Source organism: Enterobacter cloacae complex sp. HYC042_NIDB (assembly GCF_056673315.1).
The window spans coordinates 459,646-572,751 of the sequence record NZ_CP109650.1 but is presented as its reverse complement, the minus strand read 5'-3'; the positions used below and the strand labels follow the sequence as shown (position 1 = coordinate 572,751).

At 57.1% G+C, this 113,106-nt stretch carries 115 protein-coding genes (2 of these 115 cut by a window edge); 51 read left to right on the top strand and 64 right to left on the bottom strand.

Going from position 1 to position 113,106, the window contains the following annotated elements; all coding sequences use genetic code 11:
- The 14 genes in view from phnC to phnP are tightly spaced (at most 51 nt apart) and all read left to right on the top strand, a layout consistent with a single transcriptional unit that may run on beyond the window.
- Positions 1–669 carry the 3' portion of a phosphonate ABC transporter ATP-binding protein gene (gene phnC, locus OKF39_RS02735; RefSeq protein WP_479983446.1) on the top strand. 120 nt of this gene lie to the left of the window's left edge, so the window shows 669 of its 789 coding nt (coding positions 121–789); the start codon falls outside the window, past its left edge; the stop codon is at positions 667–669.
- A gap of 23 nt (positions 670–692) precedes the next feature.
- The gene (phnD, locus tag OKF39_RS02730; RefSeq protein ID WP_248199819.1) at positions 693–1,709 is read left to right on the top strand and encodes a phosphonate ABC transporter substrate-binding protein; all 1,017 of its coding nucleotides are present in this window, start codon (positions 693–695) and stop codon (positions 1,707–1,709) included.
- A gap of 51 nt (positions 1,710–1,760) precedes the next feature.
- Positions 1,761–2,540 (top strand): phosphonate ABC transporter, permease protein PhnE, encoded by a 780-nt coding sequence (phnE, locus tag OKF39_RS02725; RefSeq protein ID WP_028015213.1) that lies wholly within the window; start codon positions 1,761–1,763, stop codon positions 2,538–2,540.
- A 20-nt stretch (positions 2,541–2,560) separates the two neighbouring features.
- Positions 2,561–3,286 carry a phosphonate metabolism transcriptional regulator PhnF gene (gene phnF / locus OKF39_RS02720; protein ID WP_047366878.1) on the top strand — a complete coding sequence of 242 codons (726 nt, stop codon included), beginning with the start codon at positions 2,561–2,563 and terminating at the stop codon, positions 3,284–3,286.
- Complete coding sequence (gene phnG / locus OKF39_RS02715; protein ID WP_028015211.1) at positions 3,287–3,739, top strand: phosphonate C-P lyase system protein PhnG; 453 nt, start codon at positions 3,287–3,289, stop codon at positions 3,737–3,739.
- A complete protein-coding gene (phnH, locus tag OKF39_RS02710; RefSeq protein WP_045630769.1) occupies positions 3,736–4,320 on the top strand; it encodes a phosphonate C-P lyase system protein PhnH in 585 nt (194 codons plus the stop codon). Before phnG ends, phnH begins: the two co-directional genes overlap by 4 nt.
- On the top strand, positions 4,320–5,384 hold the full coding sequence (locus OKF39_RS02705) for a carbon-phosphorus lyase complex subunit (RefSeq protein ID WP_047366877.1): 1,065 nt from the start codon (positions 4,320–4,322) through the stop codon (positions 5,382–5,384). The genes phnH and OKF39_RS02705 overlap by 1 nt, the downstream gene beginning before the upstream one ends.
- The gene (gene phnJ / locus OKF39_RS02700) at positions 5,377–6,222 is read left to right on the top strand and encodes an alpha-D-ribose 1-methylphosphonate 5-phosphate C-P-lyase PhnJ (RefSeq protein WP_041911512.1); all 846 of its coding nucleotides are present in this window, start codon (positions 5,377–5,379) and stop codon (positions 6,220–6,222) included. The genes OKF39_RS02705 and phnJ overlap by 8 nt, the downstream gene beginning before the upstream one ends.
- Positions 6,219–6,974 carry a phosphonate C-P lyase system protein PhnK gene (gene phnK, locus OKF39_RS02695; RefSeq protein WP_045261067.1) on the top strand — a complete coding sequence of 252 codons (756 nt, stop codon included), beginning with the start codon at positions 6,219–6,221 and terminating at the stop codon, positions 6,972–6,974. Before phnJ ends, phnK begins: the two co-directional genes overlap by 4 nt.
- 9 nt (positions 6,975–6,983) lie before the next feature.
- A complete protein-coding gene (gene phnL / locus OKF39_RS02690) occupies positions 6,984–7,664 on the top strand; it encodes a phosphonate C-P lyase system protein PhnL (protein ID WP_047366876.1) in 681 nt (226 codons plus the stop codon).
- Positions 7,661–8,797: an alpha-D-ribose 1-methylphosphonate 5-triphosphate diphosphatase gene (gene phnM / locus OKF39_RS02685; protein ID WP_479983445.1), complete on the top strand. Its 1,137-nt coding sequence runs from the start codon at positions 7,661–7,663 to the stop codon at positions 8,795–8,797. Before phnL ends, phnM begins: the two co-directional genes overlap by 4 nt.
- A complete protein-coding gene (phnN, locus tag OKF39_RS02680; RefSeq protein WP_479983790.1) occupies positions 8,794–9,345 on the top strand; it encodes a ribose 1,5-bisphosphokinase in 552 nt (183 codons plus the stop codon). Before phnM ends, phnN begins: the two co-directional genes overlap by 4 nt.
- Positions 9,338–9,772 (top strand): aminoalkylphosphonate N-acetyltransferase, encoded by a 435-nt coding sequence (gene phnO, locus OKF39_RS02675; protein ID WP_100171240.1) that lies wholly within the window; start codon positions 9,338–9,340, stop codon positions 9,770–9,772. The genes phnN and phnO overlap by 8 nt, the downstream gene beginning before the upstream one ends.
- Before the next feature lie 9 nt (positions 9,773–9,781).
- The gene (gene phnP / locus OKF39_RS02670) at positions 9,782–10,540 is read left to right on the top strand and encodes a phosphonate metabolism protein PhnP (RefSeq protein ID WP_063437691.1); all 759 of its coding nucleotides are present in this window, start codon (positions 9,782–9,784) and stop codon (positions 10,538–10,540) included.
- A gap of 52 nt (positions 10,541–10,592) precedes the next feature.
- On the opposite strand, the gene yjdP is transcribed toward phnP, so the two are convergent.
- Together yjdP and OKF39_RS02660 are read right to left on the bottom strand one after the other, a co-directional pair.
- On the bottom strand, positions 10,593–10,916 hold the full coding sequence (gene yjdP, locus OKF39_RS02665; RefSeq protein ID WP_028015201.1) for a DDRRRQL repeat protein YjdP: 324 nt from the start codon (positions 10,914–10,916) through the stop codon (positions 10,593–10,595).
- Positions 10,917–10,985: 69 nt separating this feature from the next.
- Positions 10,986–13,265, bottom strand: coding sequence for an ATP-binding protein (locus OKF39_RS02660; RefSeq protein WP_479983444.1), 2,280 nt, complete (start codon positions 13,263–13,265; stop codon positions 10,986–10,988).
- Between the two features lie 125 nt (positions 13,266–13,390).
- On the opposite strand from OKF39_RS02660, the gene OKF39_RS02655 reads away from it, so the two are divergent.
- The 6 genes from OKF39_RS02655 to OKF39_RS02630 are packed head-to-tail and all read left to right on the top strand — an operon-like array spanning position 13,391 to position 19,486.
- On the top strand, positions 13,391–14,911 hold the full coding sequence (locus tag OKF39_RS02655; RefSeq protein ID WP_028015199.1) for a sugar ABC transporter ATP-binding protein: 1,521 nt from the start codon (positions 13,391–13,393) through the stop codon (positions 14,909–14,911).
- On the top strand, positions 14,908–15,903 hold the full coding sequence (locus tag OKF39_RS02650) for an ABC transporter permease subunit (RefSeq protein WP_028015198.1): 996 nt from the start codon (positions 14,908–14,910) through the stop codon (positions 15,901–15,903). Before OKF39_RS02655 ends, OKF39_RS02650 begins: the two co-directional genes overlap by 4 nt.
- Before the next feature lie 30 nt (positions 15,904–15,933).
- Complete coding sequence (locus tag OKF39_RS02645) at positions 15,934–16,875, top strand: ABC transporter substrate-binding protein (RefSeq protein ID WP_028015197.1); 942 nt, start codon at positions 15,934–15,936, stop codon at positions 16,873–16,875.
- Positions 16,876–16,924: 49 nt separating this feature from the next.
- A complete protein-coding gene (locus OKF39_RS02640; RefSeq protein WP_479983443.1) occupies positions 16,925–17,611 on the top strand; it encodes a D-lyxose/D-mannose isomerase in 687 nt (228 codons plus the stop codon).
- A 10-nt stretch (positions 17,612–17,621) separates the two neighbouring features.
- A complete protein-coding gene (locus tag OKF39_RS02635; protein ID WP_028015195.1) occupies positions 17,622–18,482 on the top strand; it encodes a ketose 1,6-bisphosphate aldolase in 861 nt (286 codons plus the stop codon).
- Positions 18,479–19,486, top strand: a complete 1,008-nt coding sequence (locus OKF39_RS02630) for a carbohydrate kinase family protein (protein WP_182034418.1) — start codon at positions 18,479–18,481, stop codon at positions 19,484–19,486. The genes OKF39_RS02635 and OKF39_RS02630 overlap by 4 nt, the downstream gene beginning before the upstream one ends.
- On the opposite strand, the gene OKF39_RS02625 is transcribed toward OKF39_RS02630, so the two are convergent.
- On the bottom strand, positions 19,483–20,214 hold the full coding sequence (locus OKF39_RS02625) for a response regulator (RefSeq protein ID WP_248187092.1): 732 nt from the start codon (positions 20,212–20,214) through the stop codon (positions 19,483–19,485). The genes OKF39_RS02630 and OKF39_RS02625 overlap by 4 nt on opposite strands.
- A 257-nt stretch (positions 20,215–20,471) precedes the next feature.
- On the opposite strand from OKF39_RS02625, the gene fdhF reads away from it, so the two are divergent.
- From fdhF to OKF39_RS02610, 3 genes are all read left to right on the top strand, one after another.
- A complete protein-coding gene (gene fdhF, locus OKF39_RS02620) occupies positions 20,472–22,619 on the top strand; it encodes a formate dehydrogenase subunit alpha (protein WP_080350978.1) in 2,148 nt (715 codons plus the stop codon).
- Positions 22,620–22,940: 321 nt separating this feature from the next.
- Positions 22,941–23,093: a Hok/Gef family protein gene (locus tag OKF39_RS02615; protein ID WP_248204123.1), complete on the top strand. Its 153-nt coding sequence runs from the start codon at positions 22,941–22,943 to the stop codon at positions 23,091–23,093.
- 121 nt (positions 23,094–23,214) lie between these two features.
- Positions 23,215–23,889: a tetratricopeptide repeat protein gene (locus OKF39_RS02610; RefSeq protein WP_045261055.1), complete on the top strand. Its 675-nt coding sequence runs from the start codon at positions 23,215–23,217 to the stop codon at positions 23,887–23,889.
- A gap of 80 nt (positions 23,890–23,969) precedes the next feature.
- On the opposite strand, the gene gltP is transcribed toward OKF39_RS02610, so the two are convergent.
- On the bottom strand, positions 23,970–25,283 hold the full coding sequence (gene gltP / locus OKF39_RS02605; RefSeq protein ID WP_028015187.1) for a glutamate/aspartate:proton symporter GltP: 1,314 nt from the start codon (positions 25,281–25,283) through the stop codon (positions 23,970–23,972).
- Positions 25,284–25,706: 423 nt separating this feature from the next.
- Here gltP and acs point away from each other — a divergent pair, with 423 nt between their 5' ends.
- The 3 genes from acs (at position 25,707) to actP (ending at position 29,760) form a co-directional block, all read left to right on the top strand.
- Entirely contained in the window at positions 25,707–27,665 is a 1,959-nt protein-coding gene (gene acs, locus OKF39_RS02600) for an acetate--CoA ligase (protein ID WP_041911526.1), read from the top strand.
- A 134-nt stretch (positions 27,666–27,799) separates the two neighbouring features.
- A complete protein-coding gene (locus OKF39_RS02595) occupies positions 27,800–28,114 on the top strand; it encodes a DUF485 domain-containing protein (protein WP_479983789.1) in 315 nt (104 codons plus the stop codon).
- Positions 28,111–29,760, top strand: a complete 1,650-nt coding sequence (actP, locus tag OKF39_RS02590; protein ID WP_479983442.1) for a cation/acetate symporter ActP — start codon at positions 28,111–28,113, stop codon at positions 29,758–29,760. The genes OKF39_RS02595 and actP overlap by 4 nt, the downstream gene beginning before the upstream one ends.
- 32 nt (positions 29,761–29,792) lie before the next feature.
- On the opposite strand, the gene OKF39_RS02585 is transcribed toward actP, so the two are convergent.
- Positions 29,793–30,482: an LrgB family protein gene (locus OKF39_RS02585; RefSeq protein ID WP_479983441.1), complete on the bottom strand. Its 690-nt coding sequence runs from the start codon at positions 30,480–30,482 to the stop codon at positions 29,793–29,795.
- Positions 30,475–30,885 carry a CidA/LrgA family protein gene (locus OKF39_RS02580; RefSeq protein ID WP_028015182.1) on the bottom strand — a complete coding sequence of 137 codons (411 nt, stop codon included), beginning with the start codon at positions 30,883–30,885 and terminating at the stop codon, positions 30,475–30,477. Before OKF39_RS02580 ends, OKF39_RS02585 begins: the two co-directional genes overlap by 8 nt.
- Positions 30,886–30,987: 102 nt before the next feature.
- Here OKF39_RS02580 and OKF39_RS02575 point away from each other — a divergent pair, with 102 nt between their 5' ends.
- Positions 30,988–31,875: a LysR family transcriptional regulator gene (locus tag OKF39_RS02575; protein ID WP_041911529.1), complete on the top strand. Its 888-nt coding sequence runs from the start codon at positions 30,988–30,990 to the stop codon at positions 31,873–31,875.
- A gap of 81 nt (positions 31,876–31,956) precedes the next feature.
- Here the strand turns inward: OKF39_RS02575 and OKF39_RS02570 are convergent, their stop codons facing one another.
- The 4 genes from OKF39_RS02570 to soxR form a co-directional block, all read right to left on the bottom strand.
- Complete coding sequence (locus OKF39_RS02570) at positions 31,957–33,603, bottom strand: Na+/H+ antiporter (protein WP_041911530.1); 1,647 nt, start codon at positions 33,601–33,603, stop codon at positions 31,957–31,959.
- 153 nt (positions 33,604–33,756) lie between these two features.
- Complete coding sequence (gene ghxP / locus OKF39_RS02565) at positions 33,757–35,106, bottom strand: guanine/hypoxanthine transporter GhxP (RefSeq protein WP_028015179.1); 1,350 nt, start codon at positions 35,104–35,106, stop codon at positions 33,757–33,759.
- A 297-nt stretch (positions 35,107–35,403) separates the two neighbouring features.
- Entirely contained in the window at positions 35,404–36,075 is a 672-nt protein-coding gene (locus OKF39_RS02560) for a glutathione S-transferase family protein (RefSeq protein WP_028015178.1), read from the bottom strand.
- Between the two features lie 287 nt (positions 36,076–36,362).
- A complete protein-coding gene (gene soxR / locus OKF39_RS02555) occupies positions 36,363–36,821 on the bottom strand; it encodes a redox-sensitive transcriptional activator SoxR (RefSeq protein ID WP_023331806.1) in 459 nt (152 codons plus the stop codon).
- Positions 36,822–36,919: 98 nt separating this feature from the next.
- On the opposite strand from soxR, the gene soxS reads away from it, so the two are divergent.
- Entirely contained in the window at positions 36,920–37,246 is a 327-nt protein-coding gene (soxS, locus tag OKF39_RS02550; RefSeq protein WP_008503387.1) for a superoxide response transcriptional regulator SoxS, read from the top strand.
- A 6-nt stretch (positions 37,247–37,252) separates the two neighbouring features.
- Here the strand turns inward: soxS and OKF39_RS02545 are convergent, their stop codons facing one another.
- Positions 37,253–38,818: an EAL domain-containing protein gene (locus OKF39_RS02545; RefSeq protein ID WP_028015177.1), complete on the bottom strand. Its 1,566-nt coding sequence runs from the start codon at positions 38,816–38,818 to the stop codon at positions 37,253–37,255.
- 655 nt (positions 38,819–39,473) lie between these two features.
- Between OKF39_RS02545 and OKF39_RS02540 the strand changes: the two genes are divergently transcribed.
- Positions 39,474–39,755, top strand: a complete 282-nt coding sequence (locus OKF39_RS02540; protein ID WP_028015176.1) for a YjcB family protein — start codon at positions 39,474–39,476, stop codon at positions 39,753–39,755.
- A gap of 60 nt (positions 39,756–39,815) precedes the next feature.
- Here the strand turns inward: OKF39_RS02540 and ssb1 are convergent, their stop codons facing one another.
- Positions 39,816–40,346 (bottom strand): single-stranded DNA-binding protein SSB1, encoded by a 531-nt coding sequence (gene ssb1 / locus OKF39_RS02535; protein ID WP_006810470.1) that lies wholly within the window; start codon positions 40,344–40,346, stop codon positions 39,816–39,818.
- 251 nt (positions 40,347–40,597) lie between these two features.
- Here ssb1 and uvrA point away from each other — a divergent pair, with 251 nt between their 5' ends.
- Positions 40,598–43,420 (top strand): excinuclease ABC subunit UvrA, encoded by a 2,823-nt coding sequence (gene uvrA, locus OKF39_RS02530; RefSeq protein WP_041911534.1) that lies wholly within the window; start codon positions 40,598–40,600, stop codon positions 43,418–43,420.
- Between the two features lie 3 nt (positions 43,421–43,423).
- Here uvrA and OKF39_RS02525 read toward each other — a convergent pair whose 3' ends face one another.
- The 4 genes from OKF39_RS02525 to tyrB all read right to left on the bottom strand — a co-directional run bounded on the left by OKF39_RS02525 (position 43,424) and on the right by tyrB (position 46,434).
- Positions 43,424–43,777 carry an MmcQ/YjbR family DNA-binding protein gene (locus OKF39_RS02525; protein WP_028015174.1) on the bottom strand — a complete coding sequence of 118 codons (354 nt, stop codon included), beginning with the start codon at positions 43,775–43,777 and terminating at the stop codon, positions 43,424–43,426.
- A gap of 2 nt (positions 43,778–43,779) precedes the next feature.
- A complete protein-coding gene (locus tag OKF39_RS02520; protein ID WP_041911536.1) occupies positions 43,780–44,196 on the bottom strand; it encodes a secondary thiamine-phosphate synthase enzyme YjbQ in 417 nt (138 codons plus the stop codon).
- Positions 44,197–44,308: 112 nt separating this feature from the next.
- Positions 44,309–45,022 (bottom strand): acid phosphatase AphA, encoded by a 714-nt coding sequence (gene aphA / locus OKF39_RS02515; protein ID WP_047366859.1) that lies wholly within the window; start codon positions 45,020–45,022, stop codon positions 44,309–44,311.
- A gap of 218 nt (positions 45,023–45,240) precedes the next feature.
- Positions 45,241–46,434, bottom strand: coding sequence for an aromatic amino acid transaminase (gene tyrB, locus OKF39_RS02510; RefSeq protein WP_479983440.1), 1,194 nt, complete (start codon positions 46,432–46,434; stop codon positions 45,241–45,243).
- 206 nt (positions 46,435–46,640) lie between these two features.
- Between tyrB and OKF39_RS02505 the strand changes: the two genes are divergently transcribed.
- The 7 genes from OKF39_RS02505 (at position 46,641) to OKF39_RS02475 (ending at position 50,145) form a co-directional block, all read left to right on the top strand.
- Complete coding sequence (locus OKF39_RS02505; protein WP_045335167.1) at positions 46,641–47,198, top strand: DUF2589 domain-containing protein; 558 nt, start codon at positions 46,641–46,643, stop codon at positions 47,196–47,198.
- A 78-nt stretch (positions 47,199–47,276) separates the two neighbouring features.
- Positions 47,277–47,876 carry a DUF2589 domain-containing protein gene (locus tag OKF39_RS02500; protein WP_075202824.1) on the top strand — a complete coding sequence of 200 codons (600 nt, stop codon included), beginning with the start codon at positions 47,277–47,279 and terminating at the stop codon, positions 47,874–47,876.
- Positions 47,876–48,325: a lysozyme gene (locus tag OKF39_RS02495; protein WP_479983439.1), complete on the top strand. Its 450-nt coding sequence runs from the start codon at positions 47,876–47,878 to the stop codon at positions 48,323–48,325. The genes OKF39_RS02500 and OKF39_RS02495 overlap by 1 nt, the downstream gene beginning before the upstream one ends.
- 14 nt (positions 48,326–48,339) lie before the next feature.
- On the top strand, positions 48,340–48,822 hold the full coding sequence (locus tag OKF39_RS02490; RefSeq protein ID WP_049137633.1) for a ribonuclease domain-containing protein: 483 nt from the start codon (positions 48,340–48,342) through the stop codon (positions 48,820–48,822).
- Between the two features lie 24 nt (positions 48,823–48,846).
- A complete protein-coding gene (locus OKF39_RS02485; protein ID WP_127353581.1) occupies positions 48,847–49,383 on the top strand; it encodes a hypothetical protein in 537 nt (178 codons plus the stop codon).
- 71 nt (positions 49,384–49,454) lie between these two features.
- Positions 49,455–49,859 carry a hypothetical protein gene (locus OKF39_RS02480; RefSeq protein WP_049137637.1) on the top strand — a complete coding sequence of 135 codons (405 nt, stop codon included), beginning with the start codon at positions 49,455–49,457 and terminating at the stop codon, positions 49,857–49,859.
- Between the two features lies 1 nt (position 49,860).
- Positions 49,861–50,145, top strand: a complete 285-nt coding sequence (locus OKF39_RS02475) for a hypothetical protein (RefSeq protein WP_063943975.1) — start codon at positions 49,861–49,863, stop codon at positions 50,143–50,145.
- A 92-nt stretch (positions 50,146–50,237) separates the two neighbouring features.
- On the opposite strand, the gene OKF39_RS02470 is transcribed toward OKF39_RS02475, so the two are convergent.
- Positions 50,238–50,831 carry a response regulator transcription factor gene (locus OKF39_RS02470; RefSeq protein ID WP_239663189.1) on the bottom strand — a complete coding sequence of 198 codons (594 nt, stop codon included), beginning with the start codon at positions 50,829–50,831 and terminating at the stop codon, positions 50,238–50,240.
- A 296-nt stretch (positions 50,832–51,127) separates the two neighbouring features.
- Here OKF39_RS02470 and OKF39_RS02465 point away from each other — a divergent pair, with 296 nt between their 5' ends.
- Positions 51,128–51,682 (top strand): hypothetical protein, encoded by a 555-nt coding sequence (locus OKF39_RS02465; protein ID WP_063943973.1) that lies wholly within the window; start codon positions 51,128–51,130, stop codon positions 51,680–51,682.
- Positions 51,683–51,724: 42 nt separating this feature from the next.
- Here OKF39_RS02465 and alr read toward each other — a convergent pair whose 3' ends face one another.
- Both alr and dnaB read right to left on the bottom strand, forming a co-directional pair.
- The gene (gene alr, locus OKF39_RS02460) at positions 51,725–52,804 is read right to left on the bottom strand and encodes an alanine racemase (protein ID WP_049137645.1); all 1,080 of its coding nucleotides are present in this window, start codon (positions 52,802–52,804) and stop codon (positions 51,725–51,727) included.
- A gap of 16 nt (positions 52,805–52,820) precedes the next feature.
- The gene (gene dnaB, locus OKF39_RS02455) at positions 52,821–54,233 is read right to left on the bottom strand and encodes a replicative DNA helicase (RefSeq protein ID WP_008503375.1); all 1,413 of its coding nucleotides are present in this window, start codon (positions 54,231–54,233) and stop codon (positions 52,821–52,823) included.
- A 66-nt stretch (positions 54,234–54,299) separates the two neighbouring features.
- On the opposite strand from dnaB, the gene OKF39_RS02450 reads away from it, so the two are divergent.
- A complete protein-coding gene (locus OKF39_RS02450) occupies positions 54,300–55,283 on the top strand; it encodes an NADPH:quinone reductase (RefSeq protein ID WP_479983438.1) in 984 nt (327 codons plus the stop codon).
- 184 nt (positions 55,284–55,467) lie between these two features.
- Here OKF39_RS02450 and pspG read toward each other — a convergent pair whose 3' ends face one another.
- The 4 genes from pspG to OKF39_RS02430 all read right to left on the bottom strand — a co-directional run bounded on the left by pspG (position 55,468) and on the right by OKF39_RS02430 (position 58,897).
- Entirely contained in the window at positions 55,468–55,710 is a 243-nt protein-coding gene (gene pspG, locus OKF39_RS02445) for an envelope stress response protein PspG (RefSeq protein WP_028015168.1), read from the bottom strand.
- A gap of 135 nt (positions 55,711–55,845) precedes the next feature.
- Entirely contained in the window at positions 55,846–56,841 is a 996-nt protein-coding gene (gene dusA / locus OKF39_RS02440) for a tRNA dihydrouridine(20/20a) synthase DusA (protein ID WP_045631373.1), read from the bottom strand.
- A gap of 82 nt (positions 56,842–56,923) precedes the next feature.
- Positions 56,924–58,183 (bottom strand): conjugal transfer protein TraF, encoded by a 1,260-nt coding sequence (locus OKF39_RS02435; protein ID WP_479983788.1) that lies wholly within the window; start codon positions 58,181–58,183, stop codon positions 56,924–56,926.
- Positions 58,184–58,408: 225 nt separating this feature from the next.
- Positions 58,409–58,897 carry a cupin domain-containing protein gene (locus OKF39_RS02430; protein ID WP_045260944.1) on the bottom strand — a complete coding sequence of 163 codons (489 nt, stop codon included), beginning with the start codon at positions 58,895–58,897 and terminating at the stop codon, positions 58,409–58,411.
- 115 nt (positions 58,898–59,012) lie between these two features.
- On the opposite strand from OKF39_RS02430, the gene zur reads away from it, so the two are divergent.
- Positions 59,013–59,525, top strand: a complete 513-nt coding sequence (gene zur, locus OKF39_RS02425; RefSeq protein WP_028015164.1) for a zinc uptake transcriptional repressor Zur — start codon at positions 59,013–59,015, stop codon at positions 59,523–59,525.
- A gap of 48 nt (positions 59,526–59,573) precedes the next feature.
- Here zur and OKF39_RS02420 read toward each other — a convergent pair whose 3' ends face one another.
- The 4 genes from OKF39_RS02420 to OKF39_RS02405 form a co-directional block, all read right to left on the bottom strand.
- Positions 59,574–59,783, bottom strand: coding sequence for a CsbD family protein (locus tag OKF39_RS02420; RefSeq protein WP_003860314.1), 210 nt, complete (start codon positions 59,781–59,783; stop codon positions 59,574–59,576).
- Positions 59,784–59,903: 120 nt separating this feature from the next.
- Complete coding sequence (gene dinF, locus OKF39_RS02415; protein WP_479983437.1) at positions 59,904–61,241, bottom strand: MATE family efflux transporter DinF; 1,338 nt, start codon at positions 61,239–61,241, stop codon at positions 59,904–59,906.
- A gap of 63 nt (positions 61,242–61,304) precedes the next feature.
- Complete coding sequence (gene lexA, locus OKF39_RS02410) at positions 61,305–61,913, bottom strand: transcriptional repressor LexA (protein WP_028015162.1); 609 nt, start codon at positions 61,911–61,913, stop codon at positions 61,305–61,307.
- Between the two features lie 108 nt (positions 61,914–62,021).
- Complete coding sequence (locus tag OKF39_RS02405) at positions 62,022–62,390, bottom strand: diacylglycerol kinase (RefSeq protein ID WP_479983436.1); 369 nt, start codon at positions 62,388–62,390, stop codon at positions 62,022–62,024.
- A 154-nt stretch (positions 62,391–62,544) separates the two neighbouring features.
- Here OKF39_RS02405 and plsB point away from each other — a divergent pair, with 154 nt between their 5' ends.
- Complete coding sequence (gene plsB / locus OKF39_RS02400) at positions 62,545–64,965, top strand: glycerol-3-phosphate 1-O-acyltransferase PlsB (protein WP_028015161.1); 2,421 nt, start codon at positions 62,545–62,547, stop codon at positions 64,963–64,965.
- A gap of 102 nt (positions 64,966–65,067) precedes the next feature.
- Here the strand turns inward: plsB and gntU are convergent, their stop codons facing one another.
- The 5 genes from gntU to OKF39_RS02375 all read right to left on the bottom strand — a co-directional run bounded on the left by gntU (position 65,068) and on the right by OKF39_RS02375 (position 70,009).
- The gene (gene gntU / locus OKF39_RS02395) at positions 65,068–66,408 is read right to left on the bottom strand and encodes a gluconate transporter (protein WP_047366855.1); all 1,341 of its coding nucleotides are present in this window, start codon (positions 66,406–66,408) and stop codon (positions 65,068–65,070) included.
- 3 nt (positions 66,409–66,411) lie between these two features.
- Positions 66,412–66,939: a gluconokinase gene (gene gntK / locus OKF39_RS02390; protein ID WP_045260947.1), complete on the bottom strand. Its 528-nt coding sequence runs from the start codon at positions 66,937–66,939 to the stop codon at positions 66,412–66,414.
- 126 nt (positions 66,940–67,065) lie between these two features.
- The gene (gene gntR, locus OKF39_RS02385; protein ID WP_041911546.1) at positions 67,066–68,061 is read right to left on the bottom strand and encodes a gluconate operon transcriptional repressor GntR; all 996 of its coding nucleotides are present in this window, start codon (positions 68,059–68,061) and stop codon (positions 67,066–67,068) included.
- A gap of 91 nt (positions 68,062–68,152) precedes the next feature.
- Complete coding sequence (locus OKF39_RS02380; protein ID WP_003861565.1) at positions 68,153–68,848, bottom strand: pirin family protein; 696 nt, start codon at positions 68,846–68,848, stop codon at positions 68,153–68,155.
- A gap of 123 nt (positions 68,849–68,971) precedes the next feature.
- Entirely contained in the window at positions 68,972–70,009 is a 1,038-nt protein-coding gene (locus tag OKF39_RS02375; RefSeq protein ID WP_028015159.1) for an oxidoreductase, read from the bottom strand.
- A gap of 256 nt (positions 70,010–70,265) precedes the next feature.
- Between OKF39_RS02375 and yhhY the strand changes: the two genes are divergently transcribed.
- On the top strand, positions 70,266–70,754 hold the full coding sequence (gene yhhY / locus OKF39_RS02370) for an N-acetyltransferase (RefSeq protein ID WP_028015158.1): 489 nt from the start codon (positions 70,266–70,268) through the stop codon (positions 70,752–70,754).
- A gap of 48 nt (positions 70,755–70,802) precedes the next feature.
- Here yhhY and ggt read toward each other — a convergent pair whose 3' ends face one another.
- Entirely contained in the window at positions 70,803–72,548 is a 1,746-nt protein-coding gene (gene ggt, locus OKF39_RS02365; RefSeq protein ID WP_074171895.1) for a gamma-glutamyltransferase, read from the bottom strand.
- A 123-nt stretch (positions 72,549–72,671) separates the two neighbouring features.
- Between ggt and OKF39_RS02360 the strand changes: the two genes are divergently transcribed.
- Positions 72,672–73,043, top strand: a complete 372-nt coding sequence (locus OKF39_RS02360) for a DUF2756 family protein (RefSeq protein WP_045260950.1) — start codon at positions 72,672–72,674, stop codon at positions 73,041–73,043.
- Here OKF39_RS02360 and ugpQ read toward each other — a convergent pair.
- From ugpQ to livK, 10 genes are all read right to left on the bottom strand, one after another.
- Positions 73,033–73,773 carry a glycerophosphodiester phosphodiesterase gene (ugpQ, locus tag OKF39_RS02355; RefSeq protein ID WP_069733686.1) on the bottom strand — a complete coding sequence of 247 codons (741 nt, stop codon included), beginning with the start codon at positions 73,771–73,773 and terminating at the stop codon, positions 73,033–73,035. The two genes, OKF39_RS02360 and ugpQ, sit on opposite strands and share 11 nt — an antisense overlap.
- Positions 73,770–74,840 carry a sn-glycerol-3-phosphate import ATP-binding protein UgpC gene (locus OKF39_RS02350; protein WP_063437705.1) on the bottom strand — a complete coding sequence of 357 codons (1,071 nt, stop codon included), beginning with the start codon at positions 74,838–74,840 and terminating at the stop codon, positions 73,770–73,772. The genes ugpQ and OKF39_RS02350 overlap by 4 nt, the downstream gene beginning before the upstream one ends.
- Position 74,841: 1 nt before the next feature.
- Positions 74,842–75,687, bottom strand: coding sequence for a sn-glycerol-3-phosphate ABC transporter permease UgpE (gene ugpE, locus OKF39_RS02345; RefSeq protein ID WP_028015153.1), 846 nt, complete (start codon positions 75,685–75,687; stop codon positions 74,842–74,844).
- Positions 75,684–76,571: a sn-glycerol-3-phosphate ABC transporter permease UgpA gene (gene ugpA / locus OKF39_RS02340; protein ID WP_023618241.1), complete on the bottom strand. Its 888-nt coding sequence runs from the start codon at positions 76,569–76,571 to the stop codon at positions 75,684–75,686. Before ugpA ends, ugpE begins: the two co-directional genes overlap by 4 nt.
- A 106-nt stretch (positions 76,572–76,677) precedes the next feature.
- Positions 76,678–77,994: a sn-glycerol-3-phosphate ABC transporter substrate-binding protein UgpB gene (ugpB, locus tag OKF39_RS02335; RefSeq protein WP_023310025.1), complete on the bottom strand. Its 1,317-nt coding sequence runs from the start codon at positions 77,992–77,994 to the stop codon at positions 76,678–76,680.
- A 245-nt stretch (positions 77,995–78,239) separates the two neighbouring features.
- On the bottom strand, positions 78,240–78,953 hold the full coding sequence (gene livF, locus OKF39_RS02330) for a high-affinity branched-chain amino acid ABC transporter ATP-binding protein LivF (RefSeq protein WP_008500102.1): 714 nt from the start codon (positions 78,951–78,953) through the stop codon (positions 78,240–78,242).
- A gap of 1 nt (position 78,954) precedes the next feature.
- Complete coding sequence (livG, locus tag OKF39_RS02325; RefSeq protein WP_028015149.1) at positions 78,955–79,722, bottom strand: high-affinity branched-chain amino acid ABC transporter ATP-binding protein LivG; 768 nt, start codon at positions 79,720–79,722, stop codon at positions 78,955–78,957.
- Complete coding sequence (locus tag OKF39_RS02320) at positions 79,719–80,996, bottom strand: high-affinity branched-chain amino acid ABC transporter permease LivM (protein WP_045631383.1); 1,278 nt, start codon at positions 80,994–80,996, stop codon at positions 79,719–79,721. The genes livG and OKF39_RS02320 overlap by 4 nt, the downstream gene beginning before the upstream one ends.
- Complete coding sequence (gene livH, locus OKF39_RS02315; RefSeq protein WP_028015147.1) at positions 80,993–81,919, bottom strand: high-affinity branched-chain amino acid ABC transporter permease LivH; 927 nt, start codon at positions 81,917–81,919, stop codon at positions 80,993–80,995. Before livH ends, OKF39_RS02320 begins: the two co-directional genes overlap by 4 nt.
- A 46-nt stretch (positions 81,920–81,965) precedes the next feature.
- The gene (gene livK, locus OKF39_RS02310) at positions 81,966–83,075 is read right to left on the bottom strand and encodes a high-affinity branched-chain amino acid ABC transporter substrate-binding protein LivK (protein ID WP_028015146.1); all 1,110 of its coding nucleotides are present in this window, start codon (positions 83,073–83,075) and stop codon (positions 81,966–81,968) included.
- 424 nt (positions 83,076–83,499) lie between these two features.
- On the opposite strand from livK, the gene panM reads away from it, so the two are divergent.
- Positions 83,500–83,883, top strand: coding sequence for an aspartate 1-decarboxylase autocleavage activator PanM (panM, locus tag OKF39_RS02305; RefSeq protein ID WP_045631384.1), 384 nt, complete (start codon positions 83,500–83,502; stop codon positions 83,881–83,883).
- A 64-nt stretch (positions 83,884–83,947) separates the two neighbouring features.
- Here panM and livJ read toward each other — a convergent pair whose 3' ends face one another.
- The 6 genes from livJ to ftsY all read right to left on the bottom strand — a co-directional run bounded on the left by livJ (position 83,948) and on the right by ftsY (position 90,933).
- Entirely contained in the window at positions 83,948–85,048 is a 1,101-nt protein-coding gene (gene livJ, locus OKF39_RS02300; RefSeq protein ID WP_072201786.1) for a branched chain amino acid ABC transporter substrate-binding protein LivJ, read from the bottom strand.
- A 197-nt stretch (positions 85,049–85,245) separates the two neighbouring features.
- Complete coding sequence (locus tag OKF39_RS02295; RefSeq protein WP_059357298.1) at positions 85,246–86,511, bottom strand: 4-aminobutyrate--2-oxoglutarate transaminase; 1,266 nt, start codon at positions 86,509–86,511, stop codon at positions 85,246–85,248.
- Between the two features lie 136 nt (positions 86,512–86,647).
- A complete protein-coding gene (gene rpoH / locus OKF39_RS02290; RefSeq protein ID WP_028015143.1) occupies positions 86,648–87,505 on the bottom strand; it encodes an RNA polymerase sigma factor RpoH in 858 nt (285 codons plus the stop codon).
- 251 nt (positions 87,506–87,756) lie between these two features.
- The gene (gene ftsX, locus OKF39_RS02285; RefSeq protein ID WP_028015142.1) at positions 87,757–88,812 is read right to left on the bottom strand and encodes a permease-like cell division protein FtsX; all 1,056 of its coding nucleotides are present in this window, start codon (positions 88,810–88,812) and stop codon (positions 87,757–87,759) included.
- Positions 88,799–89,470 (bottom strand): cell division ATP-binding protein FtsE, encoded by a 672-nt coding sequence (ftsE, locus tag OKF39_RS02280; RefSeq protein WP_003861525.1) that lies wholly within the window; start codon positions 89,468–89,470, stop codon positions 88,799–88,801. The genes ftsX and ftsE overlap by 14 nt, the downstream gene beginning before the upstream one ends.
- 2 nt (positions 89,471–89,472) lie before the next feature.
- Positions 89,473–90,933 carry a signal recognition particle-docking protein FtsY gene (gene ftsY, locus OKF39_RS02275; protein WP_045631387.1) on the bottom strand — a complete coding sequence of 487 codons (1,461 nt, stop codon included), beginning with the start codon at positions 90,931–90,933 and terminating at the stop codon, positions 89,473–89,475.
- A 127-nt stretch (positions 90,934–91,060) separates the two neighbouring features.
- Here ftsY and rsmD point away from each other — a divergent pair, with 127 nt between their 5' ends.
- Together rsmD and OKF39_RS02265 are read left to right on the top strand one after the other, a co-directional pair.
- Entirely contained in the window at positions 91,061–91,663 is a 603-nt protein-coding gene (gene rsmD / locus OKF39_RS02270; RefSeq protein WP_232949032.1) for a 16S rRNA (guanine(966)-N(2))-methyltransferase, read from the top strand.
- Complete coding sequence (locus OKF39_RS02265; protein ID WP_014882110.1) at positions 91,647–91,928, top strand: DUF1145 family protein; 282 nt, start codon at positions 91,647–91,649, stop codon at positions 91,926–91,928. Before rsmD ends, OKF39_RS02265 begins: the two co-directional genes overlap by 17 nt.
- 60 nt (positions 91,929–91,988) lie before the next feature.
- Here the strand turns inward: OKF39_RS02265 and OKF39_RS02260 are convergent, their stop codons facing one another.
- The gene (locus tag OKF39_RS02260) at positions 91,989–92,345 is read right to left on the bottom strand and encodes a DUF2500 domain-containing protein (protein WP_028015139.1); all 357 of its coding nucleotides are present in this window, start codon (positions 92,343–92,345) and stop codon (positions 91,989–91,991) included.
- Positions 92,346–92,474: 129 nt separating this feature from the next.
- Between OKF39_RS02260 and OKF39_RS02255 the strand changes: the two genes are divergently transcribed.
- Both OKF39_RS02255 and zntA read left to right on the top strand, forming a co-directional pair.
- Complete coding sequence (locus OKF39_RS02255) at positions 92,475–93,101, top strand: lysoplasmalogenase (protein WP_028015138.1); 627 nt, start codon at positions 92,475–92,477, stop codon at positions 93,099–93,101.
- A 76-nt stretch (positions 93,102–93,177) separates the two neighbouring features.
- Positions 93,178–95,349, top strand: coding sequence for a Zn(II)/Cd(II)/Pb(II) translocating P-type ATPase ZntA (gene zntA, locus OKF39_RS02250; RefSeq protein ID WP_479983435.1), 2,172 nt, complete (start codon positions 93,178–93,180; stop codon positions 95,347–95,349).
- A gap of 93 nt (positions 95,350–95,442) precedes the next feature.
- Here zntA and OKF39_RS02245 read toward each other — a convergent pair whose 3' ends face one another.
- The 8 genes from OKF39_RS02245 to malK form a co-directional block, all read right to left on the bottom strand.
- Complete coding sequence (locus OKF39_RS02245; protein WP_045260960.1) at positions 95,443–96,729, bottom strand: TRAP transporter large permease; 1,287 nt, start codon at positions 96,727–96,729, stop codon at positions 95,443–95,445.
- A gap of 10 nt (positions 96,730–96,739) precedes the next feature.
- On the bottom strand, positions 96,740–97,249 hold the full coding sequence (locus OKF39_RS02240) for a TRAP transporter small permease (protein WP_045260961.1): 510 nt from the start codon (positions 97,247–97,249) through the stop codon (positions 96,740–96,742).
- Positions 97,250–97,261: 12 nt separating this feature from the next.
- Positions 97,262–98,233 (bottom strand): TRAP transporter substrate-binding protein, encoded by a 972-nt coding sequence (locus tag OKF39_RS02235; RefSeq protein WP_041911564.1) that lies wholly within the window; start codon positions 98,231–98,233, stop codon positions 97,262–97,264.
- A 200-nt stretch (positions 98,234–98,433) separates the two neighbouring features.
- The gene (gene ubiA, locus OKF39_RS02230; RefSeq protein WP_028015133.1) at positions 98,434–99,303 is read right to left on the bottom strand and encodes a 4-hydroxybenzoate octaprenyltransferase; all 870 of its coding nucleotides are present in this window, start codon (positions 99,301–99,303) and stop codon (positions 98,434–98,436) included.
- Between the two features lie 12 nt (positions 99,304–99,315).
- Complete coding sequence (gene ubiC, locus OKF39_RS02225; RefSeq protein ID WP_014882105.1) at positions 99,316–99,813, bottom strand: chorismate lyase; 498 nt, start codon at positions 99,811–99,813, stop codon at positions 99,316–99,318.
- Between the two features lie 180 nt (positions 99,814–99,993).
- Complete coding sequence (gene malM, locus OKF39_RS02220; RefSeq protein WP_150145261.1) at positions 99,994–100,935, bottom strand: maltose operon protein MalM; 942 nt, start codon at positions 100,933–100,935, stop codon at positions 99,994–99,996.
- A 113-nt stretch (positions 100,936–101,048) separates the two neighbouring features.
- Entirely contained in the window at positions 101,049–102,404 is a 1,356-nt protein-coding gene (locus OKF39_RS02215; RefSeq protein WP_047366843.1) for a maltoporin, read from the bottom strand.
- 71 nt (positions 102,405–102,475) lie between these two features.
- Positions 102,476–103,585 (bottom strand): maltose/maltodextrin ABC transporter ATP-binding protein MalK, encoded by a 1,110-nt coding sequence (gene malK, locus OKF39_RS02210; RefSeq protein WP_028015130.1) that lies wholly within the window; start codon positions 103,583–103,585, stop codon positions 102,476–102,478.
- A 370-nt stretch (positions 103,586–103,955) separates the two neighbouring features.
- Here malK and malE point away from each other — a divergent pair, with 370 nt between their 5' ends.
- The 3 genes from malE (at position 103,956) to malG (ending at position 107,716) form a co-directional block, all read left to right on the top strand.
- Positions 103,956–105,146: a maltose/maltodextrin ABC transporter substrate-binding protein MalE gene (malE, locus tag OKF39_RS02205; RefSeq protein ID WP_032644952.1), complete on the top strand. Its 1,191-nt coding sequence runs from the start codon at positions 103,956–103,958 to the stop codon at positions 105,144–105,146.
- 120 nt (positions 105,147–105,266) lie between these two features.
- Positions 105,267–106,811 carry a maltose ABC transporter permease MalF gene (malF, locus tag OKF39_RS02200; protein WP_047362613.1) on the top strand — a complete coding sequence of 515 codons (1,545 nt, stop codon included), beginning with the start codon at positions 105,267–105,269 and terminating at the stop codon, positions 106,809–106,811.
- 14 nt (positions 106,812–106,825) lie between these two features.
- On the top strand, positions 106,826–107,716 hold the full coding sequence (gene malG / locus OKF39_RS02195; protein WP_006810496.1) for a maltose ABC transporter permease MalG: 891 nt from the start codon (positions 106,826–106,828) through the stop codon (positions 107,714–107,716).
- 96 nt (positions 107,717–107,812) lie between these two features.
- Here malG and psiE read toward each other — a convergent pair whose 3' ends face one another.
- The 6 genes from psiE to pgi form a co-directional block, all read right to left on the bottom strand.
- On the bottom strand, positions 107,813–108,223 hold the full coding sequence (gene psiE / locus OKF39_RS02190; protein WP_000202963.1) for a phosphate-starvation-inducible protein PsiE: 411 nt from the start codon (positions 108,221–108,223) through the stop codon (positions 107,813–107,815).
- A gap of 162 nt (positions 108,224–108,385) precedes the next feature.
- Positions 108,386–110,482 carry a YjbH domain-containing protein gene (locus tag OKF39_RS02185; RefSeq protein ID WP_479983434.1) on the bottom strand — a complete coding sequence of 699 codons (2,097 nt, stop codon included), beginning with the start codon at positions 110,480–110,482 and terminating at the stop codon, positions 108,386–108,388.
- On the bottom strand, positions 110,479–111,219 hold the full coding sequence (locus OKF39_RS02180; protein ID WP_328728501.1) for a capsule biosynthesis GfcC family protein: 741 nt from the start codon (positions 111,217–111,219) through the stop codon (positions 110,479–110,481). Before OKF39_RS02180 ends, OKF39_RS02185 begins: the two co-directional genes overlap by 4 nt.
- Positions 111,216–111,854: a YjbF family lipoprotein gene (locus OKF39_RS02175; RefSeq protein WP_048959331.1), complete on the bottom strand. Its 639-nt coding sequence runs from the start codon at positions 111,852–111,854 to the stop codon at positions 111,216–111,218. Before OKF39_RS02175 ends, OKF39_RS02180 begins: the two co-directional genes overlap by 4 nt.
- Positions 111,855–111,917: 63 nt before the next feature.
- Complete coding sequence (gene yjbE / locus OKF39_RS02170) at positions 111,918–112,160, bottom strand: exopolysaccharide production protein YjbE (RefSeq protein WP_013095034.1); 243 nt, start codon at positions 112,158–112,160, stop codon at positions 111,918–111,920.
- 366 nt (positions 112,161–112,526) lie between these two features.
- Positions 112,527–113,106 carry the final stretch of a glucose-6-phosphate isomerase gene (gene pgi, locus OKF39_RS02165; protein ID WP_323307608.1) on the bottom strand. The gene runs 1,070 nt beyond the window's last position, so the window shows 580 of its 1,650 coding nt (coding positions 1,071–1,650); its start codon lies beyond the right edge, outside the window — the gene reads right to left on this strand; the stop codon is at positions 112,527–112,529.

Below are 113,106 nucleotides of genomic sequence, written 5' to 3'. Positions count from 1 at the left end.
TCAGGAAAATCCACCCTTCTGCGTCACTTAAGTGGCCTTATTACCTGCGATAAAGCGCCGGAAAGCCGCGTCGAGCTGCTGGGTAACACCGTGCAGCATGCGGGCCGTCTGGCGAGCGATATTCGCAAAAGCCGCGCCCGGACGGGCTACATCTTTCAGCAGTTCAACCTGGTGAACCGCCTGACGGTGCTGGAGAACGTGCTGATTGGCGCGCTCGGCAGCACCCCGTTCTGGCGCACCTGCCTGCGCTGGTTCTCCCCATCACAGAAGCAGGAAGCCTTACAGGCGCTGACCCGCGTCGGCATGGCGCACTTCGCCCACCAGCGCGTGTCCACGCTGTCTGGCGGGCAGCAGCAGCGCGTCGCTATCGCCCGCGCCCTGATGCAGAAAGCCAAAATCATTCTCGCCGATGAGCCCATCGCCTCGTTGGATCCGGAGTCAGCCCGCATCGTGATGGAAACCCTGCGCGACATCAACCAGAACGACGGCATCACCGTGGTGGTGACGCTGCATCCGGTGGATTACGCCCTGCGCTACTGCGAGCGCATCGTCGCCCTGCGTCAGGGCCACGTGTTCTTCGATGGCGCCAGCCATCTGTTTGATAACGAACGTTTTGACCATCTCTACCGCAGCGTAAACCGCGTCGAAGAACGCGCGCAGGCTGCTTAACGCCCCGATAACGAGGAATGGAAATGAACTACAAAGCCGTTGCCGCGCTGGCCTTCACCAGCATGTTCAGCATCAGCACCCTGTTAAGCCCGGCGTACGCCGAAGAGCAGGAAAAAGCGTTGAACTTTGGCATCATTTCAACGGAATCACAGCAAAACCTGAAGCCGCAGTGGGAACCGTTCCTGAAAGATATGGAAACCAAACTGGGGATCAAAGTGAACGCCTTCTTCGCCCCGGACTACGCGGGCATCATCCAGGGGATGCGCTTTAACAAAGTGGACATCGCCTGGTACGGCAACCTTTCCGCCATGGAAGCGGTGGACCGCGCCAACGGTCAGGTCTTTGCCCAGACCGTTGCGGCAGATGGTTCTCCAGGATACTGGAGCGTGCTGATCGTGAACAAAGACAGCCCGATCAACAACCTCAACGACATGATCGCCAAACGCAAAGATCTGACCTTTGGCAACGGCGATCCGAACTCCACCTCCGGCTTCCTCGTCCCTGGCTACTACGTCTTCGCGAAAAACAACATCTCCGCCAGCGACTTTAAGCGCACCGTAAACGCCAGCCACGAAACCAACGCGCTGGCCGTGGCGAACAAGCAGGTGGACGTTGCCACCAACAACACCGAAAACCTCGACAAGCTGAAAACTTCCGCGCCTGACAAGCTGAAAGAGCTGAAGGTCATCTGGAAATCCCCGCTGATCCCCGGCGACCCGATCGTCTGGCGCAAAAATATCTCCGAAAGCACCAAGGACAAGGTCTACGACTTCTTTATGAACTACGGCAAAACGCCGGAAGAGAAAGCGGTTCTGGAACGTCTGGGCTGGGCACCGTTCCGCGCGTCCAGCGATCTGCAGCTGGTCCCGATTCGCCAGTTGGCGCTGTTTAAGCAGATGCAGGCCGTGAAGGACAACAAAGGGCTGAAGGAAGAGGAGAAGACCAGCAAAGTCTCTGAAATCCAGGCCCAGCTGGAAGACCTCGACCGCCTGACCGCCGCGCTGGGTGCGATGACGAGCGTGAATAAAGCGGTGCAGTAACACAAGTCCCCTCTCCCTTGGGGGAGAGGGAGAACAGATTAAGGAGCCAACATGCAAACCATCACCCTCCCGCCGCCGAAGCGCAGCTGGTTCTCGCTCATAAGCTGGGCCATCCTGCTGGCGGTACTCGTTATCTCCTGGAAGGGCGCGGAGATGGATCCGCTGCTGCTCTTCAAAGATTCCGGCAACATGGCGACCTTCGCCGCCGACTTCTTCCCGCCGGATTTCAGCCAGTGGCAGGACTACCTCAGCGAAATGGCGATCACCCTGCAAATCGCCGTCTGGGGCACCGCCCTCGCCGTCGTTCTCTCCATTCCGTTCGGCCTGATGAGCGCCGAGAACATCGTACCGTGGTGGGTTTACCAGCCGATGCGTCGCCTGATGGACGCCTGTCGCGCCATCAACGAAATGGTCTTTGCGATGCTGTTCGTGGTCGCCGTTGGCCTGGGTCCGTTCGCCGGCGTGATGGCACTGTTCATCCACACCACCGGCGTGCTCTCCAAGCTGCTCTCGGAAGCGGTCGAAGCCATCGAGCCCGGCCCGGTGGAAGGTATTCGCGCAACCGGCGCCAACAAAATCGAAGAGATCCTCTACGGCGTCCTGCCGCAGGTGATGCCGCTGCTGATCTCCTACTCGCTGTACCGCTTCGAGTCCAACGTTCGCTCCGCCACCGTAGTCGGTATGGTGGGCGCAGGCGGGATTGGCGTCACCCTGTGGGAAGCGATTCGCGGTTTCCAGTTCCAGCAAACCTGCGCCCTGATGGTGCTCATCATCGTCACCGTCAGCCTGCTGGATTTCCTCTCTCAACGCTTGCGTAAGCACTTCATCTGATTAGCGAGGCTTTGATTGGTATGCACTTATCCAGACATCCGACCAGTTACCCTACCCGCTGGCAAGAGATTGCGGCCAGGCTCGAAGTGGAGCTGCGCACGCATTACCGCTGCGGTGACTACCTGCCCGCCGAGCAGCAGCTTGCCGACCGCTACGAAGTGAACCGCCATACCCTGCGCCGCGCCATTGACCAGCTGGTGGAGCGCGGCTGGGTCCAGCGCCGTCAGGGCGTCGGCGTGCTGGTGCTGATGCGCCCGTTTGACTACCCACTCAACGCCCAGGCGCGTTTTAGCCAGAACCTGCTGGATCAGGGTAGCCATCCGACCAGCGAAAAGCTGCTCTCGGTACTGCGCCCGGCCTCCCGCCACGTGGCGGACGCGCTCGGGATTCAGGAGGGTGACAACGTCGTACACCTGCGTACGTTGCGCCGGGTCAACGGCGTGGCGGTCTGCCAGATTGACCACTACTTCGCGGACCTGGCCCTCTGGCCCGTGCTGCAACATTTCGCCAGCGGTTCCCTGCATGATTTCCTTCAGGACGCGACGGGTATCGCGCTCAAACGCACCCAGACGCGCATCAGCGCCCGCCGCGCGCAGGCGAAAGAGAGCAAGGTGCTGGAGATCCCCAATATGGCCCCGCTGCTCTGCGTGCGCACCCTCAACCACCGTGACGGCGAGATTAACGCGACGGAATACTCCGTCAGCCTGACCCGCGCCGACATGATTGAATTCACCATGGAGCACTGAATGCACTTCGACACCTCCACCCGACAGCGCTGGATGCGCGTGCTGGCCCATAGCCAGCCTGCTGCGCTGGCCGCCCGCATGAACGCACTCGGCCTGACGCCGGACTACGACACGATCCGCGCGCCGGAGATCGGCCTGGTGCAGATCCAGGCACGCATGGGCGGCACCGGCGAGCGCTTCTTCGCCGGCGATGCCACCCTCACCCGCGCGGCTATCCGCCTTAACAGCGGCACGCTGGGTTATAGCTACGTACTTGGGCGAGACAAAACGCACGCCGAGCGCTGCGCGGTGATCGACGCGCTTTTACAGGAACACCCGCATTTCCAGACGTTAATGGAAACCCTTATTGCCCCGCTGGAAGCCGACCGCGCCGCACGCCTTGCCGCGCGTCAGGCCGAAGTGAACACCAGCCGGGTCGACTTCTTTACGCTCGTTCGCGGAGACAACGCATGACGCTTCAACCTGCTTTTACCCTGGCCGTCCAGGATGCCCAACAGAGTTTCCGTCGCCTGCTGAAGGCCATGAGCGAGCCGGGGGTGATTGTCTCCTTGCACCAGCTCTCGCAGGGCTGGCTGCCGCTGAACCTCGCCTCCACCAGCGTGCTGCTGACGCTGGCGGACAACGACACCCCGGTATGGCTGTCAGGCGCATTGCTGAACGATATCGCCAGCCAGAACCTGCGCTTTCACACCAGCGCGCCGCTGGTCGATCAGCCCCAGCAGGCGGTCTTTGCCGTCGCCGACGAACAGATCAGCCATGAACAGCTTAACGCCCTGAGCGAAGGCAGCGCCGTCGCACCGGAAACCAGCGCCACGCTGATTTTGCAGGTCTCCAGCCTGAGCGGTGGCCGCATGCTTCGCCTGACGGGCGCAGGCATCGCCGACGAGCGGATGGTCGCGCCTCAGCTACCGGAGTGCATCATCCATGAGCTGACCGAGCGCCCGCACCCGTTCCCGCTCGGCATTGACCTGATCCTGACCTGCGGCGAGCGCCTGCTGGCAATCCCGCGGACTACCCACGTGGAGGTGTGCTGATGTACGTAGCCGTCAAAGGAGGCGAAAAGGCGATCGCAGCCGCCCATGCGCTGCAGGCGCGCAGACGACGGGGCAATGAAAAGCTTCCCGAGCTGAGCGTCGCCCAGATTGAGCAACAGCTTAACCTCGCGGTTGACCGCGTGATGACCGAGGGCGGCGTTGCTGACCGCGAGCTTGCAGCGCTGGCGCTGAAGCAGGCCAGCGGCGATAACGTGGAAGCCATCTTCCTGCTGCGTGCCTGGCGCACCACCGTTCCCCGTCTGGCAGTCAGCGAGCCGGTGAACACGGCGGAAATGCGCCTGGAGCGCCGAATCTCTGCCGTTTATAAAGACATTCCCGGCGGCCAGCTGCTTGGCCCGACTTACGACTACACCCATCGTCTGCTGGACTTCACGCTGCTGGCGAACGGCGAAGCCCCAACGCTCAGCACTTCAGACGTCGAACAGGAACCGTCTCCGCACGTCTTCAGCCTGCTGGCAAACCAGGGGCTGGCGAAAGCGGAAGAAGACACTGGCGCCACGCCGGACGACGTCACCCGCACGCCGCCGGTCTACCCGTGCTCACGCTCGTCCCGCCTGCAACAGCTGATGCGCGGCGACGAAGGGTATCTGCTGGCGCTGGCCTACTCCACACAGCGCGGCTACGGGCGCAACCACCCGTTCGCGGCAGAGATCCGCAGCGGCTATCTCGACGTCGAAATCGTGCCGGAAGAGCTGGGTTTTGCGGTGAACGTCGGCGAACTGCTGATGACCGAGTGCGAAATGGTCAACGGTTTCGTCGCGCCAGAGAATGAAGACCCGCATTTTACCCGCGGCTACGGGCTGGTGTTTGGCCTCGGCGAGCGCAAGGCGATGGCGATGGCGCTGGTTGACCGCGCCCTGCAGGCGCCGGACTACGGCGAGCACATTGCCGGCCCGGCGCAGGACGAAGAGTTCGTGCTGGCCCACGCGGACAACGTCGAGGCCGCAGGCTTTGTCTCGCACCTCAAGCTGCCGCACTACGTCGATTTCCAGGCCGAACTGGAACTGCTGAAACGCCTGCAACGGGAGCGCGCCAATGGCTAACTTAAGCGGCTACAACTTTGCCTATCTGGATGAGCAAACTAAACGCATGATCCGCCGCGCCATTTTAAAAGCGGTGGCTATTCCGGGCTATCAGGTGCCGTTTGGTGGCCGTGAAATGCCGATGCCGTACGGCTGGGGCACGGGCGGCATTCAGATCACCGCCAGCGTGATTGGCGAAGCGGACGTGCTGAAGGTTATCGACCAGGGCGCGGACGATACCACCAACGCCGTGTCGATCCGCAACTTCTTTAAGCGCGTGACGGGCGTCAACACCACCGAAAAAACCGAAGACGCGACGCTGATCCAGACCCGCCACCGCATTCCGGAGACTCCGCTGACGGAAGATCAGATTCTGATTTTCCAGGTGCCGATCCCGGAGCCGCTGCGCTTTATCGAGCCGCGCGAAACCGAGACCCGCACCATGCACGCGCTGGAAGAGTACGGGATCATGCAGGTCAAACTGTATGAAGACATCGCCCGCTTCGGCCATATCGCCACCACCTACGCCTACCCGGTGAAGGTCAACGGGCGCTACGTCATGGACCCGTCGCCGATCCCAAAATTCGATAACCCGAAGATGGACATGATGCCTGCCCTGCAACTCTTTGGTGCCGGACGTGAAAAACGCATCTACGCGGTACCGCCGTATACGCGTGTCGAAAGCCTGGATTTCGACGATCACCCGTTTACGGTGCAGGAGTGGGACGAGCCGTGCGCCATCTGCGGATCCAAACACAGCTATCTCGATGAAGTGGTGCTGGACGATACGGGCAAACGGATGTTTGTCTGCTCCGACACCGATTACTGCCGCCAACAGAGCGAGGCGAACGGCCAATGAAACCGCTGCTTTCGGTTAATAACCTGACCCACCTTTATGCGCCGGGAAAAGGCTTCAGCGACGTGTCGTTCGAGCTGTGGCCGGGCGAAGTGCTGGGCATTGTCGGCGAGTCCGGCTCCGGCAAAACCACCCTGCTGAAGTCCATCTCCGCGCGCCTGACGCCGCAACACGGCGAGATCCTGTATCAGGGACGCTCCCTCTACGACATAAGCGAGGCCGAGCGCCGTCGCCTGCTGCGCACCGAGTGGGGCGTGGTGCATCAGCACCCGATGGACGGCCTGCGCCGTCAGGTGTCGGCGGGAGGCAATATCGGCGAACGGCTGATGGCCACCGGCGCGCGCCACTACGGCAACATCCGCGCCACCGCACAGCACTGGCTGGAGGAGGTGGAGATCCCCGCCTCGCGCATTGACGACCTGCCAACCACCTTTTCCGGCGGTATGCAGCAGCGTTTGCAAATTGCCCGCAATCTGGTCACCCATCCAAAGCTGGTGTTTATGGATGAACCCACCGGCGGGCTGGACGTCTCCGTGCAGGCCCGCCTGCTCGACCTGCTGCGCGGCCTGGTGGTGGAGCTGAACCTGGCGGTGGTGATTGTCACCCACGATCTGGGCGTTGCGCGCCTGCTGGCGGACCGCCTGCTGGTGATGAAGCAGGGTCAGGTGGTGGAAAGTGGGCTGACCGACCGCGTGCTCGACGACCCGCATCATCCATACACCCAGCTGCTGGTGTCCTCGGTATTACAGAATTGAGAGGCCAACATGATCCACGTTGAAAATGTCAGTAAGACCTTTGTGCTCCACCAGCAAAATGGCGTACGCCTGCCGGTGCTGCAAAACGCCTCGTTAGAGGTGAGTCAGGGTGAATGCGTGGTGCTGCACGGCCACTCCGGCAGCGGTAAATCGACCCTGCTGCGCTCCCTGTACGCCAACTATTTACCGGACGAAGGCCACATCCACATCCGCCATAACGAAGAGTGGGTCGATCTGGTTCAGGCCCCGGCGCGCAAGGTGCTGGAAGTGCGCCGCTCAACGATCGGCTGGGTCAGCCAGTTCCTGCGGGTGATCCCGCGGATCTCCGCCCTGGACGTGGTGATGCAGCCCCTGCTGGATCTCGGCGTGCCGCGCGAAACCTGCGCCGCCAGGGCCGCCAGCCTGCTGACGCGCCTCAACGTGCCGGAGCGCCTGTGGCACCTCGCCCCGTCGACCTTTTCCGGCGGCGAGCAGCAGCGCGTGAATATCGCGCGCGGGTTTATCGTCGACTATCCGATTTTACTGCTGGATGAACCCACCGCCTCGCTCGACGCTAAAAACAGCGCAGCGGTGATAGCGCTGATCGAACAGGCCAAAGCGCGCGGGGCGGCGATCGTCGGGATCTTCCACGACGACGCCGTCCGCAATCGCGTGGCGGACAGGCTGCACCCGATGGGGACAAACGCATGATTATCAATAATGTCAGGCTGGTGCTGGAAAATGAGGTCGTGAAGGGTTCGGTTGAAATCCAGGACGGCGTCATCCGCGCCTTTGCCGAAACCCAAAGCCGTTCTCCTGAAGCGATGGACGGCGACGGCGGCTGGCTGCTGCCGGGGCTGATTGAGCTGCATACCGATAATCTGGATAAATTCTTCACCCCGCGCCCGAAGGTGGACTGGCCCGCCCATTCGGCGATGAGCAGCCACGACGCGCTGATGGTCGCCAGCGGCATCACCACGGTGCTGGACGCGGTGGCGATCGGCGACGTGCGCGACGGCGGCGATCGTCTGGAAAATCTGGAGAAGATGATCAACGCCGTGGAGGAGACGCAAAAGCGCGGCCTCAACCGCGCCGAGCACCGCCTGCACCTGCGCTGCGAGCTGCCGCACCACACCACCCTGCCGCTGTTTGAAAAGCTGGTCGGCCGCGAGCCGGTCTCGCTGGTTTCGCTGATGGATCACTCCCCGGGACAGCGCCAGTTCGCCAACATTGAAAAATATCGCGAATACTATCAGGGCAAATACTCGCTCAACGACGCGGAGATGGCGCGCTACGAAGAAGAGCAGCTGGCGCTTGCGGCACAATGGTCGCAGCCGAACCGTCTCTCCATTGCCGCGATGTGTCGGGACCGCAACATTGTGCTGGCCAGCCATGACGACGCCACGCACGATCACGTACGGGAATCCCACCAGCTTGGTAGCGTGATCGCCGAATTTCCCACCACGTTCGAAGCGGCTGAAGCCTCCCGCAAACACGGCATGAACGTGCTGATGGGCGCGCCGAACATCGTGCGCGGCGGATCGCACTCCGGCAACGTGGCGGCAAGCAAACTCGCTTCCCTCGGCCTGCTGGATATCCTCTCGTCTGACTACTACCCCGCCAGCCTGCTGGACGCGGCCTTCCGCGTTGCAGACGACGAGGACAACCGCTTTACGCTGCCGCAGGCGATTCGACTGGTGACGAAAAACCCGGCCAGCGCGCTCAACCTTCACGACCGCGGTGAGATTGCCGAAGGCAAACAGGCAGACCTGGTGCTGGCGCACCGCAAGGGCGAGCACGTTCATATCGACCACGTCTGGCGTCAGGGAAAAAGGGTGTTCTGATGGGAAGACTCATCTGGTTAATGGGCCCGTCCGGCTCCGGGAAGGACAGCCTGCTGTCGGCGTTACGGCAGCTTGAACATTCACAGCTGCTGGTGGCGCACCGCTACATTACCCGCGCGGCGAACGCTGGCAGTGAAAACCATATCGCCCTGAGCGAGCAGGAGTTTTTTACCCGCGCCGGGCAAAATCTGCTGGCGCTGAGCTGGCACGCGAACGGCTTTTATTACGGCGTCGGCATCGAGATCGACCTCTGGCTGCACGCGGGCTTCGACGTGCTGGTTAACGGCTCGCGCGCACATCTGCCGCAGGCAAAAGCCCGGTACGAAGCGGCGCTGCTGCCGGTCTGTTTGCAGGTTTCTCCGGATATTCTGCGCAGCCGCCTGCAAAGCCGGGGGCGCGAAAATGCGCGTGAGATCGACCAGCGGCTGGAACGTGCGGCGCGCTACACCCCGTCGGGCTGTCACGTCCTCAATAACGACGGAAGTTTGCTACAGTCAGTCGAGACCTTTTTATCGCTTATTCGCCAGAAGGAGAGACAGCATGCCTGACTGCCAGCTTCGCCCCGCCACCGCCGACGATGCGCAAATTGTTTACGCCCTGATCTGTGAACTGAAGCAGGCAGAGTTCGATCACCAGGCGTTTCACGCCGGATTTCTGGCCAACCTTCAGGATCACAACATGCGCTACCAGCTTGCCGAGCTGGACGGACAGGTCGTCGGCATGATCGGCCTGCACATGCAGTTTCACCTGCATCATGCCCGCTGGATCGGCGAGATCCAGGAACTGGTGGTGATGCCGCAGGCGCGCGGGTTAAAGATTGGCAGCCAGCTGCTGGCCTGGGCGGAAGACGTAGCACGAGAGGCGGGCGCGGAGTTGACCGAACTCTCCACCAGCGTGAAGCGCACGAACGCCCACCGCTTTTACGTTCGTGAGGGATATACGCAGAGCCATTTTCGATTCACCAAACCGCTGTAGAGGTGCGTTATGAGTCTGACCATCACGTTAACGGGAACCGGAAGCGCCCAGCTGGTCCCGGTCTTTGGCTGCGACTGCGCGGCGTGTCGCAGGGCGCGTTTGCAGGACAACTATCGCCGTCGCCCCTGTAGCGCGGTGGTCAAATTCAACGATGCAGTCACCCTGCTGGATGCGGGCATTCCGCACCTGATGGACGACTGGCCGGCGGGCAGCTTCCAGCAGTTTTTACTCACGCACTATCATATGGATCACGTCCAGGGGTTATTCCCCCTGCGCTGGGGCGTGGGCGCAACCATCCCGGTCTACGGCCCGCCGGATGAAGCGGGCTGTGACGACCTGTTTAAACACCCCGGCATTCTGGATTTCAGCCACACGGTCGAGCCGTTCGTGATGTTTGAGCTGCAGGGGCTGCGGGTCACGCCGCTGCCGCTAAACCATTCAAAACTGACCTTCGGGTATCTGCTGGAATCGGCCCATAGCCGCGTGGCGTGGCTTTCTGATACCGCCGGGCTGCCGGATAAAACGGTGACGTTTCTGCTCAACAATCAGCCACAGGCGATAATCATCGACTGCAGCCATGAACCGCGTCCGGAGACGCCGCGCAACCACTGTGATTTAAATACGGTGATGGCCCTGAACGAGGTGATTGGCTGTCCGCAGGTGATCCTGACGCACATTAGCCATCGGTTTGACGCATGGATGATGGATAACCCGCTGCCGGACGGCATTGAAGCGGGATATGACGGGATGGTACTGGTGCTGGATTAGGTTTTCTCCCTCTCCCGTGGGAGAGGGTTGGGGTGAGGGCAACAGGCCGCACTTAGCCGCGATCGTAATCGTCTTCCAACCTGCGCTCATCTTCTTCTAACCGACGCCTGTCGTCGTCCAGCTGGCGCTGACGCTCGTCTAAGCGGCGGCGTCTGTCTTCGAGCTGCCGACGACGATCGTCGTACTGTCGGCTGTCGATTTGACGGCTGCGGTCGTAACGATCGTCGTCATCGTCATTACGGCTGCTGCTGGGGTTGTAGGCATCGTTGATCGCCTGCTGAATGTTGCCAATGGCGTCATCAATCACATCGGCATGCGCCAGTTGGCTGGTTAAAGTCAGCAGACCAAATAACAGGACGGTAGAGTAACGTTTCATAAGGCCAGACTCGCAGGGGAACTGGCCTTACGGTAATGAATGGCTGGGAACCGGGGTAGCGGAGGAATCTCAAATTACCATCACCTTCCGCAGCGCCTGCGCCAGCTGCTGGCGGGTAAACGGCTTACGCAGTAACGGAACGTCCGGCAGCTGCAGGTTATGCACCGGGCGCAAATCCTGCCCGCTGATCAGCAGCACCGGAAGCTGCGGGTAATGGCTGCGCACATGGTTAATCACCTCGGCCCCGCTCAGGCTTCCGGGCAACATCAGGTCGCTGATGAACATACCAATATCCGGCGACGCCGCCAGCATGCTCAGGGCCTGCTCGCCGCTGTCCGCTTCGAGCGTCAGGTAGCCAAGCTGATGCAGCTGTTCGCACAGGGTCTGACGAACGTCCGCTTCATCTTCCAGCACCAGTACAAGCCGCTCGTTATCCACGGACGTTGTGGCAGCCAGCGCTTCATCCTCCGAAACGGCGGGCAGCGTCGAGCGCGGGAGGTGGAGCCGCACGGTCGTTCCTTGTCCCGGCGCGCTTTCGATCTCTACCCGCCCCCCGGACTGACGCACAAAACCGTACACCATCGACAGGCCCAGCCCGCTTCCGCTTCCGGTCTGCTTGGTGGTGAAGAACGGTTCAAAAACCCGGGATTTCACCTCCTGCGACATCCCGCTGCCGCGATCGATGACCTCCAGCGCTACCATATCCTGCCTGCGTCCGTCGCTGCGGGTCACGCGCTGGTTCCAGGTGCGAATTTTGATCGCCCCGCTCTGGCCTTCCATCGCATCCCGGGCGTTCATCACCAGGTTGATAATGGCGTTTTCCAGCTGGCTGACGTCAATCCACGCGGGCCATGCCGGGGTTTGCGCTTCAATCTCCAGGGTAAGCGTGGCGGGCAGCGAGTGGCGCATCAGTTCCCGAAGGTTTTCCAGCAGGGGCAGCATCTCTACTGCATGCGGCGTCAGGGACTGTTTGCGGGAAAACGCCAGCAACCGCTGGGTCAGCAGCGCGCCGCGTTCGGCTGCCTTCAGCGCACGGGTAATGCGCGGCGCGTCGTTTGATTCGGGGTCTGTCAGCTCAAGGCTGCCGATAATTACCGCCAGCAGGTTGTTAAAATCATGCGCCAGCCCGCCTGTCAGCTGTCCGACGGCCTTCATCTTCTGGCTGTGCAGCAGCGCCTCTTCCAGCCCCTGACGCTCGATGCGGTCGATCTCCATCTGCGTGGTTTTCTCTTTCAGCAGACGCGTGGTGTGCTCAAGCGAGGCGGTGTTGCGGGCAAAAACGTTAAACGCGCGCGCCAGCTCGCCCAGCTCGTCGCGCCGCTGCAGCGCAGGAACAGAAACATCCTGTTCACCGTGGGCAAGTCGCGACATCGCCCGGGAGATGGCCGTCAGGTTGGAGCCCAGATTGCGGTAGATATACCAGCAGGCGCAGCCGGTGATGATCAGCGCCAGCACGGCGAAGATGCTGATAAACACGCTGATGGATTGCAACTCGTGATGGCTCTGGGCCGTGCGAAGCCGGGAAGCCTGCGCCACCTGCTCAACGTACTGATTAATATCGCTATTAAGGATCGCCACCAGCGCCTTAATGTGGAACATATACCAGCTGATGGACAGATCGCTCTCCTCCAGCTGCTTCGACAGCGGGGCAAGCTTGCGCAGCTCGGCGTTAAAATCGGGCAGAACGCCCTCCACGACCGGCTGTATGGCGCTTCGGGGCAGCGTGGCGGTCACGGCGTCCAGTTGCTGAACGGTAGCACGCGGCGAAGGTGTATCAATCGCGGCCGCGATCAGCCGATCCATCTCCATCAGTTGCCGCGCGTCCGGCACGTTGCTGCCGAAGCGGCGGTTGATGTCCTGAAGATGGCGTAAATAGCTCTGGCTTTGATAGAGCGAGCTCAGCAGCGCGTTACGCTCAAGATGCCGCTTTTGCCCACGCTCCAGCATCCCCGTTACGCTTTGCTGTAATTCATTGCTTCTGCGAATAATCCGCGCCACCAGCGCCGGCTCCTGCTGCGCCAGCGGGGCATCCGCCAGCTGTTCCAGCGAGCGGCGCAGCGCCGTTTGCATCTGCTTCAGCCGCTCGGCCTCGCCTTTGTACTCCAGCGCCCCCACTACCTGCGAAAGCCGCACCGCCGCCGTTGCCACGTTGGCCGTGTCGCGCGCGAGGTTCATGCTCCCGGTCATGTCGTCCAGCGTTTGCTGTTGGACCTGCTCCTGGATCTGGCTGGCATGACGAAAGCCGAGCACCGCCACGCCGCTCACCATCAGCGTGACGGCGACCACCAGCAGGTTAAATATCAGCAGGCGACCGCGGGCGCTGGAGAAGAACGGGGGGCGTGAAGACATGTTGACTCCGTAACTGTGATCCACATTCGCTATTCATAACTATGACAAATATGAACAGCTTCTGACATTTTGCATTTACGCACCTGTGATGAAGTGCAGATATCGACATTCACAGGAGATCCGCCATGAGCAGAACCCCGGTTTTAGAGATGCGCCACATTGCCAAAACCTTTGGCAATTTCCACGCGCTCAAGGGCGTGGATTTGACGGTCTTCCCCGGTGAGATCCACGCGCTGATGGGGGAAAACGGCGCGGGAAAAAGCACGCTGATGAAGATCCTCGCGGGGGCCTATACCGCCACCGGCGGCGAGATCCTGATCGACGGCCAGCCGTTTCACATCAAAGGGCCGAAGGACGCGCTGGCCGCAGGCATTACCCTGATTTACCAGGAGATGCAGCTCGCCCCCAATCTGACCGTCGCGGAAAATATCTTCCTCGGCAGCGAGCTGTCGCGCGGCGGGCTGGTGCAGCGCAAGGAGATGGCCGCCCAGGCGCAGGCGGTGATTGACCGTCTCGGCGCGCAGTTCAGCGCCACCGATCTGGTGATGAAGCTGACCATCGCCGAGCAGCAGCAGGTGGAAATCGCCCGCGCGCTGCACCGCAACAGCCGCATCCTGGTGATGGACGAACCCACCGCCGCCCTCTCCTCCCGCGAAACCCATCGCCTGTTCGAACTGATTTTGCGCCTGCGCGATGAAGGCATGGCGATTATCTATATCAGCCACCGCATGGCGGAAGTATATGAACTCTCTGACCGCGTGAGCGTTCTGCGCGACGGGCAGTACGTCGGCAGCCTGACGCGCGACAAGCTGAACGCGTCTGAACTGGTGAAGATGATGGTGGGCCGCCCGCTCAGCGATCTGTTCAACAAAGAGCGCGATATCCCTCTCGGCAGCCCGCGTCTCAACGTGCACCACCTCACCGACGGTAAAAAAGTGCAGCCATGCAGCCTGCAGGTGCGCTCCGGTGAAATCGTCGGGCTGGCGGGGCTGGTCGGGGCCGGACGCTCCGAGCTGGCGCAGTTGATTTTCGGCGTGCGCAAGGCCACCGGCGGGATGATTGAGGTGGACGGAGAGCCGGTGGTGATCCACTCCCCGCGCGCGGCAATTGAAAACGGGATTGGTTTTCTCACCGAGAACCGCAAGGAGCAGGGGCTGTTTCTGGAGCTGGCGGCGCAGGAGAACATCACCATGGCGACACTGGAGCGCGACGCCACCTTCGGCATGCTTAACCGCAAAAAAGCCCAGTCCATTTCCGATGACGCTATTGCCCTGCTTAACATCCGCGTGCCCCATTCTCAGGTGCGCGCGGGCGGGCTCTCCGGCGGCAACCAGCAAAAGCTGCTGATCTCCCGCTGGGTGGCGATTGGCCCGCGCATTCTGATTCTCGACGAACCCACGCGCGGGGTGGACGTCGGTGCCAAAAGCGAGATCTACCGCATCATGAACCAGATGGCGCGCAAGGGGGTGGCGATTCTGATGATCTCCAGCGAGCTACCGGAAGTGGTAGGCATGAGCGACCGGGTGTACGTAATGCGGGAAGGCAGCATTGCGGGTGAACTGCACGGGCGCGACATCTCTCAGGAAAATATTATGACGCTGGCAACCGGCGTGAACGACACACATCATCAGGCGGTGCAATCATGACAACTCCAACCCATCCGCAGCAGGTGGCGAAATCCGCCTCCGCCAAAAAAATGCTGATGAGCGATCTGATGCAAACGGTCGGCATTTTGCCGATTTTAATCCTGATTGTGGCGGTGTTTGGCTTTATCGCCCCAAACTTCTTTACCGAAAGTAACCTGCTCAACATTACCCGTCAGGCGTCGATCAACATCGTGCTGGCGGCGGGGATGACCTTCATCATTCTGACCGGCGGGATTGACCTCTCCGTGGGCTCGATTCTCGGCACCACGGCGGTGGCGGCGATGGTGGTCTCGCTTATTCCTGAATTCGCGATGCTCTCCATACCGGCGGCGCTGATGCTCGGCATGGTGCTGGGGCTGTTCAACGGCGCGCTGGTGGCCTTCGCCGGGCTGCCGCCGTTTATCGTCACGCTTGGCACCTATACGGCGCTGCGAGGCGCGGCGTATCTGCTGGCGGACGGTACCACGGTGATTAACTCCAGCATCAGCTTCGAGTGGATCGGCAATAACTATCTCGGCCCGATTCCGTGGCTCGTCGTCATTGCCCTGGCGGTCATCGCTATCTGCTGGTTCATCCTGCGCCGCACCACGCTCGGCGTTCATATCTACGCGGTCGGCGGCAACATGCAGGCGGCGCGCTTAACCGGCATCAAAGTCTGGCTGGTGCTGCTGTTTGTCTACGGCATGAGCGGCCTGCTCTCCGGCCTCGGCGGGGTGATGAGCGCCTCGCGCCTCTACAGCGCCAACGGTAACCTCGGCACGGGTTACGAGTTGGATGCGATTGCGGCGGTGATCCTCGGCGGCACCAGCTTCGTCGGCGGGATCGGCACGATCACCGGCACGCTGGTGGGGGCATTGATCATAGCCACCCTCAACAACGGCATGACGCTGATGGGCGTCTCCTACTTCTGGCAGCTGGTGATCAAAGGGGCGGTGATCATCATAGCGGTGCTAATCGACAAATACCGTACCCGACATCATCAAAGTGCATAACAACAATACCCTACAAGCGAGGAAGACAAGATGCGTTTGAAACCCTTAGTGACCGCGCTCTGTGCTGGCGCGCTGCTGGCCGCAACGCCGTTTGCGCAGGCAAAAGATCTGAAGTCCATCGGCGTGACGGTGGGCGACCTGGCTAACCCGTTCTTCGTGCAGATCACCAAAGGTGCCGAGCTGGAAGCGCGCAAGCTGGCTGGCGATAACGTCAAGGTGACGCTGGTTTCCAGCGGTTACGATCTGGGCCAGCAGGTGTCGCAGATCGATAACTTCATCGCCGCGAAGGTGGACATGATCATCCTCAACGCTGCGGATTCCAAAGGGATCGGCCCGGCGGTGAAGCGGGCCAAAGAAGCGGGGATCGTGGTCGTGGCGGTGGACGTGGCGGCGGAAGGGGCCGATGCGACCATCACCTCCGATAATACTCAGGCGGGGGAAATGGCCTGTAAGTACATTACCGACCGCCTGAAAGGCAAAGGCAACGTGGTGATCATCAACGGACCGCCGGTCTCCGCGGTGCAGAACCGCGTGGAAGGCTGCCAGACGGAATTCAAAAAACATCCGGACATCAAGGTGCTCTCGGACAACCAGAATGCCAAAGGCAGTCGTGAAGGCGGGCTGGAAGTGATGACCTCCCTGCTGGCGGCCAATCCGAAGATCGACGGCGTATTCGCGATTAACGATCCGACCGCGATCGGCGCCGATCTGGCGGCGAAACAGGCCCAGCGCAACGAGTTCTTTATCGTCGGCGTGGACGGTTCCCCGGACGGTGAAGAGGCGCTGAAGCGCGAAAACTCCCTGTTTGTGGCGACCCCGGCGCAGGATCCGCAGGTGATGGCGGCGAAGGCGGTGGAGATCGGCTATGACATTCTGCAGGGCAAACCCGCGCCGAAAGAGCCTGTGCTGATCCCAGTGACGATGATCGATAAAAAGAACGTCGGCACGTATAAGGGGTGGACGGTTAAATGATCCTTTTCCCTCTCCCACAGGGAGAGGGAACTGTTTTCAAGGAGTCCCCATGAAACGCTCCGACATCAATGAAATCCTCGGCCACACGCGGCAGTTCTTTTCCATGCACGACGTGCATCTCCCGCCGTTTGCCAGCTTTCCGCCAACCAAATGGCAGCAGCTTGATCGGGCCGCATGGCAGGAAGTGTTTGACCTCAAGCTCGGCTGGGACGTGACCGCTTTCGGCGGCAACAGCTTTGCCGCGCAGGGTCTGACCCTGTTTACCCTGCGCAACGGCTCCCCCAACGGCGTGCCGTATGAGAAATGCTACGCCGAAAAAATCATGCACGTGCTCGACGGCCAGGTGACGCCGATGCATTTTCACTGGCGCAAGCGGGAAGACATCATTAACCGGGGCGGCGGGAACCTGATTATTGAGTTATGGAATGCCGGGATGCATGAGGAGACCGAAAACACCGACGTGACCGTCACGATTGACGGCTGTCGGCAAACCCATGCTCCCGGCAGCCAGCTGCGCCTCACACCAGGGGAAAGCATCTGTCTCACGCCCGGTCTGTATCACAGCTTCTGGGGCGAACGCGGCTTTGGCGACGTGCTGGTGGGCGAAGTGTCGTCGGTGAATGACGACGAGCACGACAACCACTTTTTGCAGCCCGTTGCCCGCTATAACAACATCGAAGAAGACGAACCGGCGGTGCTGGTGCTGTGCAACGAGTACAACCTGTTTCGGAGATAAGGAGTGAATGATGCCACTGATTTCTCTTGCCGACGGTCTTGAGCACGCCAGGAAACATCGCTACGCGCTGGGCGCGTTCAACGTGCTCGACTCCCATTTCCTGCGCGCGCTGTTTGCCGCCGCAAAGCAGGAACGTTCGCCGTTTATCATCAACATCGCCGAAGTGCACTTTAAGTATGTTTCCCTGGATTCGCTGGTCGAAGCGGTTAAGTTCGAAGCCGCCCGTCACGATATTCCCGTGGTGCTGAATCTCGACCACGGTCTGCATTTCGAGGCCGTCGTGCGCGCCCTGCGCCTGGGGTTTAGCTCGGTGATGTTCGACGGCTCGACGCTGAGCTACGAGGAGAACATTCGCCAGACCCGGGAAGTGGTGAAGATGTGCCACGCGGTGGGCGTCTCGGTGGAGGCGGAGCTGGGCGCGGTCGGCGGGGATGAAGGCGGCGCGCTGTACGGACATGCGGATGAAGCGTTCTTTACCGACCCGCAGCTGGCGCGGGAGTTTGTCGATAAGACCGGCATCGACGCGCTGGCGGTCGCCATCGGCAACGCGCACGGCAAATACAAAGGCGAGCCGAAGCTCGATTTCCCGCGCCTGGACGCCATTCGTCAGCAGACGGGGCTGCCGCTGGTGCTGCACGGCGGCTCCGGGATTAGCGATGCCGACTTCCGCCGCGCCATCGAGCTGGGCATTCATAAAATCAACTTCTACACTGGCATGTCGCAGGCCGCGCTCGCCGCCGTTGAGCAGCGTATGGCGAACCGCCAGCCGCTGTACGATGAGTTTGCCGAACTACTGCTGGGGATAGAAGAGGCGATAACCGATACGGTCGCCGAGCAGATGCGCATCTTCGGCAGCGCGGGGCAGGCATAATGGAACGCAAAGGCATCATCGCCGCAGGCAATATGCTGGTGGATCACGTTCACCAGATCGTGCAGTGGCCGGAGCGCGGCTGGCTGGCGGAAATCACCCACAGCGAACGCTCCACCGGCGGCGCGCCGCTCAACGTGCTGCTGACGCTGGCGAAAATGCACGCCGGCCTGCCGCTGCAGGCGGTGGGGCTGATCGGGGAAGACGGCGACGGGGATTACATTCTGGCGATGCTCGACCAGTACCACGTCAACCGCCAGCGCGTGCAGCGCACCACCTTCGCCCCAACCTCCATGTCGCAGGTGATGACCGATCCCAGCGGGCAGCGCACCTTTTTCCACTCGCCGGGTGCCAACCGTCTGCTGGATCTTCCCGCCTTCGATCGTCTCGATGGATCGATGAAGATCTTCCATCTCGGCTACCTGCTGCTGCTCGACAGCCTGGATATGCCGGATGACGAGTTTGGCACCCGCAGCGCGCGGCTGCTGGCGCAGATGCGCGAGCAGGGGTATGAAACCTCCCTTGACCTGGTGTCCCGCAAGGGCGACCCGCGATACCAGCCGCTGGTGCTCCCTGCCCTGCGCCATCTGGATTATCTGGTGATTAACGAGCTCGAGGCCGGTGAGTTTAGCGGGCTGGAGATGCGCGACGCCGACGATGCCCTGAACATCGCCCATATCGCCGATGCCGCGGCGCAGCTGCTGGCGGCAGGCGTTCGTCAGCGGGTGGTGATCCACTGCCCGGAAGGGGCATGGGGTGAAACACCGGGAGAAGCAGGCCGATGGGTTCCGTCGTGGAAGCTGGAGCAGAACGAGATTATCGGCAGCGTCGGCGCGGGCGATGCGTTTTGCGCGGGCTTTTTATACGGCTGCCATGAATCGCTGCCGCTGACAGAAAGTATTTATCTGGCGCACGCCTGCGCGCGGGCAAGCCTGCTGGCGGCCAATGCGATTGACGGCGCGAAAACGCTGGCCGAGCTGCAGCTGTTTATTAAAGAGAATACTTAGGCCGCTTTCTCGCTATGAGACACATCGGCGGCAAAAACGTAGCCCAGACCGCGCATGGTTTTGATGAGCTTAGGCTGATGCGGGTTGACCTCGATTTTTCGCCGCAGGCGCATGATCAACACGTCAATCGTGCGGTCGAATACCTCGGTACTTTCGCTGTGGGTGAGCTCAAGCAGCTGCTCGCGGCTCAGTACCCGGCGGGCATTTTGCGTGAGCGCCAGCAGCAGGCCATATTCACCCTGAGTCAGTGGCACGGCGTTACGCTGCGGATCAATCAGTTCACAGCGGGTGGTGTCCAGCGTCCAGTCGTTGAAGGTTATCCCCGCCGCACGTGGCATCGGCGCTTCGGCTGCCAGCGCTCCGGTACGACGCAGCACGGCCTTAACGCGGGCCACCACCACGCGTGGATTAAACGGTTTGCCAATATAATCGTCAGCCCCCATCTCCAGCCCCACCACCACGTCTGATTCACTGCCCAGCCCGGTTAACATGATCACCGGTAGCGCCGGGCGCTGCTTTTGCAGCTGCAGCAAAACCTGCAGGCCGTTGATGTCCGGCAGCATCATATCCAGCAGAACAAGGGCGATAGCCGGCTCCCGTTGGACCTGCCGCAGCGCATCCTGGCCGTTGTGGCAGACAAGCACGCTAAAGACGTGCTCGCTCAGCACATCCTGCAGCAGTTCACACACTGCCATATCGTCATCAACCACCAGAATCGCCGGTTTCATCATATGCTTCCGTCAGGGGATTATGTTAAGTCTGAACCATTCTGCCGTCGGCTCCAGTGAAATGAATTTTTCCGTGACGGAAATTCAACCCATGTCACATCCGCCGCTCATTCGACACGTCAATTTTGACGATTGTCTGCTTTTCGTCAGGGATTTCGCCGTGAATGCACCGTAAAGCCGGTGAGTAACCCCACTAAAAACATGGCATAGAAGCTGCATTAGTCGGTGCGAAAGATTTGATTAACTGGAGCAGACTGATGAAAAAAGTCGTCACGGTTTGCCCTTATTGTGCCTCAGGTTGCAAGATCCACCTGGTGGTCGATAACGGCAAAATCGTCCGGGCGGAGGCCGCGCAGGGGAAAACCAACCAGGGCACGCTGTGCCTGAAGGGGTATTACGGCTGGGATTTTATTAACGATACACAAATCCTCACCCCGCGCCTGAAAAACCCTATGATCCGCCGCGAGCGCGGCGGCAAGCTGGAAGCCGTCTCCTGGAACGAGGCGCTGGATTACGTCGCCACGCGCCTGAGTGCCATTAAGGCCAAGTATGGCCCGGATGCCATTCAGACCACCGGCTCCTCACGCGGGACCGGGAATGAAACCAACTATGTGATGCAAAAATTCGCGCGCGCCGTTATTGGTACCAATAACGTCGACTGCTGCGCTCGCGTCTGACACGGCCCATCGGTTGCAGGTCTGCACCAGTCGGTCGGTAACGGCGCAATGAGTAATGCTATCAACGAGATAGATAACACCGATCTGGTGTTTATCTTCGGTTATAACCCAGCGGATTCTCACCCTATCGTCGCGAACCACGTGATTCGCGCTAAACAGAACGGGGCGAAAATCATCGTCTGCGATCCGCGCAAAATCGAAACCGCGCGCATTGCGGATATGCACATTGCGCTGAAAAACGGCTCGAATATCGCGCTGTTGAATGCGATGGGGCACGTCATTATTGAGGAGAACCTGTACGACCAGGCGTTTGTCGCCACGCGTACGGAAGGTTTTGAAGAGTACCGGAAAATTGTCGAAGGCTACACGCCGGAGTCGGTAGAGGCGATAACCGGCGTGAGCGCGCAGGAGATCCGCCAGGCGGCACGGATGTATGCCGGAGCGAAAACCGCCGCCATCCTGTGGGGCATGGGCGTGACCCAGTTCTACCAGGGCGTGGAAACCGTGCGCTCCCTGACCAGCCTCGCGATGCTGACCGGGAATCTGGGCAAAGCGCACGTCGGCGTTAACCCGGTTCGCGGCCAGAATAACGTCCAGGGTGCCTGCGACATGGGCGCGCTGCCGGACACGTATCCAGGCTACCAGTACGTGAAGTACCCGGAAAACCGCGAGAAGTTCGCGAAGGCCTGGGGCGTGGAGAGCCTGCCGGCACACACCGGCTATCGCATCAGCGAGCTGCCGCACCGCGCGGCGCACGGTGAAGTGCGGGCGGCCTACATCATGGGTGAAGATCCGCTCCAGACCGACGCCGAGCTGTCTGCGGTGCGCAAAGGCTTTGAGGATCTGGAGCTGGTGATTGTCCAGGATATCTTCATGACCAAAACCGCGGCGGCGGCGGATGTGATTCTCCCGTCGACCTCCTGGGGCGAGCATGAAGGCGTCTATACGGCGGCGGACCGCGGCTTCCAGCGCTTCTTTAAGGCGGTCGAGCCGAAGTGGGATTTGAAAACGGACTGGCAGATCATCAGCGAAATCGCCACCCGCATGGGCTACCCGATGCACTACAACAACACCCAGGAGATCTGGGACGAGCTGCGGCATCTGTGCCCGGACTTTTATGGGGCAACCTATGAAAAAATGGGTGAGCTGGGCTACATCCAGTGGCCGTGCCGGGACGAGTCGGAGGCCGACCAGGGGACGTCGTATCTCTTTAAAGAGAAATTTGACACCCCGAACGGGCTGGCGCAGTTCTTCACCTGCGACTGGGTTGCGCCGATCGATAAACTCACCGACGAATACCCGATGGTGCTCTCTACCGTGCGTGAAGTAGGCCACTACTCCTGCCGTTCGATGACCGGCAACTGCGCCGCGCTGGCGGCGCTGGCGGACGAACCGGGCTACGCGCAGATCAACACCGCCGATGCGGAGCGCCTCGGCATTGAGGATGAAGCGCTGGTGTGGGTGAATTCGCGCAAAGGCCGCATCATTACCCGCGCGCAGGTCAGCGACCGTCCAAACAAAGGGGCGGTCTATATGACCTACCAGTGGTGGATTGGTGCCTGTAACGAGCTGGTGACGGAGAACCTCAGCCCGATAACCAAAACGCCGGAGTATAAATACTGCGCCGTCAACGTGGAGCCGATTGCGGATCAGCACGCGGCGGAACAGTATGTGATCGACGAATATAACAAGCTGAAAGCACGGCTGCGTGAAAGCGCAATGGGTTGAAGCCGTTAATTAATCGTTGAATAAAGGGAGTGAGTTATTCACTCCCTTTTTATTTCCGCTTAAAACATTAAAAAATATCAATTATTATTCTGGAAAGCGGCTCGCAAAATAATGTAATTCGCGCAGAACAGAATTACATCTTTGCATTTTAATTCAGAAGGATAAGATGTGCGGCGGGTGCTTAAGACTTTCTGTCTTGAGCATTGTTGAGGGACAGAAAGTGGAAAGCCCCGGGAAATTTTCATTCACCCGAGGCTACCCCTCAACTACCAACAGGTTGAGAGTAGCCTCTTATTCTTTTTTTGACAAGGAGTAAAAGGCATGACGCCATTAAAAACTGCGTTAGGCATCGTCTTTACTATCTGCCTGACGATAGTGATATTTACCTTTATTACTCGCGGTAGACTCTGCGAGTTTTCAATAAAGAGTGAACATCAGGAGGTGGCGGCGAAATTAGCCTGCGTGGCAGGCTAACCTCTACGGGCGAAACCACGGTTTCGCCCGGCTTGTGGGATGCTAAGGTCTTAATGCACCCATTTTTTTCTTTTACTACCGCGATTATACTGCGCGGCGTGTACCCAGATGATAAGAATCCATGAAAGCCATTTTTCTGTTGTTGTTATTTTTTACGTCGTTCGCCCGCGCGGATGAGATAGGCAGCCAGTATCAGAAGCAGGCGGAAGCCGGCGATGCCCGCGCCCAGTATTATCTCGCCGATACCTACTTCAGCTCCGGTGACAGAAAGCAGGCAGCGCTGTGGGCCGAGAAAGCCGCGAAAGGCGGTGATGTCGACGCCATGGGGTTACTCTCGCAGATCCTCTTTACGCAGGGGGATTACGCTCAGGCTAAAGCGCTGGCACAGCAGGCCACCATCGCCGGCAGCAAGCGCGGCACGATTATGCTGGCGCGTATTATGGTGAACACGCAGGCGGGTAAAACCGACTATCCTCAGGCCATCAAGCTCCTGCAAACGGCGGCCGAAGATATCGACAACGACTCGGCGGTCGATGCGCAGCTGCTGCTGGGGCTGATTTATGCCAACGGCGTAGAGGTGCCGCAGGATGACGTACAGGCGGCGTCATGGTTTAAGCGCAGCTCGTCGCTGTCACGTACGGGCTATGCGGAATACTGGGCAGGAATGCTGTTCCAGCAGGGTGAGAAAGGCTTTATCACGCCGAATAAGCAGAAAGCGCTCTACTGGCTAAACCTGAGCTGTACCGAAGGGTTTGATACGGGGTGTGAAGAGTTTGATGCGTTGAGCGGAGAATAACGTGCCGGGTGGCGGCTTCGCCTTACCCGGCCTACAAAACCCGTAGGCCCGGTAAGCGCAGCGCCACCGGGCTTAGGATGTTACTGGTCAGCCGTCTTATCAAAACGACCCAGCACTTCGCGTTCATACGCTAGCGCTTTTTTACGGTCGAATTTGTGTTCCCACTTGGCGATAACCAGCACCGCCAGCGCGTTACCCACCACGTTCAGCGCCGTACGCGCCATATCGAGGATACGGTCCACACCGGCGATAAACGCCAGGCCTTCCAGCGGAATACCGACGCTGCCCAGCGTCGCCAGCAGCACCACGAAGGAGACGCCCGGCACGCCTGCGATGCCCTTTGAGGTCACCATCAGCGTCAGAACCAGTACGATCTCCTGCCACAGCGACAGGTCAATGCCGTACAGCTGCGCGATAAAGATCGCCGCAATACTCTGGTACAACGTCGAGCCATCCAGGTTAAAGGAGTAGCCGGTCGGCACCACGAAGCTCGTTATCGACGCTGGCGCACCGTACGCCTCCATCTTCTCGATAATGCGCGGCAGCACGCTCTCGGAGCTTGCGGTGGAGTACGCCAGAATCAGTTCATCCTTCAGGATACGGATCAGGATCCAGATACTCAGCCCGCACAGGCGCGCCACAATCCCCAGCACCACCAGTGCGAAGAACAGAATGGCGAAGTGCACCAGGATCACCAGCTTCGCCAGCGGCCACAGGGAGGCAAAACCAAAGTTCGCCACGGTCACGGCGATAAGCGCGAACACCCCAACCGGCGCGTAGCGCATCACCATGTGGGTCACTTTGAACATGGTTTCGGAGATAGAGCGGAATACGGTCACCAGCGGCTCACGGTGCGTTGCCGGCAAGGAGGAGAGACCCAGACCAAACAGCACCGAGAAGAAGATGATCGGCAGCATCTCGCCTTTCGCCATGGAAGCAATGATGTTGGTCGGCACCAGCGACAGGATAGTCCCCATCAGACCGTGGGAATGGCTCTGCACGTCAGCGGTGGTGCTTTGGTATTTCGAAATATCCACCGTCGCCAGCTGCGACATATCGATCCCGGAGCCTGGCTGGAATACGTTCGCCAGCGTTATGCCGAGGATAATCGCAACCGTGGTGATCACTTCGAAATAGAGAATAGTTTTCGCGCCAATGCGGCCTAACTGCTTCGCATCGCCGACGCCCGCGATACCGACCACCAGCGTCGAGATCACAATAGGCACCACAATCATCTTAATCAGATGAATAAAAATATCGCCTGCCGGAGAGAGCAGGTTCGCAATCAGCCACTCGCGGCTGTCGCTATGATAATGAAGATAACTGCCCAGCAAGATGCCCAGCACAAGGGCCAGCAGGATCTGCCAGGCCAGGCTGACTTTCAAATTTTTCATAGAAACTGACTTCCTCAATGAAATCTCCGCACCAGCAAAACTGCATGAATATGGAGACATACTGAAAGGGTATGAATTGTGTTGCGTTGGTTTATGGGATTTTTTAACGCGGCGTATGAGTATCATTTGCACGACCTGTTGCGCAAGCCTTAAAGAACGACGCATTTCACTATCAAAAGCGGTTATGACGCGAGTTTGTCATAATTCTGATAAATAACCTTTTGTTATAAAAACGCTTTTTTATAAAGAATTGTGAATAATCGGCATCGTGAATTATTTCCCTTCAAAGTTTCATTCGCTCAATTTTCAACCTGTTCAAACAATGCGTGATCTGTCGCCCAAATACTAAACAAAGCTTGTAAAGCCCCTACTATTAACGTTTTTGCGACATATTATTAACATCTTACAAGGAGAAAAAAAGCCATGAGCCAAATACACAAACACGACATTCCCGCAAACATTGCGGACCGTTGCCTGATCACCCCGGAGCAGTACCACGAGAAATATCAGCAATCTGTTACCAACCCGGACGCCTTCTGGGGCGAGCAGGGTCACATCCTTGACTGGATCAAACCTTATCAGAAGGTGAAGAATACCTCTTTCGCGCCAGGCAACGTCTCCATTAAATGGTATGAAGACGGCACGCTGAACCTGGCGGCGAACTGCCTGGACCGCCATCTTGCCGAACGCGGCAACGAAACGGCCATTATCTGGGAAGGCGACGATGCCTCTCAGAGCAAACATATCTCTTATAAAGAGCTGCACCGCGACGTCTGCCGCTTCGCTAACGTGCTGCTGGACCAGGGGATTAAAAAAGGCGACGTGGTGGCGATCTACATGCCGATGGTGCCGGAAGCGGCAGTAGCTATGCTCGCCTGCGCGCGTATCGGCGCGATCCACTCCGTCATCTTCGGCGGCTTCTCCCCTGAAGCGGTTGCCGGGCGCATCGTTGACTCGAACTCGAAGCTGGTGATCACCGCCGACGAGGGCGTACGCGCCGGGCGCGGTATTCCGCTGAAGAAAAACGTCGATGAAGCGCTGAAAAACCCGAACGTCAAATCCATCAATAACGTCATTGTCCTCAAGCGTACCGGCGGCAAGATCGACTGGCACGAGGGGCGTGACCTGTGGTGGAGCGACCTGATTGAAAAAGCGAGCGACCAGCATCAGCCGGAAGAGATGAATGCGGAAGATCCGCTGTTTATTCTTTACACCTCCGGCTCAACCGGTAAACCGAAAGGCGTACTGCACACCACCGGCGGCTATCTGGTCTATGCGGCCACCACCTTTAAATACGTCTTCGACTACCATCCGGGCGACATCTACTGGTGTACCGCCGACGTGGGTTGGGTCACCGGACACAGCTACCTGCTGTACGGCCCGCTGGCCTGCGGCGCAACGACGCTGATGTTTGAGGGCGTACCGAACTGGCCGACCCCGGCGCGCATGTGTCAGGTGGTCGATAAGCACCAGGTAAACATTCTTTACACCGCGCCAACGGCGATCCGCGCGTTAATGGCGGAAGGTGATAAGGCCATCGAGGGCACTGACCGCTCCTCATTGCGCATCCTCGGCTCCGTGGGCGAGCCCATCAACCCGGAAGCCTGGGAGTGGTACTGGAAGAAAATCGGTAACGAGAAGTGCCCGGTGATGGACACCTGGTGGCAGACCGAAACCGGCGGCTTCATGATCACCCCAATGCCGGGCGCGACGCAGCTGAAGGCCGGCTCGGCAACCCGTCCGTTCTTCGGCGTGCAGCCTGCGCTGGTGGATAACGAAGGTAATCCGCAGGAAGGCGCTACCGAGGGTAACCTGGTGATCACAGACTCCTGGCCGGGCCAGGCGCGCACGCTGTTTGGCGATCACGAGCGCTTCGAGCAGACCTACTTCTCGACCTTCAAAAACATGTACTTCAGCGGCGACGGCGCGCGCCGGGATGAAGATGGTTATTACTGGATCACCGGACGCGTGGACGACGTGCTGAACGTTTCCGGCCACCGTCTGGGTACGGCAGAAATTGAGTCCGCGCTGGTGTCGCATCCGAAGATTGCCGAAGCGGCGGTGGTCGGCATTCCTCACAACATCAAGGGCCAGGCGATCTACGCCTACGTCACCCTGAACCACGGTGAAGAGCCGTCGCCGGAGCTGTATACCGAGGTGCGCAACTGGGTACGTAAAGAGATTGGCCCGCTTGCCACGCCGGACGTACTGCACTGGACAGACTCGCTGCCGAAAACCCGTTCCGGCAAGATTATGCGCCGTATCCTGCGCAAAATCGCGGCAGGCGATACCAGCAACCTCGGCGATACCTCAACGCTTGCCGATCCTGGCGTGGTGGACAAACTGCTCGAAGAGAAGCAGGCCATCGCAATGCCATCGTAATGTTTTCTCCCTCTCCCCGTGGGAGAGGGCCGGGGTGAGGGCATCAGACCGCACCTTCCTCCCCTCACCCTAACCCTCTCCCCATAGGGGAGAGGGGATAAAACAAACCAACCTTACCTCTGGAGATTTCTGTGATGAATAACGATATTTGTCAGCAGATAGAGAATAGTGCGCACTACAGGGAGCTCGTCGATAAGCGGCAACGGTTTGCCTTCACCCTTTCCATCATCATGCTGATTATCTATGTCGGCTTTATTCTGCTGATCGCCTTTGCGCCGCAGTGGCTCGGTACGCCGCTGCACGCCGGAACCAGCGTTACGCGCGGTATCCCGATTGGCATTGGCGTTATCGTGATTTCGTTTGTGCTGACGGGTGTGTACGTCTGGCGTGCGAACGGTGAATTCGATCGTCTTAATAAAGCAGTGCTGCAAGAGGTAAAAGCATCATGAAGCGAGTCCTGACGGCGCTTGCCGCCACACTTCCCTTTGCTGCCCAGGCGGCGGATGCCCTTACCGGCGAGGTTCAGCGACAGCCCACCAACTGGCAGGCGATTATCATGTTCCTGATTTTCGTGGTGCTGACGCTGTACATTACGTACTGGGCGTCGAAACGCGTTCGCTCCCGTAACGATTACTACACTGCGGGCGGCAACATTACCGGCTTCCAGAACGGGCTGGCGATTGCGGGTGACTTTATGTCCGCCGCCTCGTTCCTCGGGATCTCCGCGCTGGTGTACACCTCCGGCTATGACGGCCTGATCTACTCCCTCGGCTTCCTCGTTGGCTGGCCGATCATTCTGTTCCTGATTGCCGAACGCTTGCGCAACCTGGGACGTTACACCTTCGCTGACGTGGCATCCTATCGCCTGAAGCAGGGGCCGATTCGTACCCTCTCCGCCTGCGGCTCGCTGGTGGTGGTGGCGCTGTATCTGATCGCCCAGATGGTGGGCGCGGGCAAGCTTATCGAACTGCTGTTTGGCCTGAACTACCACGTCGCGGTGGTGCTGGTGGGCGTGCTGATGGTGATGTACGTTCTGTTCGGCGGCATGCTGGCCACCACCTGGGTGCAGATCATCAAAGCCGTACTGCTGCTGTTCGGCGCGAGCTTTATGGCCTTTATGGTGATGAAACACGTCGGCTTCAGCTTCAATAACCTGTTCACCGAAGCGATGGCTGTCCACCCGAAAGGAGAAGCGATCATGAGCCCGGGCGGGCTGGTGAAAGATCCGATCTCCGCGCTCTCTCTCGGTCTCGGCCTGATGTTTGGTACCGCTGGCCTGCCGCACATTCTGATGCGTTTCTTCACGGTGTCAGACGCGCGTGAAGCGCGTAAGAGCGTCTTCTACGCCACCGGCTTTATGGGTTACTTCTACATCCTGACCTTTATCATCGGCTTCGGCGCGATCATGCTGGTGGGCGCGAACCCGGCGTTTAAAGACGCGGCGGGCGCGCTGATTGGCGGTAACAACATGGCGGCGGTGCACCTGGCCGATGCGGTGGGCGGCAACCTGTTCCTCGGCTTTATCTCCGCCGTGGCCTTCGCCACCATCCTTGCGGTGGTCGCCGGGCTGACGCTGGCGGGCGCGTCTGCGGTATCGCACGACCTCTACGCCAACGTCTTCCGTAAAGGCGCGAGCGAGCGCGACGAGCTGAAGGTTTCCAAAATCACCGTGCTGGTGCTGGGCGTGGTCGCTATTCTGCTGGGGATCCTGTTTGAGAAGCAGAACATCGCCTTTATGGTGGGACTGGCCTTCTCGATTGCGGCAAGCTGTAACTTCCCAATCATTCTGCTCTCCATGTACTGGTCCAAACTGACCACCCGTGGGGCGATGATAGGCGGCTGGCTCGGCCTGCTGACAGCGGTAATTCTGATGATCCTCGGCCCGACCATCTGGGTGCAGATCCTCGGTCACGAAAGCGCTATCTTCCCGTACGAGTACCCGGCGCTGTTCTCCATTGCCGTGGCGTTTATCGGTATCTGGATCTTCTCGGCTACCGACAACTCGCCGGAGGGTAACCTGGAGCGTGAGAAATTCCGCGCCCAGTTTATCCGCTCACAAACCGGCCTCGGCGTTGAGCAGGGCCGCGCACACTAAGCCTTTCTCCCCGGTCACGCTGGCCGGGGAGCTTAAAACATCACCCACGCCACCAGCGGCGCAATCAGCACCATCGTCACGCCCGAGAGCATCATCACCAGGCTTGCAACGACCCCTTCCTGCTGACCCAGCTCATACGAACGCGCCGTGCCTGCCCCGTGAGATGCCGCGCCAAACCCTGCTCCTTTCGCCATCCCTTCACGGATAGAGAGCCGCAGGAACAGTACATCTCCCACCGCCATGCCAAAGACGCCCGTCACCACCACAAACAGCGCCACCAGATCCGGCTGCCCGCCGAGCGGTTTGGCGGCCGCCAGCGCAAACGGCGTGGTCACCGAGCGCACGGCCAGGCTGCGCTGAATTTCATCGGAGAGGGTAAACAGCCGCGCCAGCCAGACGGAGCTACAGACCGCCACCACCGTCGCGGTGACGACGCCCGCGCTGAGCGACATCCAGTGGCGTTTGATAATGGCGAGGTTGTCATAAACGGGTACGGCAAAAGCGATAGTCGCCGGGCCGAGCAGCCACAGCAGCCAGTGGGATTCACCAATGTAGTTCTGCCAGGAGATATGGCCGAAGACCAGCATCAGCACCAGCAGGATCGGCGTAAAGACCAGCGGCATCAGCGGCAGCGTGCGAAAGCGGCGATACAGGCGCTTGTTGGCAAAGTAGATGGTGACCGTCACGATCAGGCACAACACGCTTATCTGAAAGTTAGTCATGCTTTTGCCTGCTGATTTCGAACCGGTACACCTTATCCACCACCCAGGCGGTGGCACCCAGCACCATCAGCGTGCTCAGGGCAATAACCGCGAAGATGCGCCAGCCGTCGACCATCAGCAGCTGCGCATAGTTCACCACCGCCACCACGGCCGGAACAAAGAACAGCAGCATCTCCGCCAGCAGCCAGCGCGCGCCGGCGCGCACCCAGCTGAGGGGCAACGCGCGGCAGAGGATCAGCACCAGCATCAGCACCATCCCTACCAGGTTGGCGGGTAAAGGCAGGTGCAGCCAGTCGACAAGGTATTCCGCAAAAATAAACAGTCCCGCGTAGAGCAGTACCTGAACCGGGACCTGGAGTCGTTGCACAACGGCAGGCGTAACACGGCTTAACGCCACGGCCATGGGTTTTTTCCTCAGAATTGAGACGAGGCGCCAGTATAGTGAGCGTACGTCATCGACTGAAATGAATTAAAATCATCGAAGGTATAGTTTCGAGGAATAATCATGGACATAAGAACGCTGCGCTATTTTGTCGAGGTGGTTCGCCAGCAAAGTTTTACCCGCGCAGCGGAGAAGTTGTTCGTTACCCAGCCAACCATCAGCAAGATGCTGAAAAACCTCGAAGACGAGCTGAACTGTACCCTGCTGATCCGCGACGGACGCAAGCTGCTGCTGACCGATACCGGACGCGTGGTGTTCGAGCGCGGGCTGGCGATCCTGGCGGAGTTTCGCCAGCTTGAGGCCGAGCTTGCGGACATCAACCACCTGACGAAAGGTCTGCTGCGGCTCGGCATTCCGCCGATGGTTGGCATGATGATGGCCGGGCCGATAAGCCTGTTTCGCCAGCGTTACCCTGGCGTTGAGCTCAAAATTTCTGAATTTGGCGGCCTGACCGTGCAGCAGGCGGTGATCAACGGCGAGCTGGACGTGGCGATGACGGCCCTTCCCGTGGAGGAAGAGAGCGGGCTGGCAACGCTGCCGCTGTTCAGCCATCCGCTATGCGTGCTGGTGCCCCGCTCCGGCGACTGGCTGAAGATAGACTCAGTGAAGCCCGATCTGCTCGGCGAACACCCGCTGCTGATCTACAACGAAGACTTCGCCTTAAGCCGCCAGCTGATGACCCTGTTTAACCACCATAACGTGAAGCCGCGCATTGCGGTACGCAGCGGCCAGTGGGATTTCCTCGCGGCAATGGTGCAGGCGGGCGTGGGAATTGCCATTCTGCCACAGCCGATCTGCGAGCGGCTTGATAAAAACACGCTGCGCTGGATCCCGCTGGAGAGTGACCTGCACTGGCAGTTAGGGATGATTTGGCGTGAAGGGGTGTATCTGTCGCACAGCGCACAGGCGTGGCTGCAATGTTGTGAGGGGTTTTGGGTGCGGTCTGAATAGTGCCGGGTGGCGGCTTCGCCTTACCCGGCCTACGGTTCAAATGTAGGCCCGGTAAGCGTAGCGCCACCGGGCAACAACGCGCTACTGATTCTCTATTAACAGCGCTTCTAACAGGTCCAGATCGTGCAGCAGCTTTTGCAGCGTCTCGTTGCTGATCTGACGCGTGGCGCGCAGGTGATACAGCTCGGCACGCTCGGAGCGCAGCGCCGCCAGGCGGAAACGACGCTCCAGGTTCTCTTCCTGCAGCGAGCTTTCCACGTCGTTACGTCCGTCAGCACGACGGCGCAAATTACCAATCACGCGTGAACTGACTTCCTTCAGCAGCTGGTTATCAATGTTCTCTTCGGCATCGGCAGCCAGACGCTCCTCCATCTTCTCAATGGCGACAATCGCGACTTCTGCCGTCGCCGCGCGGGCTATCCGCTCCTCTTTGTGCTGTTGGGTTGAGTCACCGGCATCAATGTGCTGGAGTAAAATCGGCAGCATAATCACGCCGACAAACAGCGAGAAGAGAATCACGCCCGCCGCCAGGAACACCAGCTCGTAGCGCGCCGGGAAGACGTCGCCCGTCGGCAGCAGCAGCGGAATAGAGAGCACACCGGCGAGGGTTATCGCCCCGCGTACGCCCGCGAAGGAGGCAATCAGCAGCTCGCGCGTGGTCCAGGAGCCGAACTCCATCGGCTTTTTGGTCAGGAAGCGCATGCTGAATTTTTTCATCGTCCACAGCCAGCCGAAACGCACCAGCATTAATGCCATGTAGATCAGCACGATATCGGTAAACAGCATCCAGACTTCAACGTTTGGATCCGCCTCCGCCGCGATCAGCGAGGATTCCATAATGCCCGGCAGCTGCAGGCCCAGCAGCAGGAAGACCATGCCGTTAAAGACAAACTCCAGCATCGCCCAGGTGCTGTTGGCGCGCAGGCGCATCGCCAGCGGCGCACGGCGCATCACGCCGGAGCGGGTGATGGTCATCCCCGCCGCTACCGCCGCCAGAATGCCCGACACGCCGATATGTTCAGCGATAAGGTAAGAAGCAAACGGCAGCAGGAACAGCAGAACGATTTGCGTCGCCGGTTCATCGCCGCCCCAGCGGCTGAGGAAGCGCAGCGAACGACCGTACAGCCAGCTCACCACGAAGCCCGCGAGAATACCGCCAATCGCCACCTTGAAGAATTCCAGGGTCGCGCCACCAATGGTAAAGACCATGGTGCCCATGGCTACCGCCACGGCAAACTTCAGGGCCACCAGGCCGGAAGCGTCGTTCATCAACGCCTCGCCCTGCAAAATGCCCATTATTTTCTTCGGAATGCGCCCTTCACCCACAATGCCGGAAAGGGCCACGGCGTCGGTCGGCGACAGCACGGCGGCCAGCGCAAAGGCGGGAATTAACGGGATACCCGGTACGGCCCAGTAGATCAGGAAACCAATCCCGACCACGGTAACGACCACCAGCGCCAGCGCCAGGCCGAAGATCTCTCGCCCGTGCTCAAGAAATTCGCGCGTCGGCGTTTTCCACCCATCGGCAAACAGCAGCGGCGGGATAAACAGCACGAGGAACAGTTCCGGATCGAACTCCACGTGCAGACCGAACGTCGGCCACGCAAGCAGCGCGCCGATGGCTATTTGCATTAAAGGCAGGGGGACCTGGAAGGGCAGTACGCGTGTAACCACCCCGGATAATGAGACCACAAGGGTCATGATGAGTATTGTGAAGAAAATTTCCATGCGTTCCCTGTTTGCTGTGTTTCTTTTTAAGCCAAACCTGAGGCGTCGTGCCTCTTATTCTATCCTCTCCAGAGTAACGCAAAAGGCAACGGGATGAGTCCTGAAAATAAAAACGGGCGGCCTGAGCCACCCGTTTTCGCATCAATGGATAACTCAGATTGCCCAGCCGCCCGCGTAGAAGGCGACCAACGCAACGGCGATCACCACGGTGCCGATGTTCAGCTTGCGCCACTCTCCGGAAACCAGACGACCAATCACCAGCGACGCGAAACCGATCATGATGCCGGTCACGATGTTACAGGTCAGGACGATAAACACTGCGGTAATCAGGCCGGACATCGCATCCACGAAGTCCGCAAAATCGATTTTCGCCACGTTGCTCAGCATCAGCAGGCCGACGTACATCAGCGCTGGCGCGGTCGCATACGCAGGCACCAGGTAGGAGAGCGGAGAGAGGAACAGGATCAGCAGGAACAGCACGCCGACGGTGATGGCCGTCAGGCCGGTTTTACCGCCTGCCGCCGTACCCGCTGCAGATTCGATGTACACCGCCGCAGGCGCCGCCCCCACCAGACCAGAGAAGACGCTGCTCAGGGAGTCGGTGGTCAGCGCTTTGCCGCCATCAATAATCTGACCGTCTTTATCCAGCAGGTTGGCCTGACCGGCCACCGCGCGAATGGTACCGGTGGCGTCAAATACCGCGGTCATCACCAGCGCCAGCACGCTTGGCAGGATCACCGGGTTCAGCGCGCCGACGATATCCAGGCTGCCGATCAGGGAGTTGCCTTTGTCATCGCTCAGCGACGGCATGGCGAAAATACCGGAGAAGTGAACGGTCGGATCGAAAATCAGGCCGACAATAGAAATGCCAATAATGGTCAGCAAAATGCCGCCCGGCACCTTCAGTTTTTCCAGGCCGATAATCACCGCCAGACCGATGAGCGACATAATGACCGGGAAGCTCGCGAAATGACCGAGCGCTACCGGCAGGCCGTCCAGCGGGTTCTTGATGACCAGACCCACGCCATTGGCAGCGATCAGCAGCAGGAACAGGCCGATACCGATACCGGTGCCGTGCGCCACGCCCTGCGGCAGGTTGCGCAAAATCCAGCTACGGATGCCGGTGGCAGAAATAACGGTAAACAGTACGCCCATCAGGAACACGGCGCCGAGGGCAACCGGTACGCTGATCTGCTGGCCCAGCACCAGACTGAACGCGGTAAAGGCGGTCAAAGAGATGGCGCAACCAATCGCCAGCGGCAGGTTCGCCCACAGGCCCATTACGATGGAGCCCACGCCGGCCACCAGGCAGGTGGCGACAAAGACAGCCGCAGGCGGGAAGCCCGCCTTGCCCAGCATGCCCGGCACCACGATGACGGAGTAAACCATCGCCAGAAACGTGGTCAGACCAGCAACGACTTCCTGGCGCACGGTGCTGCCACGAGCCGAAATTTTAAACATGGCGTCAAGTGAACCGCCGGTACGCGCAGATGGCGTAGACATAGAAAACATCCCCTGAGAGTTTTTATAGAACGTCCATAAGCGTGGTGGAGACACCGCTGCCAGCTAAAACGTCAAATCCGTGTGTTGCGTTTGCGACGAAAGGGCGTCACAAAAAAAGCAAACGTTTAGCTCCGCGCTTATAAAACGGGTGGTCAAATTAAGGCAAACGATTATCCAGCCTAATACCCGCCCTTTTCAACTGAACTTTATCGTTTTTCGCTAAAATTCACTTATGACGATGAAGAAATAAACAGAGGATGCGCAAACGTTATCGTCTATGCGCAATTTGTTTACATTTCAATCCTCGCCCGGGATCGTTAACGGGCCACCTTGTTGCAGGGTTCTTTGCCAGCCAGGACTAGTTTCCACTTTTTGCTTCCATGCCTGAATATGCGGCAGATTAGCAATGCCGCCGCGCGCCAGCAGGGCAAAGAGGGGGAAGCTCATCTGAATGTCGGCCATGCTTAACGTCTCTCCGGCAAACCAGCTGTTTTTAGCAAGATGTGAGTCAATAAAGCGCGCATGGGTCTCCAGCTGGGGGTTGAGATACGCTTTCTGTACCCCCTGCCCCAGCGCCTTACCCAGCGTTCGGATGCCAAACGGCACGGGCGGCTTGCCCAGGCTGCTGAAGACCAGCTTCATGAGCAGCAGCGGCATCAGCGACCCTTCTGCGTAATGCAGCCAGAAGCGGTATTGCACCTTATGCGCGGGGTCTAAAGGCTTCAGCCGCGATTCGGCATCATAGGTTTCCTGCAGATACTCCAGAATGGCGCCTGACTCCGCAAGGATCAGCCCGTTATCTTCAATGACCGGCGATTTGCCCAACGGATGCACCTTTTTGAGGGACTCGGGTGCCAGCATGTTCTTTTCGCGCTGGTAGTGAACAATCTCATAAGGCAGGGCGAGCTCTTCCAGCGCCCAGATCACGCGGTGCGAGCGCGACTGGTTAAGGTGATGTACCGTGAGCATGATTTTCTCCTGTTATTCATACTTTTTAACTATAGAAAATCGAACAACACCGCGAAAAAATTTCGTCTAAAAAACGGCTAGCGCGGCTGGCGAAAAAACGGGTCTTGCATAGAATTAAAGTGTCAGCACAATCCGGAACCTCCCCAACCAGCTCGACACGAGGGGTGCTGATGTCGGGGGAAACCCTCCCGTGAACCAGCGGGATAGAGAGAAAGACAAAGACCGGGAAAAACTAAAGCGCCCTTAGTGGCGCTTTAGTTCTTTATTATGCTTTTTGCCGCAAGAACTTAATCCTCCTCCAGCAGCCGCGCCCCGGTCCCCTGCTCGCCCAGCCTGTCGCCAGGGTTACGTAGCGGGCAGTCGCTACGGGACAGGCAGCCGCAGCCGATACAGCCGTCCAGCTCGTCACGCAGCGCCACCAGCGTGTGGATACGCCTGTCCAGCTCTTCACGCCACTGGGACGAAAGCTCTTTCCACTCTTTCGGGCTAAGCGTATGCCCTTCCGGCAACACGCCGAATGCCTCACCGATTGTCGCCAGGGGAATGCCGATGCGTTGCGCAATTTTGATAATCGCCACGTAGCGGAGCACGTCACGGGTGTAGCGGCGCTGGTTTCCGCCGTTACGGATGCTTTTAATTAACCCTTTGCTTTCATAGAAGTGGAGCGCCGATACCGCAACGCCGCTTCGCTTTGCCACTTCGCCGGGGGTTAAAAGCGCTTTAATGCGCGGCAATCTCTTTTCCATAAAACCTCTTTACCTCAAGTTAACTTGAGGAATTATACTCCCCCGCAGAGAAAACGACGAATCAACCGAGAAAGTTGTATCTACAGAGGGGCAACCTTATGTCGCATCAGCAAATTATTCAGACACTTATTGAATGGATTGACGATCATATCGACCAACCGTTGAACATTGATGTGGTCGCAAAAAAATCGGGCTATTCGAAATGGTATTTACAGAGAATGTTCCGCACGGTCATGCACCAGACGCTGGGGGAGTACATTCGCCAGCGCAGGCTCCTGCTGGCGGCGCAGGCGTTACGCTCAACGCAGCGGCCGATTTTTGATATCGCGATGGATCTTGGCTATGTTTCGCAACAAACCTTTTCCCGCGTGTTTCGCCGCGAGTTTGACCGTACGCCGAGCGATTATCGCCACCAGTTGAATTAATGCATATCAGTGCAAAGGTTGCTGCTGCCAGGTCATAAACTCCTGGGGCGGCATCGCTTTCGCGAAGTGCCATCCCTGACAGAACTCAACGCCGCGCTTCAACAGCCAGCTCACCTGCTCAGCCGTCTCAACCCCTTCCGCAATGGTTTTAAGCCGCAGGCTTTGCGCCATCTCGATAATATGCTCGGCGATCAGGTGGCTGGTACTGTTGGTGGTTAAGGTGTCGATAAACGATTTATCGATTTTCAGAATATCCACGTTCAACGAGTAGAGGTTGTGCAGGTTGGAATAACCGGTCCCGAAATCATCGATCGCCACTTCATAGCCCGCCTGACGGAAGGCCTGAATCACCGGCGTGGTTTTTGGCACATCGATAAAGCCGCGCTCCGTCACTTCAATTTTAATTTGCTGGGCGCGTACGGCGTAGTGCCGGGCCTTGTCAGAAATCATGGCGATCAGCCGCGAGGAGTGAAAGTCCGTGGCCGACAGGTTGATCGAAATATAGAGATGCGGATGCGCCGCCAGGAAATGGCCCAGATCGCTGAACACCTCCTCAACGACATAATCCGTGATCCGCTCGCTCATTCCCTCTTTTTCCGCAAGCGGAATAAACTCAGCCGGGCTCATTACCTGCCCATTGAAACCAGGCCAGCGCAACAGCGCCTCTGCCCCCACACACTGGTTGTTCTTGATATCAATAATCGGCTGATAGTGCACACAAAGCTGTCGCTTGTTTAGCGCCCGGTGCAGTAAGCGCCCCGGCGAATTAAGCTCACGATGGGTGCGGGACCACACCAGCAAAATAATAATGCTGCAGATCATTCCCAGCGGTAACGTCAACGTCGCCTGGTGATAGAGCGTTTCATAAAAACGTTTATCTGACGTCGACACGATGGCGGCAATAGGCCGATTTGTCGATTTCACGACGGTATAGAAACGGTTATCTTTTTGAAATACCGATTCCTTATCCCGAATCATCGAATTTAATAAAGTCGCATTGGCTTTCTGGCTGACGGAAAAGAAGGCATTAGTTACCGTGTCGTATACCCCCCATGCGAGGGAATGATCGGTAGACATCACTTCACTGTAAGAAAGCGGATTGACCACCACGACATAATTTCCGCGCTGCATATATGTCATTTTATAGCCAGTATAAAATGGCGTATCGCGAAAATAATAGATAGCAACGTCAGGTTTACGCGTGTAATTAGCGACCGGAATGACGTAGGGTTGATCCGGTGTAAAAACGGTCGAACAAAGAAAATTCTGACCTTCCGCATAAATTAAATCGGCGACAAACAGGCGGCCACGAACAACGTTCAACATATATTGACGATGTTCCGGCGTACAACGTTCACCCTGATATTTTTCTGCCTCGCCCCTGGCCAGTTCAACTTGTTGAATTACCAGTTCTGTTTTGTCTAAAGCCAGTTCAGCAAATGTCCGTAGCTGAGCGCTCGTTTCCGACTCGGCTCGTAGCTGGGCAAACCATAGAGCAAGCATCACCGGCAGCATAACTACCATGATGATCCCTACCACTCTGAGCATTTTGCGCCGCGCGCTACGATTCATTTCCCGCCCTATATCCCTGCATGTTGTACGCCTGTAGTAATGAAGGCCGGATGCTTTGTTAAACAGGTGATTACGTTGCATGAATCATGCGAAGTTAGCAACTGACTTTTAGTATTAAAAATCTTAAATTTCGTTATGACGATAATATTTTCCCGTAAGCTAAACTGTAAGTATTCGTTCCGTTTTAATTAAGGAAAATAATTATCCATCGCGTACGGGAGGTTTGAAGAGAACACAACAGAGGATCGCTGATTAAGCAAAACTTCTGGCGGAATGAAAAAAGTACAACACCAACGTGACGTTTCATCCTATTTCTGCGGGTATATTTTGTTCGTTGTTTTATAAATAATCAGACATCACCACAATATTATCAGAAAATAATGCGCCCCCTAAAAACGGCACGGCTGGCCGTCTCTCTGCCTCCAGATGCTCTTCCCCACTTACCCGACGGGATTACCTCAGCGCGTTGTGGATCCGCCTCCCCCTGTCCGAAGGCGGTCCCGCACCGCATGCTCTTTTTTCCGGGTAATAAAATCCCTTTTTTGGCTACGCAGGCACTGGCGAATAAATCAACAAATGTGATATAGTTCACACATATTGTGTAACGAGAAACACTGTTTCATTCAGTTCGTCTGTTTTGTAGAGGATGGGTTTTATGGCAACCATTACTACCAGCATGGTTCTCCTGCGCTGGCCCTTGTTGAGCGCGGTTTTGATGTTTTTAGCCAGCACGCTGAACATTCAGTTTCGTAAATCCGACTACGCGGGTCTTGCCGTCATAAGTACCCTGTTAGGGCTTGGCGCGGCCTGCTGGTTCGCAACGGGCCTGCTGGGCATTACCCTGCTGGATATGGCCGCGGTCTGGGAAAATATAAAAGTGGTGATGGTTGAGGCGATGAACCACACCCCACCAGACTGGCCGATGGTGATTACCTGATCCCTTCAGCAATAAAAAAACCCAGACGATGTCTGGGTTTTTTGTTTTAGCATCCGTTGATCAGAACGGGATATCGTCGTCGAAGTCCATTGGCGGTTCGTTAGACGGAGCAGGAGCAGACTGCTGCTGCGGACGAGACTGCGCGCCGCCGCTGAACTGGTTGCCGCCCTGCGGCTGCTGAGGCTGACCCCAACCACCCTGCTGCTGGTTCTGACCGCCACCTGCCGGTGCGCCACCGCCCTGACGGCCACCCAGCATTTGCATGGTGCCGCCCACGTTCACCACCACTTCCGTGGTGTATTTTTCCTGACCGGATTGGTCGGTCCATTTGCGGGTACGCAGCTGGCCTTCGATATAGACCTGAGAACCTTTACGCAGATACTCACCGGCTACTTCTGCCAGTTTGCCAAACAGCACAACGCGGTGCCATTCGGTCTGCTCTTTCATTTCACCGGTCGCTTTATCACGCCAGGATTCGGAAGTAGCCAGCGTAATGTTGGCAACTGCGCCACCACTCGGCATGTAGCGTACTTCCGGGTCCTGGCCCAGATTACCGACGAGAATCACCTTGTTTACGCCTCTGCTGGCCATGTTCGTGTCTCCTGAATACGTTTCTTAATAGTGTAAACGCGCGAGTGTACCATTTCCACGCGGCAATTTGCATAGTTGCGTGGTCGGTTCAGAAATCTCCCGCGAACTCGACATTGTTACACAGCGAATCAGAAAATGCATTCCAATACTGTATATTCAAACAGGTCAAATTGTGTCATAATTAGCCGTTTCTGACAGCCGTTTGTCCTTCAAACAAACCAGGCAATCCGTGTTCCAACCGGGAAAGGTGAATGGATAAGATCGAAGTTCGGGGCGCCCGCACCCATAATCTCAAGAATATCAACCTCATAATCCCTCGCGACAAACTCATCGTCGTGACCGGGCTTTCGGGGTCTGGCAAATCCTCACTGGCTTTCGACACTTTGTATGCCGAAGGACAGCGTCGTTACGTCGAATCACTTTCTGCGTACGCGCGTCAGTTCCTGTCGCTGATGGAAAAACCGGATGTCGATCATATTGAAGGGTTATCGCCTGCTATCTCTATTGAGCAGAAGTCTACCTCGCATAACCCGCGTTCAACGGTCGGTACCATTACCGAAATCCATGACTACCTGCGTCTGCTGTATGCCCGCGTGGGTGAGCCGCGCTGCCCGGACCACGATGTCCCGCTGGCGGCACAGACCGTGAGCCAGATGGTGGATAACGTGCTGTCGCAGCCGGAAGGCAAACGCCTGATGCTGCTGGCACCGATCATCAAAGAGCGTAAAGGCGAGCACACCAAAACGCTGGAGAACCTGGCAAGCCAGGGCTATATCCGCGCCCGTATCGACGGCGAAGTGTGTGACCTGTCCGATCCGCCAAAGCTTGAGCTGCAAAAGAAACACACCATCGAAGTGGTGATTGACCGCTTTAAGGTGCGTGACGATCTCGCCACGCGTCTGGCTGAATCCTTTGAAACCGCGCTGGAACTCTCTGGCGGCACGGCCGTGGTCTCCGACATGGACGACCCGAAAGCGGAAGAGCTGCTCTTCTCCGCCAACTTCGCCTGCCCGATTTGCGGCTACAGCATGCGCGAGCTGGAACCGCGCCTGTTCTCGTTCAACAACCCGGCGGGCGCGTGCCCGACCTGTGACGGTCTGGGCGTGCAGCAGTATTTCGATCCGGATCGCGTGATCCAGAACCCCGAGCTGTCGCTCGCGGGCGGTGCGATTCGCGGCTGGGATAAGCGTAACTTCTACTACTTCCAGATGCTGAAGTCGCTGGCGGAGCACTACAAATTCGACGTTGAAGCGCCGTGGGCAAGCCTGAGCCCGAACGTGCACAAAGTGATCCTGTTCGGTTCCGGCAAAGAGAACATCGAGTTCAAATACATGAACGATCGCGGCGATACCTCCGTGCGTCGCCACCCGTTCGAAGGGGTGCTGCACAATATGGAGCGCCGCTACAAAGAGACCGAATCCAGCGCGGTGCGCGAGGAGCTGGCGAAGTTCATCAGCAACCGCTCCTGCGCCACCTGCGAGGGCACGCGTCTGCGTCGCGAAGCGCGCCACGTGTTTGTGGAAAACACGGCGCTGCCGACCATCTCAGACATGAGCATCGGCCACGCAATGGACTTCTTCAACAACCTGAAGCTTTCCGGCCAGCGTGCGAAAATCGCCGAAAAAGTGCTGAAAGAGATCGGCGATCGCCTCAAGTTCCTCGTGAACGTTGGCCTGAACTACCTGACGCTTTCCCGCTCGGCAGAAACGCTCTCCGGCGGTGAAGCCCAGCGTATCCGTCTGGCGAGCCAGATTGGCGCGGGCTTAGTCGGCGTAATGTACGTGCTGGATGAACCGTCCATCGGCCTGCACCAGCGCGACAACGAGCGTCTGCTCGGCACGCTGATCCACCTGCGCAATCTCGGCAACACGGTAATCGTGGTGGAGCACGACGAAGACGCAATTCGCGCCGCAGACCACGTGATCGACATCGGCCCGGGCGCGGGCGTGCACGGCGGCCAGGTGGTGGCGGAAGGTACGCTGAAGGACATTATGGCGGTGCCCGAGTCGCTGACCGGCCAGTACATGAGCGGCAAGCGCAAAATTGAAGTGCCAAAACAGCGCGTCGCGGCGAACCCGGAAAAAGTGCTGAAGCTCACAGGGGCGCGCGGCAACAACCTGAAGGACGTCACCCTGACGCTGCCGGTTGGCCTGTTTACCTGCATTACCGGCGTGTCCGGTTCCGGTAAATCGACGCTGATCAACGATACGCTGTTCCCGATTGCGCAGACGGCGCTGAACGGCGCGACGCTGGCCGAGCCTGCACCGTACCGCGACATTCAGGGGCTGGAGCATTTCGACAAGGTTATCGACATCGACCAGAGCCCGATTGGCCGTACGCCGCGTTCCAACCCGGCGACCTATACCGGCGTCTTCACGCCCGTACGTGAACTCTTCGCTGGCGTACCGGAAGCGCGTTCGCGCGGGTATACGCCAGGACGTTTCAGCTTTAACGTGCGCGGCGGCCGCTGTGAAGCGTGTCAGGGCGACGGCGTGATCAAGGTTGAGATGCACTTCCTGCCGGATATCTACGTGCCGTGCGACCAGTGCAAAGGCAAGCGCTATAACCGCGAAACGCTGGAGATTAAATACAAAGGCAAGACCATCCACGAAGTGCTGGACATGACCATCGAAGAGGCGCGCGAGTTCTTTGACGCCGTCCCTGCGCTGGCGCGTAAGCTGCAGACGCTGATGGACGTAGGCCTGACCTACATTCGCCTGGGGCAGTCAGCAACAACCCTGTCCGGCGGTGAGGCGCAGCGCGTGAAGCTGGCGCGCGAGCTGTCCAAGCGTGGTACCGGCCAGACGCTCTACATTCTGGATGAGCCGACCACCGGCCTGCACTTTGCGGATATCCAGCAGTTGCTTGAGGTGCTGCATCAGCTGCGCGATCAGGGCAACACGATTGTGGTCATCGAACATAATCTTGACGTGATTAAAACCGCGGACTGGATTGTCGATCTCGGCCCGGAAGGCGGCAGCGGCGGGGGTGAAATCCTCGTCTCCGGTACGCCAGAGACCGTTGCAGAGTGCGAAGCCTCGCACACCGCGCGCTTCCTTAAACCGTTGCTGTAATTGTTACACGGAGAGCTGCTGTCGGGTCGCTTCCGGCAGCAGCTCAACCGCCTGCTTGTAGGACGCATCCACCAGATAGTAAATTTGTGAGCCGGGCAGCGAGCCGTCCAGATAAACGGTACTCCAGTGCGCCTTATTGAGGTGCTGGCTCGGCCTCACATCATCATGCTGCTGACGTAATAGATCCGCCAGTTCCGGGCTGGTTTTCAGCGACGCCGCCGGGCGCCCTTCAACCTCTTTCACCATCGCAAACAGCACGTCTCCCACTTTGATCTGCGTGGCTTTCCAGTCGCTGTGAACGCTTTGTTCCGCGCCAGGCTTGCTCATGCAGTACTGAAGTATCTCCGAAATTGTCATCTTTATTCCCCTTGTAGCGTTGCGATAATTTTACGCGAACCACCGTGAATGCGATGTTCTCCCAGCCAGATCCCTTGCCATGTTCCCAGCATTAGCCGCCCGTTATGAACCGGCAGCATCAGCGATACGCCCAGCAGAGAAGATTTGATATGCGAAGGCATGTCATCTGCGCCTTCATAATCGTGCTCGTAGGGGGCGTTGTCCGGAACCGTCTTCAGGAAATGGTGTTCCATATCAGACCGGACGGTAGGGTCGCAATTTTCATTAAGCGTGAGGGAGGCTGACGTGTGCTGAAGCAGCAGATGCAGTAAACCCGTTTTGACGCGCGACAGGTCGCGGAGTTGCCCGATGACTTCGTCCGTCACAAGGTGAAACCCGCGGGGTTTAGCGCTTAAGGTCAGGGTCTGTTGATACCACATGAGCTGCTCCGTTCTGAAAGATGAATCTTTCTAAGTGTGCAGCAAGAAGGCGAAAGGTAAAACCCGCAGCGGCGGATTTGTTCAAAAAAGAATCAAACCCGCCGCTCAAGAACTAATACTCGGAGTTAACAATCACCTCCTCGCCAAACTTGCCTGCCATCGGCAGCGGTCGATAGGTCGAGTTAGAGGCACGCAGCACCCGGATCGCTCTGGCCCCCACATCCTGCGCCGCGGTAATGTCGTTATCCGAATCACCGTAGAACACTTTGATGTTTTTCTGCTCCAGCCACTGGGTTTTGGTGTTTTGTCCCTCTTTATCACCGGCAAAAATGACCGGATTCATGCTGGCCGCCGGGATCTGAAAATCGTCCTGCAGGGTTTTGGAGACGGTCTCCGTTTTGGTCTGGCTACGGCCGGTGACAAAGTAAATGCTGTCGCCGCGCTTAACGTGCATGGCGATCAGCGCTCGGGCCACCTCTTTCGGAATGCTGAACTCATCCCAGCCGTTATTCATTTTTTCCCAGAACTCCGGGTTCTTCAGATACGCTTCGCTGTCAGGAGAATACGTTTTCTTGCCACGCCAGAAGCCAGGGCTTGAGAACAGCACGGTATCGTCAATGTCGAAGCCCACGGCCATTGGCGGGCGGCCCACCAGGCTGTTTTCGATTTGGGCCACGGAAACCCAGTGAATGGGTGCCTGCTCGGCAAGGATGGCGGCGGTGGTACCGGTGTAAAGCGGCGTCGGTGCGGAAGCTCGCGCGACGACGGCGCTATTAAGCGAGAACAATAAGCAGGCGGCGCTGAGCGCCAGTGTGATCTTGCGCATATTTTCCCCTGAATATTCAGTTTGTTATCTTTATATTTTGAGTGAATGGTCAAAAATCTATCCGACCATAACCCCAGCGGGAGGGGAAGGAAAGGAGTTTTTACTTATAAAGATGAATAAAAAGAAGACGATCACAAAGTGCCGGGGGACGTGTTTATGCGGTCTGATGCCCTCACCCCAGCCCTCTCCCACGGGGAGAGGGCTGGGTTAGTGAGCATTTACATTACAGCAGCAAACGTCTGCGCCACGCGCTGGACGTTGCCGGCATTCAGGCCCGCCACGCACATACGGCCGCTGGAGATCAGGTAGACGCCGAACTCGTCACGCAGGCGATCGACCTGTGCCGCGCTCAGTCCGGTATAGCTGAACATCCCGCGCTGCTTGAGCAGATAGTCGAAGTTATACCCCGGCACCGCCTCTTTCAGCACGTTAACAAGTTCCTGACGCATCGACAGAATGCGCTTGCGCATCGCTTCCACTTCCGCAAGCCAGGTGGCTTTCAGCTGTTCGTCGCCCAGAACGGTCGCCACCACCTGCGCACCAAAGTTCGGCGGGCTGGAGTAAATACGGCGGACCGTCGCTTTCAGTTGGCCGAGAACGCGCCCCGCGGCTTCGGCGTCTTCACACACCACGGACAGACCGCCAACACGCTCACCGTAGAGAGAGAAGATTTTTGAGAAGGAGTTGCTGACCAGCGCTGGCAGCCCGGCGCTGGCAACGGCGCGGATGGCGTAAGCATCTTCTTCCATGCCCGCGCCAAAGCCCTGATAGGCGATGTCGAGGAACGGGATCAGGTTACGTGCCTTCAGCACCTCGATCACCGCATCCCACTGGGCATTGGTGAGGTCCGCCCCGGTCGGGTTATGGCAGCACGGGTGCAGCAGCACGATGCTGCGCGCCGGCAGGGTGTTCAGTTTTTCCAGCAGCGCTTCGACGCGCACGCCATTGGTTTCGCTGTCGAACCACGGATAGGTCTCGACCTTAAAGCCCGCACCTTCAAAGATGGCCACGTGGTTTTCCCACGTCGGGTCGCTGACCCACACGCCGGAATCCGGAAAATATTTTTTCAGGAAATCAGCGCCTACCTTCAGCGCACCCGAGCCGCCCAGCGTCTGGATAGTCGCCACGCGCTTTTGCGCGAGCACCGCGTGGTCCGCACCAAACAGCAGCGGCGCAATCGTATTACGGTAGGTGTTTAACCCTTCCATCGGCAAATAAAGCGAAGCACCGTGCGGGGTTGCGTTAAGACGTGCTTCGGCTTCGGCAACGGCTTTCAGTTGAGGAATGATGCCGTCCTCGTTGTAATACAGACCAATGCTGAGGTTCACTTTATCGCTGCGAGGATCTTCTTTGAAACGCTCCATTAAGGAGAGGATAGGGTCGCCGGCATAGGCGTCAACGTTCTGAAACACGCGATGGTTCTCCGGAATTCGATGAGGCAGGGATTTCAACAATAAACCGGAATATCACGCAACACCACCCCTTAAGATTATCCTGCGATCGGCATAGGTTTTTTGCGCCCTCTCTCCATGACATTTACCCAATATTTTCCCCTTCTCGCTTTCCGTAATGTGACTCCTGCGCAACCGCGCATTCACTGATTCAAGGAGTTCACATTATGGATTCACAATTTATTGGTTCAGTCATTAACGCCCTGCCGCTGGAGCATATGATCGGCGGTCCTCTTCAGGCGATGATCAAAGCACAGGTTCAGGCAAGCAAGTCATATACCGACTTCCTGCTCTCTGTCTGTATTAAAGACGGCAAAGCCGTCGCGATCGAGTTCGACTACGACGAAACCGTAGTAGATGAACAAGGCGTGAACAAAGGCAGCGTGACCCGCAAGATGAGCATTCCTCTGCTGGCGGCAATCACCCACCCTATCATCTGTATCGAAGACGGCACCATCGACTTTGAGCTGGAGGTGAGCCAGAGCGAAGCCAGTTCCAGCAGCACCGAAGCAGAGGCTTCCGTGGAAGCGTCCGTCGGCTGGGGCGTATTCAAAGCGAAAATGACCGGCAAGGTCTCCCATAAATCGGAGCAGACCCGCTCGACCGATACACGCGCTAAATATTCCATTCATACCCAGATTAAACGCCAGGAGCCACCTGAAGCTCTGCAGCGCGTAATTGATTACCTGACCAACGCCAAAACCAAGCCTGTCGCCGCGCAATAATCTCCCACGCCGCGACATACGTGCGATTCCGTAACGCAAGGGCTATCCGGGTAGCCCTTTTTTATCCAGGAGCGAAATATGTCTTTTAAAAAATGGCTGCGCGGCGGCAAGGATGAAGAGCCGGAAAACAGAACAGGTAAAGAGGATGAAGGCACGCCGCCGGTACAGGGAAACACGCCCCCTACGCCAGTCGATATTCCCGGCGTGCCGATCTCGCTTGAAGATATCACGCGCGGGATGCAGTACGCGGCCACGGCGGCCAACGAACTGATTGCTCAGCAGTATATGAAGGCGCTGGATCCCTTTTTTGAACCCGCAGAAGACGGTTCGTTGATGCCACGCACGGTACAGCTGGCACTGGATGAAAAACACTACTTTGACCTGCCTTTAGTCGCGCTTTCGACACCGCGCGGGCTGATGCTGGAAAAGATGAAGGTCAATCTGACGATCCGCACGGAAGGCATGCAGGCACCGTCCCGCCAGTCCGGTGAAAACGAATTTGGCCGCTTTCACGTCAGCCTTTCGCCTTCTAGCGATAACAAAGGCGGGCGTGACAGCCGCCACGTCGATGTGGAGATGCAATTTACCGCGCTTGAGCCGCCGGAAAGCGTCATGCGTTTGATTGATGAATACACCAACAAGGTGATTCCCCGCCCGAAAGCAGAGGAGACTTCGTAATGCAAAAACAACCAGAACGTACAGGTGACAAAGGCATTCAGCTTATTTGCCAGTTTGAAGGGCTGAAACTGGAGCGCTATCGCGATGCCGTGGGGTTGTGGACCATCGGCTATGGCCATTTGATTCTCAAAGAGGAGATGGAAAAGCTCACAAAAATCACTACCGGTGAAGCTAAAGATCTGCTGCGCAAAGATCTGAAACGCACCGAGGACGGCGTGAAGAAACTGCTGTGCAGCGCTTCGACACAGAACCAATTCGACGCGCTGGTTTCATTCGCCTTCAACCTTGGCGTGGGTAATTTAAAGAAATCAACGCTACTCAAAAAATTCAACGCAGGCGATATCCAGGGAGCTGCACTGCAGTTCAAATGCTGGAATAAGGCAGGCGGTAAAGTACTGGCCGGTCTGACGCGTCGCCGTGATGCCGAAATGAAATTGTTCCTTAGTTAAATCTGGAGGTTAATATGACGTTATCTGTCGCTTTAAAAAATGTGCTTTTGTTTGCACCTCTGCTGGCCGTTATGCAAGCCAATGCAGCGTTACCCACCTGCGAGAATGAGATTAAAGACGTTAACACCTTCCTTTCTCTTCAGGGAACTGCCCAAATAAATGATGTGGATGGTCTTGCAAAAACATTGCGCAGTCTCACACAAACCGGGCGACTGCCGTCCCGCTATATCTCCAGCGATGAAGCGAAACGCCTGGGCTGGTCGGGTAATGAAACAGAAACACTTTGGGGTCTTAAACCTACGAATAATAAATGGATAGGTGGAGATAACTACACCAGTCCAAAACTTCCCTCAGCGCAATCCTGGTTTAGCGCCGATATTGATGTTGTTAAAGGATATCGCAGTGCCAAACGCCTGATCTATACCCTTTCCGGACCTCAGCGGTATATCACCACCGATAAATATCAACACTTAGTGGAAGTGGCAGCCTGCAATTAACTCACACGTTAACATCGGAGAAGCATGATGGAACTGAAAACAGAATACTTTCCTGCAGGAGTACTCGGCTACAAGGCCTGCAAATATAAAGCAAAAGACTGGAATTCGACGAAATATCTTAACGAAACAAAAAATGATGCGGAATGGTCTGGATTTTATGTCAGCAGTACGGAAACGCTGACGCTAGGCTATATGTCGGATTGTGCCGACACGTTGGGCAATGGAATGGCCTACCTTAATATCGTCAACATTAATACACCCGCACGTGTTATTGTATGCCATGATGAGAGGTTTAAATCGCCAACGCATGATAAATCAGAATTACTAAGAGAGCTTAAAGAAGCCATGCGCAGAATGGAAATTCCTGTTGCGGATAACGATTTTCTCATCCCAACGCTATCACGCTATCGTTTCTACTTTAAATGTTATAACAATGAATACAGCAACGATATGGAAATCATTATACCGAACGATCTGGTTGATAATGTAACACTGAAAAGCTATAAACAGCAAAATTTCATAAATGGGGTCGGCCAGACACTGGTCAATTATGTCAAATAGACTCAACTATTTTAGATGTATTGAACATAAGACTCTCTTTTGAGGGTCTTATTATCAATGAGGAGATTACTATGCATGCCTCCATTCCTCCGGCATTAATTAGCGCTTCACTCCTGGCACTCGCAGGATTATTCGGTGGTGTAAGCATCTCTTTTTTTTGGCAACCGCAGCGTTTACATCAGCACAGCAAGTTCATTGCGGGCATAATCTTTGGTGGAATCAGTATGGGTGCCGCAGTCGCGTTAGGTGGCCTTACAGCAAGATGGTTAAAGATTGATCTAACCCAACCAGATATCACCATGGGGCTAGGTTATATTTTAGGGGCGATGAGCAATGGTCTTATTGTCTGGCTGGCTAATTTTTTTCGCCGCCACGAACAGCAGGATATTTTTGATGTTGCCTCAGTCATCAAAAAAAAGGTGCGCAATGAGGCACTCCCCAATTCATCCCTGATCAACACGGATAAAGAGGACTAACATGAACAGCGTAACGGACTGGTGGATGTTATTCATCACAATCATGCTGGACCTTGTCATCTCTTTTGTGATCCTCTTTTGCGCTTACAGTAAAAGAATCAAAAAACAACCTATTCTCTATAAGGCTGGATTCGCTGCGATTGCTTTTGGATTATTTGCCCAGAGCGGGCTGAATATTGAAAGTTTATTGACAGGCCATGATAATGTAAGCGCAAGCGTTCCTTTCTGGTTCCTTCAGGACGCGGGAACCTTAATGATCATCATTCGTTTCTTTTTAACAAGATAACGACCGCACAATAAAATGCGTGACAAACGCCATCGTTGTCACGCATTTTTTAGAAAGATAATTTCAGAACGTAATAGAGTGAAAAAGATACTTTATTTATTAATATATTTAAAGTAAAGCTTAGCTGCCTGTGTGCGATTATTCACCTGAAGACGATGAAATATTGACTCCAGATGGACTTTGACGGTACCTGCGCTAATGTTCAATTCTCTACCGATTTGCTTATTTGTTCCGCCATTTGCCAGCAAGCTTAATACTTCTTTTTGGCGCTGGCTGAGCATAAGAACCGGAGAATTAACTTTCGCTGTGGCTTCATGCATAATGACCTGTTCAGGTATACAAATAACACCAGATAATACCACATTGATGACCTGCATTATTTTTTCAGCAGAGAGTGATTTTATAACAACCCCTTTTATATTATGGTGCTGGTAAAGGTTAAAATTTCTATCGCACGCTTTACGAAACATCATCACTACCGGGATCGTTGGCCATTCAACGTCAAGTTCATCAATAAACCCAGAATAGTCCATATCTCCATCAAGCAGCACAATCGAAACAGGCGTTGACTTGAGCACTTCTTTTGCATCTTCGTAGCTGTGGGTAGCAGAAAAAGTACATTCTGGCATGACTCTTTTCAGCTCATTTTTCATACCATGAATGTAGATCGGTAACTCATCGATCATCAATATATTCATCTCAACTTAACCTCACCTGAGTACTATTCTTTTAGGTTATGAATAACAACATATTCCGAAAATGAGTATGAGCGCTAATTGAGATCTTATAAAACATCATTTGCCATAGGGTAAACATCATATACAGTATGACTAAAATCAAGATGAAGCAGGAGTGAAATTCACAAATAATGTTCTGCATCATTTTCTACGAAAAATAGCATTTCCCACAGAGCATATATTCATTGATAACGCTGCTGCTTATTATTTCTGTGCTGTAAACACAATTAACAAAGGAGAAAGATATGCCGTGGTTAAATCAATATGGTTTTAATTATAAAAATATGGTTTTCCAGAATTCGTGCTTCCCGAATTGCCTGCAGATGGTTCTGGCTAATTTCGGTACCTATTCCCGCAACGATATTCTCGAAAACCAGTGGGATGCCCTTCAGATTGCCCACCATCTTCCCGGCCTCGCCGCGCAGGCCCCGAATGAAGATGATGTTAATCGCAACCTGGCCCGTACCGATCTGAAAGGCGCAGGCTGCCGAATTATCACGCCTTCAATGCTGGGAGATTACGTTAATCGTCAGGCGTTAGAGCAGGAGGCTCAACACTATCTGGCTGATTATAGCGCCATGATTATCGGTGTCGGGCATGCGACAGTGATTTACCGGACCAGCACAGGGTTTGTGCATGTGATCCCTTCTCCTGACATCAACCAGGTGCACGTTGAGCACTTTGCAAACCTGGACATTGATGTTGTCGAGCATCAGGGACAACACGCGGTTCGGGTGATTAACCGAACGAATGGGCAACCCATTATTGCCGGAACCTTTGTGATGCTGCTTCGTCCGTAAAACGGTGACGGTGGCTACCCTGGAGCCACCGTTTTTTGCGGATTAATCCAGATACTTCATCGCCACCCGCGACGTCAGACGCGTAATAAGTTCGTAAGCACTCACTTTTGTAATCTCAGCAATGCGTTCAACGGGCAGACCTTCACCCCACATCACCGCATCGTCGCCCGCTTTATCCTGCGCGCCGGGCCCAAGATCCACGCAAATCATGTCCATCGCCACGCGGCCGACAATTTTCACTTCACGACCATTGACCAGCACCGGCGTGCCCGTTGGTGCCGCGCGCGGATAGCCGTCGCCGTAGCCCATCGCCACCACGCCAAGCCGCGTGTCGCGCTCGCTGGTCCAGGTACCGCCGTAACCCACCGGCTCGCCCGCTTTGTGCTCCCGCACGGCAATCAGCTTTGATACCAGCGACATCACCGGCTTAAAGCCTAAGTCCGGCCCCCAGGGTTTATTCTCTAGTGGGGAAACGCCATACAGGATAATCCCCGGACGCGCCCAGTCGAAGTGGGACTGCGGCCACAGCAGAATGCCGCCGGATGCCGCAATGGAGCGCATTCCCGGCTTGCCTTCGCAGAAGGTGTTGAAGATATCAAGCTGCTGCTCGGTTGCGCCACATTCGGGCTCATCGGCACGGGCGAAGTGGCTGACGATATTGACCGGCTGACGCACATTTTTGCACTGGCACAAACGCTGATAAAACGCCTCCGCGTTTTCCGGACGCACGCCCAGCCTGTGCATGCCCGTATCGAGCTTCATCCAGACGGTGACCGGCTCGCTCAGTTCAGCCGTTTCCAGCGCGGCCAGTTGTTCTTCGTTATGGACAGCCGTATGCAGCTGCTGGTCTGCAATGGTCGGCAGATCCGAGGCTTCAAAAAAGCCTTCAAGGAGCAGAATCGGTTGCGTAATGCCGCCTGCGCGCAGGCGGAGAGCTTCTTCAAGACGGGCGACGCCAAAGGCGTCGGCATCGGGGAGCGTTCGCGCGGTCTCAAGAAGACCGTGTCCGTAAGCGTTCGCTTTCACGACTGCAACGAGCCTGCTGGCGGGCGCCAGTTCACGCAGACGTTGCAGGTTGTGTCGCAGAGCGCGGCGGTTAATAACAACAGTTGCCGCTTGCATTTGAATTCCTTAGAAATTACTCATCATCATATTGAGGACCGGCATAGTTGTCGAAACGCGACCACTGTCCGTTAAAGGTCAGACGTACCGTACCGATGGGGCCGTTACGTTGCTTACCAATAATAATTTCGGCGATCCCTTTCAGGTCGCTGTTCTCGTGATAGACCTCATCACGGTAGATGAACATGATTAAGTCGGCATCCTGCTCAATGGAGCCGGATTCACGCAGGTCGGAGTTGACCGGGCGTTTGTCTGCACGCTGTTCCAGAGAGCGGTTAAGCTGCGACAGCGCCACCACCGGCACGTGCAGCTCTTTGGCTAACGCCTTGAGCGAGCGGGAAATCTCTGCAATTTCCAGCGTACGGTTGTCGGAGAGCGACGGGACGCGCATCAGCTGAAGGTAGTCGATCATGATAAGGCCGATACCGCCGTGTTCACGGGCGATGCGGCGCGCGCGGGAGCGCACTTCCGTCGGCGTCAGGCCGGAGGAGTCATCGATGTAGATGTTCCGTTTTTCCAGCAGAATTCCCATGGTGCCGGAGATGCGCGCCCAGTCCTCGTCGTCGAGCTGGCCGGTACGGATGCGGGTCTGATCCACGCGCGACAGGGATGCCAGAGAACGCATCATAATCTGCTCCGAGGGCATCTCGAGACTGAAAATAAGCACCGGCTTATCCTGCAACATCGCCGCGTTTTCGACGAGGTTCATCGCAAATGTCGTTTTACCCATCGACGGACGCGCCGCGACGATAATTAAATCCGACGGCTGTAAACCGGCAGTTTTTTTGTTCAGATCGTCATAGCCTGTGTTCACCCCGGTCACGCCGTCGTGCGGCTGCTGGAAAAGCTGCTCTATACGCGCAACGGTGGCATCGAGCACGTCGGCGATGTTTTTCGGGCCTTCGTCTTTGTTGGCGCGGCTTTCGGCGATTTTGAAGACGCGGGACTCGGCAAGGTCGAGCAGGTCTTCACTGGTGCGACCCTGCGGATCAAAACCGGCTTCGGCGATCTCGTTCGCTACCGAGATCATCTCGCGGACGACGGCACGTTCGCGCACGATGTCGGCGTAAGCGCTAATGTTCGCCGCACTTGGCGTGTTTTTTGACAGTTCTGCCAGGTAGGCAAAGCCGCCAACGCTGTCCAGCTGCCCCTGACGCTCCAGCGATTCCGCGAGCGTGATCAGGTCAATCGGGCTGCCGGACTCCTGTAGGCGCGCCATTTCGGTAAAGATATGGCGGTGCGGACGGGTGTAGAAATCTTCAGACACTACGCGCTCGGCGACGTCGTCCCAGCGTTCGTTATCCAGCATTAAACCGCCCAACACCGACTGTTCCGCTTCAATCGAGTGCGGCGGGACTTTTAACCCTGCGACCTGGAAATCACGCTCGCGAGGTTCAGTCTGTTTGTTGAAGGGTTTGTTTCCTGCCATAGTGAATGGAGTTACCGAGATAAAGAGTGGGTCGAAAGATTACCATATTTTTCTTACGGAGGGAGCATGGCAACGCGCATTGAGTTCCAGAAACACGGCGGTCCTGAAGTGCTGAAAGCGGTGGAGTTTACCCCTGCTGCGCCTGGCGAGAACGAAATTCAGGTTGAAAACAAAGCCATCGGCATTAACTACATTGATACCTATATTCGCGGCGGGCTCTACCCGCCTCCGTCAATGCCGAGCGGCCTGGGCACTGAAGCGGCCGGCATCGTCAGCAAAGTGGGCAGTGCGGTTAAGCACATTAAACAAGGCGACCGTGTGGTATATGCACAGTCTGCCCTGGGCGCTTACAGCTCCGTCCACAACGTCCCGGCGGACAAAGCCGCCCTGCTGCCGAACGCCATCACCTTTGAGCAGGCGGCCGCCTCATTCCTGAAAGGGCTGACGGTCTATTACCTGCTGCGCAAAACCTACGAAATTAAGCCCGATGAGCAGTTCCTGTTTCATGCTGCCGCCGGTGGCGTGGGGCTGATTGCCTGCCAGTGGGCGAAAGCCTTAGGCGCGAAGCTGATCGGCACCACAGGCAGTGCGCAAAAAGCCCAGCGTGCGCTGGACGCGGGCGCGTGGCAGGTGATCAACTATCGGGAAGAGAGCATCGTCGAGCGGCTAAAAGAGATTACCGGCGGCAAAAAAGTACGCGTCGTGTATGACTCGGTGGGGAAAGACACCTGGGAAGCGTCGCTGGACTGCCTGCAGCGTCGCGGGCTGATGGTGAGCTTTGGTAACGCCTCAGGCGCTGTCACCGGCGTCAATCTCGGCATTCTGAATCAGAAAGGGTCGCTGTACGTGACGCGCCCTTCTTTGCAGGGTTACATCACCAACCGGGAAGAACTGGAGGAAGCCAGCAACGAGCTGTTCTCGCTAATAGCCAGCGGCGTGATTAAGGTGGATGTGGCGGATGCGCAGAAATACCCGCTAACCGATGCGCAGCGTGCGCATGAGGTGCTGGAAAGCCGGGCGACGCAGGGTTCAAGTCTGCTAATTCCCTGACCCCCAAAAAGAAATTGGGCTTCCCGTGGGAAGCCCTTTCTTTTTTTAATTCGGCTGTATGTAGGGTACAGCTCGATGAATTCTGTAGCGGCAGCCATAGTGACAGATTCGATAAGTAAATCCTATTCTGTTCTAAGCTATGCTGCCGGAAAAGTTACAAGTATGTGACGAACCCCTCAATACCTTAGTAACGGAAGCGGTTATTGCGCTGATAAGTCGGCAGTTTTGGCGCTTTAATCGCCCGTATTACCCACACCACGGCGATAGCCAGCAGCAGCCACGGCAGCAGTTTGATCGTCAGGGCAAATAATCCGCCGATAAACATAACCACCGTGGCCACAACGAGCGCGGCCAGAATGCCGAGCAGCGACACGCCCGTGACCATCAGCATGACAAAAAAGCCAATCACAAAAAGTAGTTCAAGCATTGTGCTCTCCCACGAGTTCCCGAATGATGCTGCAATCATTACAAGAATCATGCCAAAGCTAACGTATTGTTCTTAAAGCAAAACGCCCCGCGAGGATCCGCAGGGCGTGGTGAATTTGACGATCTTTTAGCGAAATTATCGCTTATCCGCCACCAGCCGCAGCGCATGTTCCAGCACCTCAATATCAGCACCGGCTTTATGCGCGTTCTCACTGAGGTAGCGACGCCACTGGCGCGCGCCCGGAATACCCTGGAACAGGCCAAGCATATGGCGGGTGATGTGGCCAAGATAGGTGCCATTGCTCAACTCGCGCTCAATGTAAGGGTACATGGCACGCACGACGGCAACCGGATCGGTGTCTGCGCCTGCAACGCCAAAGATTTCGCGATCGACCGTCGCCAGAATGCCCGGATTTTGATACGCCTCGCGCCCGACCATCACGCCATCCATATGCTCAAGGTGCGCTTTCGCCTCTTCCAGCGACGTAATACCGCCGTTGATTGACATCGTCAGGTGCGGGAAATCACGTTTCAGCTGGTACACGCGCGGGTAGTCCAGCGGCGGGATCTCACGGTTCTCTTTCGGGCTAAGGCCTGAAAGCCAGGCTTTGCGGGCGTGGATGATAAACATCTCACACTCGCCTTTCCCTGACACCGTATTGATGAAATCACACAGGAATTCATAGCTGTCCTGGTCGTCAATGCCGATACGGGTTTTGACCGTCACCGGAATGGAGACCACATCGCGCATCGCTTTGATGCAGTCCGCCACCAGCTGTGCGTTGCCCATCAGACAGGCGCCGAACATGCCGTTTTGCACGCGGTCGGAAGGGCAGCCGACGTTCAGGTTGATCTCGTCGTAGCCGCGTTCTTCCGCCAGCTTTGCACACTGGGCCAGCGCGACCGGATCGCTGCCCCCCAGCTGCAGCGCAACCGGATGCTCTTCTTCACTGTATGCCAGGTAGTCGCCCTTACCGTGAATAATTGCGCCCGTGGTCACCATTTCGGTGTACAGCAGCGTATGGCGGGAGAGCTGGCGCAGGAAATAGCGGCAGTGTCTGTCCGTCCAGTCGAGCATCGGCGCAATAGAGAAACGGTGTGCAGGAAAAGCGGTCTGGTGTTCTGACGACATGGCGAAGTTTTAAGCATCTGGTGGAAAAGGGGCGCTACTATAGCACAAAGAAAAGCCGGAGGCGCAGCGCCTCCGGTGTACTTTAGAACGTCATGCTCAGCTGAGCTCCTGCGCCCCAGGTTTCGTCCTCGCCATACAGGCCCATCAGGTCAACATGAACGGTATTGAACGGCGCGAAACCGACACCGCCGGTAAAGACGTTGCTGTCGTTCCCTTTCATATCCGCACGATAACCGGCACGCACCGCCAGCCAGCTCAGCGGAGTCACTTCAGCACCGACCCCAACATACTGCGACGTATCTTCGCTCTTAAAGCCTTTGGTTTCGGTCAGATCGCCATCGGCGGTCAGGATCACCAGATCGTTGTGCCAGGCAGCGCCCGCGGTCACCAGCGGACGGATCTGGTAGGTGTCTTTATAGCTCACCACTTCCCCCGTACGCCCGTTGCGGATGCGGATATCTTTGGTGTCGATATCGCGCGACATCAGGTTTTGCCCGCTCACGCCGACCGTCCAGTTTTCGCCAAAATCAGCGGCAATACCGGCATCGACGTTAAAGCCGGTATCGTCTGTACGGTAGCGGCTATCGTTCCACTTATTACTGTCGTAATCGTAGATCGAGGTGGTGTAGTTATAGATCCAGCTTTTTTGCAGTTTTGGCGTCACGCCCACGGAAACCGGAACGCCGCCAAGGTCAAACTGGCGGGCAACGGCAATACCGTAGTCGGAGATAATCGCCGCCCGACCGGACGCCGTTGAGTTGAGGTTTTTAGTGATCTGGTCCGTGCCGTTCAGCGCAGCGTCCAGGGCAACGCCGGCAGCCACCAGATTGCTTCTTTGAATACCGCGCAGATAATCAATATCCTGCTGGTCGATAGACGAACTTACCCGGCCATGGGCGTACCCTTTCGCCATAAAGGCCACGGAAAGCACATCGTTAGGGATACTCACGGCAAGGCCTGCTCCTGCCGTCGCGCGAGCGGTTTTGCCCTTGAGATAGTCCAGCTCATCGGCCAGATCTTTGGCCGCGCCCTGGAACTGGTTGATGGAGCCTAACGGATTAGTAATAACCTCGATTGGCGTAAGGTTATCAACCACATCCTTATAGTGATTGATTTTGTCGTTGATGGTATCAATCTCATCCTGAAGATTATCCTCATCCGTTACCTGCACCCCAACGGACGGCAAAATGACCGTCACGTCATCGTCCGGTTTTGCCTTTGCCAGCAGCGCGGGGTTAATTAACGCCCCGCTACCATAATTGCCCGAAGCAACGCCGGTGCCCCCCATCGCGTCGCTACGTGATTCTGTCCAGGTATTGGCTGCTCCCGCCTGATTTGCCATAAACAAGGAGACAGCGATGCTAACCACCGAAAATTTAAAATGTTTTTTCACAGTATGCCCGTCTTATAGTCTGTTATGAAATAACCCCTGTCTGTTATCCCCCAAACAGGCGCGAACTATTGCTGTGAATAAAGATAAAAAGACCCGCTAATTCATTCCCTAAGTAAAACTTCCTTACGGCCTGTTGTAATTTGTGACGGCCCTCAATATTTATAGAAGAGGAAATTATTTTTTCCCAGGTTTTCCATCGTGCGGCCCAAAAAACTGTGGCGGATGGTCTACCCAGCGATCTTCCCGCGTGGCGGCATAAACCGGGTTAAGCGGATAGTAGATGCGGTTGTGCTTCTTGTTGGCCTCCCCCACCACCAGTAGCCGAACCTCTTCCTCTGTGTTGTTGATAAAGGTGTGGCATACCCCCGTTCCGGCGGGAAAGCCCACGCTGTCTCCGGGTTCGAGTTTCCACAAATAGCCATTAATCCAGGCTTCAGGATAGCCCTCAAGCACGTAGATAAACTCTTCTTCGTCACTTTCCGCATGGGGATAGGACGTCCGACGCCCCGGCGGTAAACGTTCATGATGAATGCCTATACGCCTGAGGCCCAGGCTGCGCGCCAGCGGCGATCCGATGGAAAAAAGCTCGTTACTGTCGGGGTAGGTGGCGTCATCTGGCCCTTCTACGTCGCGCCAGTGCTTGATACAGTCTGGTTTTTTCATTGTTACATTCCCGGTTTGCGATGCGTCAGGTATAGCACAGCCTGGCGGATATCGGTGTTTTTGCCAGAACATGATAAAGTGAGGGTTTTATCTCCCAGAACATCCGAGGTGCTAAATGGATAAGTCCACAAAAGAGCTGTTAGCGCAGGCCGAAAAGCTGTGCGCGCAACGCAATGTGCGCCTGACCCCGCAGCGCCTTGAAGTCTTGCGCCTGATGAGCCTGCAACAGGGGGCGATCAGCGCCTACGATCTGCTCGACCTGCTCCGCGAAAGCGAGCCGCAGGCTAAACCGCCCACGGTGTATCGCGCGCTGGATTTCCTGCTGGAACAAGGGTTTGTGCATAAAGTCGAATCCACAAACAGCTATGTCCTGTGCCATCTTTTCGATCAGCCAACGCATACATCGGCCATGTTTATCTGCGATCGTTGCGGCGTAGTGAAAGAAGAGGGAGCGGAAGGCGTAGAGGACATTATGCACACGCTGGCGGCAAAAATGGGTTTTGCCCTGCGTCATAACGTGATTGAAGCGCACGGGCTGTGTTCTGCATGCGTTGAGGTGGAAGCCTGTCGACATCAGGATGCGTGTCAGCACGACCACTCAATTCTGATAAAGAAAAAGCCGCGTTAGCAGCAAAAGAAAGGCGGCTCTTAAGCCGCCTCTGTGGGTTATTCAGCGTTACCAGCGGTAATCGTTACGGGTTTCCCAGTCTTTGACTTCATTTTCCGCCTGGTCTTTCTCGTAGCCGTAACGTTCCTGAATTTTACCGACAAGCTGATCGCGCTTGCCTTCAATGACGGTCATATCGTCATCAGTCAGTTTACCCCACTGTTCTTTCGCTTTACCTTTGAACTGCTTCCAGTTGCCGCCGATTTCGTCTTTATTCATCATCGTGTCCTCTTAGTTAAGCGTCGGGTCGTAACGTCCGTTACGTTCTTTTCTGCTGGACGTGATAATAATAATAGTTGAGGATTCGGCAGTTGATTTCATATTCGGAATCTTTAACCGTCACGATATATCGTGACGGGAAGGAAGCCAGGTATTATTTTGCCAGTGGCGATGCCAGATAAAGGCAAGCGAGAGGCCGCGCAGGGAGAGAAAGACCGCAAGCGCCAGCCACAAACCGTGATTATCCAGCCACGGAAGCGTCAGCAGCGTCAAACCAAACCCCGCCGCCGCAACCGCCATACTGTTGCGCATTTCCGCTCCGCGCGTCGCACCGATAAACATGCCGTCCAGCAGATAACACCACACCCCCACCACCGGCAAGATCACCTGCCAGACGATGTAGTGGTCCGCCAGTTCACGTAAAGCCGGGATCGAAGTGAGTAATGCAATAATGTCACGGCCAAAACAGGCATAAATGAGTGCAAACGCCAGTGCCACCAGTCCCGCTTGTCGACAGGCTGCCCGCCAGACATCCCTAAGCTGGCCACTTTCCCGCGCGCCGTACGCCTGCCCGGAATGCGCCTCAACGGCGTAGGCGAAGCCGTCCAGCGCGTAGGCGGTAAACGTCAGCAATGTCATCAGGACCGCATTCACCGCGACGATCTCAGGCCCAAGACGGGCACCAAAAACCGTCAATGCGCCAAAACAGAGTTGTAGCAGAAGCGAGCGCAGCATGATGTCACGGTTGAGCGCCAGCAGTTTACGGATATTGCCGCGCCATGCGGTTTTCAGCATTACGAGGGATATCCCGCGCAGGGCCATCACGCGCCAGACCATCCACAGCCCAATGAGTAAGGTTCCGTATTCGGCAATCGCCGTCGCCAGTGCCGCACCGCGCACGTCCATATGCAGGCCCATCACCAGCCAGAGATCGAGCACAATGTTGAGAAGGTTTCCCACGACCAGCAAAATCACTGGCGCACGGGCGTATTGCACACCCAGTAACCAACCCAGCAGAACCAGGTTTGCCAGCGAAGCGGGCGCGCTGAGCCAGCGGATTTCCAGGAAGCGACGCGCCTGCTCCAGTACCGCCTCGCTGCCACCAACAACATGGAGCGCAAGGTCTATCAGGGGCGTGCGCAGTAAAACAATGAGTACCCCCGCGCCAAGCGCCAGGATCAGCGGCTGCACCAGCGCACGCGCCAGACGTAACGGATCTTTCGCACCATACGCCTGTGCCGTGAGCCCGGTAGTACTCATACGCAAAAAGAGCAGCAGCATAAACAGAAAGCTGGTTGCCGTCGCGCCAATCGCCACGCCGCCAAGATAAACAGGGGAATCGAGATGACCAATAACGGCCGTATCGACCAGACCCAGCAAGGGCACGGTGATATTGGAGAAAATCATCGGCAGGGCAAGACGCCACAATGCCTTATCAGATGCCGTCAGCAGTGACATGAGAGATACCGGGAAGGGTAAATGAAGCAGGCTACAGCGGAAGCGTAGCCTGTCAGGAAGAGATTACAGCCATTCGCCGTTACGAATCACGCCAACAGCCAGACCTTCAATAGAGAAGCTCTGTTCGCGCAGGTCGACCACAATCGGGGTGAACTCGTTGTTTTCGGGCAACAACTGAACGGTGTTACCCTGTTTTTTCAGGCGCTTAACGGTCACTTCATCATCAATGCGCGCAACCACCACCTGGCCGTTTCGCACATCCTGCGTTTTGTGAACGGCCAGAAGGTCGCCATCAAGAATGCCGATGTCTTTCATCGACATCCCGCTAACGCGCAGCAGAAAATCAGCGCTCGGCTTGAACATACCAGGATCGACCTGGTAGTGACCTTCAATATGCTGTTGTGCCAGCAGCGGTTCACCTGCGGCAACGCGGCCTATCAGCGGAATGCCCGTCTCTTCTTCCACCAGCAGGCGGATACCACGCGACGCGCCTGACACAATCTCAATCACACCCTTACGCGCCAGCGCTTTCAGGTGTTCCTCGGCAGCATTCGGAGAACGGAAACCCAGACGCTGCGCGATTTCCGCACGCGTGGGTGGCATACCCGTCTGGCCGATATGATCCCGAATGAGATCAAACACCTCTTGCTGCCTGGTCGTTAATGCTTTCATTCCGCCCCCTGGGTGTATATACAGTTATGCTGTGAGTATATACAGTCAAAGGCGATTTTGGAACCAAAAACTGCACAAAAAACCAGGGACTTAATTATTCCTCGAGCATCATCGGAAATGTGACCAAAGCAGCGTGCCCCAGGTAATGGCTGCGGTGATAATCGCCAGCAGGACAGCGGCGGAGCCCATATCTTTCGCACGGCCAGAGAGCTCGTGAAATTCAGAACCGATTCGATCGACCACGGCCTCAATAGCGCTATTGAGAATTTCCACTATCATCACCAGAAGTACGGAACCGATGAGAAGCACGCGGGTAATGGCATCTACATCAAGGAAACAGGCGATGATAACCGCGACGATAGCGGCGACACCTTCCTGGCGAAAAGCAGCTTCATTGCCCCACGCGGCACGGAAACCTTTCCATGAATAGCCGGCGGCTTTGATGATACGCGTCAACCCAGTGGTATTATTGGCCATTAAAAGAACCTTTTTTAAAAAAGAGCGTCAGTAACAGGAGCTGCAGCGCGTTTCGCTGCCGCCTGAAGTATGACGGGTAACAACAGAAATTTTGCGCGCTTTCTGTTATCCTTGCGCCGCAATTGCATTATTAACCAGAGGCTTTACATCGTTTATGTCCGGCTGGCCACGAATTTACTACAAATTACTTAATTTACCATTAAGCATACTGGTAAAAAGCAAGTCTATCCCAGCAGAACCCGCGCTGGAACTGGGGCTCGATACGTCGCGCCCTATTATGTACGTTTTGCCTTATAACTCTAAGGCAGACCTGCTAACGCTCCGTGCCCAGTGTCTGGCGCATGATTTACCCGATCCGCTTGAACCACTGGAAGTTGACGGCACTTTGCTGCCGCGCTACGTGTTCATTCACGGCGGGCCGCGCGTGTTTACCTATTACACGCCGAAAGAAGAGTCCATCAAGCTGTTCCACGACTATCTCGACCTGCACCGCAGCAATCCTGACCTGGATGTGCAGATGGTGCCGGTATCGGTGATGTTTGGTCGCCGTCCGGGCCGCGAAAAAGGCGAAGAGAACCCGCCGCTGCGCATGCTTAACGGCATCCAGAAGTTCTTCGCGGTCTCCTGGCTGGGACGCGACAGCTTTGTGCGCTTCTCCCCTTCCGTCTCCCTTCGCCGAATGGCGGACGAGCACGGCACTGACAAGATCATCGCGCAAAAACTGGCGCGCGTGGCACGTATGCACTTCGCCCGTCAGCGCCTGGCGGCCGTAGGGCCACGTCTTCCGGCGCGTCAGGACCTGTTCAACAAGCTGCTGGCCTCCAAAGCGATCGCCCGCGCCGTTGAAGACGAAGCGCGCAGCAAGAAAATTTCCCATGAGAAAGCCCAGCAGAACGCCATTGCGCTGATGGAAGAGATCGCAGCGAACTTCTCCTACGAGATGATTCGCCTGTCCGATCGTATTCTCGGCTTTACCTGGAACCGCCTGTATCAGGGCATCAACGTGCATAACGCTGAGCGTGTACGTCAGCTGGCGCACGATGGTCATGAGATTGTCTATGTCCCCTGCCACCGCAGCCACATGGACTACCTGCTTCTCTCCTACGTGCTCTATCACCAGGGACTGGTACCGCCGCACATTGCCGCCGGTATTAACCTGAACTTCTGGCCAGCAGGCCCGATTTTCCGCCGCCTGGGCGCGTTCTTTATTCGTCGTACCTTCAAGGGCAACAAGCTCTACTCCACCGTGTTCCGCGAGTATCTGGGCGAGCTGTTCAGCCGCGGCTACTCCGTAGAGTACTTCGTTGAGGGCGGGCGCTCCCGTACCGGTCGTCTGCTCGATCCGAAGACCGGCACGCTGTCGATGACCATTCAGGCGATGCTGCGCGGCGGTACGCGTCCAATCACGCTTGTGCCAATTTACATTGGCTATGAGCACGTGATGGAAGTTGGCACGTACGCCAAAGAGCTGCGCGGTGCGACCAAAGAGAAAGAGAGCCTGCCGCAGATGCTGCGCGGCCTGAGCAAGTTACGCAACCTGGGTCAGGGCTACGTAAACTTTGGCGAGCCGATGCCGCTGATGACGTATCTGAACCATCATGTTCCGGATTGGCGCGAGTCTATCGACCCTATCGAAGCGGTGCGTCCGGCCTGGCTGACGCCAACGGTGAACGGTATCGCGTCCGAACTGATGGTGCGCATTAACAACGCCGGTGCGGCCAATGCGATGAACCTGTGCTGTACGGCGCTGCTGGCTTCACGTCAGCGTTCCCTGACCCGTGAACAGCTCACGGAGCAGCTGGACTGCTATCTGGACATGATGCGCAACGTGCCATACTCGGTTGATTCGACAGCTCCTTCTGCTACCGCCAGCGAGCTTATCGATCACGCGCTGCAGATGAACAAGTTTGAAGTCGAGAAAGATACGATCGGCGATATCATCATTCTGCCGCGCGAGCAGGCCGTACTGATGACGTACTACCGCAACAACATCGCTCATATGCTGATGCTGCCATCGCTCATGGCGGCCATTATCACCCAGCATCGCCGTATTTCACGTCAGGAGCTGTTGCGCCACGTTGAGACGCTCTACCCGATGCTTAAAGCGGAGCTATTCCTGCGCTGGAGCAAGGAAGAACTGGCCGTTGAGCTGGATAAACTGACGGAAGAGCTGCGCCGTCAGGGGCTGATCACCGTTGCGAACGACGAGCTGCACATCAATCCGTCACGCTCCCGTACCCTGCAACTGCTGGCGGCCGGTGCGCGCGAAACGCTGCAGCGCTACGCCATTACGTTCTGGCTGCTGAGCGCGAACCCGTCGATCAACCGCGGCACGCTGGAGAAAGAGAGCCGAACGCTGGCCCAGCGCCTGTCCGTTCTGCACGGCATTAACGCCCCGGAATTCTTCGACAAGGCGGTATTCAGCTCGCTGGTGCTGACGCTGCGTGACGAAGGCTTCATCAGCGATACGGGCGATGCCGAGCCGGAAGAGACGCTGAAGGTTTACCAGATGCTGGCTGAACTGATTACGTCGGATGTGCGCTTGACGATTGAGAGCGCGACGCAGGGCGAGTAACACAATGCCGGGTTATGACCCGGCCTGATGCCCTGGATAATAAAAAAGGCCCGGTAAGCGCTAACGCTACCGGGCCTTTTTTGCCTTGTTAAATCATTGCATTTAGCTGAGCAGCGTAAAGGCAATCATCCCGACAATGGCCCCGGTGGTGCCGAGGATGGTTTCCATCAGCGTCCAGGTTTTCAGGGTTTGCGCTTCGGTCGCGCCGGTAAACTTACCGAACAGCCAGAAGCCAGCGTCGTTAACGTGCGAGACGACAATCGAACCGCCCGCGATGCAGATAGACAGTGCGGCCATCTGGGCACCGGAGTAGTTCAGCTGTTCAATCACCGGCATCACCAGACCCACGGCGGTTAAACATGCCACGGTGGCGGAACCCTGAATGATACGCACCGCCGCAGCCAGCACGAAGCAGGTTACCGCAATCGGCAGGCCCATTCCGGTCAGTGCTTCACCCAGAGCCGGGCCCACGCCGGAATCCACCAGCACCTGCTTGAACACGCCGCCGGCACCGATCACCAGCAGGATAATACCCGCAGGCTGCAGCGCGGCACCACAGATCTCCATCACGCGGTCTTTCGGCATACCCTGGCGCATCGCCAGGCCGTAAATCGCCACCAGACACGCCACCAGAATCGCCGTGAACGGGTGACCAATGAACTCAAACCATTCGTACGCGGCAGAACCGACCGGCACAAAGCGCGCGGCGATGGTTTTCAGGCCCACCAGCACCAGCGGGAGCAGGATCAGCGACAGGCTGAAGCCAAAGGATGGCATTTTGCCTTCGCCCAGGTGCGGCTCGGTGATGTCGTCCGGAATGTGCAGCTCAACGTAACGGCTGATGAAATTGCCCCACAGCGGACCGGCGATAATCATCCCCGGGATGGCCGCACACAGGCCAATCAGGATCATCCAGCCAAAATCGGCGTGCATCTGGGAGGCCAGCAGCATCGGCGCCGGCCCTGGCAGCAGAAACGCCGCAGCCGCCGCCACGCCCGCAAACAGCGGAATGACCAGCTTCACGAGGTTAGTGCCGGTATGGCGCGCCATGGAGAAGGCGACGCTGATGAGCAGCACCACCGCCACTTCGAAGAACAGCGGCAGTGCGCAAATCAGACCGGCCAGGCCAATCGCGTAATGCGCGCGGCTGTGCCCGAAGGATTTGAGCATTTTGACGGCAATCTGGTCGACCGCGCCCGTCTCATGCAGAATCTTGCCAAACATCGCGCCCAGCGCGACCACAATCGCCAGGAAGCCCAGCGTGCCTCCCATCCCTTTTTCCATCGTCGCGGCGATCTTGTCGAGCGGCATACCGGAAAAGAGACCTGCACCAATAGAAACCACCATCAAAGCAACGAAGGCGTGCATACGCGCCTTCATCACTAAAAACAGCAGCAGCAATACCGAACCCACTGCTGTCAAAACTAGCGTTAATGTACTCAAAACTTACTGCCTTTTGTTAATGACCTCAATGGTGCTGGCTACAACACCTTCCAGCGGCTGATCGATATCAACCACTAAGACGTCTTTTTCATCTTCACCCGGCTCCTGAAGCGCTTCGAACTGCGTCACCAGCATCTGGGTTTTAAAGAAGTGGCCTTTACGCGCTTTCAGACGGCTTTCAATCACCCCGAAATCGCCTTTCAGGTAGATGAACGAGAGGTTCGGATTGCCGTCGCGCAGCAGGTCGCGGTAGGTTTTTTTCAGCGCGGAACAGACGATCAGGGAAACTTTGTTGGTGCGCTGCATCGCGAACGCGGCGTCATTCAGCGCCTGCAACCACGGTTTGCGGTCGTCATCGTTCAGCGGTTCGCCGGAGGCCATTTTCATGATGTTGCTGCGCGGATGGAGGAAGTCACCATCAAGAAACGCAGCCTGAAGTTGATGCGCCACTTCGCTCGCCACGGCAGATTTACCGCTACCGGACACGCCCATCAGGACGTAAACGTGGTGATCGTGATTAGTCGTGCTCAAAGGGTGTCCCTCAGTCAATTGTTACGGGTAACAGTTATCGGTAACATTGTCCTGCTGGGGCAAAAGAGAAGCAATATCCAAACGTGCGCGAAGTGAATAAGTGTGAGCTACTTCAAATTTGTCAGTTCAAATAGATCCACCCGGTGACAAGGTGAAACCTAAATCTAACATTTTAGGGGTAACCGTCTCTCCACGAATGCGCGCCAGCAGGCGTTCTGCGCCAATGCGGCCCATGCGTTCACGCGGTGTCAGAACGCTCGCCAGACGCGGCTCCATCACCTGACCAATATCGTGGCCGTGGAAGCCGGCAATCGCCATATCCTCAGGGATCTTCAACCCCAGACGCTGGCATTCGAACGCTGCACCGACCGCAAGGTCATCGTTGGTACAGAAAATACCGTCCAGTTGCGGATACTCGCGTCGTGCCTGACGCATCAGCTCAATACCCGAGGTGTAAGATGAGGACTGCTCCACCATCACGCTGTACGGGGTTAAATTTGCGTCGAGCATCGCCTGCTCGTATCCCTTCTGTTTGATGATAGTACGTTCATCAAGACGCGCACCCAAGTAGGCAATATGACGATGACCACGGGCGATGATCGCCGCTGTCATCTGACGAGCCGCTTCAAAGTTATCGAACCCAACGGCGATGTCGAGGCATGGCGACTGGCTGTCCATGAGCTCCACCACCGGAATACCGGCGACTTCAATCATTTTGAGCGTGCGCGGCGTGTGGGTACGTTCGGTTAAAATCAGACCGTCAATGTTCCAGGAAAGCATTGATTCAAGACGTTCCTCTTCCAGTTCCGGCTTGTACCCATAGTGAGCGAGCATGGTCTGGTAACCAAAAGCATCGGTAACGCTTTCAATGCCGCGCAGAACTTCAGCGAAAACCTGGTTGGTCAGGGAAGGAAGCAGAACGCCCACCGCACGGCTGGTCGCATTGGAGAGAATATCGGGGGCGCGGTTGGGAATATAACCCAGTTCATCAAGGGCGGCGGCAATCTTGCCACGCAACGCCACGGAAACCTGTTCCGGGTTACGTAAAAAACGGCTGACCGTCATTTTGGTCACACCGACGCGATCGGCAACATCCTGAAGTACGGGGCGTTTCTTTTTCATCGTCCTGAGAAATCTTGAAGTGAGAGATTTGCTCAGTTTATCACGGACAAAGCTCAACCTTCCCCGTTTAAAGGGAAGGTTGAGAAATTATTTAGACCGGAGGCAGGTCAAACAGCAGGATTTCGCTTTCGCTGTCGGCGTGCACGGAGAGCGCCTGCTCATCCCAGACGGCCAGACCATCGGCGGTGGTGGCTTTGGTGCCGTTGATAGACACTTCCCCTTTCACCACCTGGATCCAGACGCGGCGGTTGGCGGCAATCTGGTGCACGGACTGCTCGTCTTTCGCCAGCGCCCAGCGGTACAGCTCCATATCCTGATGCACTTTCAGGGAACCTTCACGCGCGTCCGGGGACAGCACCAGCTGTTTGCCCTGTTTCGCGTCGAAGCGGCGCTGCTCGTAGCGTGGCGTGATGCCGGTCTCTTCTGGAATGATCCAGATTTGATACAGGTGCAGTTTTTCCGTTTTGCTCGGGTTGTACTCAGAGTGACGCACCCCGGTACCCGCGCTCATAATCTGGAACTCGCCCGCCGGCACCTGCTCTTTGTTGCCCATGCTGTCCTGGTGCTCAACCGCCCCTTCCAGCACGTAGGTCAGGATTTCCATGTCTTTGTGCGGGTGGGTACCGAAGCCCTGGCCTGCATCAATCACGTCGTCGTTAATCACGCGCAGCGCGGAGAAACCCATGAAGTTCGGGTCGTAGTAGTCGGCAAACGAGAATGAATGCCATGAGTCCAGCCAGCCATGATTTGCGTGACCGCGTTCGTTTGCTTTGCGTAAGTAGATCATTGTTTTCACCCTCAGTTCGTTTCGATGGAGTAAGTGTGGACTCAAACGGTCGGGGATCATAGAGGGTGAAAATTGACTCCTCTGTTCAAAAATTATGAACAAGCCCAGAGGAGCCGTTTTTGCTTATTTCGCGAGGGTTACCGTGGCAGGAGAAGCCTGTTCGAAGGCCCGTTCAAGGATTTCAAGGTTGGTCAGAACGTCAGATTCCTTGACGTAATTCGGCGCGCCGCTGGTAAGGGTTTCATATAGCGCATCATAGACGCGGCCATAGTCGCCGGTTTCCGGTTTCAGCTCTTCTTTGACCGTCACCCCCTCATCGTTCACATACTCCAGCACGCCCACGGAATCGTCCGCCGCAAAGCCCGGTTCGCCCGGCATGATGTTGGCCTTCAGGCTGGTCTCCTGCTGGTCAATGCCGTACTTAATGAACGAGCCTTTGGTGCCATGAACGATAAATTTCGGGTAGTCGATTTTCACCAGATGACTGGTTTTAACGATAGCCTTAAGGTCGCCGTAGAACAGCTGGGCCTCGAAGGTGTCGTCCGGATTGGCTTTGTTGCGCAGGCTGCGGATGTCGTAAGCCACGTGGTCCGGGCGGCCAAACAGGGAGATGATCTGGTCCATGGTGTGTACGCCCAGACCATAGAACGAGCCGTCCTGTGGCAGGCCGGGCTGGGTTTCCGCCACCGGGCGGTAGTAATCGAAGTGGCTTTCGATTTCCACAATGTCGCCAAGCTTGCCGCTCTCAATCGCCTTTTTCGCCGTCAGAAAACAGCTGTCAAAGCGACGGTTCTGATACGGTGTGACGGTCAGCCCTTTGCTTTTCGCCAGCGTAAACAGCGCTTTCGCTTCGGCAATGGTCGGGGTGAACGGCTTTTCCACCAGCACGTTCTTGCCCGCTTCGAGCGCGCGTTTCGCATAGTCAAAATGGCTGTCGGCGTGGGTGCAGACAACCACCAGCTTTACCTGCGGGTCATTCAATACTTCATCGAGATCGCTGGTGAAGTGAATGTGGGAGTACTGCGGGGATTGCTCTTCCGGCTTCGCGCGGCGGCGGTAGATATGGGCCACATGCCAGGTGTCTTTACGGTGGAGGACATACGGAAGGTGGTAACGCGTGGTGCTTTTGCCAAATCCAATAAATGCGCAATGTAGTGTCATGGCTCAGTCCTTTTAGAAGGTTACTGAGTTTAACCATAACAAAAAAAAAGCCAGCGAGAAGCTGGCTAAAGTAATACTGGAAGCAATGTGAGCAATGTCGTGCTTTCAGGTTCCCGTAGGGGTCCTCCTGAATGCAAAGCAATAATAATCATTCTCATTCGCACTTGTCCAATACTTTTTGCAAAAAATAGCGGTTGACTCAAATTTTAAAGTCATTGATGTTGGAGGGGACTTTTAACCGACTGAGGAACAAGGAATGAGTGAGATAGTGATACGCCACGCTGAACCGAGAGATTACGATGCCATTCGTCAGATCCACGCCCAGCCGGAGGTGTACCACAACACGCTACAGGTTCCTCATCCCTCAGAGCAGATGTGGCATGACCGGCTAACCGATCAGCCCGGCATTAAACAGCTGGTGGCTTGTATCGACGGGACCGTCGCCGGGCACCTGTGCATTGCCGTCGCACAACGCCCGCGTCGCAGCCACGTTGCCGATTTCGGTATTTGTGTGGGTGCGCAATGGCAAAATCGGGGCGTTGCCAGCGCGCTGATGCGAACCATGATTGATATGTGCGACAACTGGCTGCGCGTCGATCGCATTGAGTTAACGGTATTTGTTGATAACGAACCGGCAATCGCGGTGTACAAAAAGCACGGGTTCGAAATTGAAGGCACCGGCAAGCGCTACGCCCTGCGCAACGGCGAATATGTGGACGCGTACTTCATGGCGAGAATGAAGTGACACACTCCCCTCTCCCCTATGGGGAGAGGGTTAGAGTGAGGGGAATAATCAATACCCCGCCGTCAAATCATCCACCGAACGCGGATCCGACGCGCCAAACAGCGCGCCGTCTGGCCCCACCATAATGCTCTGGGTGCTGCCCATCGCCTCTTTCACCGCAACCTTCTGTCCGCGCTGCTCCAGAAGCTTGATGGTGTCCGGGCTAAAGCCCTTCTCCACGCGCAGTTCATCCGGCAGCCACTGATGATGGAAACGCGGCGCATTGGTCGCCTCGGCGACGTTCATGCCAAAGTCGATGCTGTTCACCACCATCTGTAGCACGGTAGTTATGATGCGGCTCCCGCCAGGGCTGCCGGTCACCAGCCAGGTTTTCCCGTCTTTCACCACGATGGTTGGCGACATGGACGACAGCGGACGCTTCTTCGGCCCCACCGCATTCGCATCGCCGCCGACCAGCCCGTAGACGTTTGGCACGCCCGGCTTGGCGGAGAAGTCATCCATCTCGTTGTTCAGCAGAATACCGCTGTTGCCCGCTACGATCCCGGTACCAAAGGTAGTGTTGAGCGTATAGGTTACCGCCACCGCGTTACCGTCTTTATCCACCACCGAGAAGTGCGTCGTCTGGTTGCTTTCATACGGCGCCAGCTTGCCGGGGCGGATCTCGCTCGACGGCTTAGCCTTGTTGATGTCGATCTGATCGGCAATAGATTTTGCATACGCCTTGTTGGTCAGCGCCTGCCACGGCACCTTCACGAAGTCCGGATCGCCGAGATATTCCGAGCGGTCGGCATAGGCGCGTTTTTCCGCCTCCGCCATCACCTGCATGGCATCTGCGCTGCCGAAGCCGAACTTGTGCATATCAAAGTTTTCAAGAATATTGAGGATCTGCACGATGTGAATGCCCCCGGAGGACGGCGGCGGCATGGAGAAGACCTCGTAGCCGCGATAGGTGCCGCTAATCGGCTCGCGCTCCACCGCCCTGTATTCCGCCAGGTCCGCTTTGGTGATAAGCCCGCCGTTCTTCTGCATCTCTTCCGCAATCTGGTCGGCAATCGCCCCTTTGTAGAACGCGTCCGGGCCGTGCTCCGCAATCAGCTCCAGGCTTTTGGCGAGGTTCTTCTGCACCAGCTTATCGCCCTTCTTCAGCGGCTCACCGTCTTTCCAGAAGATCGCCTTGCTGTTTTCGTGATTGGGAATGACTTCACTGCCGTAGGTCTTGAGGTCGTCCGCCAGGGCGTCATTGACCACAAATCCCTCCCGCGCCAGCCTGATGGCAGGCTGCACCACCTTGTTCAGCGGCATCGTGCCGTATTTTTCCAGCGCCAGCGAGAAGCCCGCAACGGTGCCCGGCGTGCCGGAGGCGAGGTGCGAGGTCAGAGATTTTTTACTGTCCGGGTTGCCCTGGTCGTCGAGGAACATATCGCGGGACGCCTGAGAAGGCGCCATTTCGCGGAAGTCGATGGCCGTGGTTTTGCCGTCTTTGGTACGCAGCATCATAAAGCCGCCGCCGCCCAGATTCCCCGCCTGCGGATGCGTTACCGCCAGCGCATAGCCGACGGCGACCGCCGCATCCACCGCGTTACCGCCCTGCTTAAGAATATCGACGCCCACTTGGGTCGCCAGCGCGTCAACCGAGGCCACCATGCCGTGCGTGGCCCGCACGGGGTGAAAAACATCCTCCTCCACGCCGTAAGAGACGGGAGGAGCGGCGGGCGGGTTGGCCGCCACGGTAAATGTGCCGCCTGCCATCAGCGCGGCGATGGCGACCCAGCGCAAGAAGGTTGGTTTCATCATTATTGTTCTCCAGGTGAAGGGATCCATATTCCCCGCTTAAGCCTGGTTCACAACTCCTAAAAAATCATCGTCATGGTGAAATCAGGGTAAACTTAAGAGAGACCTCAAGAGGAGGAAATGACAATGAAACGCTTGATGATTATTGCGGCGCTGATCCCGTTTGCCGCGCTCGCACAGCCACTCAACACCATGAACAACCCGAACCAGCAGGGTTATGTCATCCCGAGCCAGCAGCGTATGCAGACCGAGATGATGAGCCAGCAACAGCAGCAGAAAGGGATGCTCAATCAGCAGCTGAGAACGCAGACCCAGATGCAGCAGCAGAGCCTGCAAAACCAGATGAACGCCAACACCCAGCGCGTGCAGCAGGGACAGGTGCGCGAGCAGCCGCTGCCAAATAAAAACGGCGGGATGTTAGGGGGCGGGATGTCGCAAAGCAGCGGTCAGCAGCATATGCTGCCGACCCAGCAGAACGGCAGTATGCTCAATAAATAAATTTCGGGCCGATCTGGTCAATCGCATCGGTACAGATACTGTCCACGCCCCAGCGCAGCAGCTCGGCTGCGCGCTGGGGTTTGTTAACGGTGTAGACCAGAATATGCAGACCCGCGTCTTTCAGCATTTTCACCCGCGCCTCATCCAGCAGCTTGTGGTTCAGATGGATCGAGACGCAGCCTAAGCGGCCCGTCAGTTCACGCCAGTCCTCACGCCACTCGTCCAGCAGCAGCCCGCGCGGCAGCTCAGGTACAGCTGCCTGTGCGGCCTCCAGCGCGTCGATGTCAAACGACGACAGCAGCGGCGCGGTCATGCCTTCCCACAGCTCGCGCGCGGCAAGGGCAATCACTTTGCCCGTCAGCGGCCCGGTGCCGGTGGTCGGTTTGATTTCGATGTTCGCCATCATGCCGTGCTGGCGACAGCGATCGGCCACTTCCGCCAGCAGGGGCAGCGGTTCGCCTTTGAACTCGCCGCTGTACCAGCTTCCGGCGTCCACCTTCAGCAGATCGCGCCACGGCAGTTCACCCGCCACGCCCCAGCCGTTGCTGGTGCGTTCAAGATTGTCGTCATGCAGCAGGAAAATTTCGCCGTCCTTCGACAGCTTGGCGTCGAACTCGATCATCGTGTGGCCGTAGCGCGCGCCGACATCGATCGCCGCCAGGGTGTTTTCCGGGGCCAGCTTACCGCCGCCACGGTGGGCGACGACGTGGGGATAAGGCCAGTTGCTCATACTCGTTGTCCTGTTTCACCGTCAAAAAGGTGCAGATGGTTTTCCGGCAGGTGGAGCCACAGCGTGCTGCCCGCTTTCGGGCGCTCCTGATGCGCCAGGCGCACCACCATTTTTTGCTCGCCCCAGCGCCCGTGCGCCAGGTTATCTGCACCCAACATCTCCAGCGTGTCCATCACCAGCGGCACGCCGCCGTCCGCCTGAGAGGTTAAACCAATATGCTCAGGGCGGATACCGAGCGTCATCTTACGCCCGGCGTAGCCACGATAGTACCAGTTGATCGGCAACGCCATCCCGCTTTCCAGTTCAAAGTGGGTGCCCGCGTTGCTGATGCGCCCTTCCAGCAGGTTCATCGCCGGGCTGCCGATAAAGCTCGCCACAAAGCGGGTGGCCGGTTTTTCGTACACTTCCACCGGGGTGCCAATCTGCTCGGCAACGCCTTTGTTCATTACCATCACGCGCTGGGCGAGAGTCATGGCTTCGACCTGATCGTGAGTCACGTACAGTGACGTGGTTTTCAGACGACGGTGCAGCTGCTGCAGCTCAAGGCGCATCTGTACGCGCAGCTTGGCGTCGAGGTTAGACAGCGGCTCGTCGAACAGGAATACCGCCGGGTCACGCACGATGGCGCGCCCCATTGCCACGCGCTGGCGCTGGCCGCCGGAAAGCTCGCGCGGGCGGCGCTTCAGCAGACCGTCGAGTTCCAGAATGCGGGCGGCTTCTTTCACGCGTTCGTCAATATGGCCTTTGCCCATGCCGCGGATTTTCAGCCCCCAGGCCATGTTCTCTTCCACGCTCATGTGCGGATAGAGGGCGTAGTTCTGGAACACCATCGCGATGCCCCTGTCTTTCGGCTCCATCTCGGTGACGCGCTGGCGGTCAATCCAGATATCCCCGGACGTGACGCGCTCCAGCCCCGCCACCATGCGCAGCAGCGTGGACTTCCCGCAGCCGGATGGGCCGACCATCACGATAAATTCACCGTCCGCCACGTCGAGCGTCAGCGGCTGAATGACCTGGGTTTTACCGTCCCAGCTTTTGGTAACTGCCTGAAGTTTTAAACCTGCCATCTTATTTCTCGCTATCGACCAGGCCGCGGACAAACGCGCGCTGCATGGCTAAAACAATGACTACGGGTGGGATTAGGGTGAGCAGCATCGCCGCCATCACCTGGTTCCAGAGGGTGGTGCCTTCACCGGTGGCAATCATGCCTTTGATGCCCGCCACGGCGGTGCCGAGGTTGACGTCCTGAATAATCAGCAGTGGCCACAGGTACTGGTTCCAGCCGTAGATAAAGGTGATCACAAACAGCGCCGCAAGGTTGGTTTTCGACAGCGGCAGCACGATGTCGCGGAAGAAGCGCATCGGGGAGGCACCGTCGATGCGCGCGGCCTCAATCAGCTCGTCCGGCAGGGTCATAAAGAACTGGCGGAACAGGAAGGTGGCGGTCGCCGAGGCCATCAGCGGCAGGGTTAAGCCCGCGTAGCTGTCCAGCATCTTCAGGTTGGCAATCACCTCCACCGTCGGGAAGATACGCACCTCCACCGGCAGCATCAGGGTGATGAAAATCATCCAGAAGAACAGGTTACGCAGCGGAAAGCGAAACCAGACGATGGCGAAGGCCGAGAGCATCGACACCGTAATTTTGCCCACCGTAATGCCGAACGCCATGATGAAGCTGTTGAGCATCATCAGCCAGAACGGCGCGCTGTTGGCGCCCACGCCCTGGGTCCAGATGGTTTTCATGTTCTCGAAAAGATGCCCGCCCGGGATCAGCGTCATCGGCGTGTCGAACACCGCTTTGGTGTCCAGCGTGGCGGCGACAAAGGCCACGTACAGCGGGAACAGGATGACGATAATCCCTAAAATCAGCATGGTATGGCTGAAAATCGTCAGCCCGCGACGGTTCTCAATCATTGGTAGCGCACCTTACTTTCAACATAGCGGAACTGCACCACCGTGAGGATGATGACGAGGAACATCAGCACGACGGACTGGGCGGCAGAAGCAGAGAGATCGAGTCCGGCAAAACCTTCGCGGTAGATCTTATAAATAAGCGTCGTTGTCGCCTGCACCGGGCCGCCCGCGGTGGCGGCGTCGATCACCGGGAAGGTGTCGAAGAAGGCGTACACGAGGTTAACCACCAGCAGGAAGAAGCTCACCGGGGCAATCAGCGGCAGGGACAGCCTGAAGAAGCGGCGGATCGGGCCTGCGCCGTCAATTGCCGCGGCCTCCACCAGCGAGCGCGGAATGGACTGCAGCGCGGCAAAGAAAAACAGGAAGTTATAGCTGATCTGCTTCCACACCGAGGCGAACACCACCAGGAACATCGCCTGACCGCTGTTCTGGGCGTGGTTCCAGTCGTAGCCGAACTCTGCCAGGAAGTGAGTAATCAGCCCGCGACCGGGGTTAAACAGGAAGATCCACAGCACAGCGGCGACGGCGGGGGCCACGGCGTAAGGCAGCAGCATCAGGGTCTGATACAGGCGGCTGCCACGCACCACGTAGTCCACCAGTGCGGCGAAAAACAGCGAGGCAACAAGGCCGCTGACGGTGACCAGCGCGCTGAATTTCATCGTCGTCCAGAAGGAGTCCAGGTAGTAGCTGTCATGGAATAGCGCGGTAAAGTTGTCCAGCCCGACAAACTGGCTGGAGAGCCCGAACGGATCGACGCTTTGTACCGAGTACCACAGCGCTTCGCCCGCAGGCCAGATAAAGAAGATAACGGTGATGACCAGCTGAGGCGCGACCAACAGGTACGGCAGCCAGCGGGAGCGAAACACCGGACGGGATGAGGACATGGAGATTGGGTTCCTGAACAATGCCGGGTGGCGGCTGCGCCTTACCCGGCCTGGATGGGGCACGTCGTAGGCCCGGTAAGCGCAGCGCCACCGGGCGAATCACAAATTACGATTTCGTCGACTGCTCAAAGCGGCGCAGCAGCTGATTCCCGCGCTCTACTGCGGAATCCAGCGCCTGCTGTGGCGTTTTCTTCCCGGTCCACACGCTTTCCAGCTCTTCATCCACGATGGTGCGGATCTGCGGCATGTTGCCCAGACGCAGGCCTTTAGTGAATGGCAACGGCGGCTTGTTCAGCATCTGACGCGTCGCGATGTCCGCGCCCGGGTTTTTGCTGTAGAAGCCCTGCTCGCGGGTCAGATCGTACGCGGCTTTGGTGATCGGCAGGTAGCCGGTCTTCTGGTGCCACTCGGCGGCATTTTCCGGCTTCGCCAGGAAGTCGAGGAATTCGGCCACGCCTTTATAGGTGCCCTTATCTTTACCCTGCATCACCCACAGGCTCGCCCCGCCGATGATGGCGTTCTGCGGCGCGCCCTTCACGTCAGCGTCGTACGGCATCATGCCCACGCCGTAGTTGAATTTGGCGTAGTGACGAATATCCGCCAGCGAGCCGGACGAGGCAGTGGTAATGGCGCAGTCGCCGTTGTAGAACTTCTCGGTGGATTCGTCTTTACGCCCGAAGTAGCTGAAGTCGCCCTTCTTGTTCAGATCGGCAAGCAGCGCAATGTGCTTCACCTGCTCCGGCTTGTTGAACTCGAGTACCGCGTCGGTGCCGTCGAAGCCATTGTTTTTGGTGGCAACCGGCAGGCCGTGCCAGGCGCTGAAGTTTTCAATCTGGATCCAGCCCTGCCAGCCGCTGGCGTAGCCGCACTTCATGCCCGCCGCTTTCAGCTTCGCGGTGTATTCGGCCAGGTCCTGCCAGGTTTTTGGCGGCTGCTCCGGATCTAAACCGGCTTTTTTGAAGGCGTCTTTGTTGTAGTACAGCACCGGTGTGGAGCTGTTAAACGGCTGGGACAGCAGGTGACCGGTTTTGGAATCGGTATAGTAACCCGCTACGGTCGGCACGAACTGGGATTCATCGAAGTTGATACCCGCCTCTTTGAACACTTCATACACCGGCTTGATAGCTTTGGAGGCCATCATGGTGGCGGTGCCCACTTCATACACCTGTAACAGTGCAGGCGCGTTGCCGGTACGGAAGGCGGCGATGCCCGCGCTCAGGCTCTGCTCGTAGTTACCTTTGTACACCGGCACAATTTTGTAATCCGGATGGGTGTCGTTGAAACGCTGCGCCAGGGAGTCAACTTCTTTACCCAACTCCCCTTCCATGGAATGCCAGAACGGAATGGTGGTCACAGCCATTGCGTTCGTCGCAAAAGCCAGACCCAGTGCCAGACCCAAAGCTGTGTGTCGTAACGATGTCATTGTCATCTCTCTTATTGTGCCGGATGCGCGATATCACGCGTTTTATGCTCGCGAGGTAACATGACATGCTCGAATGACAGAAAAATAACTGTTTGTTTACAGATAAGTGACAGTAAAGGGTCAGGGGGATGATGGTTGTGTGAAGGGGTTAATATGAAAAAAGCCGGGTGGCGGCTGCGCCTTACCCGGCCTACTCGATCCCTGTAGGCCCGGTAAGCGTAGCACCACCGGACAATACAGACGGCTCAGCCGCCCAGGTAAGCGCTCCGCACCGCTTCGTTCGCCAGCAGCGCGTCTCCGGTATCCTCAAGCACCACGCGGCCGTTCTCCAGCACGTAGCCACGGTCAGCGAGCTTCAGCGCCTGGTTGGCGTTCTGCTCGACGAGGAAGATGGTCATCCCCTCTTTACGCAACTGCTCGATGGTGTCGAATATCTGCTGGATAATGATTGGTGCCAGGCCGAGCGACGGCTCGTCCAGCAGCAGCAGGCGCGGCTGGCTCATCAGCGCGCGGCCAATCGCCAGCATCTGCTGTTCACCGCCGGACATGGTGCCCGCACGCTGAATGCGGCGCTCCCACAGTCGCGGGAAGAGTTCGTACACCCACTTGATGCGGGTCTGGTATTCATCGCGGTGAGCGAAGAATCCGCCCATCGCCAGGTTCTCTTCCACCGTCATGCGGGAGAAGACGCGACGCCCTTCCGGGACAATCGCCACCGCCTCACGCATAATTCTGGCGGTCTGCCAGTCGGTAATGTCTTTACCATCGAACACAATCCGCCCGCTGGTGGCGCGCGGGTCGCCGCACAGGGTGCCGAGCAGCGTGGTTTTGCCCGCGCCGTTGGCGCCAATCAGGGTGACGATTTCACCCTGATTGATGTGCAGGCTGACGTCGTGCAGCGCCTGGATCTTGCCGTAGTGCGCATTGACCTTGTCGAACGTTAACATCGCTTTTTCCATCTTATGCCTCACCAAGGTATGCGCGGATCACGTCCGGGTTGTTGCGGATCTCTTCCGGCGTGCCGTTTGCCAGCGGCGTGCCCTGGTTTACCACGTAGATACGGTCCGAAATGCCCATCACCAGCTTCATGTCGTGCTCAATCAGCAGGATGGTGGTGTCGTGATGATCGCGCAGCTCGGCAATCAGCTCGTCCAGCTCTTTAGTCTCTTTCGGGTTGAGGCCCGCCGCCGGTTCGTCGAGCATCAGGATCTCCGGCTGGGTCACCATGCAGCGCACAATCTCCAGTCGACGCTGGTCGCCATAGGCCAGGTTGCTCGCCTGACGGTTGGCGTGCTGCAGCAGGCCGATGCGGTCGAGCCAGGTGGCGGCGCGATCGAGCGCCTCCTCCTGCGCGCGGCGGAAGGCCGGGGTTTTCAGCAGGCCGGAGAACAGGCCGGTTTTCAGCTGCTGATGCTGTGCCACCAACAGGTTCTCAATCACCGTCATCTCGCGGAACAGGCGCACGTGCTGGAAGGTACGCACCACGCCCATGCGGGCAATCTGCTGGCCCGGCAGCCCTTCCAGGTGCTGGTCGCGCAGCATGATGGTGCCGCCCGTCGGCTTGTAGAAGCCGGTCAGACAGTTAAAGACCGTGGTTTTCCCCGCGCCGTTCGGGCCAATCAGGGAGACGATCTCTTTTTTATGCAGGTCCAGGTTCACGTTGTTGACCGCCAGCAGGCCGCCAAAACGCATCATCAGACCGTTTACGGATAATAATGGCTGACTCATGCCTGCTCTCCTTTCGCTTCCACATTCTTAAGCTTCAGCTGTGGACGCGTCATCGGCAGCAGACCCTGCGGACGCCAGATCATCATCAGCACCATCAAACCACCCAGCATCAGCATGCTGTATTCGTTAAAGTCGCGCATCAGCTCGCGAGAGACCACCAGCAGGATGGCCGCGAGGATAACGGCGAACTGCGAGCCCATCCCGCCGAGTACCACAATCGCCAGCACAAAGGCCGATTCGGCAAAGGTGAACGACTCGGGGCTGACGAAGCCCTGGCGCGCGGCGAACAGCGTGCCGGCGAAACCGGCAAACGCGGCGCTGATGGTGAACGCGGTTAGCTTGATGCGGGTCGGGTTCAGGCCCAGAGAGCGGCAGGCGATCTCATCTTCGCGCAGCGCTTCCCACGCTCGGCCCAGCGGCATGCGCAGCAGGCGGTTGATCACGAACAGGGTGATGACCACCAGCAGCAGCGCCACCAGGTAGAGCCAGATCACGCGGTCAGAGGGATCATATTTGATGCCAAAGAAGTTGCTGAAGGTATCCCAGCCGCCTTCGCGGGCGGTACGGCTGAACTCCAGGCCGAAGAAGGTCGGCTTCGGGATCTGGCTGATGCCGTTCGGGCCGCCGGTCACTTCGGTGTTGTTGAGCAGCAGGATACGGACGATTTCACCGAAGCCTAAGGTCACAATCGCCAGGTAGTCACCGCGCAGGCGCAGCACCGGGAAGCCGAGCAGGAAGCCTGCGGCGGCAGAGACCAGCCCCGCCAGCGGCAGGCAGGTCCAGAAGCCGAGGCCGTAATAGTGGTTCAGCAGCGCGAAGGTGTACGCGCCGATAGCGTAGAAACCGCCGTAGCCCAGCACCAGCAGGCCGGACAGCCCCACCACCACGTTCAGACCGAGGCCGAGGATCACATAAATCATGGTCAGGGTGGCGATGTCCACCGTGCCGCGCGACACCATAAACGGCCACGCCACGGCAGCCACCAGCAGCGCCACGAGGAACAGCTTCTGTTTGACCGTTGTACCGTCGATCGCCGGCAGGACGAATTTCGGTCCGGAGACATTTTTCAGCGTTTTCTGGAACAGCGGGCGCAGCAGCTGGAACAGGAACACCACGGCGGTGCCGATAAAGACCCACTGCCAGCGAATATCAGCTGCAGTATCGACAACGAGTTTGGTGCCATTCAGCTCAAGCTGGACGCCCATAAAGACGCTGGCCAGCACGAAGAACATGGCGGCAGAGAGCAGCGCCATTGCAAAATGCATCGGTTTCATACTTTCTCTACCTCCGGACGGCCCAGAATACCGGTAGGCATCACCAGCAGAACCAGAATCAGCAGGGCAAACGACACCACGTCTTTATATTCGGTGCTCAGGTACGCCGAGGAGAGCGCTTCCGCCACGCCCAGGATCAGGCCGCCAATCATCGCGCCCGGAATGCTGCCGATGCCGCCCAGTACCGCCGCGGTGAAGGCTTTCATCCCGGCCATAAAGCCGATGTACGGGTTAATTACGCCGTAGAACTGGCCGAGCAGCACGCCAGCCACCGCCGCCATCGCCGCGCCAATCACGAAGGTCAGGGCGATTACGCGGTCGGTGTTGATGCCGAGCAGGCTCGCCATCTTCAGGTCTTCCGCGCACGCGCGGCAGGCGCGTCCCATGCGGGAGTAGCGGATGAACAGGGTCAGGGCGAGCATGGCGACAAAGGTCACGACCCAGATCACCAGCTGCATCGTGGTAATAGAGGCAGAGAAGTTTTCGCTGGCCCCCACAATCCACTGGCCGTTAAACAGGCTTGGCAACGCCACGTCGCGCGAACCTTCGGTCAGGCTGACGTAGTTTTGCAGGAAGATCGACATCCCAATCGCGGAAATCAGCGCAATAAGACGCTTGGAGCTGCGCACCGGCCGGTAGGCCACGCGCTCGATGCTCCAGCCGTAGGCGCTGGCGATCACGATCGCGCCAACAAACCCGGCGGCGACCAGCAGCCAGCTGCTGTCGATGCCCATCATCATCAGCGCGGCGATAATCATAAAGGAGACGTAGCTACCGATCATGTACACCTCGCCGTGGGCGAAGTTGATCATGCCGATAATGCCGTAAACCATCGTATAGCCGATGGCGATCAGCGCGTAGGTGCTTCCCAGCGTGACGCCGTTAAACATCTGCTGCAAAAAGTAGAGAAACTGCTCGGACATATGCAAACCTTTTTATACCCGCCCGGTGAGCCGGGCGGTGGGATAATTATTTGGCGACCGAGGACGAACCGTCGGCGTGCCACTTAAAGACACCAAACTCAAATCCCTTCAGATCGCCTTTCTCATCCCAGTTCAGCGGCCCAATCACGGTGTTCGCCCCGTGTGCTTTTAAATCTTTCACCAGATCCAGCGGCTCTTTGCTGCCGGTACGCTCCAGTGCGGTTGCCAGAGACTGCACGGCCGCGTAGGTGATCCAGACGTATGGACCACTCGGATCTTTCTTCTGCGCCTTGAGCGCATCCACGATAGCCTTGTTGGCCGGATCCTGGTCATAGCGTTTTGGCATCGTCACCAGCATGCCTTCGGCAGAATCCCCTGCGATGTTTGACAGGGAGGCGTTGCCCACGCCCTCTGGCCCCATAAACTGGGTTTTCAGACCGGTGGCGCGCGCCTGGCGCAGCATCTGGCCCATTTCCGGGTAGTAGCCGCCGTAGTAGACGAAGTCGATGTTCTCTTTTTGCAGACGGGCGATCAGCGCGGAGAAGTCTTTTTCGCCTGCGGTAATGCCGTCGAAGAAGACGATGTTCGCGCCGCCTTTTTTCAGGCCGTCCTGCACGGAGCGCGCCAGGCCTTCGCCGTACTGCTGCTTGTCATGAATGATGGCGATACGCTGTGGCTTAACGGTCTCGAGGATGTATTTGGCCGCGGTTGGCCCCTGGGAGGAGTCCAGCCCGGCGGTACGCATGATGTGCTGGTAGCCGCGCTGCGTCAGCTCAGGGTTGGTGGCGCCCGGAGTGATCATCAGAATACCTTCGTCTTCGTAGATATCGGACGCGGGCTGGGTGGAGGATGAGCACAGGTGGCCGATGACGTACTGAATCCCGTCGTTGACGATTTTGTTGGCGACCGCAACGGCCTGTTTCGGATCGCAGGCGTCGTCATACTCCACGCCTACCAGCTTGTCGCCCTTGATGCCGCCTTTGGCGTTGATGTCTTTGATGGCCTGACGCGCGCCGTTAAACTCCATGTCACCCCACTGGGCAACAGGGCCGGACATCGCACCGACTACCGCAACTTTAATCTCTTCCGCCATGGCCGCATGCGAGATCGCCAGTGCAACCATTCCCGCGATAAATGTCTTCGCGTTCCTTTTCATCTCAGAATCCCCATTCGTGATGTCGTGTTTATATTTTGTTTTATTATGGTTAAAAAGCATTCTGTACTTTTAATGAACAACGCTATTTTTACCAGTGCCTTTAATGGTTTAGCGCAGTTTTTTGTCAAAAACCAGACTAAAATCTCTATTTTTCAGGCGATTAAGGAAAGATAATATTCTGAAATCAGGCAGAGATAAACAAATAAAAGTGCAGTTTGCAGCATAAAATAACGGTACAAAGCGCCGAATAAATCGCTGCCATTCAGGTTAAAATTCTGCTTATTTTTCGATCCATGTGTTTTCACACTGCCCATTGCATTGCTAAAAAACTAATCACCTGGTTAATGAGAATAAAAAGAGGAAGCCGCTGAGTGAATAAATTGAGTACACTGCCTCTACTCAATTTGATTTGGACAAGCTGCTAATGAAACTGACTATCGTGCGTCTGGTGACCTTTAGCGACCAGGATCATATCGACCTGGGCAAGATCTGGCCGGAATATTCCCCTTCGTCGCTGCATGTCGACGAGAACCATCGCATTTATGCCGCGCGCTTCAACGAGCGCCTGCTGGCCGCGGTTCGCGTGACCCTGAGCGGTACAGAAGGGGCGCTGGACTCGCTGCGCGTGCGTGACGTGACCCGTCGTCGCGGTGTGGGACAGTATTTAATTGAAGAAGTGATCCGCGAAAACCCGAACGTAAACTCATGGTGGATGGCCGACGTGGGCGTGGAAGACCGCGGCGTGATGGCGGCGTTTATGCAGGCGTTAGGGTTTACGGCGCAGGAGAGCGGGTGGGAGAAGCGCTAAAAGAAAGCCGGGTGGCGGTTGCGCCTTACCCGGCCTACAATTTCTACCGCATTTTCCCAGGGTATTATTTGGCGTCAGTTGCCGTGCCGTTAGCATGCCAGTCAAACACGCCGAACTCAAAGCCCTTCAGATCGCCCTTCGCGTCCCAGGAGAGCGGCCCCATCACGGTTTCCACCGTGTTGGCTTTCAGCCAGGTGGCAATCTCAGCCGGATCGGCTGACTGGTTCAGGCCCGCCTGCAGAGACTGCAGCGCTGCGTAGGTGGTCCAGACGAACGCGCCGCTTGGATCCTGCTTCTTCGCCTTGATGGCATCTACGATAGGTTTGTTCGCTGGCACCTGGTCGTAGTTCTTCGGCTTGGTCACCAGCAGACCTTCGGCAGATTCACCCGCGATGTTAGACAGGGAAACGTTCGCCACGCCTTCCGGGCCCATGAACTGGGTTTTCAGACCCGCCGCGCGCGCCTGACGCAGGATCTGGCCCATTTCCGGGTGGTAGCCGCCGTAGTAAACGAAATCGATATTCTCTTTCTTCAGACGCGCCACCAGGGTGGAGAAGTCTTTCTCGCCGGCGGTGATCCCGTCAAAGAAGACCACGTTGGCATTGCCTTTTTTCAGACCGTCCTGCACCGCACGGGCCAGACCTTCACCATACTGCTGTTTGTCGTGAACAATCGCGATACGCTGCGGCTTCACTTTTTCCAGAATGTACTTAGCCGCCGTTGGGCCCTGATCGGAGTCCAGACCGGTGGTACGCAGGGTCAGCTTGTAGCCGCGCGCGGTCAGCTCCGGTGCGGTCGCAGCCGGGGTGATCATCAGAATACCTTCGTCTTCGTAGATGTCAGACGCGGGCTGAGTAGAAGAGGAGCACAGGTGACCGATAACGTATTTGATGCCGTCGTTGACCACTTTGTTCGCCACCGCGACCGCTTGCTTCGGGTCACAGGCATCGTCGTATTTTACGATCTGCAGTTTTTCGCCCTTGATGCCGCCCTTAGCATTAATGTCTGCAACTGCCTGTTCTGCGCCCGTAAATTCCTGGTCGCCGTACTGTGCTACCGGACCGGACATTGCGCCCACCACGGCCACTTTAATATCTGCCTGCGCCATGGTGCTGAATGCCAACGCGATACATCCTGCCAGTAACGCTTTACCCTTCATGTTCATCCTGAGATTCCCCATTATTATGGTTATTACGATTGTTGTGATGTTGTTGTGCAGCGCTTTATTTCAGTTATTGGTGTGCTGTTCGCGCTTTTTCAGCATACTCTGCTAAAACATACCCCATTTTTATGATTTTGGAATAGCTAATTTGAAATGAATATATGATAAGCCCGACAGGATTTACCGCCGGGCTGGTGGCTTTAACGTGTCAGCGACGCGGAGATAATGTCCAGCGCTTTGCGGAACTGCGCTTCGGGGATGGTAAGCGGATAAAGGAAGCGGATCACGTTGCCGTAAACGCCGCAGCTCAGGAGCAGCAGCCCTTCGTTCAACGCGCGCTCCTGCACCTGACGGGTAAATTCCGGCGACGGTTGCCCAGATTGCGGATCGTTAAACTCTACCGCGACCATCGAGCCCTGGGCACGGATGTCGGCGATGAACGGACAGTTTTCCTTCGCTTTGTTGAGCACTTCTACCAGATGATGGCCGAGGTGCGCCGAGCGCGTGCAGAGATCTTCCTCATCAATCACGTCCAGCACCGCGTGCGCCGCGGCAATCGCCAGCGGGTTACCTGCGTAGGTACCGCCCAGACCGCCAGGTGCAGGCGCGTCCATCACCTCGGCGCGGCCCGATACCGCTGAGAGCGGCATCCCGCCCGCGAGGCTTTTTGCCATGGTGATCAGGTCCGGCTTCACGCAGTGGTGTTCCATCGAGAACAGCTTGCCGGTGCGGGCGAAGCCGCTTTGCACCTCGTCGGCAATCAGCAAAATCCCGTGGGTATCACACAGGGCGCGCAGCGCCTGCATAAAATCAGCGGGCGCAATGTTGAACCCGCCCTCTCCCTGAACCGGTTCGAGAATAATGGCCGCCACCTGGTCTGGGGCGATATCGGCCTTAAAGATGCGCTCCAGGCTTTTTAATGCTTCCGCCGTGCTGATGCCGTGCAGACCGTCAGGGAATTGAGCGTGGTATACCGAACCGGGGAACGGGCCGAAACCCAGCTTGTACGGAGCGACCTTACCGGTCAGCGCCATGGTCATAAAGGTGCGACCGTGGAACGCGCCGCCGAAGGTGATAAGGCCGGGGCGTCTGGTATACGCGCGGGCAATTTTGACCGCGTTTTCGACCGCTTCAGCACCCGTCGAGAAGAAGGCGGTTTTGGCCGGGCCGTCAATCGGCACGCGCTGGTTGATGCGCTCGGCAAGCGCCACATAGCCCTCATACGGCACAATCTGGTAGGCCGTGTGGGTAAAAGCGTGGAGTTGTTTTTCGATAGCGGAGATAACTTTGGGATGGCGATGGCCAGTATTCAGCACCGCGATCCCGGCGGCGAAATCGATGTACTCATTGCCTTCCACGTCCCACACCGTGGCGTTTTCGGCTTTATCAGCATAGAAGTTACACATCACGCCGATGCCGCGCGGCGTCGCCTGTAAACGCCGGTCATTCAGTTCGTTATTTTTCACCCTGACCCCCTGAGAAAATCGCCTGCTTAGCGCATCAGTAAGTGTTTGCCAGGGGGGAGAAATTCGCCAGAGCGGGCGCTAAAAAAACAAAACCCCCGAATTTGCATTCGAGGGCTCTCGGTGTACTTCGCGGTAATTACGCTTCGATAGCAGCGCGAAGTTTTTTCATGGCGTTCTTTTCAAGCTGACGGACACGTTCCGCAGAAACGCCGTAGCGGTCAGCCAGCTCCTGCAGCGTGGACTTGTTGTCTTCGTCCAGCCAGCGGGCGCGGATAATGTCCTGGCTACGCTCGTCGAGGCCTTCCATCGCATGGGTCAGCTTGTTCGCAGCCTGATCTTCCCAGTTGTCCTCTTCAATGCCGTCGGCAAAGTTAGAGGTTTTATCCTGCAGATACAGAACCGGTGCCATCGGCTGGCTGTCAGATGCGTCGTCGTCGGAGGACATATCAAAGGTCATGTCCTGCGCGGCCATACGGGATTCCATCTCACGGACGTCTTTGCTGGATACACCCAGCTCGCGCGCCACCATTTCCACTTCATCCTGATTGAACCAGCCCAGACGCTGCTTGGTTTTACGCAGGTTGAAGAACAGCTTACGTTGCGCTTTTGTCGTGGCGACTTTCACGATACGCCAGTTGCGCAGCACGTATTCATGAATTTCTGCTTTGATCCAGTGTACAGCGAAGGAGACCAGTCGCACGCCCACTTCCGGGTTAAAGCGACGTACAGCCTTCATCAGGCCTATGTTACCTTCCTGAATCAAGTCCGCCTGCGGCAGGCCATAGCCCGCATAGTTACGAGCAATGTGAACAACAAAGCGCAGGTGAGACAGGATCAGCTTTTTCGCTGCTTCCAGATCGCCCTGGTAATGCAGCTTTTCAGCAAGCTCCTTTTCTTCCTCGGCCGTTAACATCGGCCAGGTGTTCGCAGCCCGGATGTAAGATTCCAGGTTACCAACAGGGGCTAAAGCTAAAGTTTGCATTTCTTTGGTCATTCATTCCTCTCAATGTTTCTTCTGGTCCAGGCTGTCCCCGTCAGGCAACAACCATGCCAAAGCGTTTGAGCAACGAGATTAGCATTCACTCTTTTATCAGACAGTGATTTTATCCACAAGTTCCAGGTGCAACGGTGAATAAATTACGCACAAAATGTGACATGGAGATGATAACAGGGGAAGAGACAACAGGGACGCTTTCCCTGCAGAGCGAACATCTCGGTGCAGGGAAAGATTATATCACGCTTTTATTAGTCGGGAGTAAAGTGGCGTAAATGTTGAACCGTTGCCAGCCATGCGGCAATCCAGCCGATCATGGAGCACACCAGCAGCAACAGCAGGCACTCATCGAAGCCTAAGCCACTGATATCAAACTTAGTTCCGAAAACCTGCGCCACTTCTGTGACGGCAGACGAAAGCCGCATCACCAAAATTTCTGACAATATCAGTGAAAGAAATGCGCCGGAGAAACCGAGCAGTGCGCCACCGTAGAGGAACGGACGCAGGATGAAACCATCCGTTGCGCCAATCAGTTTTTGCACGTTGATGGTATCGCGACGCGCAAAGATGCTCAGACGCACGCTGTTACCGATGACGAGGAACACCGCCGCCACCATCAGCACGCCGATCATCGCCGACACGCGCCCCACCAGCCCGGTCAGCGCCGCAAGACGGGCAAACCAGCTGTCGTCCATGCGCACTTCATCAATCCCGTTGATGCGTGTGATGCGGTCGCGCAGGGTATTCAGCGAATCGGTACCCTGGAAATCCAGCTTCGGGATCACCACCGCCACGGCGGGCAGCGGGTTCTCTTCCAGCATGTCCAGCGCGCCGCCAAAGCCTGACCAGTTACGGAACTCGCCCAACGCTTCTTCACGGGAGAGATAATTCACCTTCTCCACGCCCTGCTCGGCCTGGATTTGCCCGACCACCTGCGCCGCCGCGTTATCGTCGAGCGCTTTATCCAGATAAACGGTGATCTGCGGTGACGGGTAATACTGCGACGCCGCCTGGTTGACGTTCTTATAGACCATGTAGCAGACGCTTGGCAGCGTCAGGGAGATGGCAATCACCATCACCGTCAGGAACGTCGCCAGCGGTTTGCTTTTCAGGTCCTGCAGCGCGCCGTGGAAGGCGTAGCGCACCTGTTCGTTAAACACGTTGGTCTTGCGGGAGGCCGGTTTCGGCGCCGCTTTCTGGCGCTTAGGCGCATTACGATTGCCGTCACCGCCGCCCTGCGGCTTACGGAAACGGTCGAACCGGTTCCCGAACTGCCGAATCTGGTTCATTGCATCACGCTTGTTCACCGTGGCCTCCGTGCAAATGCCCGTCGCTCAGGGTCAGCATGCGGTACGAACGACGGGAAATCAGCCCCATATCGTGCGTCGCCATCAGTACCGTTACCCCTACGCGATTGAATTCCTCAAACAGACGCAAAATCCCTTCGGACAGGGCATCGTCCAGGTTACCGGTCGGTTCATCCGCCAACAGTACGGCAGGCTTGTTCACTACCGCGCGGGCGATGCCCACGCGCTGCTGTTCACCGCCGGAAAGCTGGATCGGGAAGTTCTTCGCTTTGTCCAGCAGCCCGACCTTGTCCAGCGCCGCAGAGACGCGACGGCGGATATCGTCATAGCTGGCGCCGGCAATAATCAGCGGGATCGCCACGTTATCGAAAACGGTGCGATCCATCAGCAGGTGGTGATCCTGGAAAATCATGCCGATCTGACGACGCAGAAACGGCACTTCACGGTTTTTCAGACGGCTAATTTCGTGGCCGCTGAACCAGATTTTCCCGGCGCTTGGCCGTTCGATCCCACAGATAAGCTTGAGCAGGGTACTCTTCCCCGCGCCGGAATGGCCGGTCAGGAATGCCATCTCGCCTGGCTGCAGGTGGAACGTCACCCCCTGCAGCGCTTGTCTCCCACCGAGATAGGCCTTGCTGACGTGTTCAAAGCGAATCATTGTTAGTCCTCTCGGGCAAATAATGCCTCAATAAAGTCGTCCGCCTTAAACGGACGCAAATCCTCAATACGCTCGCCCACACCGATGTAGCGGATAGGAATGCCGAACTGGTCGGCCACGGAGAAGATCACCCCGCCTTTCGCGGTGCCGTCCAGTTTGGTCAGCGTGATCCCCGTCAGCCCTACCGCTTCATGGAACAGCTTCGCCTGGCTAATGGCGTTCTGCCCGGTGCTGGCGTCGATAGTCAGCATAATTTCATGCGGTGCATCTTCGTCCAACTTCTTCATGACGCGGACGATTTTCTTCAGCTCTTCCATCAGGTGCGATTTGTTTTGCAAACGCCCTGCGGTGTCGGCAATCAGCACGTCCACGTTGCGCGACTTCGCCGCCTGGATGGCGTCGAAAATCACGGATGCGGAATCTGCGCCGGTGTGCTGGGCAATCACCGGAATGTTGTTGCGCTGGCCCCACACCTGGAGCTGCTCAACCGCTGCCGCACGGAAGGTATCGCCCGCCGCCAGCATCACCGATTTGCCCTGCTGCTCAAACTGGCGCGCCAGCTTGCCGATGGTGGTGGTTTTACCCACGCCGTTAACGCCAACCATCAGAATAACAAATGGCGTTTTGCCTTCAATATTAAGCGGTTCGTCAACTTTTGCGAGAATTTCACCCATCTCGTCTTTCAGCAGGCCGTACAGCGCCTCGGCGTCGCGCAGCTGTTTGCGGCTCGCCCCTTCGGTCAGGTTGGCGATGATCTTACGGGTAGTTTCCACGCCCACGTCCGCAATCAGCAGCTGCTCTTCCAGCTCTTCAAACAGATCGTCGTCGATCTTCTTGCCGCGGAAAAGACTGATAAATCCGGAACCTAAGTTTTCTTTGGTTTTGAGCAGGCTGCGCTTCAGGCGCGCGAAGAAACCTTCTTTGGTCGGTTTTTCCTGCTCCTGAACGATCTCTTCTTCGGCCTGCTCTTCCACCGGCACGACGATTACCGCTTCTTCAGCCGCTTCCGCCGCCAACGCCTGAGCTTCCAGCTCTTCGTCGGTCAGCTCTGGCTCAAGTGCCGCCTCTTCTTCCACCGCCTCAACGATTTCAACGGTTTCCGCTTCAGCCTGCCACTCTTCGGCAGAAACCTCTTCAGCTTTAACCTCTTCGGGCAGCGGCAGCGCTTCGTGTTCGATAGCGGCCTGCGGCGCTTCGGTAAGGGTTTCTACGATAACCGGCTCTGGCTTCTCGCTCTCCTGAACCTGCTCAGTGACCTCAACCACCTCTTCAGCAAAGGATTCAATCTCTTCTTTGCTGTGCGCTGGTTCTTCCGCTTCGACAACCGCAGCGGTTTCGACAGGCGTTTCAGGCTGTGACTGCTCTTCTACAACCTGTTGCTCTTCGGTTTTCTGTTCTGTTTCTTGCTCTTTTTCACCGAAACCCAACCAGGAAAAGAAGCCACGTTTTTTTTGTTTTGCCATCTGCGACTACACTCCTCGCGGCGCTATATACAGGGAAGCTAAAAAAATGATGAAATAGTCTAACACTTTACTTAATTGACATCACCGCCCGCAATCGCAGGGCTATGGTTAACAGAGCTTTCCAGAGATGAAGAAACCCACCCGCGCCCCGGCCGGTCAAATTCGCATTATCGGCGGCCAGTGGCGAGGCCGGAAATTACCGGTGCCGGACAGCCCCGGTTTACGCCCTACAACCGACCGCGTTCGCGAGACGCTGTTTAACTGGCTTGCCCCATCAATGGTAGACGCCCACTGCCTGGACTGCTTCGCCGGAAGCGGTGCCTTAGGGCTGGAAGCGCTGTCTCGCTATGCCGCCAGCACCACGCTGCTGGAGATGGAGCGCGGCGTTGCGCAGACGCTGCAGCAAAATCTGGCGACGCTGAAGGCGACGAACGCGAAAGTGGTCAACACCAATACGCTGAGCTTCCTCGCGCAGCAGGGTACGCCGCATAATGTGGTCTTTGTCGACCCGCCGTTCCGCAAGGGGTTGCTGGAAGAGACGTTATCCCTGCTGGAGCACAATGGCTGGCTGGCGGATGACGCGCTGATTTATGTAGAAAGCGAAGTGGAAAACGGCCTGCCACCCGTTCCCGTTCACTGGGATCTGCACCGCGAGAAGGTCGCAGGCCAGGTGGCTTATCGTCTGTATCACCGTCAGGCACAAGGAGGATCCGATGCCGGTACTGATTAACCTGGGACGCTTGCTGATGCTGGGCGTCTGGGCATTTTTGATTTTGAATCTGGTGCACCCGTTCCCGCGCCCGTTGAACATCTTCGTTAACGTGGCGCTGATTTTCACCTCGTTCATGCACGCCCTGCAGATGGTGATGCTGAAAAACGGCCTGCCGAAAGATGGCCCGCCGATGACCGGCTGGCAGCAGCTGCGGGTGTTTATTTTCGGCGTGTTTGAACTTCTGGTGTGGATGAAGAAGTTTAAGGCGCAGGTGAAGAAGTAAGGTGCGGTGTGATGCCCTCACCCTAACCCTCTCCCACTGGGAGAGGGGACCGATCGCGCATTATTCAGCCCTAAAACCTACAAAACGCGACCCTTTATAGCTCAGCGTGCCTTTCTCTCCCACCGTCAGCTGATGGTATTGCTGCGCCTCCAGGCGGAAGGTCATCTCCAGACCGCCGGTTTCCGGCTTAAAGCTGGCTTCATAGCGCATGCCGGTGCCCGCAGGCGTCACCTGCTGCTGGCGAGAGCGGCGGTCGTTAAGCGGTTTCTCGCGTTTGTTCGCCACCACTACGCGCTTTTGCATCAGCGGCGCGGCGTCGTTGTCCGCCTTTTCGCGGCGCTGCTGCACGAAGCGAAACGAGGCGGCAATGACGATAATCGCCACCACGATAATGAAAAACAGCGGCATCTTGCTCATTGAAACATCCCATCAGATTATGCGGAATTCAGGATACCTCGCCTGCCCCGGCATTGCCAAACGCCCGCTCGCGTCACTACACTGGATCAGAAACTGATTATTCAGCCTCAACAGTTACAGGGAGTTAATATGCTTTGGTCATTTATCGCTGTCTGTTTTTCCGCATGGCTTTATGTCGATGCGTCCTATCGCGGTCCAGCCTGGCAGCGCTGGTTGTTTAAACCCGTCACGCTGCTGTTGCTTCTGCTGCTCGCCTGGCAGGCTCCGATGTTTAACGCCATCAGCTATCTGGTGCTCGCCGGGCTGTGTGCCTCCCTGATTGGTGATGCCTTAACCCTGCTGCCGCGTCAGCGCCTGCTGTATGCCGTGGGGGCATTTTTCCTCTCCCATCTGCTGTATACCATCTACTTTGCCAGCCAGATGACGCTCTCCTTCTTCTGGCCGCTGCCGCTGGTGCTGCTGGTGATTGGCGCGCTGCTGATTGCGGTGATCTGGTCGCGTCTGGAAGAGATGCGTCTGCCGGTATGCACGTTTATCGCCATGACGCTGGTGATGGTGTGGCTGGCCGGTGAACTGTGGTTCTTCCGTCCGACATCTCAGGCGATGTCCGCGTTCTTCGGCGCGGCGCTGCTGTTAATCGGCAATATCGTCTGGCTGGGCAGCCACTATCGCCGCCGCTTCCGCGCGGATAACGCGATTTCGTCCGCCTGCTACTTTGCCGGGCACTTCCTGATCGTGCGTTCATTGTATATCTAAATAACGCTTGACTCTGGAGTCGACTCCAGAGTGTATGCTGCGGTTAATGAGAAAATTATCATTACCGGAGACTGCCATGTCGACTCCAGAAATTCCAAAAAAAGTCCCACAATTCTCGGCGCTTAAGCTCAGCCCGGTTCCGCCGAAAGACGACTGCTGCTGCGAGGGCGCGTGCGAAACGCAGGTCGACGCGCTGCCTGAAGGCGGCAACCGCTACAGCTGGATCATCAACGGCATGGACTGCGCGGCCTGCGCCCGCAAAGTGGAAAACGCGGTGAGGCAGGTACCGGGCGTGAACCACGTTCAGGTCCTGTTCGCCACCGAAAAACTGCTGGTCAGCGCCGAAAAAGACGTCAGCAAGCAGGTTGAAGCCGCCGTCAGCAAGGCGGGCTACGCTCTGCGCAGCGAAGCAGTCCCCGCTGAAAAAACGTCTCCGCTAAAAGAAAACCTGCCCCTTATCACGCTCGTCATCATGATGGCCCTGAGCTGGGGTCTGGAGCAGATTAACCACCCGTTCGGTAATCTGGCGTTTATTGCCACTACCCTGGTCGGGCTGTTCCCGATTGCCCGTCAGGCACTGCGCCTGATGAGAAGCGGCAGCTGGTTTGCCATTGAAACGTTGATGAGCGTGGCGGCCATTGGCGCGCTGTTCATTGGCGCGACGGCGGAAGCGGCGATGGTCCTGCTGCTGTTCCTGATCGGCGAGCGGCTTGAGGGCTGGGCAGCGAGCCGGGCACGCAAAGGGGTGAGCGCGCTGATGGCGCTGAAGCCAGAAACCGCCACGCGGGTTAATGAAGGCAAACGTGAAACGGTCGCCATCAACACGCTGCGCCCGGGCGACGTGATTGAAGTCGCCGCGGGCGGGCGTCTGCCTGCCGATGGGGCTCTCGTTACCGCCACCGCGAGCTTTGACGAAAGCGCCCTGACCGGGGAATCCATTCCGGTGGAGCGTGCGGCAGGCGAAAAAGTCCCTGCCGGTGCCACCAGCGTCGACCGCCTGGTGCAGCTCAAAGTCCTGTCCGAGCCGGGCGACAGCGCCATCGACCGCATCCTGAAGCTGATTGAAGAGGCCGAGGAGCGCCGCGCGCCGGTCGAACGCTTTATTGACCGCTTCAGCCGGATTTACACCCCCGCCATCATGCTGGTCGCCCTGCTGGTCACCGTCGTTCCACCGCTGTTCTTCGGCGCGCCGTGGGAGGGCTGGATTTATAAAGGGCTGACCCTGCTGCTGATTGGCTGCCCGTGCGCGCTGGTGATCTCTACGCCCGCGGCGATTACCTCGGGTCTGGCGGCGGCGGCACGTCGCGGGGCGCTGATTAAGGGCGGCGCGGCGCTGGAACAGCTGAGCCAGGTTCAGCACATCGCCTTCGATAAAACCGGCACGCTGACGGTTGGTAAGCCGCAGGTCACCGGCGTCTATCCGCAGGACATCAGTGAGGACGAACTGCTGATCATGGCCGCCGCCGTTGAGCAGGGCTCCACTCACCCGCTGGCGCAGGCGATAGTGCGTGAAGCGCAAAGGCGCGGGCTGGCTATCCCTTCGGCAACCGCCCAACGGGCGCTGGTCGGGTCAGGGATTGAGGCCGTCGTCGACGGCAAAAAAGTGCTGATTGTTGCGGCGGGCGCGTTCTCTCATCCACAGGTTGAGGCGTTAGAGCAGGCCGGGCAGACGGTTGTTACCGTGATGCAGGACGGCGTACCGATGGGCATGCTGGCCCTGCGCGATACCCTGCGTGACGATGCGAGAGATGCCGTCGAGGCGCTGCACAGGCTGGGCGTACAGGGCGTGATCCTCACCGGCGATAACCCGCGCGCAGCGGCTGCGATTGCTGACGAGCTGGGGCTGGCGTTTAAGGCCGGATTACTGCCTGCGGACAAGGTCAGCGCGGTAACCGAACTGAACAGCCGCGCGCCGCTGGCGATGGTCGGTGACGGAATTAACGATGCCCCGGCGATGAAGGCCGCCACCCTCGGTATTGCGATGGGCAGCGGCACCGACGTAGCGCTGGAGACGGCGGATGCGGCGCTGACGCATAACCGTCTGACCGGGCTGGCGCAGATGATAGATCTTGCGCGGGCGACGCGCGCCAATATTCGCCAGAACATCGGCATTGCGCTGGGTCTGAAGGGGATATTTCTCGTCACCACGCTCCTCGGCATGACCGGACTGTGGCTGGCGGTGCTGGCGGATACCGGGGCGACGGTGCTGGTCACGGCTAACGCGTTGAGATTATTACGGCGGAAATAAAAACGCCCGGTAGCGGCTGCGCCTTACCGGGCCAATAACAACTCTGAACCGTAGGCCGGGTAAGGCGCAGCCGCCACCCGGCAAAAAACGGCGTTACTGCATCCCTAACATCCTCGGCAGCCACAATGATATCGCCGGGATATACGTCACCATCCCCAGCACCACCAGTAGGATGCCGTAAAATGGCAGCATCGCCCGCACCACGGTTTCAATCTTCTGCTTACTCACCGCGCTCGCCACAAACAGCACCGATCCGACCGGCGGGGTGATCAGCCCGATCCCCAGGTTAACCATCATGATCATCCCGAAGTGCACCGGGTCGATCCCCAGCGCGTTGGTCACCGGCAGCAGCACCGGCGTCAGGATCAGGATGATCGGCGCCATGTCCATCAGCGTGCCGATCAGCAGCAGCATGATGTTGAGATACATCAGGATCACGTACTTATTATCAGAGAGCGACGTGAAGAACTCGGTGATGCGCATCGGCAGCTGCATGTAGGTCATCACCGCGCCAAACGCCGCGGCAAAGCCGATTAAAATCATCACGATGGTAACGGTTTTCACCGTGCGGCACATCAGCTTCGGCAGTTCGCTCCATTTGTAGTCGCGGTAGATAAACATGGTGACGAAAAACGCCCACAGGCAGGCCACGGCGGCAGATTCGGTGGCGGTAAAAATCCCGGACAAGATCCCGCCGAGGATAATCACCACCGTCATCAGCCCCCACAGGGCATCGAGCATGATTTTCAGCGCCTGTCTGAACGGGATTTTATCCCCCTTCGGGTAGCCGCGTTTGCGGGCGAAGCACAGGCAGAGCACCATCAGGCTCACGCCCAGCAGCAGGCCCGGCAATACGCCCGCGATAAACAGCGTGGCGATGGAGACCGTTCCCCCCGCCGCCAGGGAATAAATCACCGAGTTGTGGCTGGGCGGGATCAGAATCGCCTGCACCGACCCGCTCGCCGTGACCGCCGCCGCGTATTCGCGCGGATAGCCCTTCTTCTCCATCTCCGGGATCATCACGCTGCCGATGGACGCTGTATCCGCCACCGACGAGCCAGAAATCGCGCCGAAGAACGTCGAGGCGACGATGTTCACCAGCGACAGCCCGCCGCGGATAAAGCCGACAAACACATAGGCGAAGTTAACCAGCCGTCGGGCAATGCCCCCTTCCGCCATGATCGCTCCGGCGAGGATGAAGAACGGGATCGCCAGCAGGGTAAATTTGTTCACCCCACTGGTGATCTGGATCATCAGCGCCTCCAGCGGTAAATCAATCCACAGCGCACCTGCCACGGCGCTCAGCCCCACGGCGAAGGCCACCGGCATCCCCAGCGCCAGCAAAATGGCGAGGGTGAATAACAAAACAAAAGCATCCATTGTTCACCCCTTAACTGTGATTGCCGATCAGCACGACCGGACGGTTTTCCTGCGCGCCAAACAGCAGGCGTTCAAGAACGAACAGAATCAAAATCGCCGACCCGATCGGCAGCGGCAGGTAGCTTTCGCCGGAAGTCAGAATCGGGAACTCCGCCACCGGCTGCTCCCAGAGCTCGACGCACAGCCAGTAGCTGTACCAGCACATCAGACCGGAAATCAGCAGCATCAGCAGATCAACCACACGTACACACAACTTTTGCAGCGACGCGGGCAGACGGTCGGTGAGCATATTGACCGCAATGTGCGACCCGGCGCGGTAGCTCACCGCCGCGCCGATGAAGGTGAACGTTACCATGCAGATAATGGCGACGGGCTCCGGCCAGGATTCGCCGCGGTTGAGCACGTAGCGTGAAAAGATGCCGATGGGGATGACAATCGTCATCACCAGCAGCGAGACACCCGCCACCGCCATGGCGAGCAGGTACAGACGGTCCATCCACTTCAGGTAGAGTTCGGACATACGTGCTCCGTATTACTGGACGTCAGCGATGGCTTTCATCAGATCCTGATGCTTGTCGCCATACTGGGCGCGCACCGGCTCTGTGGCCTTGATGAATACCGTCTTATCGATATCGTGGAACTGCACGCCGCCCGCCTTCATTTTCGCCAGCGCCTGGTCGTTATACGCATTCCACAGCTTGCGCTGTTCGAACTGCGCTTCACGGGCCAGGGTCAGGATTTTTTGCTGTTCATCAGCGCTCAGCTTGTCCCATTTCACTTTTGAATAGAGCAGCATTTCCGGGGTGATAAAGTGGCCGCTGAGGGTGTAGTTTTTAGCAACCGGCATGTAGTTGTGGGCGATAAAGGTGGGCGGGTTATTCTCCGCGCCGTCGATCACGCCGGTCTGCATGCCGCTGTAAACCTCGCTAACGCCCATCGCCACCGAGTTCGCCCCCATGTCCTTCAGCGTGGCGAGTGCCACCGGGCTGCCCTGCACGCGGATTTTCTTCCCTTTCAGATCTTCAGGTTTGACGATCGGCTCTTTGGTGATCAGGTTGCGGGTGCCGGAATCCATCCAGCCGAGGAACACCAGGCGGGATTTTGGATTCGCGGTCAGCTTGTCGCCGATCTGCTTGCCGATATCCCCGTCGATCACTTTATGCATATGATCCTCATCGCGGAAAACGTACGGCAGGGTGAAGACTTCGATATCCGGCAGGATGGCGGCAACCGGCGCCATGGAGACGCGGATCATGTCAATCGCCCCCATCTGCGCCTGCTCAATCATCTGCTTTTCATCCCCCAGCACGCCGCCGGGGAAGACCTTAATCTCCAGCTTGCCGTCGGTTTGTTGTTTGAGTTTTTCACCCATGTGCTGAACCGCGACCACGTTCGGGTAGCCTTCAGGATGCACATCGGCGGCTTTGATGGTTTGGGCAGAAACGGTGCAGGCAAAAGCAGACAGGCACAGCGCGGCCAGTAACGGCTTAAGGGTCGTTTTCATTGAGTCAGCTCCAGGGTAGCGATGTCAGCGTTAAAACAGTGTTTTATTTTTTTACGCTTAGAAAATAGACTAGCCCGGGAGAAGCTTAGGTGAAGCGCCTCACAAAAGCGCGAATTTATGAAACGATGGTTTAAATTTGTGAGGGCGGTAATGCCGGGTAACGACGCGGCCATACCCGGCGGGGCATGACCGCGCGTCAATCAGGAAAAATAGCTCATGACCAGGCCTAAAAACAGCACCAGACCGACATAGTTATTGTTCATAAACGCTTTAAAGCAGGCTTCGCGTTCGCGTTTTGCAATCAGCTTCTGCTGGTAGGCAAACAGCAGCCCTGCTACCAGTATCGACCAGTAAAATTCCCAGTTCAGTCCGTTCAGGCGCGCAATCGCGACCATCAGCGCCAGTACAGCAACCTGCAGAATGCCAATGATAAGTTTGTCCTGGCGTCCAAAGAGAATGGCGGTGGATTTAATGCCAATTTTCAGGTCATCATCGCGGTCAACCATCGCATATTGCGTGTCATACGCCACGGCCCAGAGAATGTTCGCCAGGAACATCAGCCAGCAGCTAAGCGGTAAGGACTCACTAACTGCCGCAAACGCCATCGGAATCGACCAGCCAAACGCCGCCCCCAGCACCACCTGAGGCAGATGGGTGTAGCGCTTCATAAAGGGATAAACCCAGGCCAGAGCAAGCGCCGCGACGGACAGCAGAATCGTCATGGTGTTCAGGGTTAATACCAGCAGGAAAGAGAGCAGCACCAGAACGATGAACAGTACGCGCGCTTCTTTCCCGGTCACCTGGCCGCTGGGTAGCGGGCGGTTGGCAGTGCGCTTTACGTGGCCGTCAAATTTACGATCGGCATAGTCATTCACCACGCAGCCCGCCGCGCGCATCAGCCAGACGCCGGCAACGAATACGCCCAGGATCCACAGCGGCGGCATGCCCGGCGTGGCCACCCACAGCGCCCATAAGGTCGGCCACAGCAGCAGCAACGCGCCAATGGGTTTATCGGTACGCATTAAGCGGTGATACGCCAACAGCTTATTCTGCGTCAGGGTCCACTCCATTTTTTCTTCCTCTTAGTACAACGGTGATGCCGGTAAAAATAGCTCCGTCAGGATTAACGGCTTACCGCTCAGGCGAAGGCGGGAACGGCGCCCCCACAGTTCGGCATCACGCCCAATTTCAATGAAATCCCTGGTCAGCTCAGATGAGGTGAAAAGATAACGTCCCAGCGGCGTTTTCCCCAGCCGCTGCAGCGCCAGCTCAGGCCCGGATAGGGTAGATTCGGGCACCACCGTCCGCCCGGCAAGCCAGGGTTCGCCATCGGCACAGAGCAAAATTTCACGCAGCCAGTAGCGTTCCTCTTGCGGCAACAGCGGCAGCTCGCTGGCGATCTCATCGCCGGAGACAAACCCTTCCTGTATCAGGGTTACCGTGACCGTTTTACCCTGTTGCTCAAAACGTTTTGTCATGGAATCTTCCAGCAGCAACCAGTCCAGCTGCTGCGGATCAAGCGCAGGTATTTGGTCGAAATAGCGCAGCGCACGCAGTTGCGTTAGCGCGGGGTGTGACATGCCAGACTCTCCGATACATAACGTAATGGCATTGTATCGCAGAAACGGGCAATGAGGGGGGGCCAAACGTTATTTAACGATCACTATCGCAACATGGGCGCAACAGCCTGGCGAATACGAAAAAAAGTGCGCCCACTCAGGCGCACTAAACTACTAACAAATCAGCACTGTGGGGAACAGTTACCCCTTGCCTTTTACACTGCTGATAAAGGTGGAACGGGCAGTGGTTGAACCTAAACGTTCGGCTTCATCAAGCAGTTTCAGCGCTTTATCGACATCGCCGCGCTTCACCGCCTGCTTAATGGCGTTGTTGAAGTACTCTTCGGTGTCGTTCAGTACGGGCTCGGCTTTCTTCGCCGGGACTGGCGCTGCGGCTGGCGCTGCGGCAACTGGCGCGGCATAGGCTGGAGCGGCGGTATTACCGACGGTGACCGGCCCCGGACCAGACGAACCAAACAGCGGGCCAACCAGCACGCTGGAAGCGCTATTGGTGGAGACTTTTAACTTCACCAGACCGTCCGTTGCGTGGCGGGCAATCGGGTCGGGAATATCCGGCACCGCGTTGCCAGTACCTTTTGCATACGCTTTTGCCGGATCCACTAACCTGGTGGTTTGCTGCAAATCTTTATCGGTGGTGAATACCAGCACGTAGATTTTTTGCTGACCCAGCGCTGGCGTCAGACGCATCACGCCCTGAAGCCGGTCCGCGCTCATCACGCCGGGCTCCTGATAGGTAAAATACTCGCTCGGGAAGAAGGCAGATGGCGTCATGTTCTGGTCGAGGATCAGCACGTTCGGCGCAAATACGCTGGTCTGCTTATTCACTTCGCTGGTCAGCGTCAGGGTCAGCTCGCCAATATTGGCCGGAACGCTGTAGGCAGCAACCGGGCCGGAAATGCCGGGCACATTCAGCTGTTGCCCGCCCGTGGAAAGCTGTGTGGACTGCGTTTTGGATTGATCAACCGGTGTCCAGGTCAGCTGCTGCAGCGCTGCCGTAGGAACGGAAGGCGCCGTGGACGTATTCTGAGGAACAAAATTCACTTCTGCGAACGTTAGCGCCGGCACGCTGGCCAGCAGCCCCGCAGAGAGGTACAGCGCGACGAGACTTTTCTTCATTTTCATTGTTATTACCTCTGATAGCATCAGCTCTGCGGTGGCCAGGCAATAGCGCGCAGGGCCCTAAGGAGAGAGGGGCTTACGCCCCTCTTTCAGGTCATTACGTCAGGTCTTGCGAATTACCACCAGATTTCCATCTGGGCACCGAAGCTCCACTCGTCAGTGTCGCCGCGGCCAAGGCCTGCAGTCTGCATACCGAAGTTGGAGTTATAGTTGGAACTCGTAGAGATCGGGCTACCGGAAGTGTCATAACCCCACTTCTCATCCCACTTGGCGTAGGTTGCGAAGACACGGATTGCAGGACGAGACCAGATGCTGTCGCCAGCCTGCCACTGTTGTGCCAGGGTGATTTTGTACTGGTTGTTGGTTTCGTCAGTTTTCTGAGATTTGACGTTGTCGTAGCCTACTTCCAGCAGGGTGCTCATGATTGGCGTCCATTTGTACATAGGACGCACGCCGACGGTCCACCACTTGGTGCCGTTGTTGTTATCCCAGTCGATATCCTGATACATACCGACGTACATCAGGTCCCAGCTGTCGCCCAGGGAGATTGCACCGTGGTCAAGGATACGCAGCAGGCTACCGTTGTTGTTGATGCCGTATCCGTACAGTTTGCCATCGGAATCGTCATTGCCAAGACCAATGCCTGCGCCCTGGTTCAGACCTTTACCCTGGGAGGTCATAGAGTCCGTTGCGTACTGAACAACGAACTTGTTGAAGCCCTTCAGCATGCTCTGGGTATGTTCTGCGGTGAACATCCAGCCATCTTTCGAAGCTTTTGGCTGCAGGTAGTAATCATCGTTAACGTTGGTGTGACCGTAGTCAACGCCCAGCTCCAGCGTACCGCCCGGGTTGACTTCCATCTGCGCTAAACGCACGTCAAACACGTCGTTCGCGGTGTCGGTGGTGTAGTCACGGATGTTGTTGCTGGCGAAGGTAGAAGAACCGCCAGCTTCAGTGGAGCGGCTGGCTGCCAGAGAGAGTTTACCGAAGCCCAGGTCGATGTTTTCGATACCCGCACCAGGACCGGAAATGTCCCAGTAGTAGAAGTCGATCATGTGGACGTCATGACGCTGATAGAAGCGCTTACCGGCCCAGATAGTGGAGCCAGGCAGCCACTCGATCAGGTTTTTACCCTGCACGTTGGCTTCACGGAAGGCCGGATCAGTGGCTTCCCAGTCATTCTGCTGCGCAACGGAATACGCGACGTTAGTGTCGAAATAGAAGCTCTTATCGCCCTCTTTCCACACTTCCTGGCCCAGCTTCAATTCCGCATAGGTTTCACATTCGTTACCCAGACGGTATTTACTTTGAGCACCCGTTGCCTGGAAGCACTGCTGGGCACCGCCACTCCCGGTCCAGCCAATGCCGGAACGAGCATAACCTTTAAAGTCCACGGCGCCAGCCTGGGCAGACAGGATGCCTGCCGCAATGGCGACCGCCAGAGGGACTTGTTTGCGCAGAGTAATCATCATTCTATCTCCTGAGATCATTGCTTTTCTTTGAACACTTCACCTGTCGGTTTCGTGTCTTCTTTTGGGATTGCTTAAACGCCTGGCTCTTTGTGCAGCCGACGACATGCGGTGCCATCCTCACGGAACAGATGGCAACGCTCTGGCGGCAAGCCGATAGCGAATGTGGCACCCTCTTCTACCAACACCACGTCATTCTGGCGGTAGACCAGGTTCTGACGGATGGCGGGGATCTGGATATGAATCTGTGTTTCGTGACCAAGCTGTTCGACGACCTGAACTTCACCTTCCAGCGTCACATCCGCAATGTGGCTTGGCAGTAGATGCTCAGGACGGATACCAAGGGACATATTTGCCCCGACCTGTACGTTGGCGCTGTCGACCGGCAGCCAGACCTGCTGGCGGTTTGGCAGCTCCACCTGTACCTGTTCAATCGCCGTCGCCGTCACTTTAACGGGCAGGAAGTTCATCTTTGGCGAGCCAATAAAGCCCGCAACAAAGCGGTCTGCCGGGTAGTGATACAGCTCCAGCGGTTTGCCCACCTGCGCCACGCGACCGGCGTCCAGCACCACAATTTTGTCAGCGAGGGTCATCGCTTCGACCTGATCGTGGGTGACGTAAATCATCGTGCGGCCAAGGCGCTTGTGCAGACGGGAGATTTCAATACGCATCTGGACGCGCAGGGCGGCATCCAGGTTAGAGAGAGGTTCATCAAGCAGGAACACGCGCGGCTCGGCCACCAGCGTACGGCCAATCGCCACGCGCTGACGCTGACCGCCGGAAAGCGCTTTCGGTTTACGCTCCAGCAGGTGCGCCAGCTGCAACACTTCAGCCACCTGCGTGACGCGCTGGTTAATGACCTCTTTTTTCGCCCCGGCCAGCTTCAGGCCAAAGGACATGTTCTCGGCAACGGAAAGATGGGGATAAAGCGCATAAGACTGGAACACCATGCCTACGCCGCGTTCGGCTGGCGGGATGTCGTTCATTCGGGTATCACCGATCAACAGGTCGCCGCTGGTGATAGTTTCAAGACCGGCAATCATACGCAGCAGAGTTGATTTACCACAGCCTGATGGGCCGACAAACACCACAAACTCGCCTTCAGTGATGTCCAGATTGATGTCTTTCGACACCACTACGTCGCCCCAGGCTTTCGTTACATTACGCAGCTGTACGCTCGCCATGCCCTTCTCCCTTCGTTACAACCTGTCACCGACAGAAACATTCAAGATAAGTTCACTATGGGGTATCCATTACTTTCGTGAATCCTCCACCCCCCGCCTTTTTTATGGGGGAGGAGGCGGGAGGATGAGAGAACAGGCTCTGCGACCGCAGCCGGGGGGCTGAGGCGAAATTCGTGAAGCCGCCTGCAAAATTCGGTGGGTTTTTATGTGCGCCAGCACTCATAACTTAAATTTATGCAACGGAGATCACACAAACGGGGGGTGGGGCGTAGGGGTTGGGAGGATGGAAAGAGGATGTCAAATAAGGAGACTGAGTCACGTTGAACCACCTTATGTATCCACGAGCACATCACCAAAAAGGATGGCAGATATGAATATCAAGACTGGCGCACGCGTTTTCGCATTGTCCGCCCTTGCAGCAATGATGGTTTCCGCCCCAGCGCTCGCCAAAATTGAAGAAGGCAAGCTGGTTATCTGGATTAACGGCGACAAGGGCTATAACGGCCTGGCCGAAGTGGGCAAAAAATTCGAGAAAGACACCGGTATCAAAGTCACCGTAGAGCACCCGGACAAACTGGAAGAGAAATTCCCGCAGGTTGCGGCAACCGGTGACGGTCCGGACATCATCTTCTGGGCACACGACCGTTTCGGCGGTTACGCGCAGTCTGGCCTGCTGGCTGAAGTCACGCCAGACAAAGCTTTCCAGGACAAACTGTTCCCGTTCACCTGGGACGCCGTTCGCTATAACGGCAAGCTGATCGCCTACCCAATCGCGGTTGAAGCCCTGTCACTGATTTACAACAAAGACCTGGTGCCAAACCCACCAAAAACCTGGGAAGAGATCCCGAAACTGGATAAAGAGCTGAAGGCGAAAGGTAAATCCGCCCTGATGTTCAACCTGCAAGAGCCGTACTTCACCTGGCCGCTGATTGCTGCCGACGGCGGCTACGCGTTCAAGTTTGAAAACGGCAAATATGACGTGAAAGACGTGGGCGTGGACAACGCGGGCGCGAAAAAAGGCCTGACCTTCCTGGTTGACCTGATTAAGAACAAACACATGAACGCGGATACCGACTACTCCATCGCGGAAGCGGCGTTCAACAAAGGCGAAACCGCGATGACCATCAACGGTCCGTGGGCCTGGACCAATATCGACAAGAGCAAAATCAACTACGGCGTGACCCTGCTGCCAACCTTCAACGGCAAACCGTCTAAACCGTTCGTGGGCGTGCTGAGCGCGGGCATCAACGCCGCCAGCCCGAACAAAGAGCTGGCGAAAGAGTTCCTGGAAAACTACCTGCTGACCGATCAGGGTCTGGGTGAAGTGAACAAGGACAAACCGCTGGGCGCCGTGGCGCTGAAATCCTTCCAGGATCAGCTGGCAAAAGATCCACGCATCGCGGCAACCATGGATAACGCTCAGAAAGGCGAAATCATGCCGAACATCCCACAGATGGCCGCGTTCTGGTACGCCACCCGTACCGCCGTCATCAACGCTGCAAGCGGTCGCCAGACCGTCGATGCCGCGCTGAAAGATGCTCAGGGTCGTATTACTAAGTAAGAAGAAAAACGGCGGGTGGCGCGTGCGCTTACCCGCCCTACGACTACGGCACGATCCGTAGGTCAGGTAAGCGCAGCGCCACCTGACGAAAAGTTTCCACCGTTGTAGAGGAAGAACCCCATGGATGTCATTAAAAAGAAGCACTGGTGGCAAAGCGACGCGCTGAAGTGGTCAGCGATCGGTCTGCTGTGTCTGCTGGTGGGTTACCTTGTTGTTTTAATGTACGTACAAGGGGAATATCTGTTCGCCATCATGACGCTGATCTTAAGCTCTGCTGGCCTGTATATTTTCGCCAACCGTAAAGCCTATGCCTGGCGCTATGTCTACCCGGGCGTGGCCGGGATGGGGCTGTTTGTCCTGTTCCCGCTGATCTGCACCATCGCCATTGCGTTCACCAACTACAGCAGCACCAACCAGCTCGCGCAGGAGCGCGCCACTCAGGTGCTTCTGGATCGCTCTTATCAGGCGGGTAAAACCTTTAACTTCGGCCTGTATCCTGCAGGTGACGAGTGGAAGTTAGCGCTCACTGACGGTGAGAGCGGCAAAAACTATCTTTCCGACGCGTTCAAATTTGGCGGCGAGCAGAAGCTGGTCTTAAAAGAGGCCGCGGCCCTGCCGGAGGGTGAACGTGCGAACCTGCGTATCATTACCCAGAATCGCCAGGCGCTGACCCAGCTCACCGCCGTGCTGCCCGATGAAAGCAAAGTAACCATGAGCTCGCTGCGCCAGTTCTCCGGCACGCAGCCGCTATATACCCTGGCGGACGACGGCACGCTGACCAACAACCAGAGCGGCGTGAAGTACCGTCCGAATAACGACATTGGTTTTTATCAGTCTGTAAATGCCGATGGCAAATGGGGTGATGACAAGCTCAGCCCTGGCTATACCGTCACCATCGGCTGGGACAACTTTACCCGCGTGTTTACCGACGAAGGTATCCAGAAACCGTTCTTCGCCATCTTCGTCTGGACGGTGGTCTTCTCGGTGCTAACGGTGATTCTGACCGTTGCCGTAGGCATGGTGCTGGCCTGCCTCGTGCAGTGGGAGTCCCTGAAAGGCAAAGCGATTTACCGCGTGCTGCTGATTCTGCCTTACGCCGTGCCGTCGTTTATCTCGATTCTGATTTTCAAAGGGCTGTTTAACCAGAGCTTCGGTGAAATCAACATGATGCTGAGCGCGCTGTTCGGTATCAAACCGGCCTGGTTCAGCGACCCGACCACCGCCCGCTCGATGATTATCATCGTCAACACCTGGCTGGGCTATCCGTACATGATGATCCTGTGCATGGGGCTGCTGAAGGCGATTCCGGACGATCTGTATGAAGCCTCGGCGATGGACGGCGCGGGTCCGTTCCAGAACTTCTTTAAAATTACGCTGCCGCTGCTTATTAAGCCGCTGACGCCGCTGATGATTGCCAGCTTCGCCTTTAACTTTAACAACTTCGTGCTGATTCAGCTGTTGACCAACGGCGGCCCGGACCGCCTTGGCACCACCACGCCGGCAGGCTATACCGACCTGCTCGTGAGCTACACCTACCGTATCGCCTTTGAAGGCGGCGGCGGCCAGGACTTTGGTCTGGCGGCGGCGATTGCCACCCTGATCTTCCTGCTGGTTGGCGCTCTGGCGATTGTGAACCTGAAAGCCACACGTATGAAATTTGATTAAGGAGGGCACTGAACATGGCAATGGTACAACCCAAATCTCAGAAGCTGCGCCTCCTCGCGACGCACTTAGGCCTGCTGATTTTCATCGCGGCCATCATGTTCCCGCTGCTGATGGTTATCGCCATCTCCCTGCGTTCGGGTAACTTTGCGACCGGGAGCCTGATCCCGGATGAAATCTCCTGGGAGCACTGGAAGCTCGCGCTGGGCTTCAGCGTGGAGCACGCCGATGGCCGCGTCACCCCGCCGCCGTTCCCGGTGCTGCTGTGGCTGTGGAACTCGGTGAAGGTAGCAACCATCACCGCGATCGGCATCGTGACGCTCTCCACCACCTGTGCTTATGCCTTCGCCCGCATGCGTTTCCCGGGCAAAGCAACGCTGCTGAAAGGCATGCTGATTTTCCAGATGTTCCCGGCGGTGCTGTCGCTGGTGGCGCTGTATGCCCTGTTTGACCGTCTGGGCCAGTACGTGCCGTTTATTGGCCTGAATACCCACGGCGGCGTGATCTTTGCCTATCTCGGCGGTATTGCCCTGCATGTGTGGACCATCAAAGGCTATTTCGAAACCATCGACGGCTCGCTGGAAGAGGCGGCGTCGCTGGATGGCGCTACCCCGTGGCAGGCGTTCCGTCTGGTGCTGTTGCCGCTGTCAGTGCCGATTCTGGCGGTGGTGTTTATCCTGTCGTTTATCGCGGCGATCACCGAAGTACCGGTCGCCTCACTGTTACTGCGCGATGTGAACAGCTACACCCTGGCCGTAGGTATGCAGCAATACCTCAACCCGCAAAACTACCTGTGGGGCGACTTTGCCGCGGCGGCCGTACTGTCTGCCATCCCGATTACCGTGGTGTTCCTGCTGGCCCAGCGCTGGCTGGTGAATGGCCTGACGGCGGGCGGCGTGAAAGGTTAAGTTTCATCTGTTATGCCACTGCAACCCTCAACTTTAGACGTATTGTATTGACCCAACTTGTGACTGTTGTTAGGCGGCCTCCGGGCCGCCATTTTTTTATTCGCGTTTCAGCCGCTTCGAATTACACAGCCAGAGGGTGATCACCAGCAGCAGGATCGCCGCCGAGTAGATCAGCACGTCGAGCGGGGATTTATGATCGACGATGATCAGTCGCACAATGGCGGTGATGCCAATGTAGACAAAATAGCGCAGCGGGAAGTGAAAGCCGGACTGGAAGTACTTCACAATCAGGGCAATAAATTCAAAGTAGAGAAAGTAGACCACCAGGCCTTCCACCAGCGCATATTTGCTGGTTTGCTCAGGGGCGAACAGCACATCCGCCAGATGCACCGTCTCTTTGCCGAGAAAGACGACCAGGATCAGGCCAAGGCTCAGCAGACCGAGGTTCAGCACGGTCTGGAGTATCGTTGAGATAAACTCAACGCGCGGGCGAGTCAGGGATGTCATACAGCACCTCATTCTCCAGGACGAGATTCCTGTATAACGCAAAAATGTGACGGGGATCTATATTTTTTGTTTATGTTTGGCGCATTCGCCCGCTGGCGCTGCGCTTACCAGGCCTACAAAAACCGTAGGCCGGGCAAACGCAGTGCCGCCCGGCGTGAAGCATCAGCGGAAGTTAATGTTCTTATCGCTGGTCATGTCGTACAGCTGGAACTTACGCCCAAGCTGCTGGCCGCCATCACGCGTCAGCGGCGTCCAGCCCACGGCCGCTCGGCTGCGGGTCGGACCGGATGAGAACAGATCCAGCGGAATCGACACGTAGACCCCTTTGGTGAAGTCCCCTTCCCCGTACTCGTCCGGCGAAACGTTGGTGATGGTGGCGTAGCCACCCACCACGACGCCGCTGTCGAAGTGTTTGGAGATATCCAGCGTGCCGCCCTTGTCGCCCGCCAGATACTGGCCGACGCTGGCTTTCACCAGCACGTCCTGCGCGAACGAAGGCGTCCAGTAGGCGGTCAGGTGGCCGGTTTTGACGCTGTAGTCGGTGAACTTCATCATGTCCTGCGCGCTGCGCCAGTCACGCTGCTTAACGTAGTTGGCATCAATCCCGAACGCCCAGTTGCTGTCGACGGGACGATACAGCACTTCCGCCCCCGCGCCACCAAACATGGTTTCCAGATAGCCACCGTAAACCTGGCCGTAGAAACCGTTGCCGAAGTACTGGAAGTAGTTGGCCTGCAGGTTATTCACGTAGACATCGTTCTGCACGTATTCACGCACGCGGGTACGCACGCGCGGCAGCTTTGAGTCGTTCGGCGGGTTCGTGTAGTTAAACTTGTCGTAGTTGTTCGCAATGTTGCCGAACAGGCTGCCGGTGGTCAGCAGGTGGTCGGTGACCCACAGATCCGCCGTCGCCATCGCACCCAGCTGATACATGTAGAAGTTTTCCGGCCCGCCGACGGACTGGTTCAGTACCGGATCGATGTGGAAATCAAAGCGCGATTTATCGATATACCAGCCCTGCTCGGTGGTTTCCGGCACGATCGGCTCTACGCGTTTTTGCACCAGCTCGGTTTCATGCCCGAGCGGTTCGCCTTCAAGATGGCGCTTGAGGCTGGCGACATCGGTTTCGGTGGTGACCTGCGGCAGATTCAGGCGGTTCTCCGTCACGCGGATCGTGCGGATCCCGTCCGGGAGATCGTTCATCACGATCCGGTTGGCGCGTTCGATCCCTTCACGCGAGTCGCGGTATTTCACCTGCTCGCCGGTGACGTACAGCGTATCGTCTTTCACCTGAATTTTCGGATCGGCCAGACCGGCGTTGTATTTCAACAGCGTCAGCTGGTTTGCCACCACGGAGTGCTGCAGAATCGCATCCTGCGGCTCCGGCCGGTAGGCAGGCCGCGCGTTATCGTTGTAGTGCGGCCGCATGTCATTAAAGTTAGTGCGCAGCGTGAAGCCAAACATCACCGTGTTGCCGCGCTCGTAGCTGAGGTTAACGTCGGCCCAGTCGGTGACGCGATAAATGGCGCCCACGTTAAACTTGCTCTTCTGCTCAATCTTCCCGGCGAAGTCCTGCGAGTAGTCGTTTCCTTCGTACTCCAGCTTCAGGCGCAGCGGCTGCCACGGCGTCTGGTATTCCACGCCGCCGAACAGCGAGGCCGGGCCGTGGAACATCTGGTCGCCGTTGATGGAACCGGCTTTCTTGTAGCTGTTATCGCGGTAGCAGTATTTGTCACTGTAGGTACAGAACGGGTTTTTAACGTTGCCGCTGGTGCCGAGATAGCCCCAGCCAAGACCGAGAGAAAAATCAAACGGTCCCCAGGCCTTGCTGGCCACGATGTATTCCGCGTCGAACAGGCCGGTCCCGCCGATATCTTTTGCACCCACGGAGACCTGCGGCATCCAGTAGCTCTCTTCCCACAGGCGCAGTTTGACGTCGAAGGCTTTATCTTTGTAGGTCTGATCGCCGGAGAAGGCGTCGACGCTGCTGTACTGTTTCGTACGCACGTCGGTGTAGCGCAGCGTGGTTTCAAGCCACGGGAAAAGCTGTACGGAGGCGGAATAGTAGCGATACTGGTCGTTATCGCGGTAGTTAAGGCTAATTTCCCCTTCACGCGCCATGCGCGCGGTAGGCGTTTGCAGTAAACCGACGCCGCCGAAGTCTGACTGAGACGGGCCAACAGGTGCCGGATACGTTTCTGCATGGCAGGCGGCGCTTACGCAGATCGCCAGCATGCTGTAGAGATAGGTTCTTTTCATTCTTCCGGTATCCGCTGTGTCAGGGAGTGAAGGATATCGGCGTTAAGCCCGTCATATGCCTTCGTCCAGAAATGGTCGGCAAAACCGACAAAAATGATGCTGCCCGGCATGGGTTCGATATGGCGTTTATTCCAGTACGCCACCGGCGCTTTTTGCGTATGCCCGTCTGGATAAATAATCCATGCGTAGCTGTTATCCGCGCCGCTCAGCAGGCTTTGTTCGTCGAGATAGCTCGCCACGTCGCGGCCGGGCGTAAAGGGCTTTTTACCGGGGCTGCTGATAAGCCCCATCACGGTCACCGTCGTCGGCTTCACCGGAAGCCAGAGGGTGTACTCCCCTTCAAGCGTGGGGTTGCCCTTTTCCGTGACGCGCACTTCATCTGGATCAAGATTGACTTTCTGGCGGCCTGTCACTTTCAGCGCCTGAAGCTGCTGGCGAACGCTGTTAATGGCCGCGGCATCGTCGCCGTCTTCCTGCTCCGCCAGGCTCGTCAGGCGGGCCAGCAGGGCACGGTGTTCCTGCTCCGCCTTAACCGTCGCCTGATGCTCGCCGATCACCGCTCCCGGCCACCAGCTGTTGGCAAGCCTTGGCTGCCCGACGAGATCGAGCAGATGCTCGGCGTTGGTTAAGGTTTTGGGTTTTTCACTGTCCGGCGTGTAGACCTTTACCGTTCCTGCGGACCATGCCAGCGGCGCGGCAAGGCTGGCGAGAAGCGCAGCGTGGATGAGCGTTTTCATGATTTCGCCGCCTTGATCAGGGTGGTTTTCACCGGGAAGAAACCGGCACCGAGATACTGCAAGGACTGACGGATCTGCCCATCCTCGTCGATCCAGAAGCGGTTATGCCAGGTGGCCTGGTCGGTTGTCACCTTCTCATCCAATACGCGCACCTGAGTTTCGTCGCTGCCGACTTTCACGCTGTCCGTACCGTCCCAGCGGAAGGTGGAGCGGGCCGTGGCGTAGCGCACCTGCTTATGCTCGGTCCAGCCCATCGTGCGCGTCCAGCTTGCGCCGTCGACGATCTGATTTGGCTTGATGAGCGGGTCTTCGGCGAGATTATTCACCTCGAGCAAGTTGTCGCCGCCGAGCAGCGTTTTCACAATTCGGGCATGCTGCGTGACGATGGTGGCCTGATCCTGCGTCACCCATTTCTGCTGCCCGTTTTCATCGAAAGCGAGCACCACAAACAGTTGCGGGCCATCGTTTAGCTGCATGTACTGGCTGGCGTACGGCATGTTCTGAAGTTCGTCATCGGTCAGATGAACGCCCGGCGTGCCGAACAGGCTTTCCCACAGTGAATGACCCAGCCCTTTGGTGGTGGCTGAGCACGCCTGCAACAGCAGGCAAATCAGAATGATTGCAGGTCGCTTCACGACTCTTCTCCGAAGGGGCGAAATAACCACACCGAAGTGTGGTTATGATTAAAACACCCTGTATTACTGGGTGCTGGTTGTCGTAGTGGTCGTGGTTCCGGTATTGGAGCCATCACCGCCACCGGTTGCCGCCAGCGCGACACCCACGGCTGAACTTACGGTGCTGGTGCTGGCTGCGGTAGAACTTCCCGCAGACGCAGACGTCGCTGCCGACCCTGCTGCTTCCCCGACCTGGACCGGAGCTGCATAGACAGACGTCGCCGCAAGTGCAGATATGGCAAAAATGCCATACAGTACTTTCTTCATAACAATTTCCCTTCAATGAATGAATGGAGATTTGCCCGAAAAGAAATTCAGGCGGAATCGAGTATACACAACTACAGCAGAGGGTTTACCGTGGGGGGAAATAGGGGGACGGTTTTCGGACTAATGGATAAAACAGAAACGAAAAACAAATATTTAAAATAAATAATCGATAAAAATCAATAAATTATAATATATCCTTATTATCTTGGCTCTGCGTATTTTCTTAAAATAAACCGCAGCAATTAGCAGGTTAACCGCCTTTTTCAGATTAAACTCAGAGTCAGAATTTGAGTTAACTAACAGACATCAGGAATTATCCGATAAAAAAATGCCGGCATATCGCCGGCATTTTTCATGACATATTAATTACGCACGCCATGCTTTATAACGGTTAATCAAACCATTGGTGGAGCTGTCGTGGCTGTCGATGGCTTTATCGTCACCCAGCTCTGGAAGAATGCGGTTTGCCAGCTGTTTGCCCAGCTCAACGCCCCACTGGTCAAAGGTGAAGATGTTCAGGATCGCGCCCTGGGTGAAGATCTTGTGCTCGTACAGCGCAATCAGCGCGCCCAGGCTGAACGGGGTGATTTCGCGCAGCAGGATGGAGTTGGTTGGACGGTTGCCTTCGAACACTTTGAACGGCACAACGTGCTCCAGCGTGGCCGGATCTTTACCCTGGTCACGGTATTCCTGCTCAACCACTTCGCGGGATTTACCGAACGCCAGCGCTTCGGTCTGTGCGAAGAAGTTAGACAGCAGCTTCGGATGGTGGTCGGACAGCGGGTTGTGCGTGATCGCCGGGGCGATGAAATCGCACGGTACCATTTTGGTACCCTGGTGAATCAGCTGGTAGAACGCATGCTGGCCGTTGGTGCCCGGCTCGCCCCAGATGATCGGGCCAGTCTGGTAATCCACCGCGTTGCCGTTACGGTCAACGTACTTACCG

Bases quoted from the DNA above. Each gene is read 5' to 3' on its own strand.
- OKF39_RS02430 (WP_045260944.1), bottom strand. From the start codon at position 58,897: ATGAAAAAACCAGACTGTATCAAGCACTGGCGCGACGTAGAAGGGCCA.
- actP (WP_479983442.1), top strand. From the start codon at position 28,111: ATGAAGCGAGTCCTGACGGCGCTTGCCGCCACACTTCCCTTTGCTGCC.
- ssb1 (WP_006810470.1), bottom strand. From the start codon at position 40,346: ATGGCCAGCAGAGGCGTAAACAAGGTGATTCTCGTCGGTAATCTGGGC.
- OKF39_RS02375 (WP_028015159.1), bottom strand. From the start codon at position 70,009: ATGACACTACATTGCGCATTTATTGGATTTGGCAAAAGCACCACGCGT.
- OKF39_RS02420 (WP_003860314.1), bottom strand. From the start codon at position 59,783: ATGAATAAAGACGAAATCGGCGGCAACTGGAAGCAGTTCAAAGGTAAA.
- OKF39_RS02180 (WP_328728501.1), bottom strand. From the start codon at position 111,219: ATGAAAACGCTCATCCACGCTGCGCTTCTCGCCAGCCTTGCCGCGCCG.
- OKF39_RS02380 (WP_003861565.1), bottom strand. From the start codon at position 68,848: ATGATCTACTTACGCAAAGCAAACGAACGCGGTCACGCAAATCATGGC.
- lexA (WP_028015162.1), bottom strand. From the start codon at position 61,913: ATGAAAGCATTAACGACCAGGCAGCAAGAGGTGTTTGATCTCATTCGG.
- OKF39_RS02615 (WP_248204123.1), top strand. From the start codon at position 22,941: ATGACGCCATTAAAAACTGCGTTAGGCATCGTCTTTACTATCTGCCTG.
- OKF39_RS02320 (WP_045631383.1), bottom strand. From the start codon at position 80,996: ATGAAACCGATGCATTTTGCAATGGCGCTGCTCTCTGCCGCCATGTTC.
- psiE (WP_000202963.1), bottom strand. From the start codon at position 108,223: ATGACATCCCTGACTCGCCCGCGCGTTGAGTTTATCTCAACGATACTC.
- zur (WP_028015164.1), top strand. From the start codon at position 59,013: ATGGATAAGTCCACAAAAGAGCTGTTAGCGCAGGCCGAAAAGCTGTGC.
- soxS (WP_008503387.1), top strand. From the start codon at position 36,920: ATGTCGCATCAGCAAATTATTCAGACACTTATTGAATGGATTGACGAT.
- rpoH (WP_028015143.1), bottom strand. From the start codon at position 87,505: ATGACCAAAGAAATGCAAACTTTAGCTTTAGCCCCTGTTGGTAACCTG.
- OKF39_RS02215 (WP_047366843.1), bottom strand. From the start codon at position 102,404: ATGATGATTACTCTGCGCAAACAAGTCCCTCTGGCGGTCGCCATTGCG.
- panM (WP_045631384.1), top strand. From the start codon at position 83,500: ATGAAACTGACTATCGTGCGTCTGGTGACCTTTAGCGACCAGGATCAT.
- alr (WP_049137645.1), bottom strand. From the start codon at position 52,804: ATGCAAGCGGCAACTGTTGTTATTAACCGCCGCGCTCTGCGACACAAC.
- OKF39_RS02350 (WP_063437705.1), bottom strand. From the start codon at position 74,840: ATGGCAGGTTTAAAACTTCAGGCAGTTACCAAAAGCTGGGACGGTAAA.
- phnD (WP_248199819.1), top strand. From the start codon at position 693: ATGAACTACAAAGCCGTTGCCGCGCTGGCCTTCACCAGCATGTTCAGC.
- OKF39_RS02650 (WP_028015198.1), top strand. From the start codon at position 14,908: ATGACAACTCCAACCCATCCGCAGCAGGTGGCGAAATCCGCCTCCGCC.
- ugpB (WP_023310025.1), bottom strand. From the start codon at position 77,994: ATGACATCGTTACGACACACAGCTTTGGGTCTGGCACTGGGTCTGGCT.
- OKF39_RS02405 (WP_479983436.1), bottom strand. From the start codon at position 62,390: ATGGCCAATAATACCACTGGGTTGACGCGTATCATCAAAGCCGCCGGC.
- ggt (WP_074171895.1), bottom strand. From the start codon at position 72,548: ATGATGAAACCAACCTTCTTGCGCTGGGTCGCCATCGCCGCGCTGATG.
- livF (WP_008500102.1), bottom strand. From the start codon at position 78,953: ATGGAAAAAGCGATGTTAACGTTCGACAAGGTCAATGCGCACTACGGC.
- ubiC (WP_014882105.1), bottom strand. From the start codon at position 99,813: ATGTCACACCCCGCGCTAACGCAACTGCGTGCGCTGCGCTATTTCGAC.
- OKF39_RS02595 (WP_479983789.1), top strand. From the start codon at position 27,800: ATGAATAACGATATTTGTCAGCAGATAGAGAATAGTGCGCACTACAGG.
- OKF39_RS02240 (WP_045260961.1), bottom strand. From the start codon at position 97,249: ATGTCCGAACTCTACCTGAAGTGGATGGACCGTCTGTACCTGCTCGCC.
- ftsY (WP_045631387.1), bottom strand. From the start codon at position 90,933: ATGGCAAAACAAAAAAAACGTGGCTTCTTTTCCTGGTTGGGTTTCGGT.
- ugpE (WP_028015153.1), bottom strand. From the start codon at position 75,687: ATGATTGAGAACCGTCGCGGGCTGACGATTTTCAGCCATACCATGCTG.
- malF (WP_047362613.1), top strand. From the start codon at position 105,267: ATGGATGTCATTAAAAAGAAGCACTGGTGGCAAAGCGACGCGCTGAAG.
- OKF39_RS02570 (WP_041911530.1), bottom strand. From the start codon at position 33,603: ATGGAAATTTTCTTCACAATACTCATCATGACCCTTGTGGTCTCATTA.
- OKF39_RS02235 (WP_041911564.1), bottom strand. From the start codon at position 98,233: ATGAAAACGACCCTTAAGCCGTTACTGGCCGCGCTGTGCCTGTCTGCT.
- gltP (WP_028015187.1), bottom strand. From the start codon at position 25,283: ATGAAAAATTTGAAAGTCAGCCTGGCCTGGCAGATCCTGCTGGCCCTT.
- OKF39_RS02560 (WP_028015178.1), bottom strand. From the start codon at position 36,075: ATGCTCACGGTACATCACCTTAACCAGTCGCGCTCGCACCGCGTGATC.
- OKF39_RS02545 (WP_028015177.1), bottom strand. From the start codon at position 38,818: ATGAATCGTAGCGCGCGGCGCAAAATGCTCAGAGTGGTAGGGATCATC.
- OKF39_RS02465 (WP_063943973.1), top strand. From the start codon at position 51,128: ATGCCGTGGTTAAATCAATATGGTTTTAATTATAAAAATATGGTTTTC.
- OKF39_RS02450 (WP_479983438.1), top strand. From the start codon at position 54,300: ATGGCAACGCGCATTGAGTTCCAGAAACACGGCGGTCCTGAAGTGCTG.
- yjdP (WP_028015201.1), bottom strand. From the start codon at position 10,916: ATGAAACGTTACTCTACCGTCCTGTTATTTGGTCTGCTGACTTTAACC.
- OKF39_RS02660 (WP_479983444.1), bottom strand. From the start codon at position 13,265: ATGTCTTCACGCCCCCCGTTCTTCTCCAGCGCCCGCGGTCGCCTGCTG.
- acs (WP_041911526.1), top strand. From the start codon at position 25,707: ATGAGCCAAATACACAAACACGACATTCCCGCAAACATTGCGGACCGT.
- livJ (WP_072201786.1), bottom strand. From the start codon at position 85,048: ATGAACATGAAGGGTAAAGCGTTACTGGCAGGATGTATCGCGTTGGCA.
- OKF39_RS02495 (WP_479983439.1), top strand. From the start codon at position 47,876: ATGCAAAAACAACCAGAACGTACAGGTGACAAAGGCATTCAGCTTATT.
- OKF39_RS02505 (WP_045335167.1), top strand. From the start codon at position 46,641: ATGGATTCACAATTTATTGGTTCAGTCATTAACGCCCTGCCGCTGGAG.
- malK (WP_028015130.1), bottom strand. From the start codon at position 103,585: ATGGCGAGCGTACAGCTGCGTAATGTAACGAAAGCCTGGGGCGACGTA.
- OKF39_RS02625 (WP_248187092.1), bottom strand. From the start codon at position 20,214: ATGAAACCGGCGATTCTGGTGGTTGATGACGATATGGCAGTGTGTGAA.
- phnM (WP_479983445.1), top strand. From the start codon at position 7,661: ATGATTATCAATAATGTCAGGCTGGTGCTGGAAAATGAGGTCGTGAAG.
- OKF39_RS02655 (WP_028015199.1), top strand. From the start codon at position 13,391: ATGAGCAGAACCCCGGTTTTAGAGATGCGCCACATTGCCAAAACCTTT.
- ftsE (WP_003861525.1), bottom strand. From the start codon at position 89,470: ATGATTCGCTTTGAACACGTCAGCAAGGCCTATCTCGGTGGGAGACAA.
- ugpQ (WP_069733686.1), bottom strand. From the start codon at position 73,773: ATGAGCAACTGGCCTTATCCCCACGTCGTCGCCCACCGTGGCGGCGGT.
- ubiA (WP_028015133.1), bottom strand. From the start codon at position 99,303: ATGGAGTGGACCCTGACGCAGAATAAGCTGTTGGCGTATCACCGCTTA.
- aphA (WP_047366859.1), bottom strand. From the start codon at position 45,022: ATGCGCAAGATCACACTGGCGCTCAGCGCCGCCTGCTTATTGTTCTCG.
- OKF39_RS02485 (WP_127353581.1), top strand. From the start codon at position 48,847: ATGATGGAACTGAAAACAGAATACTTTCCTGCAGGAGTACTCGGCTAC.
- phnE (WP_028015213.1), top strand. From the start codon at position 1,761: ATGCAAACCATCACCCTCCCGCCGCCGAAGCGCAGCTGGTTCTCGCTC.
- OKF39_RS02470 (WP_239663189.1), bottom strand. From the start codon at position 50,831: ATGATCGATGAGTTACCGATCTACATTCATGGTATGAAAAATGAGCTG.
- phnK (WP_045261067.1), top strand. From the start codon at position 6,219: ATGAAACCGCTGCTTTCGGTTAATAACCTGACCCACCTTTATGCGCCG.
- rsmD (WP_232949032.1), top strand. From the start codon at position 91,061: ATGAAGAAACCCACCCGCGCCCCGGCCGGTCAAATTCGCATTATCGGC.
- plsB (WP_028015161.1), top strand. From the start codon at position 62,545: ATGTCCGGCTGGCCACGAATTTACTACAAATTACTTAATTTACCATTA.
- phnH (WP_045630769.1), top strand. From the start codon at position 3,736: ATGACGCTTCAACCTGCTTTTACCCTGGCCGTCCAGGATGCCCAACAG.
- OKF39_RS02245 (WP_045260960.1), bottom strand. From the start codon at position 96,729: ATGGATGCTTTTGTTTTGTTATTCACCCTCGCCATTTTGCTGGCGCTG.
- livG (WP_028015149.1), bottom strand. From the start codon at position 79,722: ATGAGTCAGCCATTATTATCCGTAAACGGTCTGATGATGCGTTTTGGC.
- OKF39_RS02500 (WP_075202824.1), top strand. From the start codon at position 47,277: ATGTCTTTTAAAAAATGGCTGCGCGGCGGCAAGGATGAAGAGCCGGAA.
- phnF (WP_047366878.1), top strand. From the start codon at position 2,561: ATGCACTTATCCAGACATCCGACCAGTTACCCTACCCGCTGGCAAGAG.
- gntR (WP_041911546.1), bottom strand. From the start codon at position 68,061: ATGAAAAAGAAACGCCCCGTACTTCAGGATGTTGCCGATCGCGTCGGT.
- OKF39_RS02360 (WP_045260950.1), top strand. From the start codon at position 72,672: ATGAAACGCTTGATGATTATTGCGGCGCTGATCCCGTTTGCCGCGCTC.
- OKF39_RS02520 (WP_041911536.1), bottom strand. From the start codon at position 44,196: ATGTGGTATCAACAGACCCTGACCTTAAGCGCTAAACCCCGCGGGTTT.
- zntA (WP_479983435.1), top strand. From the start codon at position 93,178: ATGTCGACTCCAGAAATTCCAAAAAAAGTCCCACAATTCTCGGCGCTT.
- OKF39_RS02185 (WP_479983434.1), bottom strand. From the start codon at position 110,482: ATGAAAAGAACCTATCTCTACAGCATGCTGGCGATCTGCGTAAGCGCC.
- OKF39_RS02265 (WP_014882110.1), top strand. From the start codon at position 91,647: ATGCCGGTACTGATTAACCTGGGACGCTTGCTGATGCTGGGCGTCTGG.
- OKF39_RS02490 (WP_049137633.1), top strand. From the start codon at position 48,340: ATGACGTTATCTGTCGCTTTAAAAAATGTGCTTTTGTTTGCACCTCTG.
- OKF39_RS02435 (WP_479983788.1), bottom strand. From the start codon at position 58,183: ATGGCAAATCAGGCGGGAGCAGCCAATACCTGGACAGAATCACGTAGC.
- OKF39_RS02575 (WP_041911529.1), top strand. From the start codon at position 30,988: ATGGACATAAGAACGCTGCGCTATTTTGTCGAGGTGGTTCGCCAGCAA.
- dinF (WP_479983437.1), bottom strand. From the start codon at position 61,241: ATGTCACTGCTGACGGCATCTGATAAGGCATTGTGGCGTCTTGCCCTG.
- phnO (WP_100171240.1), top strand. From the start codon at position 9,338: ATGCCTGACTGCCAGCTTCGCCCCGCCACCGCCGACGATGCGCAAATT.
- phnJ (WP_041911512.1), top strand. From the start codon at position 5,377: ATGGCTAACTTAAGCGGCTACAACTTTGCCTATCTGGATGAGCAAACT.
- OKF39_RS02580 (WP_028015182.1), bottom strand. From the start codon at position 30,885: ATGGCCGTGGCGTTAAGCCGTGTTACGCCTGCCGTTGTGCAACGACTC.
- OKF39_RS02640 (WP_479983443.1), top strand. From the start codon at position 16,925: ATGAAACGCTCCGACATCAATGAAATCCTCGGCCACACGCGGCAGTTC.
- OKF39_RS02645 (WP_028015197.1), top strand. From the start codon at position 15,934: ATGCGTTTGAAACCCTTAGTGACCGCGCTCTGTGCTGGCGCGCTGCTG.
- livK (WP_028015146.1), bottom strand. From the start codon at position 83,075: ATGAAAAGGAACGCGAAGACATTTATCGCGGGAATGGTTGCACTGGCG.
- phnP (WP_063437691.1), top strand. From the start codon at position 9,782: ATGAGTCTGACCATCACGTTAACGGGAACCGGAAGCGCCCAGCTGGTC.
- malM (WP_150145261.1), bottom strand. From the start codon at position 100,935: ATGAAAATGAAGAAAAGTCTCGTCGCGCTGTACCTCTCTGCGGGGCTG.
- dnaB (WP_008503375.1), bottom strand. From the start codon at position 54,233: ATGGCAGGAAACAAACCCTTCAACAAACAGACTGAACCTCGCGAGCGT.
- OKF39_RS02260 (WP_028015139.1), bottom strand. From the start codon at position 92,345: ATGAGCAAGATGCCGCTGTTTTTCATTATCGTGGTGGCGATTATCGTC.
- uvrA (WP_041911534.1), top strand. From the start codon at position 40,598: ATGGATAAGATCGAAGTTCGGGGCGCCCGCACCCATAATCTCAAGAAT.
- OKF39_RS02705 (WP_047366877.1), top strand. From the start codon at position 4,320: ATGTACGTAGCCGTCAAAGGAGGCGAAAAGGCGATCGCAGCCGCCCAT.
- soxR (WP_023331806.1), bottom strand. From the start codon at position 36,821: ATGGAAAAGAGATTGCCGCGCATTAAAGCGCTTTTAACCCCCGGCGAA.
- phnL (WP_047366876.1), top strand. From the start codon at position 6,984: ATGATCCACGTTGAAAATGTCAGTAAGACCTTTGTGCTCCACCAGCAA.
- yhhY (WP_028015158.1), top strand. From the start codon at position 70,266: ATGAGTGAGATAGTGATACGCCACGCTGAACCGAGAGATTACGATGCC.
- OKF39_RS02525 (WP_028015174.1), bottom strand. From the start codon at position 43,777: ATGACAATTTCGGAGATACTTCAGTACTGCATGAGCAAGCCTGGCGCG.
- phnG (WP_028015211.1), top strand. From the start codon at position 3,287: ATGCACTTCGACACCTCCACCCGACAGCGCTGGATGCGCGTGCTGGCC.
- OKF39_RS02480 (WP_049137637.1), top strand. From the start codon at position 49,455: ATGCATGCCTCCATTCCTCCGGCATTAATTAGCGCTTCACTCCTGGCA.
- dusA (WP_045631373.1), bottom strand. From the start codon at position 56,841: ATGTCGTCAGAACACCAGACCGCTTTTCCTGCACACCGTTTCTCTATT.
- malG (WP_006810496.1), top strand. From the start codon at position 106,826: ATGGCAATGGTACAACCCAAATCTCAGAAGCTGCGCCTCCTCGCGACG.
- OKF39_RS02255 (WP_028015138.1), top strand. From the start codon at position 92,475: ATGCTTTGGTCATTTATCGCTGTCTGTTTTTCCGCATGGCTTTATGTC.
- yjbE (WP_013095034.1), bottom strand. From the start codon at position 112,160: ATGAAGAAAGTACTGTATGGCATTTTTGCCATATCTGCACTTGCGGCG.
- ugpA (WP_023618241.1), bottom strand. From the start codon at position 76,571: ATGTCCTCATCCCGTCCGGTGTTTCGCTCCCGCTGGCTGCCGTACCTG.
- OKF39_RS02585 (WP_479983441.1), bottom strand. From the start codon at position 30,482: ATGACTAACTTTCAGATAAGCGTGTTGTGCCTGATCGTGACGGTCACC.
- ghxP (WP_028015179.1), bottom strand. From the start codon at position 35,106: ATGTCTACGCCATCTGCGCGTACCGGCGGTTCACTTGACGCCATGTTT.
- livH (WP_028015147.1), bottom strand. From the start codon at position 81,919: ATGTCCGAGCAGTTTCTCTACTTTTTGCAGCAGATGTTTAACGGCGTC.
- malE (WP_032644952.1), top strand. From the start codon at position 103,956: ATGAATATCAAGACTGGCGCACGCGTTTTCGCATTGTCCGCCCTTGCA.
- OKF39_RS02540 (WP_028015176.1), top strand. From the start codon at position 39,474: ATGGCAACCATTACTACCAGCATGGTTCTCCTGCGCTGGCCCTTGTTG.
- OKF39_RS02610 (WP_045261055.1), top strand. From the start codon at position 23,215: ATGAAAGCCATTTTTCTGTTGTTGTTATTTTTTACGTCGTTCGCCCGC.
- OKF39_RS02475 (WP_063943975.1), top strand. From the start codon at position 49,861: ATGAACAGCGTAACGGACTGGTGGATGTTATTCATCACAATCATGCTG.
- OKF39_RS02635 (WP_028015195.1), top strand. From the start codon at position 17,622: ATGCCACTGATTTCTCTTGCCGACGGTCTTGAGCACGCCAGGAAACAT.
- pspG (WP_028015168.1), bottom strand. From the start codon at position 55,710: ATGCTTGAACTACTTTTTGTGATTGGCTTTTTTGTCATGCTGATGGTC.